Here is a 106,009-nt window from a genome sequence, read left to right as displayed (position 1 = left end):
CTCCAGTTTCGGCGGGGTGGACACCGCCCCAACAGCCCTCCCGTGTGGGCCCGGCGCCGGGTGGCAGGGGGCGCGGGAGAGCGTCGCTCCCCCGCGGTCCTCAGCGGAACTCGGGGTAGGTCTCGCCGCCGTAGGCGGAGAAGTCGATCTCGTCGAGCAGGACGGGCTCGCCCGCACGGCTCCCGACGAAGTCGAGCTCGGAGTACCCCAGCTCGGTGAAGGCCATCTGGCGCGCCTCCTCCGTGGGCTCCACGACCACGTCGTGGTAGCGCGGCAGGCCCGTCCCCGCGGGGATGAGCTTACCGAGGATGACGTTCTCCTTGAGGCCCAGCAGCGGGTCGCGCCGACCGCTCATGGCCGCCTCGGTCAGCACCTTGGTCGTCTCCTGGAAGGAGGCCGCCGAGAGCCACGAGTCGGTGGCGAGCGACGCCTTGGTGATGCCCATGAGCTCGGGCCGGCCGGCGGCCGGCTTCCCGCCCTCGGACACCACGCGACGGTTCTCGTCGTTGAACGCGGCCCGGTCGATGAGCTCGCCCGGCAGGAGCCGGGTCTCGCCCGAGTCGAGCACGGTCACGCGACGCAGCATCTGCCGCACGATGACCTCGATGTGCTTGTCGTGGATGTCCACGCCCTGCGAGCGGTAGACCTCCTGGACCTGCGCGACGAGGTGCTCCTGGGTCCGCCTGGGACCGAGGATGCGCAGCACGGCCTTGGGGTCGACGGCGCCGAACACGATCTGGTCGCCGACGGCGATGTGCTGGCCGTCCTCGACGAGCAGGCGCGACCGCTTGGAGACCGGGTAGACCACGTCCTCCTGGCCGTCGTCGCGGGTCACCCGGATCGAGCGGCCCTTGTCCGTGTCCTCGATCGTCACCCGACCGGCGGCCTCGGAGATCGGGGCCTCGCCCTTGGGCGTACGGGCCTCGAAGAGCTCCTGGACACGGGGCAGACCCTGGGTGATGTCGTCGGCCGAGGCCGCACCACCGGTGTGGAAGGTCCGCATGGTCAGCTGCGTGCCGGGCTCGCCGATCGACTGGGCGGCGATGATGCCCACGGCCTCGCCGATGTCGACGAGCTTGCCGGTGGCCAGCGAACGGCCGTAGCACTTCTGGCAGGTGCCGACGCGGGACTCGCACGTGAGCACCGACCGGACCTTGACCTCGGTGACGCCGGCCTCGACCAGCTGGCCGATGAGCACGTCGCCGACGTCGTCGCCCGCGCTCGCGAGGACGGTGCCGTCCTCCGCGGTGACGTCCGCGGCGAGCGACCGCGCGTAGGCCGAGGTCTCGACGGTCTCGTCGAGGACGAGGCCCTCGCCGGAGGCGGACGGCACGCCGATCGTCACGGGGAGGCCGCCGCGGGTGCCGCAGTCGGCCTCGCGGACGATGACGTCCTGCGACACGTCGACGAGCCGACGCGTGAGGTAGCCGGAGTCCGCGGTCCGCAGGGCGGTGTCCGCGAGACCCTTGCGGGCGCCGTGCGTGGCGATGAAGTACTCGAGGACCGACAGGCCCTCGCGGTAGTTCGACTTGATCGGGCGCGGGATGATCTCGCCCTTCGGGTCGGCCACGAGGCCACGCATGCCGGCGATCTGGCGCACCTGCATCCAGTTGCCTCGCGCGCCGGAGGACACCATGCGGAACACGGTGTTGTCCTTCGGGAAGTTCGCGCGCATCGCGTCCGCGACCGCGTCGGTCGCGTCGCCCCAGATGTCGATGAGCTCCTGGCGGCGCTCGTCGTCGGTGATCAGACCCATGTCGTACTGGTCCTGGATCGCCTCGGCCTTCGCCTCGTGATCCTCGAGGATCCCCGCCTTGGCCTCGGGGGCGACGACGTCGGAGATCGCGATGGTCACGCCCGAGCGGGACGCCCAGCGGAAGCCGGCCTCCTTGAGCGCGTCGAGGCTCGCCGCGACGTCGACCTTGGGGTAGCGCTCCGCCAGGTCGTTGACGAGGCGGCCGAGCCGCTTCTTGTCCACGACCTCGTCGATGAACGGGTAGTCCACCGGCAGCAGCTCGTTGAAGAGCGTGCGGCCGAGCGTCGTGCGCAGCACGACGGGCTCGCCCGCCGCCGCGGCCTCGGCCTGCTCGTGCCCCTCGGGCAGGACGAGGTCCGTGAAGCGGATCGACACCTGGGCGCCGAGCTCGAGCTCACCGTTGTCCATCGCGAGGATCGCCTCGGCCACCGAGGAGAAGTACCGGCCCGCGCCCGTGCCCTCGTCGAGCTCGGTCGTCAGGTGGAACAGGCCGATGATCATGTCCTGGCTGGGCATGGTCACCGGGCGGCCGTCGCTCGGCTTGAGGATGTTGTTGCTCGACAGCATGAGGATGCGGGCCTCGGCCTGCGACTCCGCCGACAGCGGCAGGTGGACCGCCATCTGGTCACCGTCGAAGTCGGCGTTGAACGCGCCGCAGACGAGCGGGTGGAGCTGGATGGCCTTGCCCTCGACGAGCTGCGGCTCGAACGCCTGGATGCCGAGCCGGTGCAGCGTGGGCGCGCGGTTGAGCAGCACGGGGTGCTCGCGGATGACCTCGTCGAGGACGTCCCACACCTGCGTGCGCTGGCGCTCGACCATGCGCTTGGCGGCCTTGATGTTCTGGGCGTGGTTGAGCTCGACCAGACGCTTCATGACGAACGGCTTGAACAGCTCGAGCGCCATCTGCTTGGGCAGGCCGCACTGGTGGAGCTTGAGGGTCGGGCCCACGACGATGACGCTTCGGCCCGAGTAGTCCACGCGCTTGCCGAGCAGGTTCTGACGGAACCGGCCCTGCTTCCCCTTGAGCATGTCCGAGATCGACTTGAGCGCCCGGTTGCCGGGGCCCGTGACCGGGCGGCCGCGACGACCGTTGTCGAAGAGCGCGTCCACCGACTCCTGGAGCATGCGCTTCTCGTTGTTGACGATGATCTCCGGCGCACCGAGGTCGAGCAGCCGCTTGAGGCGGTTGTTCCGGTTGATGACGCGGCGGTAGAGGTCGTTGAGGTCCGAGGTCGCGAACCGGCCACCGTCGAGCTGGACCATCGGCCGCAGGTCCGGCGGGATGACCGGGACGCAGTCGAGGACCATGCCGAGCGGCGAGTTGCCGGTCGTGAGGAACGCGTTGACGACCTTGAGGCGCTTGAGGGCGCGGGTCTTGCGCTGACCGGTGCCGCCGGCGATGGTCTCGCGCAGCGACTCGGCCTCGGCCTCGAGGTCGAACGTCTCCAGGCGCTTCTGGATCGCCGTGGCGCCCATCGAGCCCTTGAAGTAGATGCCGAAGCGGGCGTTCATCTCGCGGTAGAGCGACTCGTCGCCCTCGAGGTCACCGACCTTGAGCGACTTGAAGCGGTCCCAGACCTTCTCCAGGCGCTCGATCTCGCCGTCGCCCTTGCGCCGGATCTGGTTCGCCTCGCGCTCGGCGGACTTGCGGACCTTGTCCCGCGCGGAGGACTCGGTGCCCGCGGCCTCGAGCTCGGCGAGGTCGGCCTCGAGCCTCTGCAGGCGCTGCTCGACCGCGAGGTCCCGGGCCTTGGTCAGCTCGGACTTCTCGAGGTCGACCTCGTTCTGCAGGGTCGTCTGGTCCTCGTGACGACCGTCCTCGTCGACCTCCGTGATCATGTACGCCGCGAAGTAGATGACCTTCTCGAGGTCCTTCGGGGCGAGGTCGAGGAGGTAGCCGAGGCGCGACGGGACGCCCTTGAAGTACCAGATGTGCGTGACGGGGGCCGCCAGCTCGATGTGGCCCATCCGCTCGCGGCGGACCTTGGAGCGGGTGACCTCGACGCCGCAGCGCTCGCAGATGATGCCCTTGTAGCGCACCCGCTTGTACTTGCCGCAGTTGCACTCCCAGTCCCGGGTGGGACCGAAGATCTTCTCGCAGAACAGGCCGTCCTTCTCCGGCTTGAGCGTGCGGTAGTTGATCGTCTCCGGCTTCTTGACCTCGCCGTGCGACCACTCGCGCACATCGCCGGCGGTGGCCAGGGAGATGTGGAGCTGGTCAAACAGATTGACGTCGAGCAACGTGTCCTACTTCCTTCAGTTCAGGTAGCGCTCGTGCGGATGCCGCTGCGCGGCGGGTCAGAGCTCGTCGACGCTCGAGGCGTCGGGGCGGCGGGAGAGGTCGATGCCGAGCTCCTCGGCCGCGCGGTACACCTCGTCGTCGGAGTCCTTGAGGTCGATGAGCGAGCCGGACGAGTCCAGCGCCTCGACGTTCAGGCACAGCGAGCGCATCTCCTGGATGAGCACGCGGAAGGACTCCGGGATGCCCGGCTCGGGGATGTTCTCGCCCTTGACGATGGCCTCGTAGACCTTGACGCGTCCTGTGACGTCGTCCGACTTGATCGTCAGCAGCTCCTGCAGGGCGTGCGCGGCACCGTACGCCTCGAGCGCCCACACCTCCATCTCGCCGAACCGCTGGCCACCGAACTGGGCCTTACCGCCCAGGGGCTGCTGCGTGATCATCGAGTAGGGGCCCGTCGAGCGCGCGTGGATCTTGTCGTCGACCAGGTGGTGCAGCTTGAGGATGTACATGTAGCCGACCGAGATGGGCTCGGGGAACGGCTCGCCGGAGCGCCCGTCGAACAGGCGCGCCTTCCCGTTCGGGGCGACGACGCGCTCGCCGTCCCGGTTGGGCAGCGTGTGCGCGAGCAGCCCCTGCAGCTCCTCCTGCTGGAGCCCGTCGAACACCGGGGTCGCCACGGTCGAGCCGGGCTCGGCACGGTGCACGTGCTCGGGCAGGCTCTTCGTCCACTCCTCCGCGGCCTTGACCGCCTCGGAGATGTCCCAGCCGTTCGCGGCCGCCCAGCCCAGGTGCAGCTCGAGGACCTGGCCGACGTTCATGCGGCCGGGGACACCGAGGGGGTTGAGGATGACGTCGACCGGCGTGCCGTCCGGCAGGAAGGGCATGTCCTCGACGGGGAGGATCTTCGAGATGACGCCCTTGTTGCCGTGGCGGCCGGCGAGCTTGTCGCCGTCCGTGATCTTGCGGCGCTGCGCGATGTAGACGCGCACCTGCTGCTTGACGCCCGGGGGCAGCTCGTCGTCGTCCTCCGTGAACTCGCGGACGCCGATGACGATGCCCGACTCGCCGTGGGGCACCTTGAGCGAGGTGTCACGCACCTCGCGCGCCTTCTCGCCGAAGATCGCGCGGAGGAGGCGCTCCTCCGACGTCAGCTCGGTCTCACCCTTGGGCGTGACCTTGCCGACGAGGACGTCGCCGGCGCTGACCTCGGCGCCGATGCGGATGATGCCGCGCTCGTCGAGGTCCGCGAGGATCTCCTCGGAGACGTTGGGGAGGTCACGGGTGATCTCCTCGGCGCCGAGCTTCGTCTCCCGGGCGTCGACCTCGTGCTCCTCGATGTGGATCGAGGTGAGCATGTCGTCCGTGACGACACGCTGCGACATGATGATCGCGTCCTCGTAGTTGTAGCCCTCCCACGACATGAACGCGACGAGGAGGTTGCGCCCGAGGGCCAGCTCGCCGTCGTCGGTCGACGGGCCGTCCGCGAGGACGGAGCCGATCTCGACCCGCTCCCCCTCGTTCACCAGGACACGCTGGTTGTAGGAGTTGCCCTGGTTCGACCGGTTGAACTTCATGATCCGGTGCGTGAAGCTCGAGCCGTCGTCGGCGAGGACGACCACCGAGTCGGCGGAGACCTCGGTGACGACGCCCGCGACCTGCGAGGTGACGACGTCGCCCGCGTCGACCGCGGCCCGACGCTCCATGCCGGTGCCCACCAGCGGCGCCTCGGCGCGGATGAGCGGGACCGCCTGACGCTGCATGTTGGCGCCCATGAGCGCGCGGTTGGCGTCGTCGTGCTCGAGGAACGGGATCATCGCCGTGCCGACGGAGACCATCTGCCGCGCGGACACGTCCATGAACGCGATCTCCGCGGGCTCGACGAGCGCCGGCTCGCCGCCCGGGGTGCGGCACAGGACGCGCTCCTCGACGAACGTGCCGTCCTCGTTCAGCGGGGCCGACGCCTGGGCGATCGTGTGCCGGTCCTCGTCGTCCGCCGTGACGTACTCGATCTCGCCGGTGACGCGACCGTCCTTGACCTGGCGGTACGGGGTCTCGACGAACCCGAAGGGGTTGATGCGCGCGAAGGTCGCGAGCGAGCCGATGAGGCCGATGTTCGGGCCCTCAGGGGTCTCGATCGGGCACATGCGGCCGTAGTGCGAGGGGTGGACGTCACGGACCTCCATGCCGGCGCGGTCGCGCGACAGGCCGCCGGGGCCCAGCGCCGAGAGCCGGCGCTTGTGGGTGAGGCCCGACAGGGGGTTGTTCTGGTCCATGAACTGCGACAGCTGGCTGGTGCCGAAGAACTCCTTGATGGAGGCGACGACCGGCCGGATGTTGATGAGCGTCTGCGGCGTGATGGCCTCGACGTCCTGCGTGGTCATCCGCTCGCGCACGACGCGCTCCATCCGCGACAGGCCGGTGCGGACCTGGTTCTGGATGAGCTCGCCGACGGCGCGGATACGACGGTTGCCGAAGTGGTCGATGTCGTCCGTCTCGACGCGGACGTCGACCTTCTCGCCCTCGCGGGTGCCCGGCAGCGTCTCGACACCCTTGTGCAGGGCGAGGATGAACCGGATCGTCGACACGATGTCCTGCACGCGCAGGAGGGACTCCCCCGGCGGGGTCGTCATGCCGAGCTTCTTGTTGATCTTGTACCGGCCGACCTTCGCGAGGTCGTAGCGCTTGTGCGCGAAGTAGTACGAGTCGAGCAGGTTGCGGCCGGCCTCGACCGTGGGCGGCTCGCCCGGACGGATCTTGCGGTAGATGTCGAGGAGCGCCTCGTCCTGGGTCTTGACCGTGTCCTTCTCGAGCGACTCGAGCAGGACCGGATAGTCCTCGAAGTGGCCGCGGATCTCGGACTCGGTGAGGCCGAGCGCGCGCAGGAAGACCGTGACCGACTGCTTGCGCTTGCGGTCGATGCGCACGCCGATGGCGTCACGCTTGTCGATCTCGAACTCGAGCCAGGCACCGCGGGACGGGATGACCTTCGCCGTGAAGATGTCCTTGTCCGACGTCTTGTCCGGGGTGCGCTCGAAGTAGACGCCCGGCGAGCGGACGAGCTGGCTGACGACGACGCGCTCGGTGCCGTTGATGATGAACGTGCCGCGGTCGGTCATGAGCGGGAAGTCGCCCATGAAGACCGTCTGCGACTTGATCTCGCCGGTCGTGTTGTTCATGAACTCCGCCGTGACGAAGAGCGGAGCGGCGTAGGTGAGGTCCTTCTCCTTGCACTCCTCGGCGGTGTACTTCGCGGGCTCGAAGCGGTGGTCGCGGAACGACAGCGACATGGACTCCGAGAAGTCCTCGATGGGCGAGATCTCCTCGAAGATCTCCTCCAGGCCCGAGATGGTGTGGGTCGACCCGTCGGGGTTCGCCTCGAGCCGGGCGCTCCAGGCGTCGTTGCCCAGGAGCCAGTCGAAGCTCTCGGTCTGCAGGCCGAGCAGGTCTGGCGCCTGCATCGGCTCGTAGATCTTGGCGAACGACAGCCTGGGCGACGCGAGGCGCTTCGCGACGAGGTCGGCGGACGGGGCGGCAGAGGTGCGCGAGGCAGCCAAAGGGGGTCCTTCCCTGCGGAGAGGTGTGCACGCGGCGCGCGTCGACTTCCGTGTCATGCCTCCGGAGTGACGCGCCTGGTGGCGCGGCTCGGGGTGACCAGGGCACATCGGTGCTCGGATGGGTGGAGGCAGGGCAGGCGTCGGCTAACGCAAGTGTCCACCTTACACACGGCTCCGCGTCCCGTCCAGACGCGCGCACCCGAGGGTGCCCGTGATCCCGCACTCACCGACGTGAGCCCGTGAGACCCGTCGGGCGTCCTTGCCCGGCCGGACCGGCCACCCGTGGGCGACCGCGACCAGTGTAGGGCACGCGTGCACGCGTCGCGCCAGACCTGCGGCCCGAGCGCCCGGCGTGTCCCGACGCAGGATCGGCTCGAGGCCGGGACCCGTACGGGTCCCGGCCTCGGGCCGGTGGATCGGGGCGCCCCCTCAGGGGGCGACGATCACTTGATGGTGACGGTGGCGCCGGCCGACTCGACCTGCTCCTTGGCCTTCTCGGCGGCCTCCTTGTCGACACCCTCGAGGATGGCCTTGGGGGCGGCGTCGACCAGGTCCTTGGCCTCCTTGAGGCCCAGCGACGTGAGCGCGCGCACCTCCTTGATGACCGCAACCTTCTTGTCGCCGACGGACTCGAGGACGACGTCGAACGAGTCCTGCTCGGCGGCGGCGTCCGCGCCGGCGTCGCCGCCGGCAGCGGCGGGGGCGGCACCCGCGACGGCGACCGGCGCGGCCGCGACGACGTCGAAGGTCTCCTCGAACTGCTTGACGAACTCCGAGAGCTCGATGAGCGTGAGCTCCTTGAACGCCTCGATGAGCTCGTCGGTGGTGAGCTTGGCCATGGTGGCTTTCCTTCCGTTTCGGTCCTGCTACGCGAGCAGAGGTGGGGTGTACTGCCGGGGCTCTCAGGCCTCGGCTGCTGCCTGCTTCTCGCGCAGGGCGTCGATGGTGCGGGCGGCCTGGGTGGCCGGCGCGGTGAACATGTAGGCCGCCTGGAACAGCGCGGCCTTGAAGGCACCCGCCGCCTTGCCCAGGAGGACCTCGCGGGACTCGAGGCTCGCGAGCGTGGTGACGTCGTCCGCGGACAGCTGGTTGCCGTCGAGGACACCGCCCTTGATGACGAGCTGCTCGTTGTCCTTGGCGAAGTCGCGCAGCGCCTTCGCGGTCTCCGAGACCTCGCCGTGGACGAACGTGATCGCCGTCGGGCCCGTGAGGGACTCACGGTCGATCTCGACGCCGGCCTGCTTCGCGGCGATCGCCGCGAGGGTGTTCTTCGCGACGACGTAGCGTGCCGAGCCCGCGAGCGAGCGGCGCAGCTCCTTGAGCTGGGCGACCGACATGCCGCGGTACTCGGTGAGCAGCACCGCCTGAGCCTCGCGGAAGCCCTGCTCGAGCTCGGCGATGGCCTCGGTCTTGTCCGGCCTTGCCATGAGCCCTCCTTCCGATATGGGACCGTCGGGTGTCCGCACATGGAAAGAGCCCCGCGCGCAGACGGCACGGGGCTCGGGGGCATCACGGGGATGCGTCGGCTTCGTAGCTCGCCTGCGCCGGCTCCACCTGGGTGGACTTCGATCCGGGGCAGGTGCCCCGCATGACCGACGGTCTGTGGCGTCGTCCATGGTAGCGGCAGGCGGGGGCCGGCGGACCCCCCACCCGGCGTGGGCCTGCTCACCTCCCGGCCCGCAGGCGGCCGGGTGGGCGGGCGGCCGGCGGTCGTGCGGTGCCGCCCGCCCCGGGGCACGCTGCGCCGCGTGCTCCTGACGACGCCGCGGGCCCGGCCCCCACGAGGGGACCGGGCCCGCGAAGCGGTCGGCGTGACGTCAGGAGGCGTCCTCGGAGGTGAGGTTGCGCGTCTTGGTGGCGTCGAGCGGGATGCCCGGGCCCATCGTCGTGCTCATCGTGGCCTTGGTGATGTAGCGGCCCTTCGAGCTGCCCGGCTTGAGGCGGAGGACCTCCTCCTGGGCGGCGGCGTAGTTCTCGACCAGCTTGGTCTCGTCGAAGGACGCCTTGCCGATGACGAAGTGCAGGTTCGCGTGCTTGTCGACGCGGAACTCGATCCGGCCGCCCTTGATGTCGTTGACGGCCTTGGCCACGTCCATCGTCACCGTGCCGGTCTTCGGGTTCGGCATGAGGCCACGGGGACCGAGCACGCGGCCGAGGCGGCCGACCTTGCCCATGAGGTCCGGGGTGGCGATCGCCGAGTCGAAGTCGGTGTACCCGCCGGCGACCTTCTCGATGAGCTCGTCGCCGCCGACCTCGTCGGCCCCGGCATCGATGGCCTGCTGCGCACGGTCGCCGACGGCGAAGACCAGGACCCGGGCGGTCTTGCCGGTTCCGTGCGGGAGGTTGACGGTGCCGCGGACCATCTGGTCCGCCTTGCGGGGGTCGACGCCGAGGCGGAAGACGACCTCGACGGTCTGGTCGAAGCCGGTGCTCGCACCCTCCTTGGCCAGGCGCACGGCCTGGAGCGGGGCGTAGAGCTCGCCGTCGTGGATCTTCTCGGCTGCCTTGCGGTAGTTCTTGCTGCGCGTGGTCATGCTGCTTCTCCTGTGCTGGTACGTGAGCAGTCGTGGTCGGTCGGGCCCACGCCGGGCCCTGCCACTACGCCGCGGTCGCGGCGTCTGCGGGGTCAGCCGTCGACGGTGATCCCCATGGAGCGGGCCGTGCCCGCGATGATCTTCTCGGCGGCCTCGATGTCGTTCGCGTTGAGGTCCTCCGCCTTGGTGCGGGCGATCTCCTGGACCTGCTCGCGGGAGATCGACGCGACCTTGTCGGTGTGCGGGGTCGAGGACCCCTTCTGCACGCCGGCGGCCTTCTTGATGAGCTCCGCGGCGGGCGGCGTCTTCGTGATGAACGTGAACGAGCGGTCCTCGTACACGGTGATCTCGACGGGCACGACGTTGCCGCGCTGCGACTCGGTCGCGGCGTTGTACGCCTTGCAGAACTCCATGATGTTGACGCCGTGCTGACCCAGGGCGGGTCCGATCGGCGGCGCGGGGGTGGCTGCTCCGGCCTGGATCTGGAGCTTGATGTAGCCGGAGATCTTCTTCTTGGGAGGCATTCGGGTCCTTCGGTGTGTGGTTCCACGCCCGCGGCGGCGACCGCGGGCCGTCCCCTAGGCCTTGGTGACCTGGGAGAACGAGAGCTCGACCGGGGTCTCCCGGCCGAAGATGCTGACGAGCACCTGCAGCTTCCGGCTCTCCACGTGGATCTCGGAGATGGTGGCCGGCAGGGTCTCGAACGGACCGTCGGTGACGGTGACCGTCTCGCCGATCTCGTAGTCGACGAGGACGGGGACGGCCTCGCCCTGGGGCGTGGCGGTCTCGCCGGGGGTCTCGACGGCGCCCGCGGCGGGCTGCGCGAAGGAGACGTTGAGCATGGAGATCGCCTCGTCGAGGGTGAGCGGCATCGGGTCGTGCGCGTTGCCCACGAAACCGGTGACGCCCGGCGTGTGACGGACGACGCCCCACGACTCGTCGGTCAGCTCCATGCGGACCAGCGTGTAGCCGGGGATCCGCACGCGGTTGACCATCTTGCGCTGGCCGTTCTTGATCTCGGCCACGTCCTCGGTCGGCACCTCGACCTGGAAGATGTGGTCCTCCATGTTCTGGGTCGTGATGCGGTGCTCGAGGTTGGCCTTCACGCGCTTCTCGAAGCCCGCGTAGGTGTGCACGACGTACCAGTCGCCCGGGAGCATCCGCATCTCGAGGCGGTACGCGGCCTCGGGGTCGGCCTCAGGGGCGTCGGCCTCGGCGGCGTCGACGTCGGTCGCGTCGCTCGCCTCGGCGGCGTCGGCCTCAGGGGCGTCGGCCTCGACGTCCGGGTCGCTCGCCCCGGGGGCGTCCGTCCCGGCGTCGTCGGGCTCGCCCTGCTCGTCGGCGGGGGTCGCCTCCTGGTCGACGGCGGTGTCCGCCTCGGCGCCCGGGTCGGCGCCGTCAGGGGTCGACCCGGCAGCCTCGGCGGTGACGCCGAGGTCGTCGGTCGACGTGCTGTCGTCGCCCTGGAAGTCCACAGACACGAGGGAACATCCTCCTTGGATGTGTCGGTCGCGCGACCGGTCGGTCACGCGAGATTCACGGCCCGGGGGCCCGGCGATCGGCTCAGCCGAACGTCCACAGCGCGAGCTGGCCGAACACGAGGTCCAGCACGCCGACGATCGCCATCATCACGAGGACGAAGAGCACGACGACGAAGAAGTACGTGATGAGCTCGCGACGGGTGGGGCGCACCACCTTGCGCAGCTCGGCGAAGACCTGCCGGATGAAGCGCGCGATGCGGGCGAACAGCCCCCTGCGGGGCTCGACCTCCGACTTGCGCCCGGAGCCGCCCTCGGCGGCCGTCGTCTCGCTCACGTCTACCTGTCCCTCGCCTGTCGCCGGTGGCCCGCTCCCGGCAGGGTGCGGGCACGCCCACCATCGGTGGGTCGGGCCCGACGGCTGTGATCGTCCTGCGCCGTCAGGTGCAGGGCAGGAGGGACTCGAACCCTCAACCGCCGGTTTTGGAGACCGGTGCGCTGCCAATTGCGCCACTGCCCTTCGGCGGAGACTGCAGCCGTGCGGGCACGGGTGAGTCTGCGGTTCGTCACCGCCGATGGACCATAGTACGCACCGCGAGGGGTGGGGTCGACCGAGGTGCGGAAGGTCACGCGTCACACCGTGCACGACCGGACCGGTCCCGGGACGTGGGCCGGCACGAGACGCGGCGCACGCCTCGTGCCACGATGGTCGTCGTGACCGAGACAGCCGAGACCCGTCCCCGCATCTCCGCCCGACTCGCCGGCATCGCCGAGTCCGCGACGCTCGCCGTCGACGCCAAGGCCAAGGCGCTCAAGGCCGCCGGCCGGCCCGTCATCGGCCTGGGCGCCGGCGAACCCGACTTCCCGACGCCGAGCTACATCGTCGACGCGGCCGTCGCCGCCGCCCAGGACCCGGTCAACCACCGCTACTCCCCCGCCGGCGGCCTGCCCGTCCTCAAGGAGGCGATCGCGGCCAAGACGCTGCGCGACTCCGGCTACGAGATCTCGCCCGGCAGCGTCCTCGTGACGAACGGCGGCAAGCAGGCCGTCTTCCAGGCGTTCGCGTCGATCGTCGACCCGGGCGACGAGGTGCTCCTTCCCTCGCCGTACTGGACCACGTACCCCGAGGCCATCACCCTCGCCGGGGGCGTCCCGGTCCCGGTGTTCGCCGGGGCCGAGCGCGGCTACAAGGTGGACGTCGACCTCCTCGAGGCCGCGCGGTCGAACCGCACGAAGGTCCTCGTCCTGTGCTCGCCGTCGAACCCGACGGGTGCCGTCTACACGCCGGAGGAGACCGAGCGGATCGGCCGCTGGGCGCTCGAGCACGGCATCTGGGTGGTTACCGACGAGATCTACGAGCACCTCGTCTACGGCGACGCCGAGTTCACACCCGTCCTGCGCGTGGTCCCCGAGCTGGCCGACACCACCATCGTCCTCAACGGTGTCGCCAAGACCTACGCGATGACCGGCTGGCGGGTGGGCTGGCTCGTGGGCCCCACCGACGTGGTCAAGGCCGCGACGAACTTCCAGTCGCACCTCACCTCCAACGTCGCGAACGTGAGCCAGCGCGCCGCGCTCGCCGCCGTCTCGGGCGACCTGTCCGCGGTCGCGGACATGCGCACCGCGTTCGACCGTCGCCGTCGGCTCGTCGTGGACCTCCTGCGCGGGATCGACGGGGTCGAGGTGCCCGAGCCGAAGGGCGCGTTCTACGCCTACCCGTCGGTCGAGGGCCTTCTCGGCCGGACCTTCCGCGGTCGGACGCCGCAGACGTCTGCCGAGCTCGCCGCGCTCGTCCTCGAGGAGGTCGAGGTCGCGGTCGTGCCCGGCGAGGCGTTCGGTCCCTCGGGCTTCCTGCGCCTGAGCTACGCCACGTCCGACGAGAACCTCACCGAGGCCGTGGGCCGCATGGCCGAGCTGCTCGGCTGACCCCACGCCCCGCAGCACCCGACGGGCCCGGCGCACGGGCGCCGGGCCCGTCGTCGTCCCGGCCCGCACGCGGAGCCCGCCGCACGGCCGGCCGGTGCCGCCGGCCGCGGAGCCCGCCCGTCATGTGAGCGCCCCCTCCCGACTCTCATCTCCGCCTCATGCGGGTCGCGGACACTACCGTGGGGCGGGCCGCGCCGGGCGGCCCCGAAGGAGGCGCGACGTGAGTGGACGCGAGGGCGGCACCCGCCCGCGGTTCGTCGCCGCGTCGCGCGACACCGTCGCCCGTGACGCCGCCTCGCGTGCCGCGGTCGCCTCCGCCCCCACGCCCGACGACGCCACGACCACGACGCCGGACGGATCGTCCGCGCTTCCCCCGGCCCACCGACCCTGGTACCGCCGCAGCACGGTGCGCGCGACGATCATCCGCACGGTGCTCATGCTCACCGGGCTCACGCTCCTGCTCGTGGGGAGCACCGCGGTCTGGCTCGAGCGTGGCCGCGTCCTGGACTCGGTCGACGCCACCCTCACGCGCACCACGCAGGAGATGGCCGGCCTGCTGAGCGACGGACAGAGCGTCGACGCCGAGGACGGGATCTCCGGGGCGATCTGGACCGCGATGTCCTCGGAGGTCCCCGCCGACAACGAGGGCGCGATGGGCTTCGTCGGGACGGACGCGCGCTGGTGGCAGCCCGGCGGGCTCGACATGGGTGCCGACACCGAGCTCATCGCGGAGCTCACCGAGGCGGTCGAGCGGGGTGAGGGCACGATCAGCTCGGTGACGACGTCGATGTCGACCTACCGCTACGCGCTGCTCCCGGTCACCGTCGACGACGGCTCGGACCCGTCGGGCGCCCCGACGTCGGGCGCCGTGGTCATCGCGTTCGACATGGACGCCGAGCTCGCACCGGTGTGGGCGTCCGCGCGCACCTACCTCGTGGTGTCCGTGGTCTCGATGCTCGTCGTCGGCCTCGTCGCCTGGGTCGTCTCGGGCCGTCTCCTCGCCCCGCTGCGCGAGCTGCGATCCACGGCCGAGCGGATCACGGAGACCGACCTGTCCGGTCGCATCGAGGTCCACGGCTCGGACGACGTGGCCGACCTCGCCCGCACGGTCAACGCGATGCTCGCCCGCCTCGAGGCGTCGTTCCACTCCCAGCGCCGCCTCCTCGACGACGCCGGTCACGAGCTCCGGACTCCCATCACCATCGTCCGCGGCCACCTCGAGCTGATGGATCCCACGGACGCCGACGACGCACGGCAGACCCGCGAGCTGACGATCTCCGAGCTCGACCGGATGCACCGGCTCGCGGACGACCTCGTCATGCTGGCCAGGGCGGACGGTCCGGCGTTCGTCCAGCCGGGGCCGACGGACCTCGGGCCCCTCCTCGACAACGCGCTCGACCAGGTCCGCCAGCTCGGCGACCGGCGGTTCGTCGTCGACGCCCGGCTCGAGGCGAAGGCCGTCGTCGACGGTCAGCGCCTGACCCAGGCCCTCATCCAGCTCGCCGCGAACGCCGTGAAGTTCTCGGAGGACGGCTCGACGGTCGCGCTCGGGAGCGCCGCCGAGGCGGGACGGCTGCACCTGTGGGTCCGCGACGAGGGCCGCGGCATCGCGCGGGAGGACCAGCGGCGGATATTCGAGCGGTTCGAGCGGACGAACCGGCCCGGCGAGGCGCGCACGGAGGGCAGCGGCCTCGGCCTGGCGATCGTCTCGGCGATCGCCGAGGCGCACGGCGGTCGGGTCGACGTCGACTCCACGCCCGGTCGCGGCTCGATCTTCCTCCTCGACCTGCCGGCGCGGTCGCTCGCGCTGGACCACGACGTCCCGCTGGACGCACCCGACGGCGACGGACCCGGCGAGCTGCCGGCGGACGCGTCGGACGACGAGAAGATCAGGAGCAGGTAGTGGCACAGATCCTCATCATCGAGGACGAGGTCGGCATCGCCTCGTTCGTCACCAAGGGCCTGACGGCGGCCGGGCACCAGCCCACCGCCGTCACCACGGGCAAGGAGGGCCTCGACCACGCACGCACGAGCGGGTACGACCTCGTGGTCCTCGACGTCGGGCTGCCGGACATCGACGGCTTCCAGGTCCTGCAGACGCTGCGCGGCGAGGGGCACACGCTGCCGGTCATCATGCTGACGGCGCGGTCCTCGGTCGACGACACGGTGACCGGGCTCGATTCCGGGGCCGACGACTACATGCCCAAGCCGTTCCGGTTCGAGGAGCTGCTCGCCCGCGTGCGGCTCAGGCTGCGCTCCGCCCAGCAGACGAGCTCCGGCGCCGACCCCACCCAGCTCCAGGTCGCCGACCTCTCGCTCGACGTGCGCACGCGTCAGGCGACCGTGGCGGGGCGGACCGTCGATCTCTCGGCGCGCGAGTTCTCCCTGCTGGAGACCTTCATGCTGCACCCCGGGCAGGTGCTCTCTCGCGAGCAGATCCTCTCGCGCGTGTGGGGCTACGACTTCGACCCCGGCTCCAACGTCGTCGACGTGTACGTGCGCTACCTGCGCAAGAAGATCGGCGCCGAGCGGATCCAGACGGTCCCGCGCATGGGCTACCGGCTCGTCACCGGCTGACCGGGATCGCGCTCACCCGCACTCTCGACGGGAACGGGCCACGCTCACCCGCGCTCTCGACCGGGACGGGAGTCGACGGAGCGGGTCAGTCGCCGGAGCGGGTCAGTCGACGGAGCGGGTCAGTCGCCGGAGTCGGCGCTCTCGGCGGACACCGGGGAGGCCGGCGAGTCGGGGCTCTCGACCGGCGCCGGGCGGGGCGCCGGCACGGGCGCCGGAGCCGGCGCGGGGGCCGGAGCCGGGGCGGGAGCGGGGGCAGGCGCCGGAGCGGGCTCGGGCGAGGCGGCGGTGACGGCGCTGCGCTCGGGCGGCACGGTCGTCGCCTCGTCGGTCGTGGGCTCCTCCGTGGTGGGCTCCTCGGTGGTCGGCTCCTCCGTCGTCGGCGACTCGGCCTCGTCGGTCCCGCCCGAGGGCGAGACACGCGCCGGGGGGATGGTCACGGAGTCCACCGTCTCGTCGTCGGGGTCGGCGCTGGCGAGCACCGTGCCACCGGCGACGGCGATCGCCGACAACGTGCCCACCGCGATCCACGAGCCCCTCGAACGCATCCTCCGCCGCCTCCCGGTCAGGTCGTCCTCACGCCGGCGCCGCGCCGACGGGTCCATCGTCGTCGGAGGCCGTGAGTCCACGACCAGCGCGAGATGAGAGGACTCTCATCCGTGCAGCCCCGGAGCCCCGGTCAGCCGACCGGCGGCGGCACGACGAACGGGCCGGTCACGCGCCCGGCGGTGAAGTCCCGGGCCCGGGCGAGCCACGCCTCCGCGGTGACGAGTCGCCCCTCGGCGTCGGCCCGCCACCGGCCGTCCGCCCGCTTCGCCCCCGCCACGAGCGAGAGCGTGACGCCGGCGGCGCGCGTGCACACCTGGACCGGGTCGACCATCTGCTCGCACAGCTGCGTCCACCGGGCGAGGACGTGCGGCACCGCCGGGTACCGGTCCGGGGCGAGGTGGACGAGGACCGAGACGTGCCCGAGGAGGCAGGCGAGGTCGTCGCTGCGGTGCCCCGGGCCGAGCGAGTCGACGTCGAGGAGGCTGGAGACCGCGGTGATCCCCTCGCGCGGGTCCATGAGGACGTTCGCCTCGTAGAAGTCCCCGTGCACGGGGACGACGGGCTGGGGCGGCCCCGAGTGCAGCAGCTGGTCGATCCCGGCGGCGAGCGCCCGCGTGCGCCCCTCCGCCTCGGGGACCACGGTGGCGGCGGCGTGCGCGTAGTGGCTCGCCCGCTCCGCCCAGGCCGAGCGGCGGGCGAGCTGCAGGGCCGCCGGCGGCAGCTGGTCGAGCGTGCGGACGAGGGCATGGAGGACGGCGTCGGTCTCGTGCCCCGGTCCCCGGTGGAGCACGCGGGCGAGTGACTCGCCCTGGCCCTCGGCGAGGACCGCGAGCCCGGCGGGCTCCTCCGCGACGACGGCAGGCGCCGGTACGCCGGCGGAGGTGAGCATGCGGTGCCGGCCCACGAGGTCGCCGAGCGAGACCGGGCGGACGACCTTGACGTAGTGGACGCGGCCGGACGCACCCGTCGCGCGCAGGACCGCGCGGCGCGTGGGACGGTACGCCACGAGCTCGAGCGTGACCTGCTCGCCGAGTCGCTGCGACATCTTCGTCGAGTCGCACGCGGTCGCGAGGGCGGGCAGCTCGGGGTCCGCCGGGTGCCGCCACAGATGGACCACCGGACCCCGGCCGTCCGGCGGCTCGAGCCGGACGAGGCCCGGACCGGCGGCCCGGGTCAGCCGCGCCGTGGTGGCGCACAGGTACTCCTCGGTGCGCTTGCGCGAGCCGTCGGACGCGGTGCGCTCGACCGTGGCGGTGTACCCCACCGTGACGCCCGCGCCCGGGCGGTGGTGGACGGTGTGGACGGCCCACTCCACGAGGCGGCCGTCGTCCGGGACGAGGGCGGACGTGAGGACGTCGCCGGCGTCGGGCCCCGTCAGCAGGGCGACGTCGGCCGGCTCCCTCATCGCCGCCGCCGAGATGCTCATGACGCAAATGAGATCACACGCCGGCGCCCGACGCGCCATCGGGCCCCGCGGAGCCCTCCCCTCGGCGTCGACGGGCCCGCGTCCTGGCATGATGTCCCGATGCGCGACCTGGGCCTGCTCCCCAAGGCGCACCTCCACCTCCACTTCACGGGCTCGATGCGCGTGTCCACGCTGCTCGAGCTCGCCGAGGCCGAGGGGGTCCGCCTGCCCGCGAACCTCACGGACGACGTGGCCCTGCGGGTCCCCGCCGACAAGCGCGGCTGGTTCCGGTTCCAGCGGGCCTACGACGCCGCGCGCGCGGTCGTGCGCTCCGAGGCCGCCATGCGCCGGATCGTCGCCGAGGCCGCCGCCGACGACGCCGCCGAGGGCTCCCGCCGGCTCGAGATCCAGGTCGACCCCACGAGCTACGCGCCGTTCGTCGGCGGGATCACCCCGGCGCTCGAGATCGTGCTCGACGAGGCCGCCGCCGCGTCTCGCGCCTCCGGCGTCCAGGTCGCCGTCGTCGTGGCGGCGTCCCGAACCCGGCACCCGCTCGACGCGCGCACCCTCGCCCGGCTGGCGGCACGCCACGCCGGGGACGGGGCCGGCCAGGTCGTCGGCTTCGGGCTGAGCAACGACGAGCGCCGCGGGACCACGTCGGACTGGGCGGCGGCCTTCCGGATCGCCCGTCAGGCCGGGCTCGCCGCGATGCCGCACGGCGGGGAGCTCCTCGGCCCGGACCACGTGGCCGACGTCGTCACCCACCTGCGCCCCGACCGGCTCGGGCACGGTGTCCGCCTCGCCGAGGCCCCCGACCTCCTCGCCCGGGTGGTCGACGCCGGGATCGCCCTCGAGGTGTGCCCGGCCTCCAACGTCTCCCTCGGCGTGTACCCCACCCTCGCGGACGTCCCCCTGCGCACGCTGATCGACTCGGGAGCGACCGTCGCGCTCGGCGCCGACGACCCGCTGCTGTTCCTCTCCCGCCTCGCAGACCAGTACACGGCCGCGCGCGAGGTCCACGGGCTGTCCGACGCCGAGATCGCGACCCTTGCGAAGGGGTCGCTCACCGCCTCGCGGGCCGACCGGCGGGACGTCGCCCGGTGGGCGGCCGAGGTGGACGCCTGGCTCGCGGACGACGCATGAGCGGCGGACGCCTGCGGTGGTGGCGACGGCTCACGGTCGCCGCGGCGGACCTCGTCTCCCCGCCCGCCGGGCAGCAGGTGCGCCTGCGGCCGGGGTCCCGGCGCACGGTCGCCAGGCTCTCGCGCACGGTGACCTCGATGCGCCTGCTCGACGGCGCGTTCGTCCGCGTCCACCGTGTGGGCACACCAGGGGCCGGCGCGGAGCGGCACAACCCCGACGTCCCCGGGGACGGCCGGGTGACGTTCGTGCTCCTCCACGGGGTCGGGCTCTCGTCCGTCTACCTGCTGCCGCTCGCGGAGGACCTCGCGGTCCACGGGGAGGTCCTCCTCGTCGACCTGCCCGGGTTCGGCGACGTCCCGCCGCCTGCCCGCACGCTCGGCATCGACGGGCTCGCGGAGGTCGTCGACGACGTGCTCGTGGCCACCGGCGTCCACGACCCGGTGCTCGTCGGGCACTCGATGGGCGCCCAGGTGGCGGTCGAGCTGATGGCGCGCCGTCCCGAGGCCTACCACCGCACGGTGCTCGTCGCGCCGCCGGTCAACGCCGCCGAGCGCCACCCCCTCACCCAGCTGTGGCGCTACCTCCAGTCGGCCGTCCACGAGACGCACCGCCTCCGGCTGCTCGCCACCCGCTCCTACCTCACCGCGACGACCCGGTGGGTGGCCGACATCCTGCCCGAGGTGATGGGCTACCGGATCGAGGAGCGCCTGGCGCTCGCCTCGGCGGAGGCGACCGTGTCGATCCTCCACGGCGAGCACGACCGGCTCGTCCCGCCGGACTGGGCGACGGACCTCGCGGGCCGGGTGACCCGGTGCGAGGTCGAGCTCGTGCCCGGCGCCGCGCACTCGGTCGTCGTCGAGGACCATCCCGCGGTGGTGCGCGCCGCGCTCGCGCACCTCGCCGTCGACGAGCGGAGCGGACCGGGCTCGGCGGTCCCCCCGGGTTCCGCGTCCGACGACGGCCGGAGCCTGACGGACGAGTCGTGAGCACGGCCTCCCCCGGTCCTGCCGGCCCCGCGGGTCCCGCCGCCTCCGCCCGGCGCGCCGCGCGCCGCGGTGCCGAGCTCCTCACCCGCCCCTCGCCCACGGGCTCGACTACGCGTGGGTCGCGGCGACGGCGGCGCGCTCGGCCGGCGGACTCCTGCGCCGGGACCGCTGGCGTCCCGGCACCTCCGCCGGCACCGACACCGCCGCCGCGCCGGTCCTTCTGCTCCCCGGCGTGTACGAGTCGTGGCACATGCTCGCCCGCGTCGGCCGGGCGATCGTCGATGCGGGCCATCCGGTCGGCGTCGTCCCCGACCTCGGCCTCAACGGGCGTCCGGTGGCCGACGGGGCGCGGCGCACCGCCGACCACCTCGCGCGGCTCGGCCTGCGCGGGGTCGTCCTCGTCGCCCACTCCAAGGGCGGGCTGGTCGGCAAGGCGACGATGCTCGGGCCCGAGGGGCACCGGGTGGCGGGCCTCGTGGCGGTCGCGACGCCGTGGCGCGGCTCGGTGTGGGCGCGAGCCTTCCCGCCGCGATCGGCGGTGGGCGCCCTCAGCCCGCGTGGGCCGGACCTCGTCCGGCTGGCGGGGCGGACCGACGTGGACTCCCGCATCGTCTCGCTCGCGCCCGCGTGGGACCCGCACATCCCGGGCGGCTCGTTCCTGCCGGGCGCGCGCAACGTGCGGCTGCGCGAGCGCGGACACTTCCGCCCGCTCGGCTCACCCGCGGTGCACGCCCTGGTGGTGGCGCACGTCCGCCTGCTCGCGGCGGACGCTCAGGGCGGGCAGGACAGGTAGGACCAGGTGAGCCTCCTGAGTCACCCGAGCCGCCACGCGACCTCCATGACCCACTCCCGCTGGCGCCTCGTCTCGACCGCCCGCCGGCGGTAGTGCCCGCGCACCCGGCCTGCCGCCCGATCGGGCGGCAGGCCGCTGAGGACCGCGAGGACGGCGAGCGCCGTGCCGGTCCGCCCCGTCCCGCCGCCGCACGCGACCTCGACCCGTTCGGTCGCCACCCGCGCGTGCGCCTCGCGCAGCGCGTCGAGCGCGTCGTCGGTCGAGGCGGGCAGGCCGAAGTCGCGCCAGCGCACCCAGCGGTGGGGCCACCCGACGTCCCGCGGCGCGCGCCCGAGGAGATGGACGGCCAGGTCGGGCGGCTCGACGCCGCCGCGCGGGCGACGGACCCCGGTCCCGCGCACGCGCCGCCCGTCGGGGAGCTCGACAACGCCGGGGACGTCGCCCCAGGCTGTCACGCGTCCGCGCTCGGGGCAGTCACGCGGTGTCGCGCCAGATGCCGCCGGTCCGCTCGACGGCCCGGGCGAGCGCCGGGCGCGCGTCCGGGGCGAGGTCGAAGGCGTTGACGACGACCTCGAGCGGCCCCCGCGCGAGCGGCGCCAGCTCCTCCAGCGCCCACAGCAGCGACTCGACGACCAGGGCGTGCGGGTTGCCGAACACGCCCCCGCCGACGAGCGTGAGGACGACCCGCTCCCGGCCGGTGGCGAGCGCCCCGAGCAGCGTCCCCAGGTAGGCGGCGCGCAGCAGCTGCCGCATGACGTCGAGGTGGGCGCCGGTGGTCGCCCCGTCCCCGTAGCCGCCGTGCGCGAGCGCCGCGGTGAGCACCTGCGCGATCCGGGGACGCCCGTCGACCCGCCCGTGCCACCCGGCGCCGAGCACCACCTCGACGTCGTCCTGCACGCCGACCCGGATGTCCTCGAAGCGCTCGGCGAGCGCCTCGGCGGCCGCGGGGAGGTCGGCGAGGTACTGAGCGCTGAGGTACCCGGACCGCACGGCGCCGAGGTGCGCAGGCAGCGCGTCGGTCAGGAGGTCGACCTGGCGTCCCGTCCCCTGCTCGAACGTGCCGCCGGCGCCGTCGGGCGCCGCGTAGTGCCGCAGCAGCGTGCCGGGGAAGGCGCCGATCGAGGCCCGCGGTCCCTGCGTCGGGTCGGAGAGGTAGTCCGCCACCGGCACGAGGGACGGGCCGGGCGACTCGAGGCAGTTGAACTGGGAGGCGACCTGGAACAGCGTCCGGCGGGGTGCGAACGCCTGGAGCGCGCCGATGTCGGCCAGCGCGCCGCCGCCGTGGAGCACGGACAGCACCGCCGACGGGCCGCGCGCACCGGACCGGGCGGACGCGTCGGCGTCGACCGAGTCGACGGCACGCCGCCGCAGCTCCCCGACCGTCGGCGTGGAGAACCGGCCGGCTCGGTACGTCCGCTCCCCCACCACGAGGTCGTAGCCGCCCGCCGGGTCGGCGACGAGCGCGCCGCCGGCCCGCACCGCCGCCTCCGCGGCACCCACGAGCGCCCGCGCCCGTCCCGGGGTCGCGTCTCCCCGCCGGCTCGCGGCCACGAGCCGCTCCGCCTCGAGGCGGTCCGCGTCGCTCCCGGTGAGGGCGACGTCGAGGAGGTCGCGGTCCATCAGCGCAGGACGCCCGTCACAGCTCGACGCCGAGGAGCACCGGCTCCGGGACGAGCTCGACCCCGAAGGCCGCCGCCACGCCGTCCCGCACCTCGCGGGCGAGCGCCACGAGGTCGGCGGCACGTGCCCCGCCCCGGTTCGTCAGGGCGAGCGAGTGCTTGGTCGAGATCGCCGCGGGACCGGGCATGGCGTGCCCCTTGTGGAACCCGGCGTGGTCGATGAGCCAGGCCGCCGAGGACTTCACCCAGGTCTCGCCCGACCCGTCCGGCGCGGGCGCGTCGAACCGGGGGGCGTCGTCCGGCAGGTCCGCAGCCTGCGCGGGCGGGAGGATCGGGTTGGTGAAGAACGAGCCGGCGGACCACGTGTCGTGGTCGGCGTCGTCGAGCACCATGCCCTTGCCCCGGCGCAGCTCGAGGACGGCCTCGCGGGCCTCGCTCGAGCGCACGCGGGCACCGACCTCGACGTCGAGCCGCCGGGCGAGCTCCGGGTAGCGGATCGGCGCGGACATGATCGTCGGGGGCGTCTGGAAGGCGACGTCGAGGACGACCCACCGCCCCGTCGGTCCCCACGTGCGGCCGCCGCCGGCGTCGGCGTCGCTCAGCGAGCGCTTGAGGACCGACGTGCGGTAGCCGAGGCCGAGCTCCGTGAGCGCGAGCGTGCGCGGGCGGCCCGCGAGGCGGTCCCACACCCGGACGTGGCTGAGCACGCCGGCGACCTCCTGCCCGTAGGCCCCGACGTTCTGCACGGGGGTCGCTCCCGTCGAGCCGGGGATCCCGGAGAGGGCCTCGAAGCCGGAGGCCCCCTCGGCGACGGCGCGGGCGACCACGTCGTCCCACACGGCGCCGGCCGGGGCGGTGAACTGCCCGCCGCCGCAGCCCTCGACGCTGTCGACCTCGAGCTCGCGCCGCATGTCCCGCACGACGACGCCGTCGAACCCCTCGTCGGCCGCGAGCAGGTTGGAGCCGCCGCCGAGGACGAGGACGGGCGTGCCGGCGTCGTCGGCGGCCCGGACGGCGTCGACGATCTCGTCCGCGCTGTCGACCTCGACGAGCTCGCCGACCGGCCCGCCGACGCGCAGCGTGGTGAGGTCGGCGAGCGTGGGGGCCGCGGTGCGTGCTCCCACGGCGCTCACAGCGCCCTCGCGAGGTCGACCGTCACCCGGGCGCGGGTGAGGACGGCGACGCCCTCGTGCCGGACGTCGACGTCGACCCGGACCGTGGTCCCCTCGACCTGGCCGGCCACACCGACGACCTCGAGGCTGGTGCCCTCGCCGGCGGGGACGACGACGGGGCGGGCGAACCGGGTCTGGACGTCGAGGACGGCCGCCGGGCCGCCCGCCCACGTCTCGACGAGGGCCGCGGCGATGCCGAGCGTGGCCATGCCGTGCGCGATGACGCCGGGCAGGTCGACCGACGCCGCGACGGCGTCGTCGTGGTGGATGGGGTTGAAGTCGCCCGACGCGCCGGCGTACCGGACGAGGGACGTGCGCGTGACGGGCACCGTCTCGCGCAGGAGCTCCTCGCCCACCTCGGGGACGGGGCGCGGCGCGGCGGTCATGCGTCCCCCCTGACGGCGAGCGTGGAGGTGACGGTGGCGACCGGGTCGCCCGTGCCCTCCTCCGCGATGTCCGCGCGGGTGGTGACGAGCGTGAGGGCGCCGCGGGCGAGGATCCGCTCGACGACGACGGTGGTGCGCAGCCGGTCGCCGTCGACGATGGGCCGGTGGTGCGAGAGCCGCTCGTCGGCGTGGACGACGCGGGAGAAGTCGATGCCCGACTCCGGCGAGGCGACGTACGCCTGCTCGGCGCGCTGCGCGAGGATCACGGCGAAGGTGGGCGGGGCGACCACGCCGGGGTAGCCGGCGGCCCGTGCCGCCTCCGCGTCGGTGTGGAGGGGGTGGGTCGCGCCGGTGGCCACCGCCATCTCGGCGATCTTCGCGGCGGAGACGACGTACGTCTCGGTGGGGGCATAGGTGCGCCCCGCGAGCGTCGTGTCGACGCCGGCGGGGCGCGGTGGAGTCTCGGTCATCGGCCCAGGCTAGCCGCGGGCGACGACGGCGTGCTCCGAGTGGTCAGCGGGTCTCGCGGTGACCGGTCTTCGCGTTGCAGCGGGGGCAGAACTTCTGCAGCTCGAGGCGGTCCGGGGTGTTCCGCTTGTTCTTCTTGGTGATGTAGTTCCGGCCCTTGCACGTCTCGCAGGCCAGGGTGATCTTCGGGCGGATGTCCGCCGACTTGGTGGCCATGATGTCCTCGTTCCTGTCGCTGAGCCCATCACCGCCGATGTGCGGTGCGGGCGCGGTAGCGGGAGGGGGGCTCGAACCCCCGACCTCACGATTATGAGTCGTGCGCTCTGACCAGCTGAGCTACCCCGCCACGCGTCCACGAGTGCGTCCACGCGTGGGCGCAGGCGGTGATGCTCGTGAACCGAGCCCCGAAAGGGAATCGAACCCTTGACCTTCTCCTTACCATGGAGACGCTCTGCCGACTGAGCTATCGGGGCGTGCCTCGGTCAGCTCACCGAGGCAGCGCGGACGAGCCTACAACGCGGCGACGGGGCCGGGCCAACCACAGAGGCCTCCTCCCGCGGTGAGTGTGCTCACAGGGCCCTGCCCACCCCCGGAACGACGAGGGCCGGACCCGCGCTGCGGGTCCGGCCTCTCGGTGGCGAGTGCAGGATTCGAACCTGCGAAGCTTGCGCGGCTGATTTACAGTCAGCTCCCTTTGGCCGCTCGGGCAACTCGCCTCGGCACCCTCGCGGGTGCGGATGGCACGATATCAACATCCGGGCGCCGGTCCGAAGCCGTCAGGGCGAGTCCTGCGTCACCCATCCGTCCCGTCCGCGACGGGACCCGTTCCTCATCGGAGGCTCACATGGCCGACTCCTCGTTCGACATCGTGTCCAAGGTCGACCGCCAGGAGGTCGACAACGCGGTCAACCAGGCCGCGAAGGAGATCGGGCAGCGCTACGACTTCCGGAACGTCGGCGCGTCGGTCGACCTCAAGGGGGACGTCGTGGCGATGGCGGCGAACACGGCCGAGCGGGTGCTCGCGGTCCTCGACGTGCTCGAGACGAAGCTCGTCCGCCGCGGCGTCTCGCTCAAGGCGCTCGACCTCGGGGAGAAGGAGCCCGTCCAGTCGGGCAAGGAGTTCCGCCTCGCCGGCCCGCTCAAGGAGGGCCTCGACCAGGACGTGGCGAAGAAGATCACCAAGCTGATCCGCGACGAGGGGCCCAAGGGCGTCAAGGCGAACATCACCGGTGACGAGATCCGCGTGAGCAGCAAGTCCCGCGACGACCTCCAGGCCGTCATCGCCCTGCTCAAGCGGGCCGAGGACATCGACGCGGCGCTCCAGTTCGTCAACTACCGCTGACGCGGGAGCGGCGTCTCAGGCGGTCGCGCCGAGCAGTCCCTCGAGGGCGTCGACCGTCGGGGCCGCGATCGTCTCGTCGCGCAGTCCGGGCGTGGCGACCACGTGCGCGACGGCCTCGCCCGCCTGGTCGGCCGTCAGCCATTCCTTCTTCCCCTGCGGGCGGGAGCGGCTGACGATCGGTCCGAGGACGAGGGAGACGGCGCGCGGCGAGCCGGCCGCCTCGGCGCTGACGACCTGGCGGAGCATGAGCTGGGCCGCGCCCGCCATGCTCACCGGGCCGGCCGTCGCGACGGCCTCGACCGAGGCCGTCCCGGTGATGAACGTGTACGAGCCGTCGGCGGGCAGGGCGCGGACGAAGGCCCGGGCGAGCGCGACGTGCGTAGTGACGGTGCTGAGGAAGTCCCGGCGCCAGGTCTCCTCGGTCAGCTCCCAGACGTGCTCCCCCTGGTGCCAGCCACCGATCGCCGCGACGGCGTCGGTGAGCCCGTGGTCCGCGAGGCGGTCGGCGAGCGCCGCGGCGTCGTCGAACGACTCGTGGGGGTGGTCGACGAGCTCGAGCCGCGCGGCCCGCTCCGCCCCGAGCAGCTCGCGCAGCTCGGCCAGCCTGCCCGGGCGGGCGCTGGGGACGACCACGCGCGCCCCGGACGTCAGGAGTGCGCGGACGATCCCCTCGCCGACGTTGCCGGTGCCACCGGCGACGAGGACGGTGCGGGCGGACAGGTCGTGCGCGCTCATGGCTGCTCCCGGTGCGCCGGGACGGCGGCGCGGGGACGACGATACGCCCGCTCAGACGGCCGGGCGACCCTCCTCGGTGCCCTGCGCCGGCTCGCCGGACAGCGCGAGCAGACGCGGGAGGAGGTCGGCGAGGGTGACCACGCCGACCCGGCCGTCCGTGCCCGTGACGAGGGCGATGTGGTGGCGCCCCACGCGCATGAGCTGTGTCGCCTCCGTCAGCGGCGTCGACGCGTCGAGGGCGAGCAGTGCGCGCACGTGCGGCGCCACGGGCGACCCCGGGGGCGCCATGAGGGTGTCGCGCACGTGCAGGACGCCCGTGTACCGGCCGGCCTCGCCGACGACCAGCCGCAGGTGCCCCGAGGTGCGGGCGAGCTCCTGGGCGTCGGCCGCCGTCGCCCCCGGCGGGATCGCCGTCACCTCGTCGTCGCCCAGGACGTCGGCCATCGTCGCCGCGCGCAGGTCGAGGACGCGCGTGAGCGACTCGTACGAGGTGGGGTCGAGCGCCCCGACCTCGGCGGAGTGCTCGACCAGGTGGCGCAGGGCGTCGGGGTCCTGCCCGGCGTGGACCTCGTCGACGGGCTCGACCCCGGCCTTGCGGGCGAGCCAGTTGGCCTGGCCGTTGAGCATCCGCAGCAGCGGCCGGGTGAGCGCGAGGAAGCCGCGCATGGGCAGGGCGAGCAGCATCGCGGACCGCTCGGGGTGGGCGATCGCCCACGACTTCGGGGCCATCTCGCCGACGACGAGGTGGATGAACGTGACGACGACGAGGGCGGCCACGAACGCCACGACGTCGGCGGCCACGTACGGCATGCCGGTGAGCTCCAGCAGCGGGGTGAGCGCGTGGTGCACCGCGGGCTTCGTCGTGGCACCCAGCGCGAGCGTGCAGACGGTGATGCCGAGCTGGGACCCGGCGAGCAGGAGGGTGAGCTCGGAGCTGCTGCGCAGGGCGGCGCGGGCCGAGCGGGACGTGGGCGCGAGCTCCTCGATGCGGTGCCGCTTCGCGGACACCAGCGAGAACTCGGTCGCCACGAAGAACGCGCTGGCCGCCACGAGACCGATCGTCACGAGGACGACGACGAGGGGGCTCATGCCTGCTCCTCCGCGTCGTCGGCGTGCGGGGCGTCGGCGTGCGGGGCGTCGGCGTCCCGCAGGTCCAGCCCGGGCAGGGCGTCGCCGAGCAGAGGCTCGTCCCTCTCCGGCCGGGTGACGGTGAGTCGGATCCGGCTCGGCACCCACCGGTCGATCTCGAGGACCTCGGCGTGCAGCACGCCGGGCTCGGGGTCGTCGGTGCGGGCGAACTCGCCGGGGTCGATGGGCAGCTCGACGTCGACGGCCTGCCCCACCTCCGGCAGCCCGTCGGCCACGTCGATGACGAGGCCGGCGATCGTCTCGTAGTCGCCGTCGGGCAGCGTGAGTCCGAGCGCGCGCTCGATCTCGTCGAGATGGACGTCGCCGGGCGCCTCCCACTCGCCGGGCTCCCGGCCCGGGGCGAGCTCCTGCGGGGCCGGGTCGTGCTCGTCGGCGATCTCGCCGATGAGCTCCTCGGCGAGGTCCTCGAGGGTGAGGACGCCGGTGAAGCCCCCGTACTCGTCGACCACGCACGCGATGCGTCCACCGTGCCCGAGGTCCTCCATCGCCGTGGTCAGCGAGGACAGGTGGGAGACGACGAACGGCTCGCGCATGATCTCCGTGACGGGTGCGTCGCCCGGGAGCTCGGTGCCGAGGAGGTCGTTGAGGTCGACGATCCCGAGGACCTCCTCGGAGTCCTCCGCCAGCACGGGGTAGCGGGTGTGCCCGCCGGCCATGACCTCGCGCAGGCCAGCGACGGTCAGAGTCTCGCGGACCACGTCGACCTGGGCGCGCGGGATCATCGCGTGCTCGACGTCGCGCTCGGGGAAGTCGAGGACGCGGTCGAGCAGCGTGGACATCGAGGCCGAGAGCGTGGCGGCCTCGCGCGACTCGGCGACGATGCTGCGCAGGTCGCGGGCGGAGGCGGAGTGCTCGACGTCGTGCACCGGCTCGATGCGCAGGAGCCGCAGCAGCAGGTTGGAGGCGGCGTCGAAGACGCGGATGAGCCAGCCGAACAGCCGCAGGTACCACGTGGTCGACGGCGCGAGGCGGTCGGCGAGCGGGCCCGGGGACGCGATCGCCACGTTCTTGGGGAACAGCTCCCCGAAGAGCATCTGGACGTAGGTCGACAGGACGAGCGCGAGCACGGCGCCGATCCCGACCGCGACGGCCGTGGTGAGGCCCGCCGAGCCGAGGATCTCCCCGAACGCCTGCCCGACGAGCGGCTCGGCGACGTAGCCGACGAGCAGCCCGGTCACCGTGATGCCGAGCTGGGCGCCCGAGAGCATGAACGACGTCCGACGCGTGATCGCGAGGGACCGCGCGGCGGTCCGGTCGCCCGCGGCGGCGCGGGCGGCGAGCCGCGACCGGTCCACCGAGATGTACGCGAACTCCTGGGCGACGAAGTAGGCGGTGGCCGCCGTGATGAGGACGATGACGAGAACGCCGACGGCGATCGACACCGCCGGGTTCACTCCGCACCCCCCGGGCGTGGTCGGGCAGGGGGCACGGGGCTGGTACTTCGGCCGGGCATCGGTGTCCTCGGGTCGCGGTGGAGCGGGTGCACGCAGGCTACAAGCATGCGACGCCCCTCGTGCGCATCGACGGCCCCCGAGGCCGATCTACCCTGGCCCCGTGCCCCACGACCCCTCGAGCTACGGCGCGGCGCCGCCGCCCGGCCGCGCGTCGACGAACCCGTACGGGAGCCCTGCGTCCGGCGCCCCCGCGGCGGGCTCCGACGTCGAGTCGATGCGGGTGGCCGCCGACGCATCGCCGTGGGCGCCCGTCGCCGGCCGGGCCGACCACGAGCACCCGCGGGCAGCGCAGGGGTACGGCCGCCACGCGTCGCCCTGGTCGTGGCACTCGCTCCGCCCGAGGGTCGGCGCGACCCTGCACGGGCTCGTCCGGATCGGCCGCTGGCTCCTGCTCCCGCTCCTCGTGGTGCTCGTCGTCGCGATCGTCCTGCACTCCCGGATGAGCAGCGGGCGGGTCGACATCCCCCTCGACGGGACGCCGACGAGCGTGACGGTCGAGCGCGGGTCCGACGTCTGGCTCTGGGTGCCCGAGGACGCGCCGGGCGTCGACTGCTCGGCCACCGACTCCGAGGGGCTCGGGCTCGAGCCGCGCTGGCTCCTCCGGCAGCTGACGAACGACGACCTCGTCTCGGCGCTCGTCATGCCCAGCGGGTCGACCGGCACGTTCGAGATCGTGTGCGAGCCGGCGGACGACGGGCAGCTCGTGCCCGCACCGGCCACGGCGCACGTCGGGGTGGCACCCGCGCCGTCCGCCGACCGGGTCGCGGCGTACTACACGCTCACGCGGGTGAGCACGGCGGGGCTCGTCGTCGTCGGGGCCGCCACGGTCGTGCTGTGGATCCTGTGGGGCGTCCTGCGCGCGGCGCGCGTCCTGCCCCGGCTGCGCTGACGACCGGCCGGACGGGACGACCGCTCAGACGAGCGGGCCGACGTCCTCCTGGCCCCGCGCGATCGCGGTCATCGCCTCGCGGGCGACGACCTTGACGCGCTCGCGCACGTGGGCGTCGGTCTCGCCGAGCCGCCGCTCGAACGCGTCGAGGGCCTCCCAGCCGGTCCAGTCCGTCCACGGGACCCCGGCGGCGTCGAGCTCCGCGGTCAGTCCGTCCCGGCCGGCCCGCTCCGGGCCCGTCCCGAGGATCCCGGCCTCGACGTCCTCGACCACGTGGCCGATCGTCTGCTGGGCGTCCGACTTCGTCGACCCGATGAGGCCGACGGGGCCGCGCTTGATCCATCCGGTGACGTACACACCGGGGACGAGCTCGCCGTCGTCGCCGAGGATGCGGCCCTCGACGTTGGGGATGACGCCGCCGCGGACGTCGAACGGGAGGCCGTCGATCGGCGCCGAGTAGTAGCCCACGGCCCGGTAGACCGCCTGGACGGGCGTCTCGACGAGCTCTCCGGTCCCGCGGACCGACCCGTCGCCGGTCAGCTCCGTGCGCTCGGTGCGCAGCGCGGTCACGCCCTCCTCGGGCGTGCCGAGCACGGCCGCCGGCGAGTGGAAGAGGTGGAGGTGGATCCGCCGCGACGCGGTGAGCGTCGCGGGGTCCCGCATGGCGAGGTCCATGAGGGTGTTGACGACCTGCTTGGTCTGGTTCGACGAGCGGATCGCCTCCTCGGACCCCTCGTCGAAGTGGAAGTCCTCCTCGTCCACCAGCAGGTCGACGTCGGGCACCTTGGCGAGCTCGCGGAGCTCGAGCGGGGTGAACTTGACCTGGGCGGGGCCGCGGCGGCCGAACAGGTGGACGTCGGTGACCGGGGAGGCCTCGAGGCCGGCGACGACGTTGGCCGGCACCTCGGTCGTCAGCAGGTCCTTCGGGTGCTTGGCGAGGATCCGGGCCACGTCGAGCGCGACGTTCCCGACGCCGAGGACGGCGATCTCGCGGGCCTTCAGCGGCCACGTCCGCGGCACGTCGGGGTGGCCGTCGTACCAGGACACGAAGTCGGCGGCGCCGTGCACGCCCGGCAGGTCGACCCCCGGGATGTCGAGCGGGGCGTCGGCGTCGGCGCCGGTCGAGACGATGACGACGTCGTAGAGCTCGCGCAGCCGCTCGAGGCTGACGTCCTTCCCGACGTCGACGTTGCCGAGCAGGCGGACGTCGCCGCGCGAGAGCACCTTCTCGAGGGCCCGGATGATGGCCTTGATCCGCGGGTGGTCCGGGGCGACGCCGTAGCGCACGAGCCCGAACGGGGCGGGCAGGCGCTCGAGGAGGTCGATGCGGACGTCGAGCCCGGAGGCCGAGAGGATGTCGGCGGCGTAGGTGCCGGCCGGGCCGGCGCCCACCAGGGCGACGTGCAGGGGGCGTGCGCTGGTCACTGCGTCCTCTCGGTGCGCGGAATGGTCCGTCGGCCAGTGTAGGTCCGCCGCGCCGCGCCGGGAGTGCCGTCCGGCGTGAGGTCAGCCGCGTCTGCGGGGCGAGCGGGCGAGCAGACCGGCTCCCCCGACGACGACGAACGCCCCGAACACCCACCAGGCCGCCGTGCCCTTGACCGCGTCGAGCGGGTCCGCGGGCCGCTCCGGCACGGGGACGTACGTGGGCGCGTCGGCGCTGGGGGCCTCGTGGATCGGGCTCGGCGGGCCGGGAGCCGCGCCGTCGTCGACGAACGCGAGCGCGTCGTAGGGCGCGACGATGCCCCAGCCGAGCTGGTCGGTGCGCTCGTCCGGGACCGCGCGCACGGCCGTGGACATGAGTCGGTGCTCCCACTGCGCGGGGGTCTCGTCCGGGTACTCGGCGGCCACGAGCGCGGCGATCCCGGCGACGTACGCCGTCGACCAGCTCGTCTGCCCGCCGCCCGGGGAGGAGTAGCACGGGCCGACGTCGAGGTACTGGTACCAGGCCGGGTCGCCGGGGGCCGCGACCTCGACGTGCTCGCCGGGGATCGCGTCCTCGGTCGCCTCGCCCTCGATGGTCGACGCGGTCACCGCGAGGGCGCCCGGGTAGGCCGCCGGGTAGCGCGGGCCCGGCTCGACGTTGTCGGTGGTCCCGGCGTTGCCGGCGCTGGCGACGACCAGCGAGCCGGAGGCGGCGGCGTGGGCCACGGCGTCGCGCATCGCCGGGTCGTCCCGGTCCTGCGACATCGAGACGGAGATGATCTGCGCGCCCTGGTCGGCGGCCCAGCGGACGCCCTCGGCGATCCGGGCGGCGTCGGTGCCGTAGCCGGCCTCCTCGAGCTCGTCGTCCTGGTCGGTGACGTAGACGCGCACGGGGAGGATGACCGCCTCGGGGGCGAGGCCGACCACCTGCGTGCCATCGACGTCGCGGGCCGCGATGAGGCTCGCCGCGGCGGTGCCGTGGGAGTGGACGTCGGTGCGGCCGTCGGAGCTCGAGAGCGCCGGACCCTCGGTCACGCTCTCCGAGCCGGGCACGGTCCCCATCGGGTCGAAACCGGGCAGGACGACGTCGTCGGCCGGCATCTGCGGGTCGCTCGGCAGGACGCCGGAGTCGACGACGGCCACCGTGACGCCCTCGCCCCGGGAGATCTCCCAGGCCTGCTCCATGCCGAGCGCCGGGAGGAGCGGCGACGGCTCGGTCGGTTCCTCCTCGGGCGTGCAGCCGTCGGGCAGCTCGAGCTCGGTGACCGGGGCGACGGGTCCCGGCGCCGCCTGCGCCAGGGTGCCCGGGCCGAGCGCGCCCAGGACCGGTGCGGCGAGGATCGCACCGCCCGCGAGCGCGGCGGCGAGCGCTCCCGCCGGCCGGTCGGCGCGGCCGGTCCTGGCTCGCGCGTGTCGTCCGGTCACGAGCCGTCGCTCGCGGTCTCGCCGGATCCTCCGGTCGTCGTCTCGCCGGATCCGCCGGTCGGCGCCTCGCCGGATCCGCCGGTCGGCGCCTCACCGGGACCACCGGTCGCGGTCTCGCCGCCGCCCGAGGACTCCTCGGGGGTGGTGGCGGACCCGCTGGACGACTCGCCGTCCGGTGCGCCGAGCGCCGGGAGGTCGAGCGGCTGGAGGCCGGGCCCCTGCGGGAAGAGCCGGACCCACGGGTTCGGCACGGTGGCCCGGTCCTCGAGCTCGTAGCCGAGCATCCCGAGGGTCTCGCCCCGCGCGCCGAGCAGCGGGTAGGCCCGCCCCGTCTCGTCGATGAAGAAGTCGGCCGTCAGCAGCCCGCCGCCGGAGCCGGAGACGAGGGCGCCGGAGCTGCCCTGGACCACGACCGTGTCGTCGCCGACCTCCGGGACGTCGTGGCCGGCGACGAGGACCGACGAGGCGGACGCGTCCATCGCGTCGGACACGAGCTGCGCGCAGGGTGCCACCCCCTCGTCGTCGACGACCGGGCCGGCGATCTCGTCGGGCCAGTCGGCCGGGTCCGCGTCGTCGCCGCTCGGCATCTGGCCGAGGTCGCCGGCGCTGACCGCCATGGCGTCGCGCTCGAGGTGCTCGCCGTCGCCGAGCCGGTACATCTCGTAACCGACCGCGCTCAGCGGCTGCAGCTCGCCGGTGGCGCCGAGGATGTAGTACGAGACGTCGTCCCCCTCGCCCATGGAGACGGCCTGCCCCGCGAGGACGTCGGGCATCCCCTCGATCGGCTCCGGCATCGGGTCGCCGGCACCGGGGTTCGACATGGGGCCGAGCGGCGTGCCGGGGGCGAACAGCTCGAGCCAGGCGGCGGAGGTCTCGACGACGGGCGCCGAGTCGAGGCGGAGCGCCCGGACGATGGCCTCCTCGTGCTCGGCGTCGATCTCGTGCCGCGTGGCGCCCGAGACGAGCCACAGCACGCCCTCGACACGGACGACGGTCGCGCGGTCCTCCGCGGGCTCGGCCGAGACCTGGGTGCCGTCGGTGTCGATCGTCGGGCGCCCGACCGCGGTCCACGAGGCCCCCGACGGCGCGAGGCAGGAGAGCCACTCGTCGTTGACGAGGTCGCCCGGCTCCGGGAGGGAGTCGGGGGCGTCCGGGATCCCGACCGTCGGGCCGCGCGTGACCCCGGCGACCTCCTCCTGGGACAGGGTGTGGACGTCCATCTCGCCCGCGCCGAGCACGAGCCGCGCGGAGGCCGTGTTGAGCACCGGGTACATCACGCCCTCGGACGTGACGTACCGCGAGCCGTCCTCCTCGATGATGACGAGCGAGCTCGCCTCCCAGCCCTCCGGCGTGCCCGGGGCGAGCCACCGCGAGACGAAGCCTCCCGCGAGGATGAGCCCGACGAGGACGAGGCCCCCGACGACGCCGCGCCACGGCTTGCCCGGCTCGAGCTCGCGGCCGTCCGGCGCGCCGGAGACGAACGAGGTGACGAGGCGCTGCCGGTTGAACCGCTGCGCGTCGAGGATGTCCTTGTTGGAGGCCACCTACACCACACCCGTCGCGAACGCCGCGAGGGGCAGGACGGCGAGCACGCAGATCACCTCGAGGGTGTCGCCCACCCGCTGGAGGGCGGGCCGGGGCCCGGGGCTGAGCACGGCCATGCCGACGATGCCCACCGTGAGGGCGGCGACGACGATCGCCACGGCGAGCCACCAGTCGGGGTGGACGACGACGGCGGTGAGACCGACGAGCGCGGCCCCGGCGACACCGGTCGCCGTCATGACGATGACGTCGCGGCGCGCGTAGATCTCGCGCACACCGAGCACGAAGGCCACGCAGATGACGAGGACGAGCGCGGTCCCCCACACCCCGGTGGCGACCGCGTGCGGCGTGGCGATCAGGATGGCCGCGGCGCCCGAGAGACGCATCGCCAGCAGCAGCCGGGACCCGCGCAGGAACTCGGACCGGACGCGCGCGGCGCGGATCTCCTGCCGTTCGGCGTCGAGCTCGGCCTGGTTGCGGGGAACCGTCACCCGGATGCCCGTCATCGACAGGGCGATCCAGGGCGCGGAGGAGAGCACGATGCCGGACACCGCGACGATGCCGGCGGCCACCTGCCCGGTCCGCAGGTCGGTGACGAGCGGCAGCCCGCCGAGCGCGAGGAGGGCGAGGCCGACGAGGACCGGGACGCCGGCGTACTCCCGCACGGACCCGAGGAAGGGCAGGGCGAGGGCGCCGACGGCGAGGACGCCGAGCCCGCCGTAGGCGAGCGGCTCCCCCGTCATCGGCCCCACGCCGAGCGCGAGGCCGGCGGTCAGGGCGAGGATCGAGGTCGCGCCGAGCATCGTCAGGCTCGCGGCGCCCCGGCCGAGGGCGGCGAGGACGCCGGTCACGCCGAGCGAGAGCACGGCGGCCGCGCCGGCGACGACGGGGACGAGGAGGGAGGAGTCGTCGGCGGTGAGCAGGACGACGCTGCCCGTGACGACGAGGACCAGGGTGGCCACGAGCGTCATGCGGGCCGAGTCGGCGGGCGTCCATGCCTTGTGCTGGTCCTCGACGGCGTCGGAGACGGCCTCGACGAGGTCGTCGTAGACGCGGCCCGCGGTGCCGGCGTCCCGGGCGACGAGGGCGAGCAGGGCGCCGTCCTCGATGCCCTGGGCGGCGAGCGACTGGTCGGGAGCGAGCTCGGTGCCGTCGGTGCGCGTGAGCCGGTACCCGGTGACGGCGGCGCGAACCTCGAGCATCCCGAGCCTGCGGGCCAGGCCCGGCACGATCTCGGCGACCGGCACCGAGCCCGGCAGCGCGAGGTCCGTGCGGTCGTCGCCCTCGACGAGAGTCACCCGGACCACGGTGCCGACGGCGCGGCGGCTGACTGCCTGGCTCACGCGGTGCCCTCCCTCGACGCGATGTGTCGCGCCCGTGTCCTGAGCGCCCGCACGAGGATATCCGCAGCGGGCGGCGGGACAGGTCACGGACGTCGCACGACCGGTCACGTCCCGTGCCTGGAAGGTGTCCGGAGGGTGACGGAACGGTGACCGTCGCGTGCTCCCCTGGCGGGTCGTCACCGACCGCACGAACACTGGTCCCCGACCAGGTCGCAGGGGTGGGGAGGTCTCCCCGAGGAGGGCGGCTCCCGGCATCCGTCCGTGGCCGTAACGTGATGGTCGTCGTCGAGAGCGGGTCAACCGGATCGGCGGAGTCAGGCCCCACGGGGCATCGGGTCCAACAGGTCCCACTCACGAGAGATTCAGTAGGAGGACAGCATGAACACCGTTGAGGCAGGCGAGGGCGCACTCGAGACCGCCGCTGGTCGTGTGGACGAGACCAAGGCCACCGTCGAGGGCGAGTTCACCCGACTGGGTGGCCAGCTCCAGGGCATCGGCATGCAGTGGACCGGCGCCGCGCGCCAGGCGTTCGACCGCGCGATGGTCCGCTGGGACGAGGAGGCCCGCCACACGAACGAGGTGCTCACCACCCTCGCCGAGAACCTGCGAGGCACGCAGTCCTCGTTCACCGCCCAGGACGAAGAGGGCACCGTCAACTTCAACCAGCTGCTCGGCTGACCCGACACACGACCTGAGAATTGGGAGCTATCCAGATGAACGACATCCGCGTCACTCACGCAGCCCTTCAGTCCGGCGCCGCCGACATCAGCTCGGCCGGCCAGCGGATCCGTCAGCACCTCGACGACCTGCACAGCGGGACCGCCGACCTGCGCGAGCGCTTCCACGGTGAGGCCCGCCAGGCCTGGGACACCGCCAAGCACCACTGGGACCAGAACATGGAGGACGTCGACTCCATCCTCATGCTCATCGAGTCCCTCGTCCTGCGCAGCCAGGGCAACTTCGCCGACGCCGACCGCATCTCGGCCGGCAACTTCGGCGGCAACGTCTGACACACGCAAGCCTCGGTCGCACCGGGACCGGACGGTCCCGGTGCCTCCGTGGCTCTCGTGCGTCGGCGCGTGTGGTGCCGTCCGGCCGAGCGCCGTTCCCGGTGCGGCGGAGAGATGAACTGGAGAGAGGTCCGGAATGAACATTGTCCTGGAGCCCGAGGTGCTGCGCGCGCGCGTGAACTACCTCGACACCGTCGTCACCGAGCTGACCAAGCTCAACGACGACATGAACAACGACGGCGTGAGCCAGCAGGCCATGTGGTCGGAGCTGTCGACGGTGAGCCGCATCGGGTCACCGCTGGCGACCGCGACCTTCGACCTCGCGACCGGGGTCACCGAGCTGCTCCGCAGCGCGGACAACATCCGCCTCGCGCTCGTGCGCGCGGCAGAGAACCTCGCCGAGACCGACGAGACGCTGATGGCGGACCTCGAGGCCATCGGCGAGCAGATCGACGAGGCCACCCCGCCGCCCCCGCCCGGGCCGCGCGGCGGACCGACCCCGATTGCGGTCTGAGCACGAGCCAGGACGATCGAGAGCTGACGAGATGACGTACCACAAGACCCAGCCGACCACGCTCACCGAGACCCTCGCGCGGATCCAGGGGCTCGAGAAGAGCGGCCTCCAGGGCATCGAGACCAACTTCACCGGCTACGCCGACCGGCTCGACGACCTCGCGTACGAGATGCGCACCCGGCGTGCGGAGCTCGGCATCGAGGGAGAGACGGGCGACGCCGCCGGCGCCGGATTCTCCGACCTCGAGGCGTGGGCCCGGCACCGGGCCGCCGAGGCCGAGGAGATCGGCAACGCGGTCCGCGAGGCGCGGACGGCCGGCGACGAGGCGCACTCGACGTACCGGATGGAGAGCGGCGACTGGTCCAACGACTCCGCGCGGGAGCGCTGGGACGAGATGACGGACGACGAGCAGCGCGAGCTCATCCAGCGCTACGACCTGCCGGCCGGCGAGACCATCGAGTCGCTCGACTACCGCGTCGAGGACGCGATCGACATGATCCCCGAGATCACGCCGGCGACCGGCTCCCCGTTCAAGGACCGGCACTACACCCCGGACCGCGGCGGCACGGACCACAACCGGTCCGGTGCACCGCTGCCGGGGGGTGGTGGCAGCGGGACGGTCCCGACCTCTCCCCCGCCGCCGAGCGGGCCGGAGGGGCCGCGGGTCGGCGTCATCACCCCGACCCCGCCCGCTCCCGACCTGCCCGAGCCTCCGGGGACGAACCCTCAGCCGCCGCCCGGCGTCATTCGTCCCACGCCTCCCGACCTGCCGCCGACCGTCCCGCCGCAGGACCCCTGGGAGCCGCCGGTCGTCCTCCCGCCCCCGGGGCTCCCGGTCGACCCGCCGGCGCCGCCGCCGAACATCGACGCGCCGATGCCTACGGTCCCGACGCTGCCGGCCCCGCCGACGCCGACCCCGAACCCGATCATGCCCGGCCCGGCGCCGGTCCCGCCGCCCGGTGGTGGCGGCATGCCCGTCCCTCCGCCGATCGCCCCCGGCATCCCCGGTCCCGGCCTCGGCGGCCGTCCGCCCGGCGGTGGAGCCACGCCCGGACGCCCGCCGATCCACACCATCGGTGGCCCCGGTGCGGGCCGCCCCGGCGGCGCCGCTCGCCCCATCGGGGGCGGCGCCGGCGGTCGCGGGCTGCCCGGCGCACCGGGTCGTCCCGGCGCGGGTGCGGGCATGCCGCCCGCGGGCCGCGGCGGAGCCGTGGCCGGACGCGGCGCCACCGGCGCGCGCGGCGGTGCCGCGGGCACGCCTGGACGCGCCGGCATGGCCGGAGCCCCGGCCGGTGGATCACGCGGTGCGGCCCGGCCCGGCGTGGCCGGAGCCCCCGCGCGTGGAGCAGGTGCGGCAGGCCGCCCCGGCGCCGCCGGTCGGCCCGGAGCCGCCGGTGCGGGCGCCGCAGGACGCGGTGCAGGCGCGGTCGGCCGTCCCGGTACGGGTGCGGCGGGCCGTCCCGGAGCGGGAGCCGGCGCAGCCGGACGCGGTGCTGCCGCGGCCGGGCGCCCCGGTGCAGGCACGTCCGGACGTCCCGGCGCGGTCGGAGCGCCCGGCGCCGCCGGTCGCGGCGGCGCGGCGAACGGTGCTCGCGGGGCGGCTCGTCCCGGCACCCTCGGCTCCCCGGCCGGTGCGGGTTCGACGGGCGCGGCCGGTCGGGCCGGCGCGGGTGCCGCTGGTCGCGGCGCTGTCCGTCCGGCGTCTCCCGCCGTCGGCCGTTCGGGGGCGACCGCCGCTCGCGGCGGTGCCGCCGGCGGCGCGGCGCGAGGCCCCATGGGCGGCATGATGGCCGGCCGCCCGGCCGGGAAGGACAAGGAGCGCAAGCAGGAGGAGGTCGAGCACATGGACCTCGTCGAGCAGCTCGAGACCGAGAAGGCGCCCACGGCTGCCGCGGGTGCTGCCAAGGGCTCGCGCACCGACTCCCGCACGGCGCCGACGATCGCGACCGAGACCGAGAACGACGACTGGTGAGTGGTCCGGGAGCGGCGCACCCCGCACGGTGCGCTGCTCCCGACCGATCCCGTCCCGCTGATCCGCGAGAGGAACGACGATGGCGATCGAGCTCCAGCCCGAGGTGCTGGCGGCGCGGGTCCGGCTGCTCTCGACCACCGTCGAGGAGGTCCAGGAGATCCGCACCGAGGCGTGGAGCGGTCGCTACGACCACAAGCCCGGCTGGTCCGACCTCTCGACGATCAATCGGATCAGCGACCAGGTCTCGGAGCGGATGTATGAGCTCGGGGACGCGATGACGGCTCTGCTGTTCGAGCTCGACGGGCTCTCCCGCGCCCTCGAGGACTCCGCGGCACTCATCCAGGGGGTCGACGAGGAGACGACCGACCTGCTGGAGAAGACCCGGGAGCGACTCAGCGACATGGAGCTCGGCAACTTCAACGACCGCTAGGACGACCGACGCGTCCGCGCGCGGGGAGAGGACACAGGACCTTCCGATGAGTGACGAACCGACGACCCTGACCGAGACCCTGCGCAGGATCGGCCCGTTCCAGACGAACCCGATCGACAGCTACTCCACGAACCTCACCGGCCTGGCGTCGCGCCTCCGCACGCTGGCGGAGGACCTCGGCGCTGCGTCCGGGAACCTCGGGATCGAGGGCCAGGCCGGCGACGAGGCCGTGCTCGCGTTCGGTCGGGTCCAGCGCTGGGCCGAGCACAGGGCCGACGAGGTCGACCAGGTCGCCGCCGCCGTGGACTACGCGCGCGGGGCCGGCAGCTCCACGCAGACCTACTACTTCGACCTCAACGAGAGCTACACGGCCGCTCACGAGGGCGACAACTGGGACGACTCGCGTGTGCAGGAGTACAACCTCGCCGCCGGCGAGGCCATCGAGTCGCTCGACTATCAGGTCGAGGACGCGATCGCCATGCTTCCGGACATCGCCGACCCGAGCGGCGAGATCCCCGGTGCGAGCGGCGAGGAGCCGCCCGGCGGCGGCGGGCTCCCTCCCGGCGGTGGCGGCGGGCTCCCTCCGGGTGGCGGCGGCGGACTGCCGCCCGGTGGCGGTGGTGGCGGTGGGTCGCACGTCGTGCCGCCCCCCGGCGGGCCTGGCGGTCCCGGCGTCCCGCCTCTTCCGTTCAACCCGCCCCAGCCTCCCGAGCCGCCGTACTACCGCGACCCGGACGTCGACCCACCCGGGCCGCCGGACGACCGCTACCCGTGGCCGGACCCGCCCGAGCGTCCCGAGCGCCCGGTTCCGCCGGACGACCGCTACCCGTGGCCGGACCCGCCCGAGCGTCCCGAGCGCCCGGTTCCGCCGGACGACCGCTACCCGCGGCCCCAGCCTCCCGAGTACCCGGGTCCGCCCGACCGCACGGGCCCGCCGGGGAACGAACCGCCTCGACGGCCGGACTTCTACCGGCCGCCGCTGCCCCCGATCCCCGACCCGGGCCCACCACCGTCGGTCGACTCGCAGCTCCCGACGCTGCCCGGCGGCCCCGGCGCAGGTCCGGGCCTGGGCGGACCAGGCACACTTCCCGGCGCCCCGGGCGCAGGCCCCGGCATCGGTGGACCCGGTGCACTTCCGGGCGCCCCCGGTGGCGGCGTCGGCGTCGGCGGTCCCGGGGCTCTCCCGGGCGCACCCGGCGCCGGCGGGTCCCCCGGGATGATCGGCCCCATGATGGGTGGCGCCGGAGGCGCCGCCGCTCGAGGCGGACCGGGTGCGCGCGGGGGCGTCGGAGCTCGTCCGGGCGCCGCGGGGCGCCCTGGCATGGTCGGCCCCATGATGGGCGGGGCCGGCGCGGGCGCCGGTGGCCGTGGTGGCGGCCGGGCAGGTTCCGGCCGGGCGGGTGCCGGTCGCGCCGGTGCCGGGCGCGCAGGCACCGCGGGCCGCGCCGGCATGGCCGCGCCGCTCATGGGTGGCGCCGGCGGCTCGGGCGGACGAGGCGCCAACGGCCGCGGGGCGGCCCGCCCGGGCGTCTCCGGACGCACCGGCGCCGCACGCGCGGCCGGACCCGACGCAGGACGCTCCGGCGCAGCCGGTCGACCGGGCGCCGGCAGCGGCAGCGCCGGTCGAGCCGGCGCGGGCGCGGCGGGCCGCGCGGGCATGGCCGGTCCCCTCATGGGTGGGGCCGGCGCAGCAGGCGCTGCGGGTCGCGGCACCGGCGGCCGTTCGGGCGGCGCGGGTGCCGGGCGCGCGGGAAGCGCCGGACGTGCCGGAAGCGGCGGAGGTGCCGGCCGGGCCGGGGTCGCCGGCCCCGGGGTCATGGCAGGCGCCGGTGGCCGTGGTGGCGGCCGTCGCTCGAAGGACCAGGCGAACGAGGCCGAGCACATGGACCTCGTCGACCAGATCGAGACCGACGAGCGACCCGCTCGCGGTCTCGCCGACCGAGGAGGGCGCCGCGGCGAGTCCCGCCCGGCGCCCCGGCTGAGGACTCCCGACGAGTCCGACGAGTGGTGAGACGACGACAGAAGTGACGACCAAGAATCGGGGCGCATCGCCGTAGTAGCCGGACGGGCGCTCCATGATCCCGAGGGGGGACGAGATGAACGAGGTGGAGCTGAATCCGGACGTGCTCGAGGCCCGGGTGCGCCTGCTCGCGAGCACCGTCGACGACATCGCGGGGCTCAAGCAGCGCGTCAGCGACGAGATCGGGCACCAGGAGACAAGCTGGGGTGAGCTCCCCGGCCCCACGCGCATGCGGTTCGCCGTGGTGCAGGAGCTCAACGACATCAACGGCAGCATGTCGATCCTGCTGTCGCAGCTCGATGAGCTCGCTCAGTCGCTGACCGAGTCGGCGGCGCGCATCGAGGACGTCGACGAGGAGGTCTCCACCCTCCTCGCGTCGACCCGCTCCCAGCTCGAGGGGCTCGACCTGCCCCGCACGCCGGCCGCCGTCGAGGCCTGACGAGGAAAGGACGCAGCATGACGAACGACGACAACATCCCCACGGTCCTCACCGAGAACATGCGGCGGATCGAGACCTTCCAGGAGCCGGCCACCCTCGAGCTCTCCGAGGGGCTCGACGGCATCGCCCAGGAGCTCGCCCGGGTGGCCGACGAGCTCCGGAGCTCCCAGGGCGAGCTCGGCATCACCGGCGAGGCTGGTGAGAACGCGGTCGAGGTCTTCTCACGCGTCGAGCGCTGGGCGAGGCACCGCTCGGGCGAGGTCTGGGAGGTCAGCTCCGCGGTCGAGCACGCGCGCAGCGGCGCCGACACGGCCATGCGGACCTACGAGGACACGATCCAGAGGTACGAGCAGGATCGCGCGAGCGGCAACTACGACGAGTTCGACACCTTCCGGTACAACGCCCACGCGAGCAACTCCCTGTGGGACCTCGAGGACACGGTCCAGGAAGCCGTCGAGATGATGCCCGAGATCACCGCCGGCGGGGAACCGTGGCGCGAGGACGCGGGCGGACTCGCGCGCGCCCGCACGGCCAACGGCCCGTCGGTCATCCCCCCGCCCCCGGAGGAGGGCATGGCGATCGCCCAGCGGACACCGCCGCCCGAGGTGACTGGCGTGCCGGCGTACCGCTCGCTCCCGCCGGAGCCCGAGATGCACCGGATCATCGCGACTCCACGGCCGGGACGTACCCCGGACACCCAGATCCCCGAGCGGGACCTGCCCGGCCACGGGGCGCCGATCCTCTTCGGGGACCAACCGCGCGACACCTTCCCGCGGCCGGGCGGCCCGAGCTGGGGTCCGCCGGACACCCAGATCCCCGAGGCCGACGGTCCGTTCCTTCGCGATCCCTCCGTCGACGCGGCCCCGCCGCCGGGTGTCGGCGGTCCTGGCTCCGGCGGCCCGGGGACCGGTGGTCCTGGCGCCGGAGCTCCCGGCACGACGGCACCGCCCGTCGCCGGCGGACCGGGCACCGGAGCACCTGGCGCCGGTGGACCCGGCGCACCCGGCGCCGGTGGACCCGGGGGTGGCGGCTCCGTCGGCGTCGCTCCGGGCGGTGTCGCCGGTTCCGGCGGTCCGGGCGGCGGTGCTGTCGCGCCGATCGGCGGCGTCGCGGGCGCCCCGGGTGCAGGGGGCGGTCGGTCCGGGGGCACGACCCCACCTCAGCCACGGACGCTGGCCGGACCTGCAGGTGCAGGGACCGGCACGGGTACCGGCGTCGTCGGGGCCGGCCCCGGCGGTTCGTCCGGATCCTCGAGCTCGACGGGCGCCGGAGCGGGCGGCCGGGGACCGATGATGGGCGGCATGCCGATGGGTGGCATGGCCGGCGGCCGCGGATCAGGGAAGCGGAAGAAGCGCAAGGACGGGGAGGACCCGGCCGAGGAGCTGGAGGCCACTCCGAAGGAGGAGCCCACCGGGCCGACCGTCATCGCGCGCCCCGCGGGTGCGTACGGCGGCGACCGGACCGACAGCCGACCCGCGCCCGACGAGCTGCGCAAGGGCGACGACCAGAGGACGGACGAGTGGTGACGACCCGTTCCTGATCCGCGAGCGAGCGGCCCCGCCGACCGAACGGTCGGCGGGGCCGCTCGCTGTCCGCGCCGTCACGGGTGAGCCGGCCGCACGCCGCCGGCGCCCGTTCGGTCCCGACTCCCGCTCAGTCCCGTCGGGTGCCGGACCCGTGCCGCGGGTCGTCGCCGAGCCGGGTGACCTGGCGACCGAGATCGATGCGGTCGGCGGGCAGCGGCGCCATCGTCGCGCGCACGCGCCGGCCGCCGTCGGGCTCCGTGGCGAGCTCCTTCGCGATCCGCCGCGCGGGCAGGACCCGCGTGCGTCCGACCCGGTCGTGCCAGGCCCGGCCCCGCTTCTGCGGGTCGAACAGGCCGGACAACGAGAGCACGAGGCCACCGACGACGGTGACGTGCGAACCGCCGAGGATGCCGGAGCGCGCGGCCTCGCGGGACAGGCCCGGGGCGAGGTGGTTGGTGCGTCGGGCCGCCCGGAGCCCCAGCACGAGCCCACCGGGCGTCACGCCGGTCCGCGCGCGGAGCAGGACGAGCAGGGCCGCGAGCTCGACCACCGTGATGACGGTGAGCACGATCGACTCGGTGAGGAACCAGACGCCGACACCCGGTCCGACGACGACGATCAGCGTGATGACGTACGACGCGAGCTGGAGCAGCGAGCTCGTGGTCGGGCGGCCGTCCGGGAACCGGCCCGGGTCGGCCCCGGTCGGCGCGGTGAGGTGACCGGACCTCGCTGCCTCGTCGTCCGTGCGGCCGCGGCCGCGCGGCTGCTCGCGCCGCCCCTGCGCGGGCGCCCCGTCCATCGGTCGTGACCCCGCGGGCCGCGGACCGCCGCCACGAGCCGGCGACTGGGCCACGGGCGCGGACGGAGCCCCGGACGACGCGACGGCGGACGAGCCCGCGGACGGCGCCGACGGCTGCTGCCACGGCTGCCCCTGCGCTCCAGGGCCGCGGTCGGCGGGTCGCTCGGGCGCCCGCGCGTCACCGGCGGGCGTCGCCGGCGGCGGTGCGGCGGGTCGGCTGCCCGCCCCGCGCGGCGGCTGGTACGCACGGCTGTCCGGTGCGGGGGCCGCGTCGGGGCCGGACGGGGCCGAGGGGAGGACCGCGTTCGGGCCGAAGCGCGCGTCCCAGTCGGTGTGCCCGGCCTCCGGTGCCGAGGCTCCGGACGGTGCCGGGGCCGAGCCGGCGACGGGCGCCGATCCGCCGGCCTGGCGCGGCGGTGGGGCCGTGGACGCTTCCGGCGTCGGACGACTCGCACCCGGAGCCGGCAGACCGGCGCGCGGACCGTCGGGAGCGGCGGCGGGAGCCCCGGCGCGCGGCTGGACGCGCAGCGTCTGCCGGTCGCGGTACGGGTCCTCGGCGCGCGAGCTCGGGTCGGGAGAGCCGGATCCGCCAGGAGGCGCCGCCTCGGACCGGGCGGACCCGGGGGCGGCCGGAGCGCCGTGGGGCCGTGCGGGCGGGAGGCCGGCACGCGCGCGGTCGCCCGAGGTGCGGCCCACGGTGCCCGTCGCGGCGGACGATCCCTGACCGGGTGCGCCGGGCGTGCTCGTCCCCTCGCCGACCGGCGTGGATCCGCCGGCCAGCGGTGAGCCGCTGCGCGGACCGCGCCGGCGGCCTCCCCCACCGACGATCGGTCCGGTCGCGCCGGTCCCGTCATGCCCACCAGGCGCCGGGCGCGACCCACCGGTCGGCGCGGGCCCCGAACCACCCGCGGGCGCCGGTCCTGGGCCGCCCGCGGAGCGCGAGCCCGCCGCGGGCCGAGACCCACCGGCGGGTCGAGAACCGCCGGGCGCCGGGCGCGAGCCACCTGCCGAGCGTGAACCGGCCTGGGCCGCCGGCCGGGATCCGCCCCCGGGCGCCGGGCGCGAGCCACCTGCCGAGCGTGAACCGGCCTGGGCCGCGGGACGTGAGCCACCATCGGGACGCGGAGCGCTGTCCGCAGGTCGCGAACCACCGGCAGGCCGCGAACCACCGGCGGTGGGCTCGCCACCGCCCGCGCCCCCCGCGCCCTGACCGGGCACCCCCTGGGCGGGCGGCGCGGCGTCGTCGGACGGGGGTGTCCCTCCCGGCGTCGGCGCCTCCGGACGGCCCTGCTCCCGGCGGTCGCGCCGGCGCGGTCGGGGGTCGTTGCCCTCGGTCACAGTCCCACCTGCCTCACCCAGTGGATGGCGCCCGCGGCCACGGCTCCGGCCGGCAGGGCGAGATGCGTCGCGAACCCCTGGACGATGTCCCCGAGGCGCGCGAGCGCGACGTTGCTGAGGCCACGCGCCACGGCGATCGCGAGCCCGGCGATGACGAGCGCCGCGACGACGGCGACGATCCCGACCGTCAGCGCCTCCGCACGCCCGCCGACCACGGCCGCCCATGCGATCTGGCCGATGACGACGAATGCGGCCACGCGCGGCAGCACGCGCACGGTGCGGGCCCGGGCCCCGCGCGGGACCAGCAGCAGCGCGAGCACGAGCAGCACCACGGTGACGAGCGCCGCCCACCCGCGGATCCCGCCGACCGGGACGATCGCGAGCACGGACGGCGCGAGCATCGCGGCGAGCAGCGACATGAGCACGACGACGAGGTCCTGCCGCAGCCGCGCGGTCGTGACGACCCGGCGCACGCGGGGCGCCGTCACCTCCGCGGGCGCCTTCGGCGCGGCCTGGCGGACACCGGTGGCGTCGCGGGAGACGTGCTCGAGGTCGAGCAGCTGGTCGTCGGGGACGTCGATCGCGAGGTCGGGCATCGCCAGCAGCAGCGGGGGGACGGCGCCGACGACGAGGGCGCCGACGACCGACATGCCGGTGTCGATCTCGAGGGTGGCGAGCGCGGCGATCGCGGCGCCGAGCCACACGGTGGCGACGAGGGCAGCGGCCGAGGCGGTGCGGTCCCGTCTCCGCTCGGCCGCGCCGGCGCGCAGCGCGAGGGCGGCTCCCGCCACGGCGGGGGCGACGACGAGCGCGAGCCGCAGCTGGGCGGGCCCGTCCGCGGGGACGACGAGGACGCCGGCGGCGACCGACACGAGCGAGAGCGCCGCGATGTCGAGCAGCACGACCCCCTCGCGCCCGCGCCGCAGCGCCAGCCCGAGCGCGGCGAGGGCGAGCAGGGCGACCACCGTCCCGCGCCACCAGGCGGGCAGCGGGTCGGTCATCCCCCACCACGCGGTGCCCGCGAGCAGCAGGACGCCCCCGACGACGAGGACCAGGCCCGCTCCGGCGACCGCGAACGAGTCGGCGCCGGCGGGCAGCACCCGGGCGCGACCCAGCTCGTCCGACTCGATCGACGCGCCGGCGGACCCGCGGGTGACGGTGAGCAGGACACCGTCGGGCACGTCGATCCCGATGACGTCGTCGGCGGCGACCCGCCAGCCGGAGGAGTCGGTGACGAGGACGGAGCGCGACCGCGCGTCGACCCGGAGGCGGCGCAGGACGTCGGCCACGGTGGCGCCGTCGGGGACGGCGACGTCGCGCACGACGGGTCCGAGGACCACGGTGGCGTGCACGCGCGGCTCGGCCGTCGTGGTCATCCGTTCCCCTCCCCCGTCCGGCGGGCACGATCTCGGCGGCCGTGGCACCTGATCAGGGCTGCCCCGTGCCGCCCCGGACCCTATATTAGGGGCGGCTCCGGACGTTCCGTCCGGTCGCGCGCACGCCGGCCCACCGGCCGGCGGCGCCGCGGTCCAGCCCCGGGGGAGGTAGGCACCTGGTCCCGGCGATCGACGTGGAGGAAGTCCGTGGTCCGTCCGTCCACCAAGGCGCCGCCGCCCCCGCCGCAGAGCGAGGAGACGCTGCAGGTCCCGCCCGAGCTCCCCGAGCCCGAGGGCCTGCAGAACATCCTCATGATGGTCGTGCCCATGATCGGTTCGATGGGCATGATGGGCGTGATGATGTTCGGGGGCGGCTCCGGCAACCAGCGGATGGTCCTCATGGGCGCCGCGATGATGTCCGCCATGGTGCTCATGGTGGCGATGAACATCATCCGCCAGCGCAACCAGCACAAGAAGGCGGTGATGGACTCCCGCCGGGAGTACCTCGCCTACCTCACGGACCTGCGCAAGAAGGTCCGTACCGCCGCGAAGATGCAGCTCGACTACTCGGCCTGGCGGATGCCCGACCCCCGGTCGCTCGCGGCCCTGGGCGAGGAGGGCTCCCGCACGTGGGAGCGCAGTTCCGAGGACGAGGACTTCCTGCTCACCCGCATCGGGTCGGCCACCCAGCCGCTGTCGCTCGACCTCAAGTCTCCCGAGATCCCCACGCTCGCCCAGCTCGACCCCGTCACGGCCTCCGCCGCGCACCGGTTCCTCGTCACCCACCGCGAGGTCAGCGGCCTCCCGCTCGGCATGGACCTCCAGGCGTTCGCCCGGATCGAGGTCGCCGGCTCCGAGGACTCCGCCCGCGCGCTCGCCCGCGGCGTCATCACCCACCTGGCCACCTTCGTCTCGCCCGAGGACCTGAAGATCGCGGTCATCGCGTCGGAGGACGCGCTGCCCGAGTGGGAGTGGATCAAGTGGCTCCCGCACGCCCTGTCCCCGCGGGTCAACGACGCCGTGGGCCCCGCCCGCATGCTGACGACCTCGCTCGCCCACCTCGCCGACCTCCTGCCCGCCGGCATCGCGGAGCGGCCCCGGTTCGGCCTCTCGGGCGGCGACCCGGAGCTGCCGCACGTGCTCGTCGTCGTCGACGGGGGTGACGTCCCCGCCGTCAACCCGGTGCTCACGCCCGACGGCGTCATGGGCGTGACCGTCGTCGACCTGCCCGAGACATGGGAGGCGCTCGTCTCCCCCTCGACCCTGCGGCTGCTGCTGCACGACGAGGTCGACGAGGGTCCCCTGACCGGCGCCACGCCGGTCGAGATCCTCCAGGTGGGGGCGGAGCCGCAGATCGGTGTCGCCGACCAGCTGAGCGTCGCCGAGTCCGAGGCGGCCGCGCGCCGACTCACCGCCCGCCTCGCCTCCATCCGCTCCGGCCAGGTCGCCGACGACTCCGGCGAGTCCGGCGAGGCGCCCGCGGAGGTCTCCGCCGAGCTGACGGACCTCCTCGGCCTCGGCGACGTGCGGGACTTCGACGTCAGCCAGGCGTGGCGACCGCGCCTGCCCCGCGACCGGCTCCGCGTGCCGATCGGGCTGACCCCCGAGGGCCGCGTGGTCCAGCTCGACATCAAGGAGTCCGCGCAGCAGGGCATGGGGCCGCACGGCCTCATCATCGGCGCCACCGGCTCGGGCAAGTCCGAGGTGCTCCGCACCCTCGTGCTCGCGCTGACGATGACCCACAGCTCCGAGGCGCTCAACCTCGTCCTCGTCGACTTCAAGGGTGGCGCGACCTTCGCCGGCATGGCGGACATGCCGCACGTCTCCGCGATCATCACCAACCTCGGCGAGGAGCTCACGCTCGTCGACCGCATGGAGGACGCCCTGCGCGGCGAGATGGTCCGCCGCCAGGAGCTCCTGCGCGCCGCCGGCAACTTCGCCAACGTCACGGACTACGAGAAGGCGCGGACGAACGGCCGCACCGACCTCGAGCCGCTGCCCGCGCTGATGATCATCTGCGACGAGTTCTCCGAGCTCCTCACCGCGAAGCCGGAGTTCGCCGAGCTCTTCGTCGCGATCGGCCGGCTGGGCCGCTCGCTGTCGATGCACCTCCTGCTGTCCTCGCAGCGGCTCGAGGAGGGCCGCCTGCGCGGCCTGGAGTCGCACCTGTCCTACCGGATCGGTCTGCGCACGTTCTCCGCGCAGGAGTCCCGCACGGTCCTCGGCGTCGCGGACGCCTACGACCTCCCGCCGATGCCCGGCGTGGGCTACCTCAAGCCGGACACGACGACGATGATCCGGTTCCGCGCCGCCTACGTGTCCGGCGCGCCGCCCGTGCGGCGCCGCCGCAACCGCTCCGAGGGTGGCGGGGCCGAGCAGCAGGTCGAGCAGATCGACATCGACATCTCGCCGTACACCGCGGCGCCCGTGCTCGGCGAGAGCCCCGAGGAGCTGCAGCGGCGCCTCGAGGCGGCCGACGACGCGACCCGGGCGATCGAGGAGCGCAAGGCGGAGGAGGCCGAGAAGAAGGCCGAGGAGGAGCGGAAGAACCAGCCCTCCACCTTCGACATCGGCGTGAGCCGCATGGAGGGCCAGGGCCCGCCGGCGCACGTCGTGTGGCTGCCGCCGCTCGACGTGCCGCAGACCTACGACGAGCTCATGCCCGACCTCACGGTCACCCCGGAGCTCGGCCTGCACTCGCCGCGGTGGCGAGGCGCCGGCGCGCTGACGATCCCGCTCGGCGTGGTCGACAAGCCCCTCGAGCAGCGCCGCGAGGACCTCGTCTTCAACCTCGACGGCGCGGGCGGCCACATGGCGATCGTCGGCGGCCCGCGGACGGGCAAGTCGACGGCCGTGCGCTCGATCGTCGCCGCGCTCGCCCTCACGCGCACGCCGCAGGAGGCGCAGATCTACGTCCTCGACTTCGGTGGCGGCACGTTCGCCGCGATGACCGACCTCGAGCACGTCGCGGGCGTGGCCACGCGCGGCGAGCCGGACGTCGTGCGCCGGATCGTCGCCGAGATGCGCCAGCTGGTCGACGAGCGCGAGGCGTTCTTCCGGGCGAACAAGATCGACTCGATCGAGACCTACCGGACCCGCCGGACCGAGGGCCGGGTGGACGACGGCTACGGGGACATCTTCCTCGTGGTCGACGGCTGGCCCACCATCAAGGCGGACTTCGACGACCTGGAGATCCCCCTCCAGCAGCTCGCCGGCCGCGGCCTCACGTTCGGCTTCCACCTCATCGGCACCGCGAACCGGTGGATGGACTTCCGCATGCAGCTCAAGGACATGATCGGCTCGCGCCTCGAGCTCCGGCTCGGCGACGCGCTCGACTCCGACGTGGACCGCAAGCTGGCGAAGAACATCCCCAACCGGCCCGGGCGAGGCCTGGCCAAGTCGAAGCACCACATCCTCACGGCGCTGCCCCGCATCGACGGCGACGGCAGCTCGGGCACGCTCGGCGCCGGGGTCGACGACCTCGTGCGACGGGTCGGCGAGGCCTGGACCGGCCGCCCCGGACCCAAGCTGCGTCTCCTGCCCGAGCAGATCGGCCTCGACGAGATCCGCGCCCAGGCCACGCCCGAGGAGCTGGCCGGCGGCATCCTCCTCGGGGTCGACGAGGCCCGGCTCGCGCCGGTCGTGCTCGACCCGGCCGCGGACCCGCTCATGTTCCTCCTCGGCGACTCCAAGTCCGGCAAGTCGACGTTCCTGCGGGCCTTCGCCTCGGAGGTCGCGAGGCTCAACGGCCCCAAGGAGGCGCAGATCATCGCCGTCGACCTCCGGCGCGCGCTGCTCGGCGAGCTCCCGGAGTCGCACCTCGGTCTCTACCTGTCGACCCACGACATGGCGACGACCGAGCTCAAGGGGCTCGCCGGCTTCCTCAAGTCGCGCCTGCCCGGACCGGACGTCACGCCGGACCAGCTGCGCAGCCGCTCGTGGTGGTCGGGCGCGGAGGTCTACATCCTCGTCGACGACTACGACCTGGTGAACACCTCCGCCGGCAACCCGCTGAGCGCGATCCAGCCGCTCATGGCGCAGGCCAAGGACATCGGCCTGCACGTCGTGATCACGCGCCGGATCGGTGGCGCGTCGCGCGCGATGTTCGAGCCGGTCATGCAGACGATGACCGACCTCGCCGCTCCCGCCTACCTGCTGTCCGGCAACCCGGACGACGGGCCGGTCATCGGCCGCATCCGGGCGAAGAAGACGAACCCCGGCCGCGCGCAGATGATCACCCGCGACCGCGGCAACGAGGTCGGCCAGCTCGCCTGGCTGCCGAAGATCCACGGCTGACGCAGCCCGCGCCCGCGCCCGTCAGGGGTGGCGGGCGCGGGGCCGCATTGGCATCCTGGTGCCCCTCGGGCCGGACCCGGCCCGCGACGACCACGGGGGGCTGCGATGACGCAGATCGAGGGACCGACGTACGACACGGGCGCGCTGACCACGGGCATCGTCCACTTCGGGGTGGGCAACTTCCACCGCTCGCACCAGGCGATGTACCTCGACCGCCTGCTCGAGGCGGGCGGCGCCGAGGACTGGGCGATCTGCGGCGTCGGCCTGTTCCCGGGGGACAAGGCGATGCGGGACGACCTCGCCGCCCAGGACTTCCGCTACACGCTCGTCCTGCGCGACTCGCGCCGGCCGCTCGAGGCGCGCACGATCGGCTCGATCGTCGAGCTGCTCTACGCGCCCGACGACCCGGACGCCGTCGTCGAGCGCATGGCCGCGCCCGAGACCCGGATCGTCAGCCTGACGATCACCGAGGGCGGCTACGGCGAGCACCCCGCCGAGGACGGCACGCCGAGCGCGTTCGACTACGTCGTCGACGCCCTCGCCGTGCGCCGCGAGCGCGGGACGCCGCCGTTCACGGTGGTCAGCTGCGACAACATCGAGGGCAACGGGCACGTGGCCCGGCGCAGCGTCCTCGGGCACGCGCGGGCCCGCGGCGGCGACCTCGCCGACTGGATCGAGAGCCACGTCGAGTTCCCGGCGAGCATGGTCGACCGCATCACCCCGGTGACCACGGACGACGACCGGGCGATGGTCAGGGACGAGCTCGGCGTCGAGGACCGCCGGCCCGTCGTGGGTGAGCCGTTCGTCCAGTGGGTGCTCGAGGACCGGTTCACGGACGGCCGTCCCGACCTGGAGTCGGTGGGCGTCCAGCTCGTCGACGACGTCGTCCCCTACGAGCGGATGAAGCTGCGCATCCTCAACGCCACCCACCAGCTGCTCGGCCACACGGGGCTGCTCGCCGGCCACACGTACGTCCACGAGGCGGTGACCGATCCGGTCCTCGGCCGGCTCGCCGCCGCCTACATCGCCGACGAGGCCGCCCCCACGGTGGGCGAGGTCGAGGGGATCGACCTCGCGGACTACGGGGCGACGATCGTCGACCGGTTCGGCAACGAGGCGATCGCCGACACCCTCGTCCGCATCGTCACGGATGCCTCGGACCGGGTGCTCGCCTTCGTCGTCCCGGTCGTCGAGGACCTCATCGAGCGCGACCTGCCGGTACGGGCCACCGCGTTCGTCCTCGCCGCGTTCGCGACCGTGTCCGCCACCGACGCCCACCGGGAGGCCGTCTCCGACCGGCAGCGCGGCCGGCTCGACGAGGCCGTCGCCCGCCTTCGGGCGGACACCGGCACCTTCCTCGACGACGAGACCCTCTTCGCCCGGATCGGCGCCGACGACCGCTTCCGCGCGGCGTTCGTCGCCGCCCACGAGGCGATCGCCGCGGACGGCGTCGTCGCGGCGGCCCAGGCGCTGCTCGACGGCTCGGACGACGCGTGACCGGCACGGCGGCGGACGCTCCCGGCGCATCCCGCGTGCTCGTCGTCGGCGAGGCTCTCGTCGACGTCTTCCCGGACGAGGAGGGCGGCCCCGCGCGGGCGAGCGGCCGCGTGCCCGGCGGCAGCCCCGCGAACATGGCGGTCGGGCTGGCCCGCCTCGGCGTCGACGTCGCCCTGCTCACCCACATCGGCGACGACGAGGACGGCGCCCTCGTGCGGGACCACCTCGTCTCCTCCGGGGTCGAGGTGCTCGCGGGCTCGGTGACCCCGGGCCGCACGTCGACCGCCGTCGCCACGATCGACGACGCCGGGGTCCCGGCCTACGAGTTCGACATCGCCTGGGAGCTGCCGCCGGTCGCGGACCTCGCGATCCCCGCGGCGGTGCACGTCGGCTCCTACTCCGCGTTCGTCGAGCCCGGCGCCACGCGCGTGCGGGAGATCGCCGCGCGGGCGCGGGCGGCAGGGGCCCTCGTCTCCTTCGACCCGAACGTCCGCGCCGCCCTGCTCCCGCCGCTCGAGCAGGTGCAGTCCGGCTACGACGAGCTCGCCGCGCACGCGAGCGTCGTCAAGATCTCCGACGAGGACGCCGAGTGGCTCTTCCCGGGCCTGTCGGGGGACGACGTCGTCGCGCGCACGCTCGCCCTCGGCCCCCGGCTCGTCGTGCTGACGATGGGGGCCGAGGGGGCGATCGTCGCCGACCGGGAGCGGTCGGTGCGGGTCCCGGCGGCCGGGGTCGAGGTGGTCGACACCGTGGGCGCGGGCGACAGCTACATGGCCGCCCTCATCGACTCGCTGCTCAGGCTGCCGGGCGACGCCCCGCTCGACCTCGAGGCGATCGGCCGGCGCAGCGCCGCCGCCTCGGGCATCACCGTGAGCCGCCGCGGCGCCGACCTGCCCACGGCCGCCGACCTCGAGGGGCGGTAGCCGGCGGGGACGACCGGTTCATCGAGATTGCGGTTGGTGCGCGCACCGCCGTCACCGAGCTGTCGTGAGGACGGGGCGCCGGGCCTCTCCGCACCTCAGGGCGCGAGGAGCCGCGCCAGCTCGGCGGGGGTCGTGACCGGCCGGTCGCAGACGAAGTGGCGGCACACGTAGGCGGCCGGCTCCCCGCCCACGAGGCCGCGACCCGCGAGCAACGGGATCCCCTCGGTGTCGGGCTCCCCCACCGCGAGGACGAGCCCCGGCGAGGCCGAGGCTCGCGCGACGGCCTCGAGCTCGTCGCGGGCCTGCCTCCCGGGCCCGGAGTCCGGGCCGACGATCGCCACCTCGAGCGGACCGGCGAGCAGGGCCTCGGCGGTCGCCAGGCTCCACCCGGCGAACCGCGGCGCCTGGCGGGCGACCGACCCGGCCGTGGCGAGGGCCGCCTCCGCCGCCGATCGGTGCCGCGTCGAGGCGGTGAGCGCCGCGTACGTGGCGAGCGCCCCGGCGAGCGCCGACGTCCCGGACGGCTCGGCATTGTCGGTCGTCTCGCGCGGCCGGGTGACGAGCGCCTCGGAGTCGGCGGCGACGTCGAAGTACCCGCCGTCCGGGGCGGCGAACAGCTCGAGCGCGGTGTCGAGCAGGCCGCCCGCCGCGGCGAGCCAGCGCGCCTCGCCGGTGGCCTGGTGGAGGGCGAGCAGGCCCTCGGCGAGGTCGCCGTGGTCGGCGGACACGGCCGCCGCCCTCCCGACGACGCCGTCGCGGGACAGGCGGCGCAGCCGGCCGTCGACCACGTGGACGTCGAGCACGAGCTCGGCGCACGTCCGCGCCGCGTCGACGTACCCCGGCTCGCCCAGCAGGGCGCCGGCCTCGGCGAGGGCGGCGATCGCCAGGCCGTTCCACGCCGTGACGACCTTGTCGTCCCGGGCCGGCTGCGGGCGCTCGGCCCGCGCGGCCAGCAGTCGCTCGCGAACGCCCGCCCACCAGACCGGGTCCTCGGGATCGGCGAGGAGCCGCAGCGTGGAGGTCCCGCCCTCGAACGTGCCCGGCGCCGTCACGCCCAGCAGCGAGGCGGCCCGCGCGCCGTCGTCGGGCCCGAGGACGTCCGTGAGCTCGCCGGGCGTCCACACGTAGGTGAGGCCCTCCTCGCCGTCGGTGTCGGCGTCGAGCGCGGAGGCGAAGCCGCCCTCGTCCGTGGCGAGGTCGCGCAGGAGGAAGTCGGCGGTCTCGCGAGCCGCCCGCTCGGCGAGGCCGGCGACCCGCCCGTCCGGGGCCGCGCGGACGAGGTGGACGAGGACGCGAAGGAGCTGGGCGTTGTCGAACAGCATCTTCTCGAAGTGCGGCACGACCCAGGCGGTGTCGACGGCGTACCGCGCGAAGCCTCCGGAGAGCTGGTCGTAGATGCCACCACGCACCATCGCCTCGCACGTGGCCTCGACCATCGCGAGGGCGTCCGTCCCCTCGGAGCCCGTGCGCGCGTGGTGGCGCAGGAGGAGCTCGAGGACCATCGACGGCGGGAACTTCGGCGCTCCCCCGAACCCGCCGTGCGCGGCGTCGAAGTCACGGGCCAGGGTGGCGACGGCGCCGTCCAGCAGCTCGGCGCCCAGGGGACTCGGCGGGCCCGCGTCGCTCACGGCGCGCAGGGCGTCGGTCAGGCCCGCCGACGCCGTGAGCACCTCGTCCCGTCGGTCCCGCCAGGCGACACCGGCGGCCGTGAGCAGCCGGAGCAGCTGCTCCCGCGGGTAGTAGGTGCCGCAGTGGAAGGGCTTCCCGTCCGGGGTGAGCAGGCAGGTCATCGGCCAGCCGCCGTGGCCGCTGACGGCAAGAGTGGCGGCCATGTAGACGGCGTCGACGTCGGGCCGCTCCTCCCGGTCGACCTTGACCGCCACGAACCCGGCGTTGACCACCTCGGCGACGCCGGCGTCCTCGAAGGACTCGTGCGCCATGACGTGGCACCAGTGACAGGCGGCGTAGCCGACCGACAGCAGGACGGGTAAGTCCCGGCGCCGCGCCTCGGCGAACGCCTCCTCGCCCCACTCCCACCAGTCGACCGGGTTGTCGGCGTGCTGGAGCAGGTAGGGCGACACGGCGTCGGCGAGGCGGTTGGGCATGCCTCGATCGTCCCTCGCTCACGCGCCGGGCGGAAGTCCGCTCACTCGCCGGAGGGTGGGTCAGGCAGGGCGGCTCAGCCGATGCGGTCGACCAGCATCGTCGCGAGCTCGGACAGGCCGTCCTTCACCTCGCCGGCGGGGAGCACGGCGAGCTCGGCCACGGCGTCGTCGGCCCAGCGCCGCGCGACCTCCCGGGACTCCTCGAGCACCTCGTGGTCGCGCAGGGCCGCCACGGCCGCGGCGAGCTCGGCGTCCCCGGACAGGTCGCCCTCGAGGAGGGTGAGCGCCCGCTCCCCCGCCTCGTCGAGCGTCCCGGCGGCGCGGCGGGCGCGCAGCAGGAGCACGGGCATCGTCGCCACGCCCTCGCGCAGGTCCGTGCCCGGCACCTTGCCGGACTCCTCAGGGTCGGAGGCGACGTCGATGACGTCGTCGGCGAGCTGGAACGCCACCCCGACCTTCTCCCCGAAGGCGGCGACGGCGTCGGCCAGGGCCTGCTCCGCGCCGGAGAACCGGGCGCCGTAGTAGGCGGCCGAGGAGATGAGCGAGCCGGTCTTGTCGGCGAGGACCCGCAGGTAGTGCTCGATCGCGTCGTCGCCCGCGTCCGGTCCCACCGTCTCGTGGAGCTGGCCCAGGCACAGGCGCTCGAAGGTGGCCGCGTGGAGCTGGACGGCCTCGGCACCGAGCGACGCCACGAGCGAGGAGGCCCGGGCGAACAGGAGGTCGCCGGTGAGGATGGCGACGTTGTTGCCCCACACGACGTGCGCGGCGGGCACCCCGCGGCGCACCTCGGCCGAGTCCATGATGTCGTCGTGGTAGAGCGTGGCGAGGTGGGTGAGCTCGACGGCCACGGCGGCGCGGACGACCTCGTCGCCGGCGCCGGACCCGAGCTGGGACGTCACCACGGTGAGCAGGGGGCGCAGGCGCTTGCCGCCGGCGTCCGACAGGTGCGCGGCGGGCTCCTCCGTGAGCCGGTCGGCGCCGCGCACGGCCGCCGCCAGGCGTTCCTCCACCTCGGCGAGAGCGGGGTCGACCTGCTCCAACCGGGCGGAGATGAGCTCGAGCCTGCTCACAGGACGAAGACCGCGGCGTCGGTGAGGAGCTCGAGCACGGGACCAGGGTAGACGCCCAGGGCGACGGTCGCGACGGCGCAGACCACGACGGCGACGATCGTCAGGCCCTCGGAGGACACGACGGTCACGCCCTCGTCCTTCGGCTCCTCGAAGAACATGAGCACGACGAGGCGGAAGTAGAAGAACGCGGTCGCGGCGGAGGCGAGGACGGCGAGCACGACGAGGACCGCGTCGCCCCCCGCGATGCCGGCGCTGAACACGGCGAACTTGCCGACGAACCCGGCGGTGAGCGGGATGCCCGCGAAGGACAGCAGGAAGACGAGCATCGACACCGCGATCGCCGGGCGGCGCCGACCGATGCCGGCCCACTGGTCGATGCGCGTGGCCTCGCCGGTGACCGAGCCCGCGGCGTCCGTCTCGCGCACCAGGGTGACGAGGCCGAACGCGCCGACCGTGGCCACGCCGTAGGCCAGCAGGTAGAAGATGACCGACCCGATGCCCGCCGAGGTCAGCGAGAAGACGCCGATGAGCACGAAGCCCGCGTGGGCGATCGAGCTGTAGGCGAGCATCCGCTTGATGTCCGTCTGGATGATGCCCATGACGGTGCCGACGAGCATCGTGAGGATGACGATCGTCCACACGACCGGCTCGAGGTCCCAGCCCAGGCCGGGCGCGACGACGTAGACGAACCGCAGCATCGCGCCGAAGGCGGCGATCTTCGTGGCGGCGGCCATGAAGCCGGTGACCGGGGTCGGGGCGCCGGTGTAGACGTCCGGGGTCCACGCGTGGAACGGCACGGCGCCGACCTTGAAGAGCAGGCCGACGAGGACGAGCACGACCCCGGGCAGGAGCAGCGAGTCCAGCCCCGGCGTCGAGGGCACGGCGGCCGCGATGTCGGTCAGCCGCAGCGAGCCCGCGAACCCGTAGAGCAGCGCGATGCCCATGAGGAAGAACGCCGAGGCGAACGCGCCGAGGATGAAGTACTTGATCGCGGCCTCCTGTGAGAGGAGGCGGCGGCGCCGCGCGGTGGCGGCCAGCACGTACAGCGGCAGCGAGAGGACCTCGAGCGCGACGAAGAGCGTGATGAGGTCGCCCGCCGCGGGGAAGACCATCATGCCGGTGAGCGAGAAGAGCGTGAGCGGGAAGATCTCCGACTGCGTGAGGCCGGCGCGGGCGGCCGCCTCGCTCTCGGCCGAGCCCGGGCGGGCGGCGGCCTGGGGCGCGAACGCCCCCTCGCGGGTCTCCGTGCGGTCCGCCATGACGAGCACGGCGAGCAGGGCGCTGACGAGGAGGACCGCCTGGATCGCGAGGGACGGCAGGTCCTCGACGTACGCGCCGCCGGTGACGACCTCGGTGGGCGCCTCGGCGCCGTGGACGGTCGCCAGGCGCCAGACGACGGCGACGAGGCCGGCGGCGATCGCGACGAGCGCGAAGGGCACCTGGACGCCGCGGCGCGCCGTGCGCGGGAGGAACGCCTCGAGCAGGACGCCGACGACGGCCGCCCCGCCGACGATGAGCACCGGGACGAGCGGCGCCCAGGCGATGGTCGGTGCGACGAAGGCGGTCGCGCTCAGGGCGGCGGTCACAGGGCGCTCCCCACGGTCGAGATCGGGCTGGACTGGGCGGCATCAGCGGCGTCCGCGCCGTCGGCGAGGACGACCACCTGCTCGGCCACGGGCTGGATCAGCTCGACGACCGGCGCCGGGAAGAGGCCGAGCGCGAGCACCCCCGCGACGAGCAGCCCCATGACGGTGCGCTCCGTCCCGGTCAGGTCGCGCAGGGCGTCGGCGCGCCGGCGGGGTTCGCCGTCGGGCCGTGACTCGCCGTCCGTGACGCCCGCGCCCACGGGCGCCGGGCCGGTGAAGATCTGCTGGTACGGCATGAGGACGTAGAGGGCGGCGAGGACGACGCCGATCACGGCGAACGCCGCCGCGATCCAGCTGACCTCGAACGTGCCGAGCAGGACCATGTACTCGCCCCAGAAGCCGGACAGGCCGGGCAGGGCGATCGAGGCCAGGCCCATGACGAGCCACGTGCCGGCGAGCACCGGGACGACGCGCTGGTAGCCGCCGAAGGAGGCGATCCGCTGCGTGCCGCCGCGGCGCACCAGGTACTCGGAGCCGAGGAACATGCCGGCGGTCGACAGGCCGTGGGCGACCATGTAGAACATCGCGCCGGTCAGGGCCACCTCGGAGCCGACGAAGACGCCGAGCACGATGAACCCGAAGTGGGACACCGAGGTGAAGGCGACGAGCCGCATGACGTCCTGCTGGCCGAGCGCGAGGAGCGCCCCGTAGAGGATCGAGACGACCGCGAGGACGATCATCGCGGGCGCGGCCCACGCGACCTGCTCGGGGAAGATCGTCAGCAGCAGCGTGATCATGCCGAAGGTGCCGACCTTGTCCATGACGCCGACGAGCAGCGTGGAGACGCCGCCCGGGGACTGCTCGGCGGTGTCGGGCAGCCACGTGTGGACGGGCACCATCGGCGCCTTGATGGCGAACGCGACGAGGAACGCGAGGAAGATGAGGCGCGCCGTCGTGTCGGACGTCCCGGCCATCGCGCCCGCGAGGTTGTCGACGAGGAAGCCCTCGGGGCCGCCGGGGCCCTGGAGGTAGAGGGCGACGACGCCGGCGAGCATGACGAGCCCGCCCGCGAGCGAGTAGAGCAGGAACTTGATCGCGGCCGCGCGGCGCCGGGCCCCGCCGTACATCCCGACGAGCAGGAAGATCGGCAGCAGCATCGCCTCGAAGAGGACGTAGAACAGGAAGACGTCCCGGGCCGCGAAGACGGCGACGAGGATGCCCTCGAGGATGAGGACGAGCGCGACGTAGGTGGCGGTGCGCCGCTCGGTCGTCGCGTCGTCGTCGCCGGCGCGCACGGGGACGCCCGAGATCAGGACGACGACGACGAGGAACGCGGTGAGCAGGAGCATCGCGACGCCGAGGCCGTCGACGCCGAGCGCGTAGGACACGCCCAGCTGCGGGATCCAGGCGACCTGCTCGGTCAGCTGGTGCTCACCGGCGGCGCCGAGGTCGAAGTCGGTGGCCACGGCGGCGATCGTGCCGGCGAGGACGAGCAGGGACACGCCGAGACCGACGGGCCGGGCGACGCGGCGCAGCCCGGGGACGAGGAGCAGCGCGCCGGCGACCACCGGGACGGCGATCAGCAGCGTGAGCCACGGGAGGGTAGCGGTGTTCACAGGTTCGGTTCCTCTTCCCTCGGCCTAGAGACGCCAGGCCAGGACGGCGAGCAGGGCGAGCACGGTGCCGGCCGTCATCAGTGCGGCGTAGCTGCGGACGAATCCGTTCTGGAGCCTGCCCAGGAGGCGGCCCAGACCGGCGGTGGCCGAGGCGGTGCCCATGACGGCGCCGTCGACGACTCCCCGGTCGGCCTCGACGAGGCCGCGCGTGAGCTGCTGGCCCGGGCGCATGAAGATGCCCTCGTTGACGGCGTCCTGGTACAGGTCGTTGCGGGCGGCGGTGACGAGCACGTTGCCGGCGGGGGCCACGGCGGGCACCTCGCGGCGCGCGTACATCGCCCAGGCGATCACGGCGCCGAGCAGGACGATCGCGATCGTCGCGCCCATGATGACCGGGACCGCGAGGACCGGCTCGGCGTGCTCGTGGTGGCCGGTCACCGGCTCGAGCCAGGTGACGAACCCGCCGCCGAGCTGGAGCGCGAAGCCCAGGCCCACCGAGCCGATCGCGAGGACGATCATCGGGACGGTCATCAGCCACGGCGACTCGTGCGGGTGGACCTCGGAGCCCTCCTCAGCGGTGGTCCAGCGGCGCTTCCCGTGGAAGGTCATGAAGAACAGCCGGGACATGTAGAAGGCCGTGATGCCGGCACCGATCAGCGTGACCATGCCGAAGACCCACGGCTCCCAGCCGGCGTGGCCGTCCTGGGGCACGAACGCGGTCTCGATGATCTTGTCCTTCGACCAGAAGCCGGAGAACGGCGGGATGCCGAGGATCGCGAGCCAACCCAGGCCGAACGTGATCCACGTGATCGGCATGACCTTCGACAGGCCGCCGAACCGGCGCATGTCGACCTGGTCGTTCATCCCGTGCATGACCGAGCCGGCCCCGAGGAACATGCCGGCCTTGAAGAAGCCGTGCGTGACGAGGTGGAAGATCGCGAACGCGTAGCCGATCGGGCCGAGCCCCGCGGCGAGGATCATGTACCCGATCTGGGACATCGTCGAGGCGGCGAGGACCTTCTTGAGGTCGTCCTTCGCGCAGCCGACGATCGCGCCGAACAGCAGCGTGATCGCGCCGACGACCGCGACGACCATCCGCGCGTCCGGCGTGAGGTCGAAGATCGGGCCGGAGCGCACCACGAGGTAGACGCCGGCGGTGACCATCGTCGCCGCGTGGATGAGCGCCGAGACCGGGGTGGGGCCGGCCATCGCGTCGCCGAGCCAGGCCTGGAGCGGGAACTGCGCCGACTTGCCGCACGCGGCGAGCAGGAGGAGCAGCCCGATGACGGTGAGCAGGCCGGTCGACGCGGCGGGCGCGGTCTCGGCCACGCCGGCGAAGCTGACGGTGCCCAGGCCGGCGAACATCGCGGCCATCGCCATGAGCAGGCCCATGTCGCCGACGCGGTTCATGACGAACGCCTTCTTCGCCGCGACCGCGTACTCGGGCACGTGGTTCCAGAACCCGATGAGCAGGTACGAGGCGAGGCCCACGCCCTCCCAGCCGACGAACAGCACGAGGTAGCTGTTGCCGAGGACGAGCAGGAGCATCGCCGCGACGAAGAGGTTGAGGTAGGCGAAGAACCGGCGCCGGTCGCGGTCGTGCTCCATGTACGCCACGGCGTAGATGTGGATGAGCGTGCCGACGAGCGTGACGAGCAGGACGAACGTCATCGACAGCGGGTCGATCCGCATCCCGAGGGAGACGTCGAGCGTGCCGGCGGGCAGCAGGTCGTACAGGTGGAGGTCCATGACACGGTCCCCCGCGTCGCGACCGAGCATGTCGACCGTGATCCAGGCGGCGACGACGAAGGTCGCGGCGGAGGCGAGGACGCCGAGCCAGTGGCCCCAGGCGTTCGCGGCGCGGCCGGACAGCAGCAGGACCGCTGCGCCGACGAGCGGCACGGCGACGAGCAGCCAGGCCAGGCTCGCGGGGCCGTCGGCGGCCACGGGCGCGGCGACCTCGGTGACGGCGTGAAGGGTGGCGGTGGTCATCGTGCTCCCTTCAGCTCTTCATGAGGTTGACGTCGTCGACCGAGGCGGACCGACGGGTGCGGAACACGGACACGATGATCGCCAGGCCGACCACGACCTCGGCCGCGGCGACGACCATGACGAAGAACGCGGCCACCTGCCCGGTGAGGTCGCCGTGCACGCGCGAGAACGTCACGAGCACGAGGTTGGCCGAGTTGAGCATGAGCTCGACGCCCATGAGCTGGACGATCGCGTTGCGGCGCACGAGCACCGCCGTGGCGCCGACGGCGAAGAGGATGCCGGCGAGCACCACGTAGTTCATCGGGTTCATCGGTCGTCCCCTGCGGTGGTCTCGGAGCTCTGCTCGGCCGCGGTGCGGGCGGCCTCGGCGCGCGCGGCGCGGCGCCGGGCGACGACCTCGCGACCGGGCGAGCCGGGCACGAGCGGTATCGGGGCGGGCTCGCCGGGCATGGCGGGCAGGCCGGCGCGACCCACGCTGCGCGTCGCGTCGCGGCCGTGCAGGCCGCGGGCCGGCTCGGTGCGCGACCGGGCGACGGCGGCCACGGTCTCGGGGCTGACCTCGCCGATCGTGCGCTCCTGCCCGCGGATGCGCAGCACCCGGGGCACGGACTCGACGATCGGCTCGCCCGCGGCGGACAGGGCCGGCAGGTCGGCGGCGTTGGACCGGGCGTAGACGCCGGGCGTCGGCAGCTGGCCGATCCGGGCGCCGTCCTCCTTGAACGCCCGCATCTTGGCGGCCTCGACCTCGACCTGCGTGGTCCTCGGCGTGAGCCGCTCGCGGTGGGTGAGGACGACCGCGCCGAGGGCGGCGGTGATGAGCAGGGCGCCCGTGAGCTCCATCGTGAGGACGAAGTCGCCGAACAGGACGCGCGCCACCCCGACCGGGTTCGAGTCGGCGTTCGCGGCCGCGAGACCCGCCGAGTCGGGCAGACCGACGGCCTGGGCCCCGACGCCGACGAGCACGGCGAGCAGGCCGACTCCCCCGACGACCGCGACCCAGCGCTGGTTGCGGATCGTCTCGTGCAGCGAGTCGGCGGCGTCGACGCCGACGAGCATGAGGACGAAGAGGAAGAGCATCATGATCGCGCCGGTGTAGACGACCACCTGGACGACCCCGAGGAAGGGGGCGCCCTGGGCCACGTACATCACGGCGAGGCAGAGCATGACGAGGATGAGCGACACGGCGGCGTAGACCGCGCGGCGGGCGAACAGCAGCCCGCTCGAGGCGATGACCATGACGGCCGCGAGGACCCAGAACAGCGCGGTCTCGCCGCCGCCGATCTCGCCGGGCACCGTCATGACGGGGGTGGGGGTCATCGCGCGGTCCCCTTCGCACCTGCGGCCACGGCCTCGCGGGCGGAGGCGAGCGTCTCGTCGTCGGGCCGGTGGGTCTCGACCCACTCGACCTGCTCGGCGGTGGGGCCGGTGACCTCGCCGCGGTAGTAGTCGGCGTCGGTCGCTCCGGCCACCATCGGGTGGGGGGCGGCGAGCATGCCGTCGGCCAGCGGCGCGAGCAGGTCGCCCTTCTCGTAGATGAGGCCCTCGCGGGTGGGTCCGGCCAGCTCGAAGTCGTTGGACATCGTCAGGGCGCGGGTCGGGCAGGCCTCGATGCAGTACCCGCAGAAGATGCAACGCAGGTAGTTGATCTGGTAGACGCGGCCGTAGCGCTCGCCGGGCGAGTACTGACCGTCGGGGCCGTTCGGGCCCGCCTCGACGTAGATGGCGTCCGCGGGGCACGCCCACGCGCACAGCTCGCAGCCGATGCACTTCTCGAGCCCGTCGGCGTACCGGTTGAGCAGGTGACGGCCGTGGTAGCGCGGCTGCGTCGGGGGCTTCTCGAACGGGTACTGGACCGTGCGGGAGGGCCGGAACATCGACGTGATCGTCACGCCGAACCCGGCGACGGGCGCGAGGAGCGACCCCACGGGCCCGGGGACGTCCGGAGCGAGGCGGATCTCCTCGTCACCGTTGCGCACGACCACGTCGTCCGCGGTGATGCGGCGGCTCAGCTCGGAGCCCTTCTCGTCAGCCATGTCAGGCCTCCTCGGTGGTGGCGTCGGTGGCGGTGCCCCGCTCGGCGGCGCTCGCCCGGGCGCTGCTGGCGACGACCGGCTCGGCGGCGTCGGCCCGGCGTCGGCCCGCGCGGGGCGACGGGGGCAGGGTCTGGCCGGGCAGCGGCGGGACGGGGAAGCCGCCGGCGAAGGCGTCGAACGGTTCGGGATCGCGCTCCTCGTCGTCGGGCTCCTTCTTCTCCGGGAGGAGGAAGGTGACGATCATGACGACGACGAGCAGCCCGGCGATGACCGCGAGCAGCTGCCACAGCTCGAAGTCGCTGAACTGGCGCACCCCCTGGATGATCGCGACCGCGACCAGCCAGACGAGCGCGGCCGGGATGAGGATCTTCCAGCCGAGGTTCATCAGCTGGTCGTAGCGCACGCGCAGGAGGGTGCCGCGCATCCAGATCATGACGAACATGCAGGCCCAGACCTTGAGCCAGAAGACGAGGAACCCGACGATCGGCGCGGCCCACCACACGATGTGGTCCGAGAGGAACGGGATCCGCCAGCCGCCGAGGAACAGCGTGGTCGCGACGGCCGAGACGTTGAACATGTTGACGTACTCGGCGAGGTAGAACCACGCGAACTTCATCGAGGAGAACTCGATGGAGTGCCCCGCCACGAGCTCGCCCTCGGCCTCGGGCAGGTCGAAGGGCAGCCGGTTGACCTCGGCGACCATCGAGACCACGTAGATGACGAACGCCGGCAGCAGCGAGATCGCCCACCACACGTTGGTCTGCGCGTCGACGATCTGGGACGTCGCCATCGAGCCGGACACGAGGAAGACCGAGACGAGCGCGAGGCCCATCGACAGCTCGTAGGAGATGACCTGCGCGGAGGAGCGCACGGCGCCGAGCAGCGGGTAGGTCGAGTTCGACGACCAGCCGCCCAGCACGATGCCGTACACGCCGAGCGCGGTGATCGCGAGGATGTAGAGCACGGAGACCGGGACGTCGGTCAGCTGCATCGGCGTCCACCACGTCGGGTCGGCGCCGTTGGTGATGTCCGGACCCATCGGGATGACGGCGAGCACCATGAACGCGCAGAACGCGGCGATGCCGGGCGCGAGCATGTAGAGGACCCGGTCCGCGCCCTTGAGCTGGATGTCCTCCTTGAGGACGAGCTTGAGGGCGTCGGCGACCGCCTGGAACAGGCCCCACGGGCCGAGCACGTTGGGTCCCTCGCGGGTCTGCATCTTGCCGAGCCCGCGCCGCTCGACCCACAGCGCCATGAGGACGCCGGTGAGCAGGAGGACGACGATGACGACGGCCTTGATGAGGGAGATCCACCAGGTGTCGTGGCTGAAGTCCGCCGTCGGCAGCGCCGAGGCGGTGGACATGACCGGGGTGATCACTGCTGGGCCTCCGCGGTGGTGACGGTGACGACGCTGCCGGCGCCGGCCCCGGTCTGGGCGCGCACGGCGCTGCCCGGGGAGTTCTCGGGCACCCACACCACACCGTCGGCCATCCGCGTGACGGTCAGCGGCAGGGTGAGCGAGCCGGTCGGTCCGGTGAGGCGGACGCGGCCGCCGTCGACGGCGCCGACCGCGCGGGCCGTGGCCGGCGAGAGGCGGAGCACCGGGCGGTGCGCGGTCCCCGCGAGGTGCGGTTCGCCGTCCTGGCCGCGGCCGGCGTCGAGCTGCAGCTTCCACGTGGCGAGGACCGCCTGGCCGGCGCCGGGCTGCTGGCGCGCCGCGGGCGCCCCCGCGGTGTCGTCGCTCGTGACGACCGGGCCGTCCCACGGGTCGAGCTCGGCGAGCTCGGCGTGCAGCTCGGCGAGGGTCCCGAGGCCGAGGTCGCGACCCATCTCGCGCGCGATGTCGGCGAGCACGAGGCGGTCGGACTGCGCGTGGGACGCGAGGACCTGCCCGAAGGGACGCACGCGCCCCTCCCAGCTGACGAACGAGCCGGCCTTCTCGACCGGCGGGGCCACGGGCAGGACGACGTCGGCGAGCTCGGAGATCGCGTTGCGGCGCACCTCGAGCTGGACGAGCACGTCGACCTGGCCGATCGCCCGCAGCGCGGCCGCGGGGTCCATCATGTCGAGCGTCTCGACGCCGCCGATCAGGAGGCCGGTCAGCTCGCCGGAGGCGGCGGCCCGCAGGATCTCGCGGTGGGCGCGGCCGGGACGGTCGGGCAGGGAGTCGATGCCCCACACGGCGCCGGCGTCGGCGCGCGCGGCCGGGTCGGCCACGGGGCGGCCGCCGGGCAGGAGGGTCGGCAGCAGGCCGGCGTCGACGGCGCCGCGCTCCCCCGCGCGCCGCGGCACCCACGCGAGGCGGGCCCCGGTGCGCTCGGCGAGGCGGGCGACGGCGGTGAGCGTGCCGGGCAGGGCCGCCGCGCGCTCGCCGACGAGGATGACGGCGCCGGGAGCGGACAGCTCGGAGAGCAGCTCGTCGCCCAGGGCGTCCAGCGCGGCGGGCTCGCCGCCGGGGACGACCTCGACGAGGTCGGCGCGCATCTTCGTGGTCCCGCGGGTGGCCATCGGCGCGAGGGTGGTGACCCGTGCCGTGCCGGCGAGGACGCCCTTGCGCAGGCGGAGGAAGATCGTGCCGCACTCCTCCTCGGGCTCGAGCGCGACGAGGAGCACGCGGCCGGCGCGCTCGAGGTCGCGGTAGGTCACCCCGAGGCCGGTCGCCGCCACGTGGGAGGCGAGGAAGTCGGCCTCCTCGGCGCTGTGCGGGCGCGCGCGATGGTCGACGTCGTTCGTGCGGAGCACCGTGCGGGCGAACTTCGACCACGCGTAGGCGTCCTCGAGGGTGAGGCGCCCGCCGGGGAGCACGCCGACGCCGCCGGCAGCGGCGGCGCGGGCCAGCTCGGAGCCGGCGACCGAGAGGGCCTCGGACCAGCTGGTCTCGTGCATCTCCCCGGTGGCCTGGTCGCGCACGAGCGGCATCCGCAGGCGGTCCGGCGCGTCCTGCCAGTGGTAGGCGAACCGGTCCTTGTCGGTGATCCACTCCTCGTTGACCTCGGGGTCGTTGCCCGCGAGGCGGCGGACGACGGCGCCGCGGCGGTGGTCGACCCGGATGGCCGAGCCGGACGCGTCGTGCTCGGCGACCGACGGGGTGGAGACGAGGTCGAAGGGCCGCGAGCGGAACCGGTACATCGCCGACGTCAGCGCGCCGACGGGGCAGATCTGGATCGTGTTGCCCGAGAAGTAGGAGGTGAACGGCCGGCCGGAGGTGTCGGCCTCGGCCGCACCCATCGGGGCGGTCGCGTGGCCGGAGGACATGCCGGGCACGCCGTCGGGGCCGGCGAACGGGACGCCCGTGGCGTCGGGGAGCCCGGCGTCGTCGAACCCGAGGACGTCGGCGTCGAAGCCACCGACCTGCGAGCCGTTGAGGGCGTGCACCTCGCGGCCGGGGGTGCCGCCGCCACGGCCCTGGAGCGCGATGAAGGCGTCGCCGGCGATCTCGGAGGAGAACCGGGTGCAGCGCTGGCACAGGATGCAGCGGTCGCGGTCGAGGAGGATCTGCGTGGAGATCGCGATCGGCTTGGGGAACGTCCGCTTGACGTCGACGAACCGGCTCTCGGCGCGGCCGTTGCTCATCGCCTGGTTCTGCAGGGGGCACTCGCCGCCCTTGTCGCACACCGGGCAGTCGAGCGGGTGGTTGATGAGGAGGAACTCCATGATGCCGTGCTGCGCCTTGTCGGCCACCTCGGAGGTGTGCTGGGTGGCCACGACCATGCCCGGCGTCACCTCCATCGTGCAGGAGGCCTGCGGCTTGGGCATCTTCTTGAGGTTGCCCTCGCGGTCCGGGCTGGCCACGTCCACGAGGCACTGCCGGCACGCGCCGGCGGGCTTGAGGAGGGGGTGGTCGCAGAACCGGGGCACCTGGATGCCGACCTGCTCGGCGGCCCGGATGATGAGCGTGCCCTTGGGCACGGACACCTCGCGGCCGTCGATCGTGGCCGTGACGAGCTCGGGGGCCGCCGGCGCGGCCTGCTCCTGGGTCTGGGTCATCGCACACCTGCCTCGTGGAAGATCGCCGACGCCTCGTAGGGGAAGAGCTCCCGCGCGGGCGTGTGGCAGCCGGCCTCGAACTCGTCGCGGAAGTGCGCGATGCCGGACTGGATGGGGGTGGCCGACGCGTCGCCGAGCGCGCAGAACGAGCGGCCGGCGATGTTGGCTGAGACCTCGAGGAGGAGGTCGACGTCCGAAGGCAGCCCGCGGCCGTCCTCGAGCCGGTGCATGACCTGCTTCATCCAGAAGGTCCCCTCGCGGCAGGGCGTGCACTTGCCGCAGGACTCGTGCTGGTAGAAGTCCGTCCACTTCGAGATCACCCGGACCACGGACACGGTCTCGTCGAAGACCATGAGCGCCCGGGTGGCGAGCATGGACCCGGCGGCGCCGACCGACTCGTAGTCGAGCGGCACGTCGAGGTGCTCGTCGGTGAGGATCGGGGTCGAGGAGCCGCCCGGGGTCCAGAACTTGAGCCGGTGCCCGGCGCGGACGCCGCCGGCCATCTCGATGAGCTCACGCATGGTGATGCCGAACGGCGCCTCGAACTGGCCGGGGTTGGTCACGTGGCCGGAGACCGAGAACAGGCCGTGGCCCGCGGACTTCTCCGTGCCCATCGCGGTGAACCAGTCCTGGCCGCGGGAGAGGATCCCGGGGACCGAGGCGATCGACTCGACGTTGTTGACGACCGTGGGCCGCGCGTAGAGGCCGGCGACGGCGGGGAACGGCGGCTTGAGCCGCGGCTGCCCGCGCAGTCCCTCGAGCGAGTCGAGCAGCGCCGTCTCCTCGCCGCAGATGTAGGCCCCGGCACCGGCGTGGACGGTGATCTCGAGGTGGTAGTCGCCGTCCGGCCCCAGCCCGGTGCCGATGAGCCCGGCCTCGCGGGCCTCGCGCACGGCGGCGAGCAGGCGGCGGTAGACGTGGACCGTCTCGCCGCGCAGGTAGATGAAGGCGTGGTGGCCGCCGATGGCGTAGCTGGTGATCGCCATGCCCTCGATGAGGGAGTGCGGGTTCGCCATGAGCAGCGGGATGTCCTTGCACGTGCCGGGCTCGGACTCGTCGGCGTTGACGACCAGGTAGCGCGGCCCTCCGTCGGCCGGCGGGAGGAAGGACCACTTGAGGCCGGTGGGGAAGCCGGCGCCGCCGCGGCCGCGCAGGCCGGAGCCCTTGACGAGGTCGACGACCTCGCCGGGGGGCATCGTCAGAGCCTTGTCCCACCCCTGGTAGCCGCCGTGGTCGCGGTAGGTGTCGAGGGTCCAGGATCGCGGGGCGTCCCAGATGTCGGAGAGGACCGGCGTGAGGGTGCCGGGGCTGGTGAGTGTCACTTCTCCTCCTCGGAGACCGTGCGGCCGGCCGTCCCGGGGTCGGCCTCGCCCCGGGTGGGCACCTGGTGGTCGGCGCTCGAGCCGGTGTCGCCCACGGGCGCGGCGCCCGCGACCTCGGCGGCGAGGTGGTGGTCGTCCGCGCCGTGGTCCTCGCGCGGAGAGGTCCAGCCGTTGGCCCGGGCGATGCGCAGGCCGAGCAGGGAGGCCTCGCCGGCACCGGGCCCCTCGTCGGCGCGGCCGTCCTCGAAGCCCGCGAGCACGCGGGAGATCTCCTTGAACGTGCCCACCGTGGTGGCGCCGCGCGTGGGGTGGACGGGGCGGCCGGCGGCGATCTCGTCGACCAGCGCCGTGGCCGAGGCCGGGGTCTGGTTGTCGAAGAACTCCCAGTTGACCATGACGACCGGGGCGTAGTCGCAGGCCGCGTTGCACTCGAGCTGCTCGAGGGTGATCCGGCCGTCGGGCGTGGTCTCGTCGTGGCCGACCCCGAGGTGGTCGGAGACCGCCTCGAAGATCTGGTCGCCGCCCATGACCGCGCACAGGGCGTTCGTGCAGACGCCCACGTTGTACTCGCCGTTGGGGTGGCGCTTGTACTGGCTGTAGAACGTCGCGACGGCGGAGACCTCGGCGCGCGTGATCGACAGGGCCTCGGCGCACAGCGCGATGCCGCGGGCGGAGACGTAGCCGTCGACGGACTGCACGAGGTGGAGCATCGGCAGCAGCGCCGAGCGCGGCGAGGGGTAGCGGGCGACGATCGCCGCGATGTCGGCGGTCAGCGACTCGGCGACGTCCGGCGCGTAGGTCTGCTCGGTCATCGGTCCACTCCTCCGAGGACGGGGTCGAGCGAGGCGAGGATGACGACGACGTCGGCCAGCTGGCCGCCCTCGCTCATCAGCGACATCGACTGCAGGTTGGAGAACGACGGGTCGCGGAAGTGCGCCCGGTAGGGGCGCGTCCCCCCGTCGGAGACGAGGTGGACGCCCATGACGCCCTTCGCGTGCTCGATCGCCACGTGCGCCTGGCCCGGCGGGACCCGGAAGCCCTCGGTGACGAGCTTGAAGTGGTGGATGAGCGACTCCATCGACTCGCCCATGATGTGGCGGATGTGGTCGAGGCTGTTGCCCTGGCCGTCGGTGCCCACCGAGAGCTGCGCCGGCCAGGCGATCTTCTTGTCCTCGACCATCGTCGGCTGCCCGGCGGAGGCCTCGAGGCGGTCGAGCACCTGGAGGACGATCCGCAGCGACTCGAAGCACTCCTCGAAGCGCGCCTGGACGCGGTTGAAGGCGTCCGAGCGCTCCTTGGTGACGACGTTGAACTCGTAGGTCTCGTAGCCGCAGTACGGGTCGGTCTTGCGCAGGTCCGCCGGGAGGCCGGTGGCGCGCAGGCAGGGCCCGGTCAGGCCGAGGGCGAGGGCGCCGGACAGCGAGATGACGCCGACGTCGACGTGCCGCAGCTTGAACAGCGGGTTCTCCATCGTCAGCTTCATCATCTCGACGACGGACAACCGGATGTCGGCGAGCCGCTCGCGGACGAACTCCACCGTGCCGGGCGGCAGGTCCTGGGCCACGCCGCCGGGCCGGATGTAGGCGTGGTTCATGCGCAGGCCGGAGACTCGCTCGAAGATGTCGAGGATGTTCTCCCGGCCGCGGAAGCCGAGGGTCATCATCGTCGTGGCGCCGAGCTCGTTGCCGGCGGTGCCGACCGCGATGAGGTGGGAGCTGATCCGGTTGAGCTCCATGAGCAGGACCCGGATCTGGCTGGCCCGCTCGGGGATCTGGTCGGTGATGCCGAGGAGCTTCTCGACCCCGAGGCAGTAGGCGACCTCCTGGAAGAACGGCGCCACGTAGTCCATGCGCGTGCAGAAGGTCACGCCCTGGGTCCAGGTGCGGTACTCCATGTTCTTCTCGATGCCGGTGTGCAGGTAGCCGAGGCCGACCCGCACCTCGTGCACCGTCTCGCCGTCGATCTCGAGGATGAGCCGGAGCACGCCGTGCGTCGAGGGGTGGACGGGCCCCATGTTGACGACGATGCGCTCCTCGCCGAGGCGCTCGGCCTCGGCGGCGATGTCGGACCAGTCGCCGCCGTCGGCGATGAAGTCCGGCTCCTCCTCGCCGAGGGCGGGGCCGGGTGCGCTGGGCATGGTGGGGGCGGACATCAGCTGTACGACCTCCGGGTGTCGGGCGGCGGGACGGTGGCACCCTTGTACTCCACCGGGATGCCGCCGAGCGGGTAGTCCTTGCGCTGCGGGTGCCCGACCCAGTCGTCGGGCATGAGGATGCGCGCGAGGGCGGGGTGGCCGTCGAACACGATGCCGAACAGGTCGAACGTCTCGCGCTCGTGCCAGTCGTTGCCCGGGTAGACCGCGACCAGCGAGGGGATGTGCGGGTGCGCGTCGGGGCAGGTGACCTCGAGGGCGATCGAGCGCCCGTGCGTGATCGACATGAGGTGGTAGGCGGCGTGCAGCTCGCGGCCCGTGTGCTGGGGGAAGTGCACGCCGGAGACGCCGAGGCACAGCTCGAAGCGCAGGTCCTGGTCGTCGCGCAGCGCGCGTGCCACCGCCACGAGGTGCTCGGCGGCGATGTGCAGGGTGAGGTCGCCGTGCTCGATCACCACGCGCTCGATCGCCGCGTCGGGGTCGATGCCCTGCTCGCCGAGGACCTCGCGCAGGACGTCGACGACCTCGTCGAACCAGCCGCCGTAGGGGCGCTGCGCGGCCTCGGGCTCGGTGACGGCCACGACGAGGCCGCCGAAGCCCGAGGTGTCGCCGGAGCCGTGGACGCCGAACTGGCCGCGGCGCACGGCCACGACGTCGAGCTCGGTGCGCCCGTCCGGTCCGGGGGCGGCGGCGATGTCACCGCCGGCGTCGGTGCCGCTCACGCGAGGAGCCCCTTCATCTCGTGGGTCGGGGTGGCGCCGAGGGCGGCACGCTCGGCCGCGCGGGCGGCCTCGACCCGGTTGACGCCGAGCGGCGCCTTCTTGACCTGCTCGCGCAGCTCGAGGATGGCGTTGATGAGCATCTCGGGCCGCGGCGGGCAGCCGGGCAGGTAGATGTCGACCGGCACGATGTGGTCGCACCCCTGGACGATCGCGTAGTTGTTGAACATGCCGCCCGAGGAGGCGCACACGCCCATGGAGATCACCCACTTGGGGTCCGACATCTGGTCGTAGACGTTGCGGACGACCGGGGCCATCTTGTGGCTCACGCGGCCCGACACGATCATCACGTCGGCGTGCCGGGGCGAGGCGCGGAAGACCTCGAGGCCGAACCGGGCCATGTCGAAGCGCGGGGTGCCGGCGGCCATCATCTCGATGGCGCAGCACGCGAGGCCCATGGTGACCGGCCACTGCGAGTTCGACCGGGCGAAGCCGGCGACGGCCTCGACGGTGGTGAGACCGAACCCTGCGGGGAGCTTCTCCTCGATACCCATGTGGGGTCCTTTCGGGTGGTGCGTGGCGGGGCGGGTGGGGGCGGTCGGTCAGCGGTGGGTCAGTCCCACTCGAGGCCCCCGCGGCGCCACTCGTAGATGTAGGGCACGGTGATGAGCGCGATGAAGACGAGCATCGCGACGAGACCGAAGGCGGCGAGCTCGGTGAACGCGACCGCCCACGGGTAGAGGAAGACGACCTCGATGTCGAAGATGATGAAGGTCATCGCGATGAGGTAGTACTTCACCGGGAACCGGCCGGCCGAGGGCGCCCGGGGCGTCGGGTCGACGCCGCACTCGTAGTTGGCGACCTTGACGCGGTTGTACTTCTTCGGGCCGATGATCGCGCTCGCACCGAGTCCGCCGAGGGCCAGGGCCGCCGCGACCACCATCATGATGAGCAGCGGCACGTAGGGGTTGGTCATGCGTCCTCCGTCGACGTCAACGGTCCGGCGATCCTGCCGGGCTGCGGTGTCCAGGTCCGCGCCCGCCGGTCCCGTCCTCCAGGGTAGACGTTCGCCGGGACGGACCCGGCACGTTCGGTACGGGTCGTCATGACACCGGTGCCGCCTTGGCGAGCGCCGCGATGACGCGGTCCATCCAGTCCCCGCCGCGCGGGTCGTACCCGTCGGCGAGGAGCTTCATGACGAACTCCATGAGCACGGGCCGCGGGAGCCCGTACTTCACGCACGCCCGCATGATCCGCGGGTGGGAGATGAGGTGGGCGAAGCCCCGGCCGAGCGTGAAGTAGCCGCCGAGCTCGTCGGCCATGATGCGCGGGTAGGTGCGCAGCGCCTTGACCCGCTCGTAGTCCGAGGTGCGCGCGAGCGCCTGGCCCATGACGTCGGCGGCGATGCGGCCGGACTGCAGGGCGTAGGCGATGCCCTCGCCGTTGAACGGGGAGACCATGCCGCCGGCGTCGCCGACCAGGAGGAGCCCGTTGGCGTAGTGCGGCTTGCGGTTGAAGGCCATGGGCAGGGCGGCGCTGCGCAGCTCGCCGACCTGGTTCTCGGGCGTGAAGCCCCACTCCTCGGGGACGTTCTGCATCCACGTGGCGAACAGGCCCTTGTAGTCGAGCCGGGTCGGCGTGGCGGTCGGCGAGAGGGTGCCGAGGCCGACGTTCGCGGTGCCGTCGCCGAGCGCGAAGATCCAGCCGTAGCCGGGCTGGAGGTTCGACTCGCCCGGTTTTCCGTCCCACAGCTCGAGGAACGACTCCATCATCGGGTCGTCGTGCCGCGGGGTGCGGAAGTAGGTGCGGATCGCGACGCCCATGGGGCGGCCGGCGTCCTTCTCGATCCCCACGGAGGTGGCCAGCCGTGCGGACACTCCCCCGGCGTCGACGACGAGCGGCGCGCGGTAGGTGACCTCGTCGCCCGCGCGACGGCCCTTCTCGTCCACCGGCCGGGCGGTGACGCCGACGACCCGGCCGGTGCGCTCGTGCCGCACGGCCCCGGTCACGCTCAGGCCCTCGCGCAGGTCGGCGCCGGACGCCTCGGCGTGGCGGGCGAGCGTCTCGTCGAGGCTCGTGCGGGCGCGCGCGAGCCCGTAGGACGGCATCGAGGACAGCTCGGGCCACGGGATCTCGATGCGGTGGCCGGCCCCGGAGGTGCGCAGCCCGTGGTTGCGGATCCAGCCGTCCTCCTCGCGCGTGGGCACGCCCATGCGGATGAGCTCGGCGACCGCGCGGGGCGTGAGGCCGTCCCCGCAGACCTTGTCCCGCGGGAACCTCGACTTCTCGAGGACGATCACGCGGTGACCCTGCTGGGCGAGGTAGTGGGAGACGCTCGCGCCCGCCGGTCCGGCACCGACGACGAGGACGTCCGCCTCGTCGGCCACAGGTGCGGCAGGCACGGTCGAGCTCCTTCGTTCGCTGGTCGGGGGGTCCGCCCGAAGAATCGTAAGCCCGCCCACAGGCCGGTTCGGCACCCCCGACGTGATCCTCGTCGCCCCCACGGAATCCGCGGAATTCCGGGACATTCACCGCACGTAATACCCGGGTCCAGGGTCCCTTGCGGCGGTCCCGGGGTCACCCCCGGGCTACTCCGGGCGGCGGGCCCGGTGGACGGCGACGATGCCGCCCGAGAGGTTCCTGTGCTGCACGGCGGTCCACCCGGCGGCACGCACGACGTCGGACACCCCGGCCTGGTCCGGCCAGTCCTCGATCGACTCGGCGAGGTAGCCGTACGCGGGGTTGTTCGACGAGCTGAGCCGGGCGAGCCGCGGCAGCACCCCGGTGAGGAAGAGTCGGTACGCCGCCCGCCAGGGCGCCCAGGTCGGCGTCGAGAACTCGGTGACGACGAGGCGTCCGCCCGGTCGTGTCACCCGCAGCATCTCGCGCAGCGCGGCGGCGTGGTCGACCACGTTGCGCAGGCCGTACGAGATCGTCACCGCGTCGAACGACTCGTCCGCGAACGGCAGGGCGGTCGCGTCCCCGGCGACGAACGCGAGATCGGGCCGGCGCCGCTTGCCGACCGAGAGCATCCCGGTGGAGAAGTCGCAGGAGACGACGTCGACACCCCGGTCGGCCAGCTCCGAGGAGGACGTGCCGGTACCGGCGGCGAGGTCGAGCACCCGGTCCCCGGGGCCGGCGTCGAGCGCGCGCCGCGAGGCCGCGCGCCAGATGCGCACCTGACCGGCGCTGAGCACGTCGTTGGTGAGGTCGTAGCGCTGGGCGACGTCGTCGAACATCCCCGCGACCTCACGGGGGTCCTTGTCCAGCTCGGCTCGGTTCACGCCCGCCAGTGTCGCAGGTGCCCGCGCGCGGGCGGGCGGTCGGTCACCCGTCGGAGGCGGGGGCCGCCGCGAGCGTCACGCCGACGTCGGACTCCTCCTCGTCGCGGACGACCGCGAGGACGACCTCGTCGCCACCCACGTGCTCCCTCACGGCGGCGGTGAGCGCGGCCGCCGAGCCGACCGCGGCGTCGTCGAGGGCGGTGACGACGTCCCCCTCACGCAGGCCGGCCTCGTCGGCGGGGCTGCCGGGCTCGACGGCCCGGACGACGGCGCCGGCGCGCACCTCGCCGCCGGCGGCCGCCTCGCCGTCGTCGAGCGCGACGCCGAGGAACGCGTGCTCGGCGGTGCCGTCCTCGATGAGCTCGCCGGCCACGCGCGAGGCGAGGTCGACGGGGATCGCGAACCCGACCCCGATGCTGCCGCCCTGCCCGCCGGAGCCGGACATCGTGGCGATCGAGCTCGTGATGCCGACGACCCTCCCCTGCGCGTCGAACAGCGGGCCGCCCGAGTTGCCGGGGTTGACCGCGGCGTCGACCTGGACGGCGGCGGTCACGACGGGGCCCTCGCCGCTCGCGTCGGTGGTGGTCACCGGGCGGTCGAGGGCGGAGACGATGCCGGTGGTGGCGGTCCCGCGCAGCCCGAGCGGGTTGCCGACGGCGAGGACGGAGTCGCCGACGGCGAGGTCCGCGTCGGAGCCCAGGGTAGCGGGGACGAGGTCGTCCGGCGCCTCGGCGAGCGCGAGCACGGCGAGGTCGGAGGACTCGTCGGTGCCGACGACCTCGGCCTCGAGCAGCCGCCCGTCGTCGAGGGTGACGGTCACCTCCTCGGCGCCCGAGACGACGTGGGCGTTGGTAAGGACGTGCCCCGCCTCGTCGAGGACGACCCCGGAGCCGGACCCCTCGCCCTGGCCGGTGCGCACGGACACGGCGACGACGGACGGCGTGACCTCTGCGACGACCTCGCTCCAGCCGTCCTCGCCCGCGGCGCTCGCCGGGACGGCGGTACCCGTCGCGTCGCCGCCGGCGCCCTCGACCGCCGCGGGGCCCGCGGTGCCCTCGCCGGACGCGGCGCCCGCCTCCTGCTGGGCGGCGAGCGCCTGGACGGTCTCCGCGAGGCCCCCGGCGTCGTCCGTGGCGCGCGTGAGCGCGACGGTCGTCCCGGACGCGAGGACCGCGGCGAGCAGGGCGGCGAGGACGACGTGCCGCGAGCCGGTCGCGCGCGGGGCGGACGGCGCCGCCGGGGTCACGCTCGTCGTCGCCGGGTCGCCGGCCGGGGGCGAGGTCGGGGACGGGGTCCACCGGCCGCCGTCGTCGCCGCGCTGGGGGTGCTGCTCGCTCATCTCGTGCTCCTCGTCGTGCTCGATCCGTGGGGACGAGGACGAGAGAACACGGCGCTCCTCGGAGTGTCCCGGGGAGAACCTGCCCGACCGCTGGACGAGTGGCCGCGAGGCTGGGAACGGGCTGGGAAGGCGAGCTCGCCGGTCAGCCGGCGAGGTCGGCAGCGGCGGCGGCGAGCGCCTCGCGCACCGGCCGCAGCTTGCTCTCGGTCTCGGCGAGCTCCGCGTCCGGGTCGGCGCCGGCGACGATGCCGCCCCCGGCGTGCAGCCGGATCGAGGCGCCCTCGACCTGCCCGCACCGCAGCGCGAGACCGATCTCGCCGTCCCCGTCCGAGTCGAGCCAGCCGACGGGGCCCGCGTAGCGCCCCCGGTCGTGGCGCTCGCGGCGGGCGATGATCGCCATCGCCGCCGCCCGCGGGGTCCCGGCCACCGCGGCCGTCGGGTGGATCGCGTCGACGACGTCGAGCAGACCGGCCCCCTCACCGAGGCGGCCCGCGACGTCGGTGGCGAGGTGGTGGATGTTCGGCAGCGTGAGGACGTACGGCTCGGGCCGCTCGTCGTCGAGCGCGGCCACCGCGCGCAGCGGGTCGAGGACGGACCAGGCGGCGTGCTCGTGCTCGGAGCGCATCCGCGGGTCGGCGAGGAGCTCGGCGACGAGCTCGTCGTCGGGCCGCTCCCCGCGGGGCAGCGAGCCGGCGAGGACGCGGGAGGCGATCCTCTCGCCGCGGCGGGCGGCGAGCATCTCGGGCGAGGCGCCGACGAGGCCGCCGACGGCGTAGGTCCAGGCGTCCGGGTAGGCCTGCGCGAGCCGGGCGGGCAGCTGGTCGAGGACCTGCGGATCGGCGGCGATGGGGACCTGGCGCGCCGTGACGACCTTTTCGACAGCGCCGGAGGCGATGTCGCCGAGCACGGCACGCACGAGGGACGTGTACGCCTCGCCGTCGCCGTCGCCGTCGCCGTCGTCGCCGGCGGCGACCGCCCCCGCGCTGCCGCCGGCGACCCGCGGGCCGACGACGTCCGCGGTCTCGGCCACGCGCGCTCCGTGCGAGGCCCCTGCGAGTGCCGCGTCGGCGTCGAGCGCCGCCCGCAGCGACTCCGGCGTCACGCGCTGGATCCACCGTTCGGTCCGGCCGGTGTCGCTGCCGCCGGTGCGACCCCCCACCCGGACCGTCTCGGCCGGGACGTGGAGGAGCGACGGGCTCGGCGAGTCGTCGTCGAAGGTCGAGGAGACGAGGGCGACCGCGGCGCCGTCGGTCCCGACCACCCCCACGTCGAGCAGGCGCCAGAGGCCGGCCAGGCGCTGCAGCCGGCGCGGCCCGGTCAGCGCGAGCACGGTCCCGCCGCGGCCGGCGACGCCCCGCCCGCCGCGCGTCCACAGCGCGAGCCCCGCGACGGGGCCCGCGAGGAGCTCGGCCAGACCCGGTCCCTCGGCCGCCACTAGATGAGCGACCTGGCGCGCGAGGTCTCGGCCCGGCGCTCGCCGACCCGGACGTGGACGACCGACCGGCCGACGATCGGCTCGCCGAGGATCGTCCGGAGCTCGTCGAGGGTGGCCGGCGCCCGGTAGGCGGCGCCGTAGCCGCGGGCGAGGGCCTCGAGGTCGGCGCGCTGGGGCGTGGTGAACAGGCGGGCGAAGCCGTCAGGGGAGGCGTCGGCGTGGCCGAGGAGGGCGAAGATCGCGCCGCCGGAGTCGTCGGCGACGACCACCTGGACGTCGACGTCCTCCTCGAGGGCGCCGAGCAGCAGGCCACCGGCGTCGTGGAGGAACGTGAGGTCGCCGAGGAGGACGCGGACGGGGCCGCCGCTGCCGCGCGCGAGGCCGACCGCGGTCGAGATCGTGCCGTCGATGCCGGCGAGCCCGCGGTTGGACAGCACGTGCGGGAGCGGGTCCATCCACGGCTGGCCGACGAGGTCGACGTCGCGGACCACGCGGGAGGCGCCGAGCAGCAGGGTCCCGGAGCGGCGCGCGACCCCGGCGACGGTGGCCGCGGCCCCGAGGGCGTCGATCGTCCCGTCGTCGGGCGGTCCGGCGGCGGGGTGGGACAGGCGCGCGACGACGGACCGCCCGGCGTCGAGCCAGAGGTCGAGCCAGGCGTTCTCGTCGGGACCCGGCTCGCCCTCGACCGTGCACCCCTGCGCCACCACGGACGCGGTGCCGGCGGCGTCCGGCCACCGCCCGGTCGGTGCGACGACGACGATGTCCGGCTCCGCCCACCCGAGCAGGCGGGTGACGGGGCGGGAGAGCGTGGGATGACCGGCGACGACGACGCGCTCGATCCGCCCGCCGAGCTGGGGCAGGTCGAGCAGCTCGCGGTAGGCGTTGACGGCGCACCGGCCACCGCGGGCGCCGGACGTGGGCTCGGCCAGCAGCGGCCAGCCGCCGCGCTCGGCGAGCCTCCGGGCCGCCGCCCCCGCGCCGTCCCCGGCGACGACGACGGTGCGCGGCCCGCGCTCGAGGGCGTGCAGCGAGAGCGACGCAGCGGGGGCCGCGACGGGCCGGACCTCGGGCGCCTCCCCCGGCTCCCACGGGGTCTCCGGCGCGAGCGGCTCGCGGAACGCGAGGTTGAGCTGGACCGGCCCGGGGTCCCGCGTGCGGGCGCCGGTGGCGGCGGCCAGCGCGCGCGCGACGTGCTGGGTGAGCGCGGGCCCGTCCGGGGCGCCTGCGGGCACGTCGACGAGGTGACGCAGCGCCGGTCCGAAGAGGCCGACCTGGTCGGTGGTCTGGTTGGCGCCGGTGCCGCGCAGCTCGTGGGGCCGGTCGGCGGTGAGCAGGACGAGGGGCACGCCCGCGGCGTCGGCCTCGAGGACGGCGGGGTGGAGGTTGGCCACGCCGGTGCCGGAGGTGGTGACGACGGCGACGGGCCGGCGGGCGAGCGCCGGGGGGAGCTCCGGGTTCGCGGTCAGCTCGCCGGCGCGGGACAGGCCGAGGGCGACGAAGGCGGCGACCCGCTCGTCGATGCGCACGGTCAGCCGGAGCCAGCCGACCCGCTCGGCGGCGTGCAGGGCATGGGCGAGCGGGGCGGAGCGCGATCCGGGTGCGAGGACGACGTCGCGCACTCCCCCGGCGACGAGGGCGCGGACGACGTCGCGGGCGACGAGGTGGGCGCTCATCGGACCGCCGCCACGGACTCGAGACGGGCGACCCACCGCGCGCGGGTCTCGTCGTCGGCGGCGGGGACCGCGTCGGGCTCGACCGCGCGGACGGGGAGGTGGCCGCCGGAGGGCAGGAGCGGGTCGCTCGTCACGTCGTCCTCGAGCAGGTGCCCGGTGGCGAGGCCGGCGGCCAGCGGCACGCCGTCGAGCGTGTGCTCCGGCAGTGCGGCGGCGAGCGCCACGCCGGCGGCGAGCCCCACGGAGGACTCGAGCGCGGAGGACACGACGACCGGCAGGCCGGCCTCCTCGGCGATCCGCAGGCAGGCGCGCACGCCGCCGAGCGGCTGGACCTTGAGCACGAGGACGTCGGCGGCCGCGGCGCGCGCGACCCGCAGGGGGTCCTCGGCTCGGCGCACGGACTCGTCGGCGGCGATCCGCACGCCCGAGCGGCGGCGGACCTCGGCGAGGTCCTCGACGCCCGCGACCGGCTGCTCGGCGTACTGCAGCCCGCCGGCGGCTCGGTCGAGCTCGGCCAGACGCGAGATCGCGGTGTCGACGTCCCAGGCGGCGTTGGCGTCGACCCGGATGTGCCCGTCCGGCCCGAGCGCCTCCCGGACGGCCGCGACCCGCTCGACCTCGTCGGCGAGCGTCTGGCCGGGCTCGGCGACCTTGATCTTCGCCGTCGTGCACCCGCCGGAGGCGCGGACGATCTCGGCGGCCCGCTCCGGGCCGACGGCGGGGACGGTGACGTTGACGGGGACACGGGGCCGCAGGGCGGCGGGGTACCCCGTCTCGGCCGCCTCGCGGGCGGCGGCGAGCCAGGGGGCGGAGACGGCGTCGTCGTAGTCCCAGAAGGGCGAGAACTCGCCCCAGCCGGCGTCGCCGCGCACGAGGACCCCGTCGCGGCGGTCGAGGCCCCGGAAGCGGGTCCTCAGCGCGGTGGAGTACACGACGGGGTGGGGCACCGCGTCAGGGTAACCGCGCGGCGCCCCGTCGGCCGGGCGACGCCGCCGCACGCCGGGCTACCGTGGCCCGGTGAGCGAGATCCCCGCCCAGGTGTCCGAGACGTTCGACCCGCAGGTCTGGCGGGAGGTCGAGGGCTGGTCGGCCTCCGACGTCACCTACCACCGGGGCGTCGACCGCTTCGGGGGCGCCGAGCAGGACCTGCCGGTCGTCCGCATCGCGTTCGACCGGCCCGAGCTGCGCAACGCCTTCCGGCCCCGCACCGTCGACGAGCTCTACCGGGCGCTCGACCACGCGCGGCTGACGACCGACGTCGGGACCGTGATCCTCACGGGCAACGGGCCGTCGGCGAAGGACGGCGGGTGGGCGTTCTGCTCGGGCGGCGACCAGCGCATCCGCGGCGCGGACGGCTACCGGTACGAGGTCGACGAGGCGGACGACCGCGCGGACGCCGGCGCGCGCCGCGAGCAGGTCGACCCGGCGCGCGCCGGCCGGCTGCACATCCTCGAGGTCCAGCGGCTCATGCGGACGATGCCGAAGGTGATCGTCGCGGCGATCCCGGGCTGGGCCGCGGGCGGCGGGCACTCGCTGGTCATGGTGAGCGACCTGGCGATCGCCTCGCGCGAGCACGCGCGGTTCAAGCAGACCGACGCGGACGTCGGCAGCTTCGACGCCGGCTACGGCTCGACGCTGCTGGCCCGCCAGGTCGGCGACAAGCGGGCGCGCGAGATCTTCTTCCTCGCCCGCGAGTACTCCGCCGAGGACGCGGAGCGGTGGGGCGTGGTCAACGAGACCGTCCCCCACGCCGAGCTCGAGGCCACGGCCCTGGAGTACGCGGCGATCATCGCGACGAAGTCCCCGCAGGCGATCCGGATGCTCAAGTTCGCCTTCAACCTCGCCGACGACGGCCTGGCCGGCCAGCAGGTCTTCGCGGGCGAGGCGACGCGCCTGGCCTACGGCACGGCGGAGGCCCAGGAGGGGCGGAACGCGTTCGTCGAGAAGCGGGACCCGGACTGGTCCGGCTTCCCCTACCCGGTGTGATGGAGCGCGTCGAGGTGCTGCCCGGCGGCACGCGGCAGGGCGACGTCGCCGCCCTGCACGAGGCACTCGCGCTCCGCCTCGGCGGCGCCGACCTCCCCCCGCTCCTGCCGGTCGCGCCGGGCACGGACCCCGACCAGGCGCGCGACGACCTCGCCGACTCCCTCGAGCGGCCCGTCCCGGACGGCACGGCCGCGCTCCTGCGCACCTCCGGGTCGACGACCGGGAGCGGCCACGTCGTGGCGCTGTCCGCCGACGCGCTCACCGCCTCGGCCCGCGCCACCCACGCGCGCCTCGGCGGCCCGGGTCGCTGGGTCCTCGCCGTACCCGCGCACCACGTGGCGGGCCTGCAGATCCTCACCCGCTCCGCCGTGGCCGGCCACGACCCGCTCGTGCTCGACACCACCGGCGGCTTCGACCCGGCCGCGCTGGCCGAGGTGGTGAGGATGGCCGACGGGACCGGCGAGCCCGCGCCCGCCTATCTCTCCCTCGTGCCGACCCAGCTCGTGCGCGCGCTCGCGGCCGGGCCGGACGTCACCGGGGCGCTGGCCGGCCTCGGCGCGGTCCTCGTGGGCGGCGCCGCGCTCGCCCCCTCGACGCTGCGCGCGGCGGCGGACGCCGGCATCCGGGTGGTGCGCACGTACGGGATGACGGAGACCGGGGGCGGCTGCGTGTACGACGGCCGGCCCCTCGACGGGGTCGGGATCGAGGTCGACGACGAGAGCCGGATCTGGCTCTCCGGCCCCGTCCTCGCCCACGGCTACCTCGACGACGCGGCCGCCGACGCGTCGACGTTCGTCGGCGGCCGGCTCCGGACCACCGACGCGGGTCGGATCACGGACACCGGCGCGCTCGAGGTGCTCGGCCGCCTCGACGACGCCGTGACGTCCGGCGGCGTGACCGTCGCCCCGGTCGCGGTCGAGCGCCGCCTGACGGGGATGGCGGACGTCGCGGAGTGCGCCGTCGTCGGCGTCCCGGACCCCGAGTGGGGCGAGATCGTCGTCGCCGTCGTCGTGCTCACCCCGGGCCGCCCGCCCGGCCCGACGAGCGTGCCGGAGCTCCTCGCCGTCGCCCGCGCGCAGACCGGCGACCTCTCCCCCGCCCACGCGCCGCGGGCGCTCGTCGTGGTCGACCGGCTCCCGCTGCGCGGCCCCGGCAAGGTCGACCGGCGGGCCGTGACGACGGTGGCGTCGCGGGCGCTCGGGGTCGGCACGGGCGACCACTCCGGCGACCGGCCCACGGCCCGTGCCGGGGACGGCGACCGGGTGACGGTGGCGGGCGTCGCCCGGTACAAGTCGCGGCCGGCGCTGGGCTAACCTCGCTTGCGCCCGAGCCGCGGGCACGGGCGAAGGAGGTGTCATGGCGAGCGTCGCCGACTGGATCGAGGGCGCCCGTCCGCGGACCCTCCCGGCGGCCGTCGCGCCGGTGCTGCTGGGGACCGGGGCCGCCGCGCAGGTCGGCTCCGCCTCGGTGCCGCGGGCCCTGCTCGCCGCCGGCGTCGCGCTCGCCCTCCAGGTCGGCGTCAACTACGCCAACGACTACTCCGACGGCGTGCGCGGCACCGACGAGTTCCGCACCGGCCCGCAGCGCCTGACCGGGGGCGGCCTCGCCGCACCGGGGAAGGTCAAGGCCGCCGCGCTTGCGAGCCTCGGGGGCGGCGCGCTGCTCGGCCTCGTGCTCGTCGCGGTGAGCGGGCAGTGGTGGATGCTCGCCGTCGGGGCCGTATGCCTCCTCGCCGCCTGGGGCTACACGGGCGGCTCGCGCCCCTACGGGTACATGGGGCTCGGCGAGGTCTTCGTGTTCGTCTTCTTCGGGCTCGTCGCCACGCTGGGGACCACGTGGACGCAGGCCGGGGAGCTGCCCTGGACCGCGTGGGCGGCGGCCGTCGGCGTGGGCCTCGTGGCGTGCGCGCTGCTCATGGTCAACAACATCCGCGACATCCCCACCGACGTCCCCGCCGGGAAGCGCACGGTGGCCGTCCGGCTCGGCGACCGGCTCGCGCGCCGCACCTACGTGGCGATGCTCGCGGTCCCGGTCCTGCTCGGACTGGCCTGCGCGATCGTGGCGCCGTGGTCGCTGCTCGTGCTTCTCCTGCTGCCGCTCGCGTGGCGCTGCTGCGCGCCGGTGCTGCGCCGCGCCGCGGGGCGCGACCTCATCGGCGTCCTGCGGGACACCGGGTTCCTCGAGCTGGGCTACGGCCTCACGCTCGGCCTCGGGCTCGCGCTGGGCTGAGGACTACCGTTCGCGGGCGTCCTCGCGCGCCTCGGAGTCGGTGTGCGTGGGGGCGTCGGCCACCGCGTCCGGCACGCGCTCGAGCGACGAGCTGCCGTCCGCCTCCTCCGCCACGGCGTCCCCGGTCACCGACCCGTTCCCCGAGGCTCGCCCGGCCGCCGCCTCGGGCTCGGCCGGGGCGTGCTCGACAAAAGTCTCGCCGTCCTCGCTGTCGCTGTCGCTGTCGCTGTCGCTGTCGAGCATCGCGTCCTCCTCGTCGGCGTCGTGGTCCACCCGCGTGCGCCGGTCGTCCTGCCGTGCGAGCGAGCCGGCCGCCTCGTTCCGGATCCCGGGCAGCGCCACGTAGGACACCATCGCCGCGAGCAGCAGGGCGCCCAGCCACATGAGCCACGACCGGGCGCCGGCCAGGTAGAGCACGCCGGCCACGGCGAGCAGCACGACGATCCGCGCGAACGCGTACTTGAGGATGGCCACCCGCCCAGGTTACGTCGCGGCGGACGGGCCGCGACGAAGCGGTGACCACCGACGCACTGCCCGCCGGCCCCCGCCGACCTACCCTGGAGGGGTGACTCGTCTCGTCCCCCTCGTCGTCGCCGTCGGCGTCATCGCCTTCGCGCTCATCGACTGCGCCCGCTCCGACGCCGAGAAGATGCCCGCCCGCATCCCCAAGGGGATCTGGATCGTCCTCATCCTCGTCCTGCCGGTGGTCGGCGCGGTGGGGTGGCTCCTGCTGTCCCGGATGCAGGCGGGGCGCGCGGGCGGTCCGGGCGGTCCCGGCGGCTCGGGCGGTTCCCGGCCCCCGCGCGGCGGGCCGTCCCGGCCGAGCCGCGGCCCGGTCGCGCCCGACGACGACCCGGAGTTCCTCGCCCGCCTCGAGGCCGATCGTCGGCGCCGGGAGCGCGAGCGCCGGCAGCGCGAGCGCGACGCCGAGCGCGAGGGGCGCGGGACGACGAACGGATCCACGCCCGACGACGAACGGCCCACCGACGACCCTGGTCCCGGCACGGGCGGCGGGGTCTCCGCCGACCCCCACGAGAACCCGGGCTCGCCGGCCTGAGACCGGCCCCGGCTCTAGCCGATGCCCGAGTAGGCGTGGCGCGAGTTGAGGAACAGGTTGACGATGAAGTAGTTGCCGAGGATGAGCCCGAACCCGGTGAGCGAGAGGTAGGCCGCCCGGCGCCCCTCCCAGCCGCGCGTGAGGCGGGCGTGCAGGTAGGCGGCGTAGACGATCCAGATCAGCAGCGTCCACACCTCCTTGACGTCCCAGCCCCAGGGCCGGCCCCAGGCGTGCTCGGCCCAGATGGCGCCGGCGATGAGCGTGAAGGTCCACAGCACGAACCCGATGGCGATGAGCTGGAACGCCATCCGCTCGAGCTCGGCGGAGCTCGGCAGGCGCTCGGAGAGGCGGTCGCGGAACCCGGCGAACCCCGTGCGCGGCGCGCCGGAGCCGCCGCCTGCCCGGTCGGTGCCGGCGGCGGTGGCGGTGGCGCCCGCGGACGCGGCTGCCGCCCCGTCCGCACCGTCCGCCCCGCCCGCGGTCGCGACCGCCGCGGCCCCGCGGCCGTCGGCGGTGACGAGCGCGGCGTCGGCCTCGGCGCTCGCCTCCGCCCGGCGCGTGCGGCCGATCTCGGCGCGCTCCTGGAGGAGCTGCGTGAGCGAGAGGACCGCCGAGAGACCGAGCACCCCGACGGCGAGCGTCGCGACGAACACGTGGATGATGAGCCAGTAGCTGTCGAGCGCCGGCGGTATCCCGTCCGCCCGCACGTAGAGGACCGAGACGGCGACACCGAGCGAGAGGACGATGAGAGCCGCCACGCCCGCGCCGAGGACGCGCAGGTCGCGCGAGCGGTTGATGAGCAGGAAGAGTCCGACGGCGACGAGCGTGAACACGATCGAGAACTCGTACATGTTGGCCCAGGGCACGCGCTGGGTCGCGACGGCCCGGGTGACGACCCCGACGAGGTGGATGAGGAACCCGGCGGTCATCGCCGAGATGCCGATCCGCGCGAAGCGTCGCTCCTTGCCGGCGCCGTCGGCGACCTTGGCGAGGTCGACGGCGAAGGCGAGCAGCGCCACGGTGTACGCGGCGATCGCGCCGTAGATCGCCGCGGTGGAGATCTGGGCGAGCGTGGACTCGGGCATGCAACGTCCTCGATCGGTCGGGGCGCCCGTCGGGCGCACGGTCAGGTCATTGTGCCGCAGCCGCCCCCGGCACCGGGTGGCGGTCCGGGTGCTGACCCCGGGTCCTAGGTGGCGGTCTCCTCGCCCAGCTCCAGCGCCTCGAGCAGCCGCTCGACCTCGCGGGCCGTCCCGGGGTCGTCCCCGCGGGCGAGCGCGGCGGTCTCGAGGCGGGTGCCGTCGTCGTCCTCCGTCAGCCGCACCCACAGGCGCCTGCGCGGGACGAACAGCGAGCCGAACAGCCCGAGCATGGCGGCGATCGCGGCGACGAGGAGGTAGGGCAGGGTCGGGTCGTCGCGCACGTCGAGGGCGACGAACCGCGGGATGTCCTCGAACGTGATCGAGCCGAGCCCCTCGGGCAGCTCGACGGTGTCCCCCGGCGTGAGGTAGATCGTCAGCGGCACCTGACCGCCGGCTGCGGAGCCGGCCGCGCCGTCCGCCCCGGGCTCGTAGACCTGCCGCATCCCGTCGGTGTCGAGGACGTAGACGTTCTGCGGCACCCCGTCGTCGAGGCCGAGGTCGCCGGCCCACAGCGTGAGGACGAGCAGCGGGTCCTCGGGCTGCGGGTGGATCGAGACCGGCGTCCCGGCGGTGTCGACGATCGCGGTGGGCAGGAACGTGCCCGTGAACCCGAGCTGCTCCTGGCCGCCGGACACGTCCGGCACCTTGACGACCCCGCGGGATGTGTAGACGCCGTCCTCCGGCAGGAACGGGACGGGCTGGGAGAAGGCGACCTCGCCGGCACCGTCCTGCACGGTCAGGCGCGGGGCGTAGCCGTTGCCGGAGAGGTAGAGGTGCGTGCCGCTGACGTCGAGCGGGTGGTTGACCGCGATCTCACCCGGCTCGGAGCTGCCGTCGGGCCGGGTGACGGTGACCTCGGCGAGGAAGTCGCGGGCCTGGGCGTCGAGCGTGAAGGCCGAGCTGAAGGAGTCGAGCCGGACGACGAACGGGTCGAGCGAGCCGGTGCGCACGAGCGAGCCGGCGGAGAACGAGTCGTAGTCGACGACCGAGTTCGCGAAGCTCTCCCCCTCGACGATGATCGCCTGCCCCCGGTAGGAGATCATCTGGCCCAGCCCGAACGCCACGAGGATGGCGAGCAGGGACAGGTGGAAGAGGATGTTCCCGGTCTCGCGCAGGTAGCCGCGCTCGGCGGCGACCTCGACCGTGCCGTTCTCCTTCTCGGTGACGACGGCGCGGAACCGCCCGCGCAGGGCCGCCCGGGCCGCCGCGCCGAGCTCGGCCGGGGTGCGGGAGGCGGCGTGCCGGACGCTGTGCCCGACGAACCGCGTGAGGCGGCTCGGCGCCCGCGGCGGGGCGGCCCGCAGCGAGCGCACGTGGACGCCGATGCGCGGCACGATGCAGCCGACGAGCGAGACGAACAGCAGGACGTAGACGGTCTGGAACCACACCGACCCGTACATGTCGAACAGGTCGAGCCGCTCGAACCACACCGACAGCTCGGGCCGCTCGGCGCGGAACTCGGCGACCGCGCCCGGGTCGGAGGTGCGCTGCGGGACGAACGCCCCCGGCAGGGCGGCGACGGCGAGCAGGAGGAGCAGGAGGATCGCCGTGCGCATCGACGTGAGCTGGCGCCACGCCCACCGCACCCACCCGACGAGCGAGAGGGAAGGTGCTGCCGCGGTCCGCCCCGGGGCCGGCGCGTCGTCGCCGTCGGCCTGCTGCCCCTGGCCGGGCTTGGAGGAGAGGTTGGTGGGGTCGACGCTCACAGGGGCGTCACCCAGCCGGAGACGAGCCCCTGGAGGCGGGCCGAGATCCACTCCCACGCGCCCGTGACGAGCAGGAGCCCGAGGACGACGAGCACGACGCCGCCGACCACCTGGATCGTGCGGGCGTGGCGGCGCAGCGCGGACAGGGCGCGGGCGGAGCGGGCGACGGCGACGGCGGCGAGCACGAACGGGATGCCGAGCCCGAGGCAGTAGACGACCGTGAGCAGGAGCCCGCGCGCGACGGACTGCTCGGACAGCGCGAGCGTGAGGACCGCCGCGAGGGTGGGGCCGATGCAGGGCGCCCAACCGAGGCCGAACACGGCGCCGAGCACCGGCGCGCCGGCGAGCCCGGCGCGGGGCGCGACGTCGAGGCGGCGCTCGACCTGGAGGAAGGGCAGGGCGCCGACGAAAGCGAGGCCGAGGACGATGACGACGACGCCGGCCACGCGCAGCACGGTCGGCAGCACGGGCGCGAGCGCGATCCCGAGCGAGGACACGGCGACCCCCGCGACCACCCAGACCGCGGAGAACCCGGCGACGAACAGGATCGCGCCGAGGGCGACGCGCCGGCCGGAGGCGCGACCGGACGCCGTCGCCTCGCTCGCGGTGCGCTGGGCGATCGCGGCCCCGGCGCCGACCGACGCGGCGGCGCCGGAGCTCCCGCCGTTCGTCGTCGTGCCGTCGGTCGTGGCAGTGCCGCTCGTGGCCAGCCGGTACCGCTCGGTGGTCGACCCGGCCATCCCTCCGAGGAGTCCGGCGTAGCCGGGCAGCAGCGGCAGCACGCACGGCGAGAAGAAGGACAGGAGCCCCGCGAGCAGCGCGAGCGGGACGGCGACGAGGAGGGACCCGGAGGTGACGACCTCCCCCACGGAGGCGACGACGACCACGGGTCAGGCCTCGGCGAGGACGTCGTCGACGAGCCCGCGCAGGATCGTCGGGTCGGCCTGGCCGAGGATGCGCGCGGCCACGCGGCCCTCGTGGTCGAGCACGACGGTGGTGGGCATGGCCGAGAGCGGCACGAGGCCCTCGAACGCGGCGACGGCCCGGGCCTCGGAGTCGTGCACGGACGGGTAGGGGATCTCGAACGTGTTCTCGAAGGCCTGGGCGGTGGCGGTGTCGTCGCGCGGGTTGACCCCGAGCATGACGACCTCGCCCTCGTAGTCCGCGGCCATCTCCGCGAGGTCGGGGGCCTCGACCCGGCACGGCGGGCAGGCGGCGTACCAGAAGTTGACGACGGCGACACCCCCGCGGGCGTCGGCGAGGTCGACCGGCTGCTCGTCGTAGGAGGTGCCGGTCAGCTCGATCGCGTCGCCGCGCTCGTCCGGGTCCCACGTGGTGAACGAGCCGTCGCCGGCCTCGTAGCCCGCGCCGACGTCGCCGCCGTCCGGCGAGGACCCCGACGGCGCGCAGGCGGCCAGGGACCCCGCGAGGGCGAGCGCCCCGAGGGCGGCCGGGACCGTGCGGGAGCGGGTGCGGGAGGTGCGGGGCGTCACGCGCGGACCTGCTCGCCGGCGTCCGCGGCGGAGTCGGCCGTCTCGGGCGTGGGGACGGTGCGCGGGAGCGGCGGTGAGGTCTTCGTCCCGGAGCGCGCGGAGCGCCGGCCGGACCCGGTGTTGACGGCCGCCCGGGACGTGCCGGGGGTGACGTCGATCGCGTCGGCCACGAGTGCGGCGGCCGGCTCGTCGTACGTGATGCCGACGAGCCGACGGTCGTCGAAGTGCAGCGAGGTGAGTGACGCGAGGGCGGCCTCGCGGCGGCGCGGGTCGTGCGCGAGCGGGCGACGCTCGACGACGAGGCGGGTGACCCAGATCGGCAGCTGGTGGGAGACGAGGACGACCTCGCCGCCCTCGGAGCGGGTGAGGACGGCGCGCACGGCGTCGGTCATCCGGTCGGCGATCGCGCGGTGCGCCTCGCCCCAGCTCGGCCGCAGGGGGTCGACGTACAGCGGCCAGTAGCGCGGGTGCGCGAGCGCGAGCGGGTGCGCCCGGATCGTGAGCCCCTCGAAGGCGTTCCCGCCCTCGATCAGCCGCTCGTCGGTCTCGACCTCGAGACCGAACGCCTCGGCCACGGGCCGGCCGGTCTCCTGGGCACGCTCGAGCGGGGAAGCGACCACCCGGCGCACGTCGTGGCCGGTCTCGCGCAGGTGGGCCGCCACCGACCGGGCCATGGCGCGCCCGCGCTCGGAGAGGTGGAACCCGGGCAGGCGGCCGTAGAGCACGCCGGAGGGGTTGTGGACCTCGCCGTGACGCAGGAGGTGGACGACGGTGTGGGGCATGGGACCAGTGTCGCAAACTGTGCGGCCCGCGCGGTCAGCGGGTCCGCCGCTCACCGTCCGCGGTCCGCCCCGGCGCCGGTGCCGGCGGACGGTCGCGCGCGACCTCGCGGTCGATCTCGTCGTCGTCGAGGAGTGCGGCCATGATGCGGCCGAGCTCGGACATCTGCTCGGTCGTCAGCCGGTCGACGAGCCGGCCGCGGACCGCCTCGACGTGCCCGGGCGCCGCCTCCTCGAGCCGGGCGTACCCGGCGTCGGTCAGGCGCGCGTTGACCCCGCGGCGGTCCTCGCAGTCGTTGCGGCGCTCGACGTAGCCGGCCTCCTCGAGCCGGCGCACCGTGTGCGTGAGCCGGGACCGGGAGTGGACGAGGTCCTCGGCGAGGGAGGACATCCGGCGCACCCGGTCCGGGGCCTCCGAGAGGCGCACGAGCACCTCGTACTCCGGCAGCGAGAGGCGCGCACTCACGGTGAGGTCGTGGTTGACGTCCTCGAGGACCTGGGCCGAGGCTCGCAGGAAGAGGCGCCACGACCTCTGCTGGTCGAGGCTGAGCCATCGCGTGTTCATCCCGGTCCTCCATCCTGGCCCCGCACCGCCGCGGGGTCCCCCGGGCGGGGGACTTGCGTCGACGTCCAGAATTAGTTTACAGTTCAATCGTTCACGCTTCAACCACTTCGTCGGCGAGAGTCGGCGCGATCCACGCTGGAGGCAGTATGTCGACCATCCCCGCCGGTACCTACACCATCGAGCCCTCGCACTCCGAGGTCGGCTTCACCGTCCGCCACGCGGGCATCTCGAAGGTCCGCGGCCAGTTCACCGACTTCGCGGGCGAGCTCGTCATCGCCGAGGACTTCGCCCAGTCCTCCGCGAACGTGACGATCCAGTCCGCCTCGGTCGACACCAAGGACGCCAACCGCGACGGCCACCTGCGCTCGGCCGACTTCTGGGACGCCGAGAACAACCCGGAGTGGACCTTCGTCTCCACCTCGGTCGACGGCGACGCCCCCGAGTTCACTCTCAACGGCGACCTCACGCTCAACGGCGTGACCAAGCCCGTCGCCCTCGCGGTCGAGTTCAACGGTGCGGCGACCGACCCGTTCGGCCAGGCCCGCATCGGCTTCTCCGCCACGACGACGATCTCCCGCAAGGAGTTCGACCTCACGTGGAACGCCGCCCTCGAGACCGGTGGCGTCCTCGTCTCCGACAAGGTCACCATCACCATCGAGGTCGAGGCCGTCCCGCCGACCGCCCAGGCCTGAGCCTGAGCGCCTGACCGACTGACGCGGCGAGGGCCGGTCCCCCATCGGGGGACCGGCCCTCGTCACGTCGAGACTGCGGTTGGTGCACGCCGAGACTGCGGTTGGTGCTCGCCGAGATTGCGGTTCGTGCACGTCGAGCGCGCGGCGAGCGCGCGGCTCAGCGCGCCGCGAGCGCCCGCTCGACCGCGGCGACGTCGACCATCAACCGGTCGACCTCCACGCCGTCGAGCCGGACGACGGGCACGTGGTCCGACAGCTCCGCGAGCGCCGGGTCCGCGTCGACGTCGACGAGGACGAGCGAGGCGCCGTACCGCTCGGCGACCGGCTCCAGCTGCGCGGCGGTCCGCTCGCACAGGTGGCAGCCGGCCCGGGAGACGACCTCGAGGCGGGCGGGAGACTGCGCCGCCCCGGCCGCACCCCCGCCGAGCCAGGCCTCGGGCGAGCCGGCCACGGTCGACGACGCCGGCGCCGTGTCACCCCCGGAACGCGACGAACCCGGCACCCCTGCGGGGCCCGGGCTCGATCGACGACGGAAGCGAAAGATCACTTCTTGTTGCGGCGCTGGTGTCGCGTGCGACGCAGCAGCTTGCGGTGCTTCTTCTTTGACATGCGCTTGCGGCGCTTCTTGACGACAGATCCCACGGGTCCACCTCAGTCCGATCGGGTACGGACGCGTGCGCGTCCGGGAAACCCGGCAAGTCTACCGGGTGAGCAGCGGGTGCGGGCCGCCTGGTGCGTCAGACCCGCCACACGGTCAGGAGCCGGTGCCCTCGGCCGTGTCCCAGCCCTGCAGGCCCTCCGAGATCAGCTGGTCGACGGCGGCGTTCGGCACCCGGAACGACCGGCCGACGCGGACGGCGGGCAGCTCGCCCGAGTGCACCATGCGGTACACCGTCATCTTGGACACGCGAAGCGACTCGGCCACCTCGGCCACCGTGAGGAAAGGGCTGCTCCCCTGACTCTCGACCATTGCTCCCCGCTCCTGACCACGCCCCGGCCGCGCACGTGACTCGTGGGGCTCCTGTGCACCGAAGATAGCGGTGTCGGCGGTGCCTCGGCCAATCGCCGCGCGTGTCGCGGGCCTCGGCGCGTCGGTCGGCGCCCCCGGCCCGCGGCCCTCCCTACGCCGTCAGCGGGTCGAGGCCGTGCTCGGGAAAGGTCGCGCGACGGGTGGCGAGGATCGCGCGGTCGACCGGGTCCTCGGGGTCGTAGCCCTCGGCGAACCGTCCGGCGGGTTCACCGGTCGGGCCGTCCGCCGCCCTGCCGTTCGCCGTCGTGCCCTCGTGGGTACGCGCTCCCGGGACGGTGAACGGACCGGCGTCGGACATCGTCGTGGCGATCGCGCCCTCGGCGAGGTCATGGACGAGGGCGCGCCACTCCTCGGGGACCGGCGTGCCCGGGTCCAGCGGCCGGCCCGCGACGACGCCGAGCACGTGGCACCACGCGCGCGGCACGACGTTGACGACCTCGTAACCGCCGCCGCCCGTGGCGACCCAGCGACCGCCGGCGTACCGCTCGGCGAGGTCGGCGAGCAGCAGCGCCGCGCCGCGCTGGGCGTCGACGGACACCGCGAGGTTCGTCAGGGGGTCGCGCCCGTGGGAGTCCGAGCCGTGCTGGGTGACGAGGACGTCCGGGCGGACCGCCTCGACGATCGGGGCCGCCACCGCCTCGAGCGCGCGGAGCCACTGCGCGTCGGACGTCCCTGCCGGCAGGGCGACGTTGACGGCGGAGCCCCTGGCCTCGGGTCCGCCGACGTCCTGCGGGTAGCCGGTGCCGGGGAACAGGGTCGAGGGGTGCTCGTGGATCGACACGGTCACCACGTCCGGGTCGTCCCAGAACACGCGCTCGACGCCGTCGCCGTGATGGGCGTCGACGTCGACGTAGACGATCCGCCCGGCGCCCGACTCCTTGAGGTGGCGGATCGCGACGGCGACGTCGTTGTAGACGCAGAATCCCGAGGCGTGCCCCGGCATCGCGTGGTGCATGCCGCCCGCCATCGAGAACGCACGCCGCACGCGGCCGTCCCAGACGGCGCGCGCGGCGGCCACCGTCGAGCCGACGAGGCGCGCCGAGGCCGTGTGCATCGCGCCGAACACCGGGTTGTCGTCGCCGCCGATCCCGCGCCGGGCGTCGGCCGTGCCGTCGGCCTCCGCGGCCCGGACCGCGGCGACGTACCCGGCCTCGTGGACGCGGGCGAGCAGCTCCTCGTCGCACGGCTCGGGCTCGACGATCTCGACGGCGCCGTCGTCGAGCTGCCCGAGCGCGCGGGCGAGCTCGTGGGTGAGGTGGAGCCGCAGCGGGGTCATCGGGTGCCCGACCCCGAAGTTGTAGCCGACGAGGTCCGGGGACCACACGAGAGCTCCTTCGGCCATGGGGGCAACCTACCCCCGCCTGTGGCAAGGTTCCGTCTGCTGCGCGCACGCCCGGTCGCGGGCCCGCAGCCCGGGGCGGCCGACCGCCCCGGCCGACGGCTCGGGAGGTCAGGTGGCACGCTCCGCCCTCGGCCGCGTCCTCGCGCTGGGCAGGGACCGGGTCGACGACCTCGCCCACCGCTCCCCCGCCCGGCTCGCGCTGCTCGTGTTCGCCTCGATCGTCGTGGTGATGACCGGCCTGCTCTCCCTGCCCGTCGCGACGACCGACGGCGTGCGCGCCCCGTTCGTCGACGCCCTGTTCACCGCCGTCTCCGCGGTGTGCGTGACGGGGCTGACCACCGTGGAGACGGCGACCTACTGGTCCGGGTTCGGCCAGGCGGTCATCCTCGTCAGCATCAAGGTGGGCGGGCTCGGCGTGATGACGCTGGCCTCGATCCTCGGCCTCGCGGTCTCCCGCCGCATCGGGCTCACCCAGCGGATGCTCACCGCCTCGGAGACGGGGACGACGCGGCTCGGCGAGGTCGGCTCGCTCGTCCGTGCCGTCATCGTGGCCTCCGTCGTCATCGAGCTCACCCTCGCGGCCACGCTCGTCCCGCGGTTCCTCGAGTACGGCGAGTCCGTCCCGGCCGCGCTGTGGCACGGCTTCTTCATGGCGCTGTCGATCTTCAACAACGCCGGGTTCGTCGTCCTCGACGGCGGTCTCGTGCCGTTCGTCGGCGACTGGTGGCTCGGGCTCGTCGTCGTCGTCGGCACGTTCCTCGGCGCGGTCGGCTTCCCGGTCCTCCTCGACCTGTGGCGCCACCGCCGCCGGCCCGGCCGCATCTCGCTGCACGCCAGGCTCACGCTCGCGACCTTCGGCGTCCTGTTCCTCGTGACGATCGCGGCGCTGGTGATGTTCGAGTGGTCCAACCAGGACACGCTCGGCGGCCTGTCCTGGCCCGACCGGCTCATCGCCACGCTCGTGCACGCCACCACCCCGCGCTCCTCGGGCCTGGCCACCCTCGACGTCTCCGAGATGCAGCAGTCCACCCTGTTCGCCACGGACGCGATGATGTTCGTCGGCGGCGGGTCGGCGTCGACGGCGGGCGGCATCAAGGTGACGACCTTCGCCGTCCTCGTCCTCGCGATCGTCGCGGAGGCGCGGGGCGACCGGGACATCGAGGCGTTCGGCCGCCGCATCCCCACCGAGACGGTCCGCCTCGCCGTGGCCGTCGCCTTCCTCGGCGCCACGATGGTCGGACTGTCGACCCTCGTGCTCCTCTCGGTCACCGACTTCACGCTCGACCAGGTGCTGTTCGAGGTGATCTCGGCGTTCGCCACGGTGGGCCTGTCGACCGGCATCACCCCGCACCTGCCGGACAGCGCCACCTACCTCCTCGCGGTCCTCATGTTCGCGGGCCGCATCGGCACGATGACCCTCGCCGCCGCCCTCGCGATCCGCTCGCGGCGCCGGGTCATCCGCATGCCGGAGGAACGCCCGGTCATCGGCTGACCCGCGACAATGGCCCCACCGCCACCCCACCGCACGCCCGACGAAAGGACCCACATGCCGAAGCAGGCCCGGGACTCCGCCGTCCTCGTCATCGGCCTCGGGCGCTTCGGCGCGGCCCTGGCGGCGACCCTGGAGTCCCTCGACCGCGAGGTCCTCGCCGTCGAGAAGGACCCCGACCTCGTCCAGACGTGGTCGAGCCGGCTCCCCCTCGTCGAGGCCGACGCCACCTCGGCCGACGCGCTCGAGCAGCTCGGCGCCGCGGACTTCCCCGTCGCCGTCGTGGGCGTGGGCTCCTACCTCGAGGCGTCGGTGCTCATCACGGGGAACCTCGTCGACCTCGGGATGCCGCAGATCTGGGCGAAGGCCGTGTCCGGTGAGCACGGGCGCATCCTCAAGCGCATCGGGGCGCACCACGTGGTCTACCCCGAGTACGACGCCGGCCAGCGCGTGGCCCACATGGTCTCCGGCCGGATGCTCGACTACATCGAGATGGAGGACGGCTTCGCGGTGGTGAAGATGCGTCCCCCCAGCGAGACGCACGGGTTCACCATCGGCGAGCTCTCGCTGCGCTCGCGCTACGGGATCACGGTCATCGGCAGGAAGTCGCCCGGCGAGCCGTTCGAGTACACGACCCTCGAGACCCGGATCGACGCCGAGGACACCCTCATCGTCTCGGGCGACACCGAGCTGCTCGAGGTGTTCGCGCACCGGCCGTGAGCGGTCAGGCGAGGTCCTCCCACACGAAGGGGGTCGTCGTCCCGGACTCCCAGTCGCGCCTGAGGATCGCGTAGGCGACCGAGGCGACGGGCTCCCCGCCGTCGACCGGCCAGCCCTCGCGGTAGTGGGCCTCCTTGAGGAAACCGCAGCGCAGGAAGGTGCGACGCATCGCCACGTTGTCCTCCCGGGTCTGCCCCTCGAACCTCCGGGCGGCGGGGAACCGTCGGAACACGAGGTCGGTCGCCGCGCGCACGACCTCCGAGGCGAGACCGCGGCCGCGGAACTCCTCGGCGAGCCGGAGGTCGAACATCGGCGTGTCGTCCTCGAGGTCCTCCAGGCGGAGGAAGCCGATCCGGCCGAGACCGGCGTGGTCGACCCAGTACGAGTCGTTCTCGTCGTCCCGGAACGCCCCCTCGCCCACCAGGCGCTCGACCCGCGCGCGGTCGGGGCGCGGCACCATGTGGAACGGGAAGGCGTTCTGGGTCATGAAGACGACCAGCTCCTCGCGGTCGTCACCTGCCGGATCGAGGCGCGTGAGGGTCACGGCGGACGGCGCGCCGGTCGTCGGGGAGTGCACGCGCGGCACGCTAACGGGGCGGCCACCACCCGCGCGACGGAATACCCGTGCCCGCGATCACCGCCCGACCTGCCAGGATGGAGACCATGATCTCCTCAGGCATCGTCGTCATGGGTGACGGCCACGCAATCCCCCAGATCGGTTTCGGCACGTACAAGATCCCCGACGCCGACGCGGCGCCGCTGGTCGCCACCGCGATCGAGGTGGGCTACCGACACGTCGACACCGCGCAGATGTACGGGAACGAGGTGGGCGTCGGCCGCGGCATCGCGGACAGCGGCGTCGCCCGGGACGACCTGTTCGTCACGAGCAAGCTCGACAACCCGAACCACGCGCCCGGCACGGCGAGGGCCAGCATCGAGCGCTCGCTCGAGGACCTCGGGCTCGACCGGCTCGACCTCTTCCTCATCCACTGGCCCTACCCCGCCGACTCGACCACCCCGCTCGCCGAGACCTGGCAGGTCCTCGTCGACGCCCGGGCCGCCGGCCTCGTGACCTCGATCGGCATGTCGAACGGCCAGCCGGAGCACCTGCGCGAGATCCAGGACGCGGGCATCCCCCTGCCGGCCCTCGACCAGGCCGAGATCCACCCGTACCTGCAGAACCAGGAGGTCGTCGACTTCTGCCGCGCCGAGGGCATCACGGTGCAGGCGTGGTCGCCGATCGCCCGCGGGCGCGTCCTCACCGATCCCGCGGTCGAGGCGGTCGCCGCCGAGGTCGGCGCGTCGCCCGCGCAGGTGGTGCTCGCCTGGCACGTCGGGCGCGACCACGTCATCATCCCCAAGGCGAGCTCGCGGAAGCGGATCGAGGAGAACCTCGGCGCGCTCCAGGTCGAGCTCACCGCCGAGCAGACGGCGCGCATCGACGCGCTCGACCAGGGTGAGGCCGGCCGCACCGGCATGCACCCCTCGACGATGAAGCGGTACGGCGAGGAGTAGCCGCTCAGCCCGCCGACGGCGGGACCGGACCGAGCAGCGCGTTCGCCCAGGCGGCGTGGACGGACTCGTCGTCGGAGGGGTGGAAGAGCCCCGCGACGACGTCCCGGTACAGGCGCGAGAGCTCGGCGCGCGTGTAGAAGCTCGACCCGCCGGACGCGCGCACGGCCTTCTCGACGACGCGCAGCGCCGTCTCGGTCGCGCGTGACTTGAGCGCGGACAGCTGGGGCATCCACAGCGGGCGGTCCGCCCCGGCGTCGACGTCCCGGGCGAGGGCGACGAGCTGGGGCTCGATCGCGTCGAGCTCGATGGCGGCGTCGGCGAGCCGCCACCGGATGTCGGGGTCGTGCGCGTACGGGGCCTGGTTCTTCAGACTCATCCTCTTGCCCACGGTCGCGACGGCGACGTCGAGCGCCCGCTGCGCGACGCCCTGGTAGACGGCCGCGAGCAGGATCTCGAAGTTGGCGAAGATCCCGAAGACGAAGGGATCCATGGTCGGCCCGGGCGGGACACGCCGGACGATGCGGTGCGCGGGTGCGTGCGCGCCGTCGAGCACGGTCGTGTACGACTGGGTCGCCCGCATGCCGAGGGTGTCCCAGTCCTCCTTGATCTCGATGCCGCCTCCGTCGCGCTCGACGAAGCCCCACACGTTGACCGGGTTGTCGGGGTCCGTGCGGTCGGTGCCGAACGTGCCGAGCAGTGTCCACACGGGGCCCAGGGTCGTGAAGATCTTCGTGCCGTTGAACGCGTAGCCGCCCTCGCCGTCGGGCGTGGCGTCGGAGGCGGAGCCGAAGAGGACGAGGTCGTTGCCGGCCTCGGACACGCCGAAGGCGATGATCGCGCCGTCCATCACGCGCGCGAGGATCTCGTCCATGTCGGACTGGCCGGCGGCGCGGACCGTGCGGGCCACGCCCACCCAGATCTGGTGCATGTTGACGGCGAGCGCCGTGGCGGGCGAGGCGCCGGCGAGGCGCGCCTGCTCGCGGGCCATCTCCTCCAGGCTCAGCCCGCCGCCGCCGAGCTCGGCGGGCACGAACGCGGTGAGGTAGCCGGCCGCGCGCAGGTCGGCGAGGTCGTCGTGGGGGAAGGTGTTGTCGCGGTCGTGGCCGGCGGCGCGCGAGCGGATCGTCTCGAGCAGCTCGTCGGTGAGGATCTGGCGCGGCGCGGTGGACGGGGAGGTCATGGATGCATTGTCCTCCCCGTCCGGGGTGCCCGGCCAGGGCGTCGTTCCTCGATAGCCTGGTCAGATGCCGGCCCAGCTCCTCGCCGACGTCCTCCTCCTCGTCCACGACGACGAGACGGGCGCGTGCCTCGTCGACACCGACACCCTGCGCCGGCTCGCGGTCGAGTCGGCCGCGGAGCAGGTGCTCGCGGGCGGGACGCTGCGCATCCACGAGAAGCGGAAGTGGCGGCCCGGCCCCGGCGGCGGCATGACCAGGCGGGAGATCATCCAGACCTACGTCCCGGTCGAGGGCGGCCCCACGCCGCCGCCCGGCTACGACGCGATCGCGGCGTGGCTGGTCGGCCAGGACCCGCGCGGCCGTGCGGGCGGGAGCCGCGGGGTCGGGGCGGTCGCCGGCGCCGCCGACCACCTCGTCGCCACCACGCTCGACCAGCTCGTCGCGGCCGGCACCCTCGTGCGCGGGCACAGCACCGCCCTCGGGGATCGTCGAGGCACGACCTACCAGGAGGCGGCGCCCGAGCGCGAGGACCGGCTCCGGGAGCGGATCCGGCGCTCGATGGGGCAGGCCCCGACGGACGGCCGTACCGCCGCGGTCCTGCGCGTCCTCCACCGCTCCGACGTCGGCGGGCACGCGGTCGAGGGCGCGGGCGGGAAGGAGCTGGACTCCGTGAACGGCCACTTCTACCTGCGCGAGAAGGTCTCCCGGGACACGGGCCGGTGGTGGGTCGCCGTCCTGCTGTTCGTCGTGCTCGTGCCGGCCATCGCCTGGGCGCTCATGCAGTTCGGCCGGATCCCCGTCTGACGCGCGCGGTGGGGAGGGCGCCCGCGGCTGTCGGCGCCGCCGCCTACCGTGGACCCGTGCCGACGACCTCCACCAAGCGACCCCGCGCCGAGCTGCGCTGCACCGAGTGCGGCTGGACCACCCCGAAGTGGGTCGGCCGCTGCGGTGAGTGCCAGGCCTGGGGCACGATCGAGGAGGCCGGCGCCGCGCCCGCCCGCGCGTCGGTCGGTGCGCTCGCCCCGGCCACGCCCGCGGCGTCGATCCTCGACGTCGACGTCGAGACCGCGCGCGCCCGGCCCACCGGGGTCGGCGAGCTCGACCGCGTCCTCGGCGGCGGCCTCGTGCCCGGCGCCGTCGTGCTCCTGGCTGGCGAGCCCGGCGTCGGGAAGTCGACCCTCCTCCTCGACGTCGCGGCCCGGGCGGCCGCCGCGGTCGACGGGCGCGTGCTGTACGTGACCGGCGAGGAGTCGGCGAGCCAGGTCCGCCTGCGCGCCGAGCGGATCGGGGCCCTGCACGAGGATCTCCTGCTCACGGCCGAGACCGACCTCGCCACCGTGCTCGGCCACGTCGAGGCGATGGACCCTGCGCTGCTCGTCGTCGACTCGGTCCAGACCGTCGCCGACTCCGCCGTGGACGGGTCCGCGGGCGGCGTCTCCCAGGTCCGGGCGGTCGCGGCCACCCTCATCCGTGCGGCGAAGGCCCGCGCGATGCCCGCGATCCTCGTGGGGCACGTGACGAAGGACGGCTCGATCGCGGGGCCGCGGGTGCTCGAGCACCTCGTCGACGTCGTCTGCCAGGTCGAGGGCGAGCGCCACTCCCGCCTGCGCCTCGTGCGCGCGGTGAAGAACCGGTTCGGCGCCACGGACGAGGTCGGCTGCTTCGACCTGCGCGAGGACGGCATCATCGGCCTGCCCGACCCGTCCGGGCTCTTCCTCTCCGCCGCCCCCGAACCCGTGGCCGGCACCTGCGTGACGGTGACGCTCGAGGGCCGCCGCCCGATGCCGGTCGAGGTCCAGTCGCTGCTCACCGAGCCGGCCGGGCCGCCGCGTCGCACGGTCTCCGGGGTCGACGGCGCGCGGGTCGCCATGATGCTCGCCGTGCTCGCCGCGCGGCTGGAGGTGGGGACCGCGGGGAAGGACGTCTACGTCTCCACGGTCGGCGGCGCGCGGGCGAGCGAGCCCGCCGCGGACCTCGCCCTCGGCCTCGCGCTGCTGTCCGCGTCTCTCGGGAGGCCCGTGCGCCCCGGCGTCGTCGCGTTCGGCGAGGTGGGCCTGACGGGCGAGCTGCGCGCGACGACGGGCGTGGGCCGCCGCCTCGCCGAGGCCGCACGGCTCGGGTTCACCACCGCGGTCGTCCCCTCGGCCGGCGAGGCGCCCGCGAGCGTGGCCGGGATCCGGGTGGTCCGGGCGGCGAATCTCGCCGAGGCGGCGCGCGAGTGCGGCCTGGGGCCGAGCGGCGGCGGCGGCGCTGACCGGTAGCGACCTACGATGACCCCGGCGGGGCCGTTCCGCCGGGAACGGGGAGGCATGGGCACCGACGACGAGGCGACGATGCGCACCATGCTGCACGAGATCGCGCCGGGCACCGTCCTGCGCGACGGGATCGACCGCATCCTGCGCGGCCGCACCGGCGCCATCATCGTCCTCGGCTTCGACGACGACGTCGAGGCGATCTCCTCGGGCGGCTTCGACCTCGACGTCGAGATGTCCGCGACCCGGTTGCGCGAGCTGTCGAAGATGGACGGCGCCGTCGTCGTCGACCGGTCCGCCGGGCGGATCCGCCGAGCGAACGTCCAGCTCATGCCCGGCTCCCACATCGACACGGTCGAGTCCGGGATGCGGCACCGCACGGCCCAGCGCACGGCCCGGCAGACGGGGCACCCGGTGATCTCGGTCAGCCAGTCGATGCGGACCGTCGCCCTGTACGTCGGCGAGCTGCGGCACGTCGTCGTCGAGAGCGCGGAGGTCCTCGCGAAGGGCGAGCTCGCGCTGTCCGCCCTCGAGCGCTACCGCGCCCGGCTCGACCAGCTCCTCGGCACGTTCACGGCGCTCGAGGTCGAGGACGTCGTCACGGTTCGCGACGTCGTGACGATCGTCCAGCGCATGGAGATGATCCGCAGGATCTCCTCCGACGTCGAGTCGGCCACCGTCCAGGCCGGCACCGACGGCCACCTCCTGCGGCTCCAGCACGACGACCTCATGGTCGGCCTCGCGTTCGAGCGCCGCTCGCTCGTGCGGGACTACGTGCCCACGGGCGCGTCGTCGGGGGTCCGGGAGGCGCTCGGGGCGCTCTCGTCCTCCGACCTCGTCGACCTCGCGGGGATCGCCCGGACCATGCGCCTGGGCGGGCCCGGCGGAGCCGACCTCGACACCCCGGCCTCGCCGCGCGGGCACCGGCTCATCGGCAAGATCCCGCGCCTGCCGCAGGCGGTCGCCAACGCGATCGTCAGCCACTACGACTCGCTGCAGGCCCTCCTCGCCGCGACCACGGACGACCTGCAGGAGGTCGAGGGCGTGGGCCGCGCGCGGGCGTTCGCCGTGCGCGAGGGGCTCGGCCGGGTCGCGGAGACCTCGCTGGTCTGAGGCGGGGTGGCTGGTTCTCAGCCCTCGCTCGGCGCCTCGGACGCAGTCTCGCCCTCGGTGGGCGTCTCGCCGTCCGTCGGTGCCTCGGCCGGGGCCTCGTCCAGGGTGAACACGGTGTCGGTGCCGCCGATCTCGGCGCCCTCGCGCACGAGGACGGCCCGGTAGGTCCCCGGGCTGACGGCGGGCGGGTCCTCGGGGCAGTCCGCGCTCGAGCGGGTCCCGGGCCAGGTGACGAGCGCGTCGGACGTGGTGTCCGGTCCGAGCAGGAGCATCCGTGACTCCTCGGCCGGGCAGTGCGCCGAGGACCAGACCGGGTCGTTGCCCGAGGTGACCTCGACGACGAGGGCCGCGTTGCCCGCGTCGACCAGGCAGTCGCCCCGGCCGGAGTTCGTCAGCTCGATCGCGAAGTCGACCGGGCTGCCGGCGTGGCGACCCGTGGCCGTCATCGTCAGCCCGAGCTGGTCGTCGGTGCAGGCCACGGGGTCGCCGGTCGGGACGGCGTCGGAGGCGGACTCGCTGCCGGACTCCGAGGACGACTCGGCGGCGGCCGGGTCCTGCTCGTCGTCGTCGCCCCCGAAGATCGCGCCCCAGGCGGCGATGACGCCCCACACGACGAGCGCGAGCACGACGAGCAGCGCGAGGAGCACGGTGATGCGGCGGCGCCAGATCGTCGCCCGGCTGGGGCGGCGGCGCTGCGCGGGGCGCGAACCGCGGTCGTCATCGGTGGGCACGGGCCCACCGTAGGCACGCGGGCCCGCGCCGCCCGGGTGGCACGCCGGAGGGCCGCGGGGGACGCGCGTGGATCGGGGCACACTGGCCCGGTGCCCGAGTACCGCGAGATCCACGACGCCGTCGCCGGCTTCTGGGCCGACCACGCCCGTGACCTGCCCTGGCGCCGGACCGGCACCACGCCGTGGGGCGTGCTCGTCTCGGAGACGATGAGCCAGCAGACGCCCGTGGCACGCGTGGCGCCGGCGTGGGAGGCGTGGATGGCGCGCTGGCCGGTGCCTGCGGACCTCGCGGCCGCGCCCGGGGCGGACGTGCTGCGGGCCTGGGACCGGCTGGGCTACCCGCGCCGCGCGCTGCGGCTCAAGGAGTGTGCGGCGGCGGTCGTGCGGGACCACGACGGCGAGGTCCCCGGCGACGAGGCCGACCTCCTCGCGCTGCCGGGGGTCGGCCCGTACACCGCGGCCGCGGTCGTGGCGTTCGCCCACCGGCGCCGCGCGGTCGTGCTCGACACGAACGTCCGGCGGGTCCTCGCCCGGGTCCTCGGCGGCGAGGCGGCGCCCCCGCCCGGCGCGCCCGCGAAGGCGGAGCAGGCGCGGGCGGCGGACCTCCTGCCGGCGGGCGACGAGGCGTCCGCCGCGTGGAACGCCGGGGTGATGGAGCTCGGCGCGCTCGTGTGCACGGCGCGCGCGCCGCGGTGCGACGACTGCCCGCTGGCCGGGCGGTGCGCCTGGCGGGCCGCCGGGTACCCGGCGGACACCCACGCCGCACGACGCCGTCGCCAGCCCTGGGAGGGCACCGATCGCCAGGCTCGGGGTCGGGTGATGGCCGCGCTGCGCGCCGCCGAGCCGGGGGCGACGCACACGTGGGCCGAGCTGGTGGAGGCGGCGATGGGTAGGGCGGGATCCGGCGCGGCGGGATCCCGCGGGGCAGGAGACGCCGAGCAGGCCGCGCGCGTGGTGACCTCGCTGCTCGCGGACGGCCTCGTCGTCGAGCGTGGGACCGGCCTCGGCCTGCCCTGAGCGGCGACTACCCTGCCCCGGTGAGCACCGATCTCCCGCCCGGGCCCGAGGACGCGCCCGCGCGCCCGCCGGGGTCCCGGGCCGTGCGCGCGACGCTGCTGGTCATGGCCGGTGCGATCGGCGCGCTCGGGGTGCTCGGGCTCGGGCTGGCCGCGATGGCCGGAGACGTCCTGTCCCCGTGGCCGGGTCTGACGATGATGCTCATCGGCCAGGCGGCCGCGCTGCCGGCGCTCGTGCTCGCGGCGCTCGGTCACCGCCGGGCACTGGTGGGCGACGACCCCGGCGCGGCCCGGCTGCGGAAGGTCCTGCGGGTCACCCCGCCGGTTCTCGTCCTCGCCCTGGGCATCGCGTTCGCGCTGTGGTTCTGGCGGGAGCCCGAACTGTGGCTGCCGACGCTCGGGTGCGCGCTGGTCGCCGCCCAGGTGGGGCTGCTCGCACGGCTGCTGTCGCGGTAGGCGGGGCGCGGATGTCGGCCCCTGCGCCTAGCCTCGGGGCCATGGAGATCCTCCTCGTCCCCGGCTTCTGGCTCGATGCGTCGTCGTGGGGGCCGCTCCTGGGCGCCCTCGAGGCCGCGGGGCACCGGCCGCGCCCGCTCGCGCTGCCCGGCACGTCACGTCGCGCGGCGGACCGGGCGGGCGTCACGCTCGCCGACCAGGTGGCGGCGACGGTCCGGGCGATCGACGGGTCCGACGCCGAGAAGATCGTCCTCGTCGGCCACTCGGGCGGGTCGCACGTGGTGTGGGGCGCCGCCGACGCCAGGCCGGAGCGAGTCGCCCGGATCGTGTTCGTCGACGGGTTCCCCGTCCCGGACGGGACGCCGGTCAACCCCGATCTCCCGGTGGTCGACGGCGAGGTGCCGGTGCCGGACTGGTCGTTCTTCGACGACGGCTCGCTCACCGACATGACGGACGAGGTCCGCGCGGAGATCGAGCGGGTCGCCGTGCCCGTGCCGGTCGGGGTCGCGCAGCAGCCGCTGCGGCTGACCGACGGGCGGCGCCTCGAGATCCCGGTGACCGTGCTCGCGTCCTCCGTCCCGTCCCACGTCATCCACGAGCTGATCGGGTCGGGCGCCCCGTTCGCCGCCGAGCTGGCCGCGGCAACGGACCTCGAGCTCGTCGACCTGCCGACGGGTCATTGGCCGCAGTACACCCGGCCCGACGAGCTGGCCCGGCTCGTCGTGGCGGCGATCGACCGGTGACGACGCCGGCCGTCAGCCGGGGGCCGAGGGCTCAGCAGGGGAACGGGGTCCAGGGGTCCCCGGGCACCGGGTAGGCCGGGTCCCCTGGCAGCGGATGGGCCGTGTCACCGCCGTCGGCGAGGAGAACCTCGCCGGACGCCACGGGCGCCTCGGGCTCGACCGGCTCGTCGCCCTGGCAGGCAGCCAGGCTGCCCGCGAGGAGGAGGGCTGCGGTGGCGGTCGTCAGGCGGGTGGTCCTCGAGCTCATCGTGGTCCTTCCGGGGCGTTGCTGGGGTCGTCCTGCTGTCCGGGCCCACGTTAGGGACGACCCCGGTCCGGCGCCAGGCCGCACGACGGTCAGCGCTCCCCCTGGCTAACGTCCACGTCCCGGACGCACCTCGGCGGGGGGGGGGGGGGGGGGCATCCAGGCCGGGGAGGAGGGGGGGGGGGGACAGGG

95 protein-coding genes and 4 tRNA genes are annotated in these 106,009 nt (G+C 74.3%); 33 read left to right on the top strand and 66 right to left on the bottom strand.

Annotated elements, in window-relative coordinates:
- Positions 1–100: 100 nt before the first annotated feature.
- From ACZLMO_RS05110 to ACZLMO_RS05070, 9 genes are all read right to left on the bottom strand, one after another.
- Complete coding sequence (locus tag ACZLMO_RS05110; RefSeq protein ID WP_463653083.1) at positions 101–3,997, bottom strand: DNA-directed RNA polymerase subunit beta'; 3,897 nt, start codon at positions 3,995–3,997, stop codon at positions 101–103.
- A gap of 57 nt (positions 3,998–4,054) precedes the next feature.
- On the bottom strand, positions 4,055–7,552 hold the full coding sequence (rpoB, locus tag ACZLMO_RS05105; protein WP_425713585.1) for a DNA-directed RNA polymerase subunit beta: 3,498 nt from the start codon (positions 7,550–7,552) through the stop codon (positions 4,055–4,057).
- 443 nt (positions 7,553–7,995) lie between these two features.
- Positions 7,996–8,391 (bottom strand): 50S ribosomal protein L7/L12, encoded by a 396-nt coding sequence (gene rplL, locus ACZLMO_RS05100; RefSeq protein WP_425713586.1) that lies wholly within the window; start codon positions 8,389–8,391, stop codon positions 7,996–7,998.
- A 63-nt stretch (positions 8,392–8,454) separates the two neighbouring features.
- Positions 8,455–8,979, bottom strand: coding sequence for a 50S ribosomal protein L10 (gene rplJ / locus ACZLMO_RS05095; RefSeq protein ID WP_425713587.1), 525 nt, complete (start codon positions 8,977–8,979; stop codon positions 8,455–8,457).
- Positions 8,980–9,369: 390 nt separating this feature from the next.
- Positions 9,370–10,086: a 50S ribosomal protein L1 gene (gene rplA / locus ACZLMO_RS05090; protein WP_425713588.1), complete on the bottom strand. Its 717-nt coding sequence runs from the start codon at positions 10,084–10,086 to the stop codon at positions 9,370–9,372.
- Positions 10,087–10,178: 92 nt separating this feature from the next.
- A complete protein-coding gene (gene rplK, locus ACZLMO_RS05085; protein ID WP_425713589.1) occupies positions 10,179–10,610 on the bottom strand; it encodes a 50S ribosomal protein L11 in 432 nt (143 codons plus the stop codon).
- Positions 10,611–10,664: 54 nt separating this feature from the next.
- Positions 10,665–11,567: a transcription termination/antitermination protein NusG gene (gene nusG / locus ACZLMO_RS05080; RefSeq protein ID WP_463653082.1), complete on the bottom strand. Its 903-nt coding sequence runs from the start codon at positions 11,565–11,567 to the stop codon at positions 10,665–10,667.
- A gap of 82 nt (positions 11,568–11,649) precedes the next feature.
- Positions 11,650–11,901, bottom strand: coding sequence for a preprotein translocase subunit SecE (gene secE / locus ACZLMO_RS05075; protein ID WP_425713591.1), 252 nt, complete (start codon positions 11,899–11,901; stop codon positions 11,650–11,652).
- A 110-nt stretch (positions 11,902–12,011) separates the two neighbouring features.
- Positions 12,012–12,084, bottom strand: a tRNA-Trp gene (locus ACZLMO_RS05070).
- 194 nt (positions 12,085–12,278) lie between these two features.
- Here ACZLMO_RS05070 and ACZLMO_RS05065 point away from each other — a divergent pair.
- From ACZLMO_RS05065 to ACZLMO_RS05055, 3 genes are all read left to right on the top strand, one after another.
- Entirely contained in the window at positions 12,279–13,490 is a 1,212-nt protein-coding gene (locus ACZLMO_RS05065; protein ID WP_463653081.1) for a pyridoxal phosphate-dependent aminotransferase, read from the top strand.
- A gap of 220 nt (positions 13,491–13,710) precedes the next feature.
- Complete coding sequence (locus ACZLMO_RS05060; protein ID WP_463653080.1) at positions 13,711–15,393, top strand: sensor histidine kinase; 1,683 nt, start codon at positions 13,711–13,713, stop codon at positions 15,391–15,393.
- A complete protein-coding gene (locus ACZLMO_RS05055) occupies positions 15,393–16,067 on the top strand; it encodes a response regulator transcription factor (protein WP_463653079.1) in 675 nt (224 codons plus the stop codon). The genes ACZLMO_RS05060 and ACZLMO_RS05055 overlap by 1 nt, the downstream gene beginning before the upstream one ends.
- A gap of 119 nt (positions 16,068–16,186) precedes the next feature.
- On the opposite strand, the gene ACZLMO_RS05050 is transcribed toward ACZLMO_RS05055, so the two are convergent.
- Positions 16,187–16,585: a hypothetical protein gene (locus ACZLMO_RS05050; protein ID WP_425713595.1), complete on the bottom strand. Its 399-nt coding sequence runs from the start codon at positions 16,583–16,585 to the stop codon at positions 16,187–16,189.
- A gap of 158 nt (positions 16,586–16,743) precedes the next feature.
- Positions 16,744–18,039 carry a phosphotransferase family protein gene (locus tag ACZLMO_RS05045; RefSeq protein ID WP_425713596.1) on the bottom strand — a complete coding sequence of 432 codons (1,296 nt, stop codon included), beginning with the start codon at positions 18,037–18,039 and terminating at the stop codon, positions 16,744–16,746.
- Between the two features lie 99 nt (positions 18,040–18,138).
- On the opposite strand from ACZLMO_RS05045, the gene ACZLMO_RS05040 reads away from it, so the two are divergent.
- The 3 genes from ACZLMO_RS05040 to ACZLMO_RS05030 all read left to right on the top strand — a co-directional run bounded on the left by ACZLMO_RS05040 (position 18,139) and on the right by ACZLMO_RS05030 (position 20,940).
- Positions 18,139–19,161 carry an adenosine deaminase gene (locus tag ACZLMO_RS05040; RefSeq protein ID WP_425713597.1) on the top strand — a complete coding sequence of 341 codons (1,023 nt, stop codon included), beginning with the start codon at positions 18,139–18,141 and terminating at the stop codon, positions 19,159–19,161.
- On the top strand, positions 19,158–20,147 hold the full coding sequence (locus ACZLMO_RS05035) for an alpha/beta fold hydrolase (RefSeq protein ID WP_463653078.1): 990 nt from the start codon (positions 19,158–19,160) through the stop codon (positions 20,145–20,147). The genes ACZLMO_RS05040 and ACZLMO_RS05035 overlap by 4 nt, the downstream gene beginning before the upstream one ends.
- A 250-nt stretch (positions 20,148–20,397) precedes the next feature.
- Positions 20,398–20,940 (top strand): esterase/lipase family protein, encoded by a 543-nt coding sequence (locus ACZLMO_RS05030; RefSeq protein WP_463653077.1) that lies wholly within the window; start codon positions 20,398–20,400, stop codon positions 20,938–20,940.
- Positions 20,941–20,960: 20 nt separating this feature from the next.
- Here ACZLMO_RS05030 and ACZLMO_RS05025 read toward each other — a convergent pair whose 3' ends face one another.
- From ACZLMO_RS05025 to ACZLMO_RS04985, 9 genes are all read right to left on the bottom strand, one after another.
- Entirely contained in the window at positions 20,961–21,395 is a 435-nt protein-coding gene (locus ACZLMO_RS05025; protein ID WP_463653076.1) for a phosphatase domain-containing protein, read from the bottom strand.
- Positions 21,396–21,414: 19 nt separating this feature from the next.
- On the bottom strand, positions 21,415–22,560 hold the full coding sequence (locus ACZLMO_RS05020; RefSeq protein ID WP_463653075.1) for a hypothetical protein: 1,146 nt from the start codon (positions 22,558–22,560) through the stop codon (positions 21,415–21,417).
- 16 nt (positions 22,561–22,576) lie between these two features.
- Complete coding sequence (locus ACZLMO_RS05015; protein WP_463653074.1) at positions 22,577–23,692, bottom strand: UDP-N-acetylmuramate dehydrogenase; 1,116 nt, start codon at positions 23,690–23,692, stop codon at positions 22,577–22,579.
- Positions 23,689–24,117, bottom strand: coding sequence for a MaoC/PaaZ C-terminal domain-containing protein (locus ACZLMO_RS05010; protein WP_425713602.1), 429 nt, complete (start codon positions 24,115–24,117; stop codon positions 23,689–23,691). Before ACZLMO_RS05010 ends, ACZLMO_RS05015 begins: the two co-directional genes overlap by 4 nt.
- Positions 24,114–24,587 carry an FAS1-like dehydratase domain-containing protein gene (locus ACZLMO_RS05005; protein WP_425713603.1) on the bottom strand — a complete coding sequence of 158 codons (474 nt, stop codon included), beginning with the start codon at positions 24,585–24,587 and terminating at the stop codon, positions 24,114–24,116. The genes ACZLMO_RS05010 and ACZLMO_RS05005 overlap by 4 nt, the downstream gene beginning before the upstream one ends.
- Before the next feature lie 43 nt (positions 24,588–24,630).
- The gene (gene rpmG, locus ACZLMO_RS05000) at positions 24,631–24,801 is read right to left on the bottom strand and encodes a 50S ribosomal protein L33 (protein ID WP_425713604.1); all 171 of its coding nucleotides are present in this window, start codon (positions 24,799–24,801) and stop codon (positions 24,631–24,633) included.
- Positions 24,802–24,857: 56 nt separating this feature from the next.
- Positions 24,858–24,931, bottom strand: a tRNA-Met gene (locus ACZLMO_RS04995).
- A gap of 54 nt (positions 24,932–24,985) precedes the next feature.
- A tRNA-Thr gene (locus ACZLMO_RS04990) sits at positions 24,986–25,058 on the bottom strand.
- A 162-nt stretch (positions 25,059–25,220) separates the two neighbouring features.
- A tRNA-Tyr gene (locus ACZLMO_RS04985) sits at positions 25,221–25,301 on the bottom strand.
- A gap of 128 nt (positions 25,302–25,429) precedes the next feature.
- Here ACZLMO_RS04985 and ACZLMO_RS04980 point away from each other — a divergent pair.
- Positions 25,430–25,927 carry a YajQ family cyclic di-GMP-binding protein gene (locus ACZLMO_RS04980; RefSeq protein WP_463653073.1) on the top strand — a complete coding sequence of 166 codons (498 nt, stop codon included), beginning with the start codon at positions 25,430–25,432 and terminating at the stop codon, positions 25,925–25,927.
- Positions 25,928–25,942: 15 nt separating this feature from the next.
- On the opposite strand, the gene ACZLMO_RS04975 is transcribed toward ACZLMO_RS04980, so the two are convergent.
- The 3 genes from ACZLMO_RS04975 to ACZLMO_RS04965 are packed head-to-tail and all read right to left on the bottom strand — an operon-like array spanning position 25,943 to position 29,193.
- Positions 25,943–26,662 carry an SDR family NAD(P)-dependent oxidoreductase gene (locus tag ACZLMO_RS04975; RefSeq protein WP_463653072.1) on the bottom strand — a complete coding sequence of 240 codons (720 nt, stop codon included), beginning with the start codon at positions 26,660–26,662 and terminating at the stop codon, positions 25,943–25,945.
- A 51-nt stretch (positions 26,663–26,713) separates the two neighbouring features.
- Positions 26,714–27,751, bottom strand: coding sequence for a CNNM domain-containing protein (locus ACZLMO_RS04970; RefSeq protein WP_463653071.1), 1,038 nt, complete (start codon positions 27,749–27,751; stop codon positions 26,714–26,716).
- Positions 27,748–29,193 (bottom strand): hemolysin family protein, encoded by a 1,446-nt coding sequence (locus ACZLMO_RS04965; protein ID WP_463653070.1) that lies wholly within the window; start codon positions 29,191–29,193, stop codon positions 27,748–27,750. The genes ACZLMO_RS04970 and ACZLMO_RS04965 overlap by 4 nt, the downstream gene beginning before the upstream one ends.
- 172 nt (positions 29,194–29,365) lie before the next feature.
- Here ACZLMO_RS04965 and ACZLMO_RS04960 point away from each other — a divergent pair, with 172 nt between their 5' ends.
- The gene (locus ACZLMO_RS04960) at positions 29,366–30,154 is read left to right on the top strand and encodes a hypothetical protein (RefSeq protein WP_463653069.1); all 789 of its coding nucleotides are present in this window, start codon (positions 29,366–29,368) and stop codon (positions 30,152–30,154) included.
- Positions 30,155–30,178: 24 nt separating this feature from the next.
- On the opposite strand, the gene ACZLMO_RS04955 is transcribed toward ACZLMO_RS04960, so the two are convergent.
- From ACZLMO_RS04955 to eccD, 4 genes are all read right to left on the bottom strand, one after another.
- Positions 30,179–31,579 carry an FAD-dependent oxidoreductase gene (locus ACZLMO_RS04955; protein WP_463653068.1) on the bottom strand — a complete coding sequence of 467 codons (1,401 nt, stop codon included), beginning with the start codon at positions 31,577–31,579 and terminating at the stop codon, positions 30,179–30,181.
- An 81-nt stretch (positions 31,580–31,660) separates the two neighbouring features.
- On the bottom strand, positions 31,661–33,001 hold the full coding sequence (locus tag ACZLMO_RS04950) for a S8 family serine peptidase (RefSeq protein ID WP_463653067.1): 1,341 nt from the start codon (positions 32,999–33,001) through the stop codon (positions 31,661–31,663).
- The gene (gene eccB / locus ACZLMO_RS04945) at positions 32,998–34,545 is read right to left on the bottom strand and encodes a type VII secretion protein EccB (protein WP_463653066.1); all 1,548 of its coding nucleotides are present in this window, start codon (positions 34,543–34,545) and stop codon (positions 32,998–33,000) included. Before eccB ends, ACZLMO_RS04950 begins: the two co-directional genes overlap by 4 nt.
- Positions 34,546–35,886, bottom strand: a complete 1,341-nt coding sequence (gene eccD, locus ACZLMO_RS04940) for a type VII secretion integral membrane protein EccD (protein WP_463653065.1) — start codon at positions 35,884–35,886, stop codon at positions 34,546–34,548. It abuts the gene before it with no gap.
- 378 nt (positions 35,887–36,264) lie between these two features.
- On the opposite strand from eccD, the gene ACZLMO_RS04935 reads away from it, so the two are divergent.
- The 8 genes from ACZLMO_RS04935 to ACZLMO_RS04900 all read left to right on the top strand — a co-directional run bounded on the left by ACZLMO_RS04935 (position 36,265) and on the right by ACZLMO_RS04900 (position 43,797).
- The gene (locus ACZLMO_RS04935; protein ID WP_425713614.1) at positions 36,265–36,564 is read left to right on the top strand and encodes a WXG100 family type VII secretion target; all 300 of its coding nucleotides are present in this window, start codon (positions 36,265–36,267) and stop codon (positions 36,562–36,564) included.
- 35 nt (positions 36,565–36,599) lie between these two features.
- On the top strand, positions 36,600–36,896 hold the full coding sequence (locus ACZLMO_RS04930; protein ID WP_425713615.1) for a WXG100 family type VII secretion target: 297 nt from the start codon (positions 36,600–36,602) through the stop codon (positions 36,894–36,896).
- 136 nt (positions 36,897–37,032) lie between these two features.
- Positions 37,033–37,410, top strand: a complete 378-nt coding sequence (locus tag ACZLMO_RS04925) for a hypothetical protein (protein ID WP_425713616.1) — start codon at positions 37,033–37,035, stop codon at positions 37,408–37,410.
- A 31-nt stretch (positions 37,411–37,441) separates the two neighbouring features.
- Positions 37,442–39,382, top strand: coding sequence for a hypothetical protein (locus ACZLMO_RS04920; protein ID WP_463653064.1), 1,941 nt, complete (start codon positions 37,442–37,444; stop codon positions 39,380–39,382).
- A gap of 79 nt (positions 39,383–39,461) precedes the next feature.
- On the top strand, positions 39,462–39,812 hold the full coding sequence (locus tag ACZLMO_RS04915) for a hypothetical protein (protein ID WP_425713618.1): 351 nt from the start codon (positions 39,462–39,464) through the stop codon (positions 39,810–39,812).
- Positions 39,813–39,858: 46 nt separating this feature from the next.
- Positions 39,859–41,823 carry a hypothetical protein gene (locus ACZLMO_RS04910; protein ID WP_463653063.1) on the top strand — a complete coding sequence of 655 codons (1,965 nt, stop codon included), beginning with the start codon at positions 39,859–39,861 and terminating at the stop codon, positions 41,821–41,823.
- A gap of 85 nt (positions 41,824–41,908) precedes the next feature.
- Positions 41,909–42,271 carry a WXG100 family type VII secretion target gene (locus ACZLMO_RS04905; protein WP_425713620.1) on the top strand — a complete coding sequence of 121 codons (363 nt, stop codon included), beginning with the start codon at positions 41,909–41,911 and terminating at the stop codon, positions 42,269–42,271.
- A gap of 17 nt (positions 42,272–42,288) precedes the next feature.
- Positions 42,289–43,797, top strand: a complete 1,509-nt coding sequence (locus ACZLMO_RS04900; protein WP_463653062.1) for a hypothetical protein — start codon at positions 42,289–42,291, stop codon at positions 43,795–43,797.
- A gap of 127 nt (positions 43,798–43,924) precedes the next feature.
- On the opposite strand, the gene ACZLMO_RS04895 is transcribed toward ACZLMO_RS04900, so the two are convergent.
- Both ACZLMO_RS04895 and ACZLMO_RS04890 read right to left on the bottom strand, forming a co-directional pair.
- Complete coding sequence (locus tag ACZLMO_RS04895) at positions 43,925–44,596, bottom strand: RDD family protein (protein WP_463653061.1); 672 nt, start codon at positions 44,594–44,596, stop codon at positions 43,925–43,927.
- A gap of 1,334 nt (positions 44,597–45,930) precedes the next feature.
- Complete coding sequence (locus ACZLMO_RS04890; RefSeq protein ID WP_425713623.1) at positions 45,931–47,310, bottom strand: hypothetical protein; 1,380 nt, start codon at positions 47,308–47,310, stop codon at positions 45,931–45,933.
- 207 nt (positions 47,311–47,517) lie between these two features.
- Between ACZLMO_RS04890 and eccCa the strand changes: the two genes are divergently transcribed.
- The 3 genes from eccCa to ACZLMO_RS04875 all read left to right on the top strand — a co-directional run bounded on the left by eccCa (position 47,518) and on the right by ACZLMO_RS04875 (position 54,026).
- Positions 47,518–51,606 (top strand): type VII secretion protein EccCa, encoded by a 4,089-nt coding sequence (gene eccCa, locus ACZLMO_RS04885; protein ID WP_463653060.1) that lies wholly within the window; start codon positions 47,518–47,520, stop codon positions 51,604–51,606.
- Between the two features lie 105 nt (positions 51,607–51,711).
- On the top strand, positions 51,712–53,103 hold the full coding sequence (locus ACZLMO_RS04880) for a mannitol dehydrogenase family protein (RefSeq protein WP_463653059.1): 1,392 nt from the start codon (positions 51,712–51,714) through the stop codon (positions 53,101–53,103).
- A complete protein-coding gene (locus ACZLMO_RS04875) occupies positions 53,100–54,026 on the top strand; it encodes a carbohydrate kinase family protein (RefSeq protein ID WP_463653058.1) in 927 nt (308 codons plus the stop codon). The genes ACZLMO_RS04880 and ACZLMO_RS04875 overlap by 4 nt, the downstream gene beginning before the upstream one ends.
- A 95-nt stretch (positions 54,027–54,121) precedes the next feature.
- On the opposite strand, the gene ACZLMO_RS04870 is transcribed toward ACZLMO_RS04875, so the two are convergent.
- From ACZLMO_RS04870 to ACZLMO_RS04765, 22 genes are all read right to left on the bottom strand, one after another.
- The gene (locus ACZLMO_RS04870) at positions 54,122–56,131 is read right to left on the bottom strand and encodes a thioredoxin domain-containing protein (protein WP_463653057.1); all 2,010 of its coding nucleotides are present in this window, start codon (positions 56,129–56,131) and stop codon (positions 54,122–54,124) included.
- Between the two features lie 74 nt (positions 56,132–56,205).
- Positions 56,206–57,201, bottom strand: coding sequence for a polyprenyl synthetase family protein (locus ACZLMO_RS04865; RefSeq protein ID WP_463653056.1), 996 nt, complete (start codon positions 57,199–57,201; stop codon positions 56,206–56,208).
- Complete coding sequence (gene nuoN / locus ACZLMO_RS04860; RefSeq protein WP_463653055.1) at positions 57,198–58,787, bottom strand: NADH-quinone oxidoreductase subunit NuoN; 1,590 nt, start codon at positions 58,785–58,787, stop codon at positions 57,198–57,200. Before nuoN ends, ACZLMO_RS04865 begins: the two co-directional genes overlap by 4 nt.
- The gene (locus ACZLMO_RS04855; protein WP_463653054.1) at positions 58,784–60,403 is read right to left on the bottom strand and encodes a complex I subunit 4 family protein; all 1,620 of its coding nucleotides are present in this window, start codon (positions 60,401–60,403) and stop codon (positions 58,784–58,786) included. The genes nuoN and ACZLMO_RS04855 overlap by 4 nt, the downstream gene beginning before the upstream one ends.
- 24 nt (positions 60,404–60,427) lie before the next feature.
- Positions 60,428–62,395 carry an NADH-quinone oxidoreductase subunit L gene (gene nuoL, locus ACZLMO_RS04850; protein WP_463653053.1) on the bottom strand — a complete coding sequence of 656 codons (1,968 nt, stop codon included), beginning with the start codon at positions 62,393–62,395 and terminating at the stop codon, positions 60,428–60,430.
- Positions 62,396–62,405: 10 nt separating this feature from the next.
- Positions 62,406–62,705: an NADH-quinone oxidoreductase subunit NuoK gene (nuoK, locus tag ACZLMO_RS04845; protein WP_425713642.1), complete on the bottom strand. Its 300-nt coding sequence runs from the start codon at positions 62,703–62,705 to the stop codon at positions 62,406–62,408.
- Positions 62,702–63,712, bottom strand: coding sequence for an NADH-quinone oxidoreductase subunit J (locus tag ACZLMO_RS04840; RefSeq protein WP_463653052.1), 1,011 nt, complete (start codon positions 63,710–63,712; stop codon positions 62,702–62,704). The genes nuoK and ACZLMO_RS04840 overlap by 4 nt, the downstream gene beginning before the upstream one ends.
- Positions 63,709–64,428, bottom strand: a complete 720-nt coding sequence (nuoI, locus tag ACZLMO_RS04835; RefSeq protein WP_463653051.1) for an NADH-quinone oxidoreductase subunit NuoI — start codon at positions 64,426–64,428, stop codon at positions 63,709–63,711. Before nuoI ends, ACZLMO_RS04840 begins: the two co-directional genes overlap by 4 nt.
- Before the next feature lies 1 nt (position 64,429).
- Positions 64,430–65,791 carry an NADH-quinone oxidoreductase subunit NuoH gene (nuoH, locus tag ACZLMO_RS04830; RefSeq protein ID WP_425713645.1) on the bottom strand — a complete coding sequence of 454 codons (1,362 nt, stop codon included), beginning with the start codon at positions 65,789–65,791 and terminating at the stop codon, positions 64,430–64,432.
- An 11-nt stretch (positions 65,792–65,802) separates the two neighbouring features.
- Positions 65,803–68,415, bottom strand: coding sequence for an NADH-quinone oxidoreductase subunit G (locus ACZLMO_RS04825; protein ID WP_463653050.1), 2,613 nt, complete (start codon positions 68,413–68,415; stop codon positions 65,803–65,805).
- On the bottom strand, positions 68,412–69,737 hold the full coding sequence (gene nuoF, locus ACZLMO_RS04820) for an NADH-quinone oxidoreductase subunit NuoF (RefSeq protein WP_463653049.1): 1,326 nt from the start codon (positions 69,735–69,737) through the stop codon (positions 68,412–68,414). The genes ACZLMO_RS04825 and nuoF overlap by 4 nt, the downstream gene beginning before the upstream one ends.
- Positions 69,734–70,549: an NADH-quinone oxidoreductase subunit NuoE gene (nuoE, locus tag ACZLMO_RS04815; protein WP_463653048.1), complete on the bottom strand. Its 816-nt coding sequence runs from the start codon at positions 70,547–70,549 to the stop codon at positions 69,734–69,736. The genes nuoF and nuoE overlap by 4 nt, the downstream gene beginning before the upstream one ends.
- Positions 70,546–71,889 carry an NADH-quinone oxidoreductase subunit D gene (locus ACZLMO_RS04810; RefSeq protein WP_463653047.1) on the bottom strand — a complete coding sequence of 448 codons (1,344 nt, stop codon included), beginning with the start codon at positions 71,887–71,889 and terminating at the stop codon, positions 70,546–70,548. Before ACZLMO_RS04810 ends, nuoE begins: the two co-directional genes overlap by 4 nt.
- Positions 71,889–72,611 carry an NADH-quinone oxidoreductase subunit C gene (locus tag ACZLMO_RS04805; RefSeq protein ID WP_463653046.1) on the bottom strand — a complete coding sequence of 241 codons (723 nt, stop codon included), beginning with the start codon at positions 72,609–72,611 and terminating at the stop codon, positions 71,889–71,891. Before ACZLMO_RS04805 ends, ACZLMO_RS04810 begins: the two co-directional genes overlap by 1 nt.
- Positions 72,608–73,162 carry a NuoB/complex I 20 kDa subunit family protein gene (locus tag ACZLMO_RS04800; RefSeq protein WP_425713651.1) on the bottom strand — a complete coding sequence of 185 codons (555 nt, stop codon included), beginning with the start codon at positions 73,160–73,162 and terminating at the stop codon, positions 72,608–72,610. The genes ACZLMO_RS04805 and ACZLMO_RS04800 overlap by 4 nt, the downstream gene beginning before the upstream one ends.
- A gap of 59 nt (positions 73,163–73,221) precedes the next feature.
- Positions 73,222–73,584 (bottom strand): NADH-quinone oxidoreductase subunit A, encoded by a 363-nt coding sequence (locus ACZLMO_RS04795; RefSeq protein WP_425713652.1) that lies wholly within the window; start codon positions 73,582–73,584, stop codon positions 73,222–73,224.
- Between the two features lie 127 nt (positions 73,585–73,711).
- Positions 73,712–75,010 carry a geranylgeranyl reductase family protein gene (locus ACZLMO_RS04790; RefSeq protein ID WP_463653045.1) on the bottom strand — a complete coding sequence of 433 codons (1,299 nt, stop codon included), beginning with the start codon at positions 75,008–75,010 and terminating at the stop codon, positions 73,712–73,714.
- Between the two features lie 186 nt (positions 75,011–75,196).
- A complete protein-coding gene (locus tag ACZLMO_RS04785) occupies positions 75,197–75,892 on the bottom strand; it encodes a demethylmenaquinone methyltransferase (RefSeq protein ID WP_463653044.1) in 696 nt (231 codons plus the stop codon).
- Between the two features lie 43 nt (positions 75,893–75,935).
- Positions 75,936–77,231, bottom strand: a complete 1,296-nt coding sequence (locus tag ACZLMO_RS04780) for a S1C family serine protease (protein WP_463653043.1) — start codon at positions 77,229–77,231, stop codon at positions 75,936–75,938.
- A 142-nt stretch (positions 77,232–77,373) separates the two neighbouring features.
- Positions 77,374–78,666, bottom strand: coding sequence for an isochorismate synthase (locus ACZLMO_RS04775; RefSeq protein ID WP_463653042.1), 1,293 nt, complete (start codon positions 78,664–78,666; stop codon positions 77,374–77,376).
- Positions 78,666–80,339 (bottom strand): 2-succinyl-5-enolpyruvyl-6-hydroxy-3-cyclohexene-1-carboxylic-acid synthase, encoded by a 1,674-nt coding sequence (menD, locus tag ACZLMO_RS04770; RefSeq protein WP_463653041.1) that lies wholly within the window; start codon positions 80,337–80,339, stop codon positions 78,666–78,668. The genes ACZLMO_RS04775 and menD overlap by 1 nt, the downstream gene beginning before the upstream one ends.
- The gene (locus ACZLMO_RS04765) at positions 80,336–81,286 is read right to left on the bottom strand and encodes an o-succinylbenzoate synthase (RefSeq protein WP_463653040.1); all 951 of its coding nucleotides are present in this window, start codon (positions 81,284–81,286) and stop codon (positions 80,336–80,338) included. Before ACZLMO_RS04765 ends, menD begins: the two co-directional genes overlap by 4 nt.
- 70 nt (positions 81,287–81,356) lie before the next feature.
- Here ACZLMO_RS04765 and ACZLMO_RS04760 point away from each other — a divergent pair, with 70 nt between their 5' ends.
- From ACZLMO_RS04760 to ACZLMO_RS04750, 3 genes are read left to right on the top strand one after another with little or no spacing between them, the layout of a single operon-like run.
- Complete coding sequence (locus ACZLMO_RS04760) at positions 81,357–82,325, top strand: 1,4-dihydroxy-2-naphthoyl-CoA synthase (protein ID WP_463653039.1); 969 nt, start codon at positions 81,357–81,359, stop codon at positions 82,323–82,325.
- A complete protein-coding gene (locus ACZLMO_RS04755) occupies positions 82,325–83,638 on the top strand; it encodes an AMP-binding protein (protein ID WP_463653115.1) in 1,314 nt (437 codons plus the stop codon). The genes ACZLMO_RS04760 and ACZLMO_RS04755 overlap by 1 nt, the downstream gene beginning before the upstream one ends.
- Positions 83,639–83,681: 43 nt before the next feature.
- Positions 83,682–84,554, top strand: coding sequence for a 1,4-dihydroxy-2-naphthoate polyprenyltransferase (locus tag ACZLMO_RS04750; protein WP_463653038.1), 873 nt, complete (start codon positions 83,682–83,684; stop codon positions 84,552–84,554).
- A gap of 3 nt (positions 84,555–84,557) precedes the next feature.
- On the opposite strand, the gene ACZLMO_RS04745 is transcribed toward ACZLMO_RS04750, so the two are convergent.
- Positions 84,558–85,028 (bottom strand): DUF4229 domain-containing protein, encoded by a 471-nt coding sequence (locus tag ACZLMO_RS04745; protein ID WP_463653037.1) that lies wholly within the window; start codon positions 85,026–85,028, stop codon positions 84,558–84,560.
- A 91-nt stretch (positions 85,029–85,119) separates the two neighbouring features.
- Here ACZLMO_RS04745 and ACZLMO_RS04740 point away from each other — a divergent pair, with 91 nt between their 5' ends.
- Positions 85,120–85,611, top strand: a complete 492-nt coding sequence (locus tag ACZLMO_RS04740) for a PLD nuclease N-terminal domain-containing protein (RefSeq protein ID WP_463653036.1) — start codon at positions 85,120–85,122, stop codon at positions 85,609–85,611.
- Positions 85,612–85,625: 14 nt separating this feature from the next.
- On the opposite strand, the gene ccsB is transcribed toward ACZLMO_RS04740, so the two are convergent.
- The 6 genes from ccsB to ACZLMO_RS04710 form a co-directional block, all read right to left on the bottom strand.
- Entirely contained in the window at positions 85,626–86,696 is a 1,071-nt protein-coding gene (gene ccsB, locus ACZLMO_RS04735) for a c-type cytochrome biogenesis protein CcsB (protein ID WP_463653035.1), read from the bottom strand.
- Between the two features lie 104 nt (positions 86,697–86,800).
- Positions 86,801–88,459, bottom strand: coding sequence for a cytochrome c biogenesis protein ResB (gene resB / locus ACZLMO_RS04730; RefSeq protein WP_463653034.1), 1,659 nt, complete (start codon positions 88,457–88,459; stop codon positions 86,801–86,803).
- A complete protein-coding gene (locus tag ACZLMO_RS04725; RefSeq protein ID WP_463653033.1) occupies positions 88,456–89,346 on the bottom strand; it encodes a cytochrome c biogenesis CcdA family protein in 891 nt (296 codons plus the stop codon). The genes resB and ACZLMO_RS04725 overlap by 4 nt, the downstream gene beginning before the upstream one ends.
- 3 nt (positions 89,347–89,349) lie before the next feature.
- On the bottom strand, positions 89,350–89,952 hold the full coding sequence (locus ACZLMO_RS04720; RefSeq protein WP_463653032.1) for a TlpA family protein disulfide reductase: 603 nt from the start codon (positions 89,950–89,952) through the stop codon (positions 89,350–89,352).
- Positions 89,949–90,734 (bottom strand): histidine phosphatase family protein, encoded by a 786-nt coding sequence (locus tag ACZLMO_RS04715; RefSeq protein ID WP_463653031.1) that lies wholly within the window; start codon positions 90,732–90,734, stop codon positions 89,949–89,951. The genes ACZLMO_RS04720 and ACZLMO_RS04715 overlap by 4 nt, the downstream gene beginning before the upstream one ends.
- Positions 90,735–90,768: 34 nt before the next feature.
- Positions 90,769–91,296 carry a MarR family winged helix-turn-helix transcriptional regulator gene (locus ACZLMO_RS04710; RefSeq protein ID WP_425713668.1) on the bottom strand — a complete coding sequence of 176 codons (528 nt, stop codon included), beginning with the start codon at positions 91,294–91,296 and terminating at the stop codon, positions 90,769–90,771.
- A gap of 146 nt (positions 91,297–91,442) precedes the next feature.
- Between ACZLMO_RS04710 and ACZLMO_RS04705 the strand changes: the two genes are divergently transcribed.
- The gene (locus ACZLMO_RS04705; protein WP_463653030.1) at positions 91,443–91,988 is read left to right on the top strand and encodes a YceI family protein; all 546 of its coding nucleotides are present in this window, start codon (positions 91,443–91,445) and stop codon (positions 91,986–91,988) included.
- Positions 91,989–92,145: 157 nt separating this feature from the next.
- On the opposite strand, the gene ACZLMO_RS04700 is transcribed toward ACZLMO_RS04705, so the two are convergent.
- The 4 genes from ACZLMO_RS04700 to ACZLMO_RS04685 form a co-directional block, all read right to left on the bottom strand.
- Entirely contained in the window at positions 92,146–92,439 is a 294-nt protein-coding gene (locus tag ACZLMO_RS04700; protein ID WP_425713670.1) for a glutaredoxin family protein, read from the bottom strand.
- 92 nt (positions 92,440–92,531) lie between these two features.
- On the bottom strand, positions 92,532–92,630 hold the full coding sequence (locus tag ACZLMO_RS04695) for a 30S ribosomal protein bS22 (protein WP_076808172.1): 99 nt from the start codon (positions 92,628–92,630) through the stop codon (positions 92,532–92,534).
- A gap of 112 nt (positions 92,631–92,742) precedes the next feature.
- Positions 92,743–92,958 carry a helix-turn-helix domain-containing protein gene (locus ACZLMO_RS04690; RefSeq protein ID WP_425713671.1) on the bottom strand — a complete coding sequence of 72 codons (216 nt, stop codon included), beginning with the start codon at positions 92,956–92,958 and terminating at the stop codon, positions 92,743–92,745.
- Positions 92,959–93,109: 151 nt separating this feature from the next.
- Positions 93,110–94,360, bottom strand: a complete 1,251-nt coding sequence (locus tag ACZLMO_RS04685; protein WP_463653029.1) for an acetoin utilization protein AcuC — start codon at positions 94,358–94,360, stop codon at positions 93,110–93,112.
- A 112-nt stretch (positions 94,361–94,472) separates the two neighbouring features.
- Here ACZLMO_RS04685 and ACZLMO_RS04680 point away from each other — a divergent pair, with 112 nt between their 5' ends.
- Positions 94,473–95,852, top strand: coding sequence for a TrkH family potassium uptake protein (locus tag ACZLMO_RS04680; protein WP_463653028.1), 1,380 nt, complete (start codon positions 94,473–94,475; stop codon positions 95,850–95,852).
- A 54-nt stretch (positions 95,853–95,906) separates the two neighbouring features.
- Positions 95,907–96,569: a potassium channel family protein gene (locus ACZLMO_RS04675; RefSeq protein WP_425713674.1), complete on the top strand. Its 663-nt coding sequence runs from the start codon at positions 95,907–95,909 to the stop codon at positions 96,567–96,569.
- 4 nt (positions 96,570–96,573) lie between these two features.
- Here the strand turns inward: ACZLMO_RS04675 and ACZLMO_RS04670 are convergent, their stop codons facing one another.
- On the bottom strand, positions 96,574–97,146 hold the full coding sequence (locus ACZLMO_RS04670) for a GNAT family N-acetyltransferase (RefSeq protein ID WP_463653027.1): 573 nt from the start codon (positions 97,144–97,146) through the stop codon (positions 96,574–96,576).
- Between the two features lie 86 nt (positions 97,147–97,232).
- Between ACZLMO_RS04670 and ACZLMO_RS04665 the strand changes: the two genes are divergently transcribed.
- Positions 97,233–98,084 (top strand): aldo/keto reductase, encoded by an 852-nt coding sequence (locus tag ACZLMO_RS04665; protein WP_463653026.1) that lies wholly within the window; start codon positions 97,233–97,235, stop codon positions 98,082–98,084.
- A gap of 4 nt (positions 98,085–98,088) precedes the next feature.
- Here the strand turns inward: ACZLMO_RS04665 and ACZLMO_RS04660 are convergent, their stop codons facing one another.
- The gene (locus ACZLMO_RS04660; protein WP_463653025.1) at positions 98,089–99,264 is read right to left on the bottom strand and encodes an acyl-CoA dehydrogenase family protein; all 1,176 of its coding nucleotides are present in this window, start codon (positions 99,262–99,264) and stop codon (positions 98,089–98,091) included.
- A 64-nt stretch (positions 99,265–99,328) separates the two neighbouring features.
- Here ACZLMO_RS04660 and ACZLMO_RS04655 point away from each other — a divergent pair, with 64 nt between their 5' ends.
- From ACZLMO_RS04655 to disA, 3 genes are read left to right on the top strand one after another with little or no spacing between them, the layout of a single operon-like run.
- Positions 99,329–100,066 carry a GPP34 family phosphoprotein gene (locus tag ACZLMO_RS04655; RefSeq protein WP_463653024.1) on the top strand — a complete coding sequence of 246 codons (738 nt, stop codon included), beginning with the start codon at positions 99,329–99,331 and terminating at the stop codon, positions 100,064–100,066.
- Positions 100,067–100,122: 56 nt separating this feature from the next.
- Entirely contained in the window at positions 100,123–101,523 is a 1,401-nt protein-coding gene (radA, locus tag ACZLMO_RS04650; RefSeq protein WP_463653023.1) for a DNA repair protein RadA, read from the top strand.
- A gap of 48 nt (positions 101,524–101,571) precedes the next feature.
- Complete coding sequence (gene disA / locus ACZLMO_RS04645; RefSeq protein WP_425713680.1) at positions 101,572–102,627, top strand: DNA integrity scanning diadenylate cyclase DisA; 1,056 nt, start codon at positions 101,572–101,574, stop codon at positions 102,625–102,627.
- A gap of 17 nt (positions 102,628–102,644) precedes the next feature.
- Here the strand turns inward: disA and ACZLMO_RS04640 are convergent, their stop codons facing one another.
- On the bottom strand, positions 102,645–103,358 hold the full coding sequence (locus tag ACZLMO_RS04640) for a hypothetical protein (protein ID WP_463653022.1): 714 nt from the start codon (positions 103,356–103,358) through the stop codon (positions 102,645–102,647).
- 90 nt (positions 103,359–103,448) lie between these two features.
- On the opposite strand from ACZLMO_RS04640, the gene ACZLMO_RS04635 reads away from it, so the two are divergent.
- From ACZLMO_RS04635 to ACZLMO_RS04625, 3 genes are read left to right on the top strand one after another with little or no spacing between them, the layout of a single operon-like run.
- Entirely contained in the window at positions 103,449–104,375 is a 927-nt protein-coding gene (locus ACZLMO_RS04635) for an HhH-GPD family protein (protein WP_463653021.1), read from the top strand.
- A gap of 20 nt (positions 104,376–104,395) precedes the next feature.
- Positions 104,396–104,830 (top strand): hypothetical protein, encoded by a 435-nt coding sequence (locus ACZLMO_RS04630; protein WP_425713683.1) that lies wholly within the window; start codon positions 104,396–104,398, stop codon positions 104,828–104,830.
- A gap of 41 nt (positions 104,831–104,871) precedes the next feature.
- Complete coding sequence (locus ACZLMO_RS04625) at positions 104,872–105,573, top strand: alpha/beta fold hydrolase (RefSeq protein ID WP_463653020.1); 702 nt, start codon at positions 104,872–104,874, stop codon at positions 105,571–105,573.
- A gap of 31 nt (positions 105,574–105,604) precedes the next feature.
- On the opposite strand, the gene ACZLMO_RS04620 is transcribed toward ACZLMO_RS04625, so the two are convergent.
- Entirely contained in the window at positions 105,605–105,820 is a 216-nt protein-coding gene (locus ACZLMO_RS04620) for a hypothetical protein (protein ID WP_463653019.1), read from the bottom strand.
- Positions 105,821–106,009: the final 189 nt, after the last annotated feature.

The sequence above is a fragment of the Georgenia sp. G2120 genome, assembly GCF_055326485.1.
Note: the sequence above shows the minus strand (reverse complement) of the source record. Positions and strands in the feature narration are given on the sequence as shown.

What these genes read in the sequence shown, in the direction of transcription:
- ACZLMO_RS04685 (WP_463653029.1), bottom strand. Translation starts at nt 94,360, where the DNA reads ATGGCCGAAGGAGCTCTCGTGTGGTCCCCGGACCTCGTCGGCTACAAC.
- nuoH (WP_425713645.1), bottom strand. Translation starts at nt 65,791, where the DNA reads ATGTCCACCGCCTCGGCGCTGCCGACGGCGGACTTCAGCCACGACACC.
- ACZLMO_RS04840 (WP_463653052.1), bottom strand. Translation starts at nt 63,712, where the DNA reads ATGACCCCCACCCCCGTCATGACGGTGCCCGGCGAGATCGGCGGCGGC.
- ACZLMO_RS05030 (WP_463653077.1), top strand. Translation starts at nt 20,398, where the DNA reads ATGCTCGCCCGCGTCGGCCGGGCGATCGTCGATGCGGGCCATCCGGTC.
- ccsB (WP_463653035.1), bottom strand. Translation starts at nt 86,696, where the DNA reads ATGCCCGAGTCCACGCTCGCCCAGATCTCCACCGCGGCGATCTACGGC.
- ACZLMO_RS05045 (WP_425713596.1), bottom strand. Translation starts at nt 18,039, where the DNA reads ATGAGCATCTCGGCGGCGGCGATGAGGGAGCCGGCCGACGTCGCCCTG.
- rplL (WP_425713586.1), bottom strand. Translation starts at nt 8,391, where the DNA reads ATGGCCAAGCTCACCACCGACGAGCTCATCGAGGCGTTCAAGGAGCTC.
- ACZLMO_RS04780 (WP_463653043.1), bottom strand. Translation starts at nt 77,231, where the DNA reads ATGAGCGAGCAGCACCCCCAGCGCGGCGACGACGGCGGCCGGTGGACC.
- ACZLMO_RS04870 (WP_463653057.1), bottom strand. Translation starts at nt 56,131, where the DNA reads ATGCCCAACCGCCTCGCCGACGCCGTGTCGCCCTACCTGCTCCAGCAC.
- ACZLMO_RS04755 (WP_463653115.1), top strand. Translation starts at nt 82,325, where the DNA reads ATGGAGCGCGTCGAGGTGCTGCCCGGCGGCACGCGGCAGGGCGACGTC.
- ACZLMO_RS04825 (WP_463653050.1), bottom strand. Translation starts at nt 68,415, where the DNA reads ATGACCCAGACCCAGGAGCAGGCCGCGCCGGCGGCCCCCGAGCTCGTC.
- ACZLMO_RS04625 (WP_463653020.1), top strand. Translation starts at nt 104,872, where the DNA reads ATGGAGATCCTCCTCGTCCCCGGCTTCTGGCTCGATGCGTCGTCGTGG.
- ACZLMO_RS04925 (WP_425713616.1), top strand. Translation starts at nt 37,033, where the DNA reads ATGAACATTGTCCTGGAGCCCGAGGTGCTGCGCGCGCGCGTGAACTAC.
- ACZLMO_RS04715 (WP_463653031.1), bottom strand. Translation starts at nt 90,734, where the DNA reads ATGCCCCACACCGTCGTCCACCTCCTGCGTCACGGCGAGGTCCACAAC.
- ACZLMO_RS04795 (WP_425713652.1), bottom strand. Translation starts at nt 73,584, where the DNA reads ATGACCAACCCCTACGTGCCGCTGCTCATCATGATGGTGGTCGCGGCG.
- nuoI (WP_463653051.1), bottom strand. Translation starts at nt 64,428, where the DNA reads ATGGCTGACGAGAAGGGCTCCGAGCTGAGCCGCCGCATCACCGCGGAC.
- ACZLMO_RS04930 (WP_425713615.1), top strand. Translation starts at nt 36,600, where the DNA reads ATGAACGACATCCGCGTCACTCACGCAGCCCTTCAGTCCGGCGCCGCC.
- ACZLMO_RS04895 (WP_463653061.1), bottom strand. Translation starts at nt 44,596, where the DNA reads ATGGACGGGGCGCCCGCGCAGGGGCGGCGCGAGCAGCCGCGCGGCCGC.
- ACZLMO_RS04710 (WP_425713668.1), bottom strand. Translation starts at nt 91,296, where the DNA reads ATGAACACGCGATGGCTCAGCCTCGACCAGCAGAGGTCGTGGCGCCTC.
- rplA (WP_425713588.1), bottom strand. Translation starts at nt 10,086, where the DNA reads ATGACCACGCGCAGCAAGAACTACCGCAAGGCAGCCGAGAAGATCCAC.
- ACZLMO_RS04660 (WP_463653025.1), bottom strand. Translation starts at nt 99,264, where the DNA reads ATGACCTCCCCGTCCACCGCGCCGCGCCAGATCCTCACCGACGAGCTG.
- ACZLMO_RS05020 (WP_463653075.1), bottom strand. Translation starts at nt 22,560, where the DNA reads ATGGACCGCGACCTCCTCGACGTCGCCCTCACCGGGAGCGACGCGGAC.
- nuoE (WP_463653048.1), bottom strand. Translation starts at nt 70,549, where the DNA reads ATGACCGAGCAGACCTACGCGCCGGACGTCGCCGAGTCGCTGACCGCC.
- rplK (WP_425713589.1), bottom strand. Translation starts at nt 10,610, where the DNA reads ATGCCTCCCAAGAAGAAGATCTCCGGCTACATCAAGCTCCAGATCCAG.
- nuoK (WP_425713642.1), bottom strand. Translation starts at nt 62,705, where the DNA reads ATGAACCCGATGAACTACGTGGTGCTCGCCGGCATCCTCTTCGCCGTC.
- nuoL (WP_463653053.1), bottom strand. Translation starts at nt 62,395, where the DNA reads ATGACCACCGCCACCCTTCACGCCGTCACCGAGGTCGCCGCGCCCGTG.
- ACZLMO_RS04880 (WP_463653059.1), top strand. Translation starts at nt 51,712, where the DNA reads ATGACGCAGATCGAGGGACCGACGTACGACACGGGCGCGCTGACCACG.
- ACZLMO_RS05035 (WP_463653078.1), top strand. Translation starts at nt 19,158, where the DNA reads ATGAGCGGCGGACGCCTGCGGTGGTGGCGACGGCTCACGGTCGCCGCG.
- ACZLMO_RS04980 (WP_463653073.1), top strand. Translation starts at nt 25,430, where the DNA reads ATGGCCGACTCCTCGTTCGACATCGTGTCCAAGGTCGACCGCCAGGAG.
- ACZLMO_RS04975 (WP_463653072.1), bottom strand. Translation starts at nt 26,662, where the DNA reads ATGAGCGCGCACGACCTGTCCGCCCGCACCGTCCTCGTCGCCGGTGGC.
- ACZLMO_RS04750 (WP_463653038.1), top strand. Translation starts at nt 83,682, where the DNA reads ATGGCGAGCGTCGCCGACTGGATCGAGGGCGCCCGTCCGCGGACCCTC.
- ACZLMO_RS04935 (WP_425713614.1), top strand. Translation starts at nt 36,265, where the DNA reads ATGAACACCGTTGAGGCAGGCGAGGGCGCACTCGAGACCGCCGCTGGT.
- ACZLMO_RS05040 (WP_425713597.1), top strand. Translation starts at nt 18,139, where the DNA reads ATGCGCGACCTGGGCCTGCTCCCCAAGGCGCACCTCCACCTCCACTTC.
- ACZLMO_RS04800 (WP_425713651.1), bottom strand. Translation starts at nt 73,162, where the DNA reads ATGGGTATCGAGGAGAAGCTCCCCGCAGGGTTCGGTCTCACCACCGTC.
- ACZLMO_RS04620 (WP_463653019.1), bottom strand. Translation starts at nt 105,820, where the DNA reads ATGAGCTCGAGGACCACCCGCCTGACGACCGCCACCGCAGCCCTCCTC.
- disA (WP_425713680.1), top strand. Translation starts at nt 101,572, where the DNA reads ATGGGCACCGACGACGAGGCGACGATGCGCACCATGCTGCACGAGATC.
- rplJ (WP_425713587.1), bottom strand. Translation starts at nt 8,979, where the DNA reads ATGGCAAGGCCGGACAAGACCGAGGCCATCGCCGAGCTCGAGCAGGGC.
- ACZLMO_RS04690 (WP_425713671.1), bottom strand. Translation starts at nt 92,958, where the DNA reads ATGGTCGAGAGTCAGGGGAGCAGCCCTTTCCTCACGGTGGCCGAGGTG.
- ACZLMO_RS04920 (WP_463653064.1), top strand. Translation starts at nt 37,442, where the DNA reads ATGACGTACCACAAGACCCAGCCGACCACGCTCACCGAGACCCTCGCG.
- ACZLMO_RS04905 (WP_425713620.1), top strand. Translation starts at nt 41,909, where the DNA reads ATGAACGAGGTGGAGCTGAATCCGGACGTGCTCGAGGCCCGGGTGCGC.
- ACZLMO_RS04970 (WP_463653071.1), bottom strand. Translation starts at nt 27,751, where the DNA reads ATGAGCCCCCTCGTCGTCGTCCTCGTGACGATCGGTCTCGTGGCGGCC.
- ACZLMO_RS04665 (WP_463653026.1), top strand. Translation starts at nt 97,233, where the DNA reads ATGATCTCCTCAGGCATCGTCGTCATGGGTGACGGCCACGCAATCCCC.
- ACZLMO_RS04675 (WP_425713674.1), top strand. Translation starts at nt 95,907, where the DNA reads ATGCCGAAGCAGGCCCGGGACTCCGCCGTCCTCGTCATCGGCCTCGGG.
- ACZLMO_RS04705 (WP_463653030.1), top strand. Translation starts at nt 91,443, where the DNA reads ATGTCGACCATCCCCGCCGGTACCTACACCATCGAGCCCTCGCACTCC.
- ACZLMO_RS04890 (WP_425713623.1), bottom strand. Translation starts at nt 47,310, where the DNA reads ATGACCACGACGGCCGAGCCGCGCGTGCACGCCACCGTGGTCCTCGGA.
- ACZLMO_RS05010 (WP_425713602.1), bottom strand. Translation starts at nt 24,117, where the DNA reads ATGACCGCCGCGCCGCGCCCCGTCCCCGAGGTGGGCGAGGAGCTCCTG.
- menD (WP_463653041.1), bottom strand. Translation starts at nt 80,339, where the DNA reads ATGAGCGCCCACCTCGTCGCCCGCGACGTCGTCCGCGCCCTCGTCGCC.
- ACZLMO_RS04810 (WP_463653047.1), bottom strand. Translation starts at nt 71,889, where the DNA reads ATGTCCGCCCCCACCATGCCCAGCGCACCCGGCCCCGCCCTCGGCGAG.
- ACZLMO_RS04915 (WP_425713618.1), top strand. Translation starts at nt 39,462, where the DNA reads ATGGCGATCGAGCTCCAGCCCGAGGTGCTGGCGGCGCGGGTCCGGCTG.
- ACZLMO_RS04900 (WP_463653062.1), top strand. Translation starts at nt 42,289, where the DNA reads ATGACGAACGACGACAACATCCCCACGGTCCTCACCGAGAACATGCGG.
- ACZLMO_RS05005 (WP_425713603.1), bottom strand. Translation starts at nt 24,587, where the DNA reads ATGACCGAGACTCCACCGCGCCCCGCCGGCGTCGACACGACGCTCGCG.
- ACZLMO_RS04655 (WP_463653024.1), top strand. Translation starts at nt 99,329, where the DNA reads ATGCCGGCCCAGCTCCTCGCCGACGTCCTCCTCCTCGTCCACGACGAC.
- ACZLMO_RS04910 (WP_463653063.1), top strand. Translation starts at nt 39,859, where the DNA reads ATGAGTGACGAACCGACGACCCTGACCGAGACCCTGCGCAGGATCGGC.
- rpmG (WP_425713604.1), bottom strand. Translation starts at nt 24,801, where the DNA reads ATGGCCACCAAGTCGGCGGACATCCGCCCGAAGATCACCCTGGCCTGC.